At 58.8% G+C, this 115,343-nt stretch carries 89 protein-coding genes, 2 tRNA genes, 1 other RNA gene and 3 pseudogenes (1 of these 95 running past the window's edge); 61 read left to right on the forward strand and 34 right to left on the reverse strand.

All coding sequences use genetic code 11. The features are described from left to right. The first annotated feature begins 153 nt into the window (after nt 1-153). The 6 genes from recC (at nt 154) to V3W39_RS24215 (ending at nt 11,817) form a co-directional block, all read left to right on the forward strand. A complete protein-coding gene (recC, locus tag V3W39_RS24190; RefSeq protein WP_330213464.1) occupies nt 154-3,603 on the forward strand; it encodes an exodeoxyribonuclease V subunit gamma in 3,450 nt (1,149 codons plus the stop codon). Further along, nucleotides 3,600-7,277, forward strand: coding sequence for an exodeoxyribonuclease V subunit beta (gene recB, locus V3W39_RS24195; protein ID WP_330213465.1), 3,678 nt, complete (start codon nt 3,600-3,602; stop codon nt 7,275-7,277). The genes recC and recB overlap by 4 nt, the downstream gene beginning before the upstream one ends. Next, nucleotides 7,274-9,325, forward strand: a complete 2,052-nt coding sequence (gene recD / locus V3W39_RS24200; protein ID WP_330213466.1) for an exodeoxyribonuclease V subunit alpha — start codon at nt 7,274-7,276, stop codon at nt 9,323-9,325. Before recB ends, recD begins: the two co-directional genes overlap by 4 nt. 161 nt (nt 9,326-9,486) lie before the next feature. After that, nucleotides 9,487-10,056 (forward strand): YfiR family protein, encoded by a 570-nt coding sequence (locus tag V3W39_RS24205; RefSeq protein WP_177042115.1) that lies wholly within the window; start codon nt 9,487-9,489, stop codon nt 10,054-10,056. After that, nucleotides 10,053-11,321: a diguanylate cyclase domain-containing protein gene (locus V3W39_RS24210; RefSeq protein ID WP_330213467.1), complete on the forward strand. Its 1,269-nt coding sequence runs from the start codon at nt 10,053-10,055 to the stop codon at nt 11,319-11,321. Before V3W39_RS24205 ends, V3W39_RS24210 begins: the two co-directional genes overlap by 4 nt. A 4-nt stretch (nt 11,322-11,325) precedes the next feature. After that, a complete protein-coding gene (locus V3W39_RS24215) occupies nt 11,326-11,817 on the forward strand; it encodes an OmpA family protein (protein WP_177042119.1) in 492 nt (163 codons plus the stop codon). A 162-nt stretch (nt 11,818-11,979) separates the two neighbouring features. On the opposite strand, the pseudogene V3W39_RS24220 reads toward V3W39_RS24215, so the two are convergent. Next, nucleotides 11,980-12,105, reverse strand: a pseudogene (locus V3W39_RS24220) (DUF3077 domain-containing protein); the annotation flags it as partial. After that, nucleotides 12,105-13,052: a LysR family transcriptional regulator gene (locus tag V3W39_RS24225; RefSeq protein WP_177042121.1), complete on the reverse strand. Its 948-nt coding sequence runs from the start codon at nt 13,050-13,052 to the stop codon at nt 12,105-12,107. The gene V3W39_RS24225 and the pseudogene V3W39_RS24220, both read right to left, overlap by 1 nt. 132 nt (nt 13,053-13,184) lie before the next feature. Here V3W39_RS24225 and V3W39_RS24230 point away from each other — a divergent pair, with 132 nt between their 5' ends. Continuing rightward, entirely contained in the window at nt 13,185-14,702 is a 1,518-nt protein-coding gene (locus tag V3W39_RS24230; protein ID WP_330213468.1) for a CoA-acylating methylmalonate-semialdehyde dehydrogenase, read from the forward strand. Between the two features lie 14 nt (nt 14,703-14,716). Beyond that, the gene (gene mmsB, locus V3W39_RS24235) at nt 14,717-15,604 is read left to right on the forward strand and encodes a 3-hydroxyisobutyrate dehydrogenase (protein WP_177078902.1); all 888 of its coding nucleotides are present in this window, start codon (nt 14,717-14,719) and stop codon (nt 15,602-15,604) included. A 42-nt stretch (nt 15,605-15,646) separates the two neighbouring features. Here mmsB and V3W39_RS24240 read toward each other — a convergent pair whose 3' ends face one another. Further along, nucleotides 15,647-15,991, reverse strand: a complete 345-nt coding sequence (locus V3W39_RS24240) for a cupin domain-containing protein (RefSeq protein WP_003212331.1) — start codon at nt 15,989-15,991, stop codon at nt 15,647-15,649. A 389-nt stretch (nt 15,992-16,380) separates the two neighbouring features. Between V3W39_RS24240 and kynB the strand changes: the two genes are divergently transcribed. Both kynB and kynA read left to right on the forward strand, forming a co-directional pair. After that, nucleotides 16,381-17,031 (forward strand): arylformamidase, encoded by a 651-nt coding sequence (kynB, locus tag V3W39_RS24245; protein ID WP_259196377.1) that lies wholly within the window; start codon nt 16,381-16,383, stop codon nt 17,029-17,031. Then, entirely contained in the window at nt 17,028-17,885 is an 858-nt protein-coding gene (gene kynA, locus V3W39_RS24250) for a tryptophan 2,3-dioxygenase (protein WP_010174181.1), read from the forward strand. Before kynB ends, kynA begins: the two co-directional genes overlap by 4 nt. 124 nt (nt 17,886-18,009) lie before the next feature. Here kynA and V3W39_RS24255 read toward each other — a convergent pair whose 3' ends face one another. The 4 genes from V3W39_RS24255 to antA all read right to left on the reverse strand — a co-directional run bounded on the left by V3W39_RS24255 (nt 18,010) and on the right by antA (nt 22,499). After that, nucleotides 18,010-19,410 (reverse strand): amino acid permease, encoded by a 1,401-nt coding sequence (locus tag V3W39_RS24255; protein WP_177025780.1) that lies wholly within the window; start codon nt 19,408-19,410, stop codon nt 18,010-18,012. Between the two features lie 71 nt (nt 19,411-19,481). Beyond that, a complete protein-coding gene (gene antC, locus V3W39_RS24260; protein ID WP_330213469.1) occupies nt 19,482-20,489 on the reverse strand; it encodes an anthranilate 1,2-dioxygenase electron transfer component AntC in 1,008 nt (335 codons plus the stop codon). 127 nt (nt 20,490-20,616) lie between these two features. Beyond that, nucleotides 20,617-21,108, reverse strand: a complete 492-nt coding sequence (gene antB, locus V3W39_RS24265; RefSeq protein ID WP_177078907.1) for an anthranilate 1,2-dioxygenase small subunit — start codon at nt 21,106-21,108, stop codon at nt 20,617-20,619. Beyond that, complete coding sequence (gene antA, locus V3W39_RS24270) at nt 21,108-22,499, reverse strand: anthranilate 1,2-dioxygenase large subunit (RefSeq protein WP_177042134.1); 1,392 nt, start codon at nt 22,497-22,499, stop codon at nt 21,108-21,110. Before antA ends, antB begins: the two co-directional genes overlap by 1 nt. A gap of 312 nt (nt 22,500-22,811) precedes the next feature. Here antA and V3W39_RS24275 point away from each other — a divergent pair, with 312 nt between their 5' ends. Then, complete coding sequence (locus V3W39_RS24275) at nt 22,812-23,810, forward strand: AraC family transcriptional regulator (RefSeq protein WP_008436676.1); 999 nt, start codon at nt 22,812-22,814, stop codon at nt 23,808-23,810. A 144-nt stretch (nt 23,811-23,954) separates the two neighbouring features. Here V3W39_RS24275 and V3W39_RS24280 read toward each other — a convergent pair whose 3' ends face one another. Next, nucleotides 23,955-24,830: a LysR family transcriptional regulator gene (locus V3W39_RS24280; RefSeq protein WP_088423584.1), complete on the reverse strand. Its 876-nt coding sequence runs from the start codon at nt 24,828-24,830 to the stop codon at nt 23,955-23,957. A 114-nt stretch (nt 24,831-24,944) separates the two neighbouring features. On the opposite strand from V3W39_RS24280, the gene V3W39_RS24285 reads away from it, so the two are divergent. Genes V3W39_RS24285 through catA form a run of 3 tightly spaced genes read left to right on the forward strand, consistent with a single transcriptional unit; the run spans nt 24,945 to nt 27,348 of the window. After that, complete coding sequence (locus tag V3W39_RS24285; RefSeq protein ID WP_177042138.1) at nt 24,945-26,069, forward strand: muconate cycloisomerase family protein; 1,125 nt, start codon at nt 24,945-24,947, stop codon at nt 26,067-26,069. Between the two features lie 16 nt (nt 26,070-26,085). Further along, nucleotides 26,086-26,376, forward strand: coding sequence for a muconolactone Delta-isomerase (gene catC, locus V3W39_RS24290; RefSeq protein ID WP_010165520.1), 291 nt, complete (start codon nt 26,086-26,088; stop codon nt 26,374-26,376). 42 nt (nt 26,377-26,418) lie between these two features. Next, nucleotides 26,419-27,348 carry a catechol 1,2-dioxygenase gene (catA, locus tag V3W39_RS24295; RefSeq protein WP_330213470.1) on the forward strand — a complete coding sequence of 310 codons (930 nt, stop codon included), beginning with the start codon at nt 26,419-26,421 and terminating at the stop codon, nt 27,346-27,348. Between the two features lie 105 nt (nt 27,349-27,453). Here catA and V3W39_RS24300 read toward each other — a convergent pair whose 3' ends face one another. After that, nucleotides 27,454-27,927, reverse strand: a complete 474-nt coding sequence (locus V3W39_RS24300; protein ID WP_003212305.1) for an Lrp/AsnC family transcriptional regulator — start codon at nt 27,925-27,927, stop codon at nt 27,454-27,456. A gap of 142 nt (nt 27,928-28,069) precedes the next feature. Between V3W39_RS24300 and kynU the strand changes: the two genes are divergently transcribed. Beyond that, nucleotides 28,070-29,320, forward strand: coding sequence for a kynureninase (gene kynU / locus V3W39_RS24305; protein ID WP_177129983.1), 1,251 nt, complete (start codon nt 28,070-28,072; stop codon nt 29,318-29,320). Between the two features lie 132 nt (nt 29,321-29,452). Further along, nucleotides 29,453-30,883: an amino acid permease gene (locus tag V3W39_RS24310; protein ID WP_177078896.1), complete on the forward strand. Its 1,431-nt coding sequence runs from the start codon at nt 29,453-29,455 to the stop codon at nt 30,881-30,883. A 15-nt stretch (nt 30,884-30,898) separates the two neighbouring features. Here V3W39_RS24310 and V3W39_RS24315 read toward each other — a convergent pair whose 3' ends face one another. Further along, the gene (locus tag V3W39_RS24315; protein WP_330213471.1) at nt 30,899-31,813 is read right to left on the reverse strand and encodes a LysR substrate-binding domain-containing protein; all 915 of its coding nucleotides are present in this window, start codon (nt 31,811-31,813) and stop codon (nt 30,899-30,901) included. A 183-nt stretch (nt 31,814-31,996) separates the two neighbouring features. Between V3W39_RS24315 and V3W39_RS24320 the strand changes: the two genes are divergently transcribed. The 5 genes from V3W39_RS24320 to V3W39_RS24340 all read left to right on the forward strand — a co-directional run bounded on the left by V3W39_RS24320 (nt 31,997) and on the right by V3W39_RS24340 (nt 37,088). Continuing rightward, nucleotides 31,997-32,761: a sulfite exporter TauE/SafE family protein gene (locus V3W39_RS24320; RefSeq protein ID WP_330213472.1), complete on the forward strand. Its 765-nt coding sequence runs from the start codon at nt 31,997-31,999 to the stop codon at nt 32,759-32,761. Nucleotides 32,762-32,877: 116 nt separating this feature from the next. Then, a complete protein-coding gene (locus V3W39_RS24325; RefSeq protein WP_177042150.1) occupies nt 32,878-33,468 on the forward strand; it encodes an NAD(P)H-dependent oxidoreductase in 591 nt (196 codons plus the stop codon). A 41-nt stretch (nt 33,469-33,509) separates the two neighbouring features. Beyond that, the gene (locus V3W39_RS24330) at nt 33,510-34,406 is read left to right on the forward strand and encodes a LysR family transcriptional regulator (protein ID WP_177115799.1); all 897 of its coding nucleotides are present in this window, start codon (nt 33,510-33,512) and stop codon (nt 34,404-34,406) included. Between the two features lie 104 nt (nt 34,407-34,510). Continuing rightward, entirely contained in the window at nt 34,511-35,404 is an 894-nt protein-coding gene (locus V3W39_RS24335) for an NAD-dependent epimerase/dehydratase family protein (RefSeq protein WP_330213473.1), read from the forward strand. A gap of 238 nt (nt 35,405-35,642) precedes the next feature. Beyond that, entirely contained in the window at nt 35,643-37,088 is a 1,446-nt protein-coding gene (locus tag V3W39_RS24340) for a SulP family inorganic anion transporter (protein WP_177120140.1), read from the forward strand. A gap of 350 nt (nt 37,089-37,438) precedes the next feature. On the opposite strand, the gene V3W39_RS24345 is transcribed toward V3W39_RS24340, so the two are convergent. Next, the gene (locus tag V3W39_RS24345; protein ID WP_177042157.1) at nt 37,439-37,831 is read right to left on the reverse strand and encodes a lysozyme inhibitor LprI family protein; all 393 of its coding nucleotides are present in this window, start codon (nt 37,829-37,831) and stop codon (nt 37,439-37,441) included. Nucleotides 37,832-38,024: 193 nt separating this feature from the next. On the opposite strand from V3W39_RS24345, the gene V3W39_RS24350 reads away from it, so the two are divergent. From V3W39_RS24350 to V3W39_RS24365, 4 genes are read left to right on the forward strand one after another with little or no spacing between them, the layout of a single operon-like run. Then, a complete protein-coding gene (locus V3W39_RS24350; RefSeq protein WP_177042159.1) occupies nt 38,025-39,428 on the forward strand; it encodes a GntT/GntP/DsdX family permease in 1,404 nt (467 codons plus the stop codon). Between the two features lie 15 nt (nt 39,429-39,443). Further along, nucleotides 39,444-40,304, forward strand: a complete 861-nt coding sequence (locus V3W39_RS24355; protein ID WP_177042161.1) for a MurR/RpiR family transcriptional regulator — start codon at nt 39,444-39,446, stop codon at nt 40,302-40,304. Nucleotide 40,305: 1 nt separating this feature from the next. Then, complete coding sequence (locus V3W39_RS24360) at nt 40,306-41,769, forward strand: N-acyl-D-amino-acid deacylase family protein (RefSeq protein ID WP_330213474.1); 1,464 nt, start codon at nt 40,306-40,308, stop codon at nt 41,767-41,769. Between the two features lie 29 nt (nt 41,770-41,798). Then, nucleotides 41,799-42,167 (forward strand): glyoxalase superfamily protein, encoded by a 369-nt coding sequence (locus V3W39_RS24365; protein ID WP_177078887.1) that lies wholly within the window; start codon nt 41,799-41,801, stop codon nt 42,165-42,167. A gap of 172 nt (nt 42,168-42,339) precedes the next feature. Here the strand turns inward: V3W39_RS24365 and V3W39_RS33855 are convergent, their stop codons facing one another. The 5 genes and pseudogenes from V3W39_RS33855 to V3W39_RS24385 all read right to left on the reverse strand — a co-directional run bounded on the left by V3W39_RS33855 (nt 42,340) and on the right by V3W39_RS24385 (nt 48,682). Continuing rightward, a complete protein-coding gene (locus V3W39_RS33855) occupies nt 42,340-43,203 on the reverse strand; it encodes a methyl-accepting chemotaxis protein (protein WP_371132985.1) in 864 nt (287 codons plus the stop codon). Between the two features lie 39 nt (nt 43,204-43,242). Then, nucleotides 43,243-44,292, reverse strand: a pseudogene (locus tag V3W39_RS33860) (methyl-accepting chemotaxis protein); the annotation flags it as partial. A 120-nt stretch (nt 44,293-44,412) separates the two neighbouring features. Continuing rightward, complete coding sequence (locus V3W39_RS24375; protein ID WP_330213507.1) at nt 44,413-46,218, reverse strand: CocE/NonD family hydrolase; 1,806 nt, start codon at nt 46,216-46,218, stop codon at nt 44,413-44,415. Between the two features lie 19 nt (nt 46,219-46,237). After that, nucleotides 46,238-47,677: a YfcC family protein gene (locus tag V3W39_RS24380; protein ID WP_177115793.1), complete on the reverse strand. Its 1,440-nt coding sequence runs from the start codon at nt 47,675-47,677 to the stop codon at nt 46,238-46,240. Nucleotides 47,678-47,785: 108 nt separating this feature from the next. Further along, nucleotides 47,786-48,682, reverse strand: coding sequence for a LysR family transcriptional regulator (locus V3W39_RS24385; RefSeq protein ID WP_330213476.1), 897 nt, complete (start codon nt 48,680-48,682; stop codon nt 47,786-47,788). Nucleotides 48,683-48,854: 172 nt separating this feature from the next. On the opposite strand from V3W39_RS24385, the gene V3W39_RS24390 reads away from it, so the two are divergent. Continuing rightward, nucleotides 48,855-50,078 (forward strand): OprD family porin, encoded by a 1,224-nt coding sequence (locus V3W39_RS24390; RefSeq protein WP_177129966.1) that lies wholly within the window; start codon nt 48,855-48,857, stop codon nt 50,076-50,078. A 6-nt stretch (nt 50,079-50,084) separates the two neighbouring features. Here the strand turns inward: V3W39_RS24390 and V3W39_RS24395 are convergent, their stop codons facing one another. From V3W39_RS24395 to V3W39_RS24415, 5 genes are all read right to left on the reverse strand, one after another. Beyond that, nucleotides 50,085-51,542, reverse strand: a complete 1,458-nt coding sequence (locus V3W39_RS24395; RefSeq protein WP_330213477.1) for an ArnT family glycosyltransferase — start codon at nt 51,540-51,542, stop codon at nt 50,085-50,087. Nucleotides 51,543-51,653: 111 nt separating this feature from the next. After that, a complete protein-coding gene (locus tag V3W39_RS24400; RefSeq protein ID WP_330213478.1) occupies nt 51,654-52,202 on the reverse strand; it encodes a nucleotidyltransferase family protein in 549 nt (182 codons plus the stop codon). Next, nucleotides 52,199-52,633 carry a hypothetical protein gene (locus V3W39_RS24405; RefSeq protein ID WP_330213479.1) on the reverse strand — a complete coding sequence of 145 codons (435 nt, stop codon included), beginning with the start codon at nt 52,631-52,633 and terminating at the stop codon, nt 52,199-52,201. Before V3W39_RS24405 ends, V3W39_RS24400 begins: the two co-directional genes overlap by 4 nt. A gap of 184 nt (nt 52,634-52,817) precedes the next feature. Continuing rightward, nucleotides 52,818-53,105: a DUF6124 family protein gene (locus V3W39_RS24410; RefSeq protein WP_330213480.1), complete on the reverse strand. Its 288-nt coding sequence runs from the start codon at nt 53,103-53,105 to the stop codon at nt 52,818-52,820. Nucleotides 53,106-53,898: 793 nt separating this feature from the next. Then, complete coding sequence (locus V3W39_RS24415) at nt 53,899-54,333, reverse strand: hypothetical protein (protein WP_330213481.1); 435 nt, start codon at nt 54,331-54,333, stop codon at nt 53,899-53,901. 261 nt (nt 54,334-54,594) lie between these two features. Between V3W39_RS24415 and V3W39_RS24420 the strand changes: the two genes are divergently transcribed. The 6 genes from V3W39_RS24420 to V3W39_RS24445 all read left to right on the forward strand — a co-directional run bounded on the left by V3W39_RS24420 (nt 54,595) and on the right by V3W39_RS24445 (nt 68,239). Next, nucleotides 54,595-56,670, forward strand: coding sequence for a hypothetical protein (locus V3W39_RS24420; protein WP_330213482.1), 2,076 nt, complete (start codon nt 54,595-54,597; stop codon nt 56,668-56,670). Then, complete coding sequence (locus V3W39_RS24425; RefSeq protein ID WP_330213483.1) at nt 56,667-58,220, forward strand: hypothetical protein; 1,554 nt, start codon at nt 56,667-56,669, stop codon at nt 58,218-58,220. The genes V3W39_RS24420 and V3W39_RS24425 overlap by 4 nt, the downstream gene beginning before the upstream one ends. Beyond that, entirely contained in the window at nt 58,214-63,646 is a 5,433-nt protein-coding gene (locus V3W39_RS24430; protein ID WP_330213484.1) for an FtsK/SpoIIIE domain-containing protein, read from the forward strand. Before V3W39_RS24425 ends, V3W39_RS24430 begins: the two co-directional genes overlap by 7 nt. 161 nt (nt 63,647-63,807) lie before the next feature. Next, nucleotides 63,808-65,376 carry a DEAD/DEAH box helicase gene (locus V3W39_RS24435; protein ID WP_330213485.1) on the forward strand — a complete coding sequence of 523 codons (1,569 nt, stop codon included), beginning with the start codon at nt 63,808-63,810 and terminating at the stop codon, nt 65,374-65,376. A gap of 10 nt (nt 65,377-65,386) precedes the next feature. Continuing rightward, on the forward strand, nt 65,387-67,153 hold the full coding sequence (locus V3W39_RS24440; protein ID WP_330213486.1) for an ATP-binding protein: 1,767 nt from the start codon (nt 65,387-65,389) through the stop codon (nt 67,151-67,153). Between the two features lie 3 nt (nt 67,154-67,156). Continuing rightward, nucleotides 67,157-68,239, forward strand: coding sequence for a hypothetical protein (locus tag V3W39_RS24445; RefSeq protein WP_330213487.1), 1,083 nt, complete (start codon nt 67,157-67,159; stop codon nt 68,237-68,239). A gap of 2 nt (nt 68,240-68,241) precedes the next feature. On the opposite strand, the gene V3W39_RS24450 is transcribed toward V3W39_RS24445, so the two are convergent. The 4 genes and pseudogenes from V3W39_RS24450 to V3W39_RS24465 form a co-directional block, all read right to left on the reverse strand. Next, nucleotides 68,242-69,084, reverse strand: a complete 843-nt coding sequence (locus tag V3W39_RS24450) for a phosphoadenosine phosphosulfate reductase domain-containing protein (RefSeq protein ID WP_143979023.1) — start codon at nt 69,082-69,084, stop codon at nt 68,242-68,244. Continuing rightward, the gene (locus V3W39_RS24455; protein ID WP_330213488.1) at nt 69,077-72,385 is read right to left on the reverse strand and encodes an ATP-binding protein; all 3,309 of its coding nucleotides are present in this window, start codon (nt 72,383-72,385) and stop codon (nt 69,077-69,079) included. The genes V3W39_RS24450 and V3W39_RS24455 overlap by 8 nt, the downstream gene beginning before the upstream one ends. Nucleotides 72,386-72,398: 13 nt before the next feature. After that, entirely contained in the window at nt 72,399-73,322 is a 924-nt protein-coding gene (locus V3W39_RS24460; protein WP_330213489.1) for a DUF4007 family protein, read from the reverse strand. A gap of 396 nt (nt 73,323-73,718) precedes the next feature. After that, nucleotides 73,719-74,244: pseudogene (locus V3W39_RS24465) on the reverse strand (YqaJ viral recombinase family nuclease); the annotation flags it as partial. 322 nt (nt 74,245-74,566) lie between these two features. On the opposite strand from V3W39_RS24465, the gene V3W39_RS24470 reads away from it, so the two are divergent. Beyond that, nucleotides 74,567-75,175 (forward strand): hypothetical protein, encoded by a 609-nt coding sequence (locus V3W39_RS24470; protein WP_330213490.1) that lies wholly within the window; start codon nt 74,567-74,569, stop codon nt 75,173-75,175. 132 nt (nt 75,176-75,307) lie between these two features. Here the strand turns inward: V3W39_RS24470 and ssrA are convergent. The 4 genes from ssrA to V3W39_RS24490 form a co-directional block, all read right to left on the reverse strand. After that, nucleotides 75,308-75,701, reverse strand: a transfer-messenger RNA (tmRNA) gene (gene ssrA / locus V3W39_RS24475). A 103-nt stretch (nt 75,702-75,804) separates the two neighbouring features. Next, the gene (locus V3W39_RS24480) at nt 75,805-76,089 is read right to left on the reverse strand and encodes a hypothetical protein (RefSeq protein WP_003212250.1); all 285 of its coding nucleotides are present in this window, start codon (nt 76,087-76,089) and stop codon (nt 75,805-75,807) included. Between the two features lie 187 nt (nt 76,090-76,276). Then, entirely contained in the window at nt 76,277-79,087 is a 2,811-nt protein-coding gene (locus V3W39_RS24485) for an FAD-binding and (Fe-S)-binding domain-containing protein (RefSeq protein ID WP_330213491.1), read from the reverse strand. A 70-nt stretch (nt 79,088-79,157) separates the two neighbouring features. After that, entirely contained in the window at nt 79,158-80,852 is a 1,695-nt protein-coding gene (locus V3W39_RS24490; protein ID WP_177078873.1) for a lactate permease LctP family transporter, read from the reverse strand. A gap of 261 nt (nt 80,853-81,113) precedes the next feature. Here V3W39_RS24490 and V3W39_RS24495 point away from each other — a divergent pair, with 261 nt between their 5' ends. Next, nucleotides 81,114-81,881 carry an FCD domain-containing protein gene (locus tag V3W39_RS24495; protein WP_177042194.1) on the forward strand — a complete coding sequence of 256 codons (768 nt, stop codon included), beginning with the start codon at nt 81,114-81,116 and terminating at the stop codon, nt 81,879-81,881. A gap of 55 nt (nt 81,882-81,936) precedes the next feature. Here V3W39_RS24495 and smpB read toward each other — a convergent pair whose 3' ends face one another. Next, nucleotides 81,937-82,419 (reverse strand): SsrA-binding protein SmpB, encoded by a 483-nt coding sequence (gene smpB / locus V3W39_RS24500; protein ID WP_003212238.1) that lies wholly within the window; start codon nt 82,417-82,419, stop codon nt 81,937-81,939. A 168-nt stretch (nt 82,420-82,587) separates the two neighbouring features. Between smpB and V3W39_RS24505 the strand changes: the two genes are divergently transcribed. Both V3W39_RS24505 and V3W39_RS24510 read left to right on the forward strand, forming a co-directional pair. Continuing rightward, nucleotides 82,588-83,022, forward strand: a complete 435-nt coding sequence (locus V3W39_RS24505; protein WP_003212236.1) for a type II toxin-antitoxin system RatA family toxin — start codon at nt 82,588-82,590, stop codon at nt 83,020-83,022. After that, nucleotides 83,015-83,329: an RnfH family protein gene (locus tag V3W39_RS24510; protein ID WP_330213492.1), complete on the forward strand. Its 315-nt coding sequence runs from the start codon at nt 83,015-83,017 to the stop codon at nt 83,327-83,329. Before V3W39_RS24505 ends, V3W39_RS24510 begins: the two co-directional genes overlap by 8 nt. Before the next feature lie 62 nt (nt 83,330-83,391). Here V3W39_RS24510 and V3W39_RS24515 read toward each other — a convergent pair whose 3' ends face one another. Then, nucleotides 83,392-83,919, reverse strand: coding sequence for an outer membrane protein assembly factor BamE (locus V3W39_RS24515; protein ID WP_003212232.1), 528 nt, complete (start codon nt 83,917-83,919; stop codon nt 83,392-83,394). Nucleotides 83,920-84,017: 98 nt separating this feature from the next. On the opposite strand from V3W39_RS24515, the gene fur reads away from it, so the two are divergent. Then, nucleotides 84,018-84,422, forward strand: coding sequence for a ferric iron uptake transcriptional regulator (gene fur, locus V3W39_RS24520; RefSeq protein ID WP_003212228.1), 405 nt, complete (start codon nt 84,018-84,020; stop codon nt 84,420-84,422). Nucleotides 84,423-84,517: 95 nt separating this feature from the next. Here fur and recN read toward each other — a convergent pair whose 3' ends face one another. Next, nucleotides 84,518-86,191: a DNA repair protein RecN gene (gene recN / locus V3W39_RS24525; protein WP_177078870.1), complete on the reverse strand. Its 1,674-nt coding sequence runs from the start codon at nt 86,189-86,191 to the stop codon at nt 84,518-84,520. 253 nt (nt 86,192-86,444) lie between these two features. Between recN and grpE the strand changes: the two genes are divergently transcribed. The 8 genes from grpE to V3W39_RS24565 all read left to right on the forward strand — a co-directional run bounded on the left by grpE (nt 86,445) and on the right by V3W39_RS24565 (nt 96,911). Continuing rightward, complete coding sequence (gene grpE, locus V3W39_RS24530; protein WP_003212224.1) at nt 86,445-87,005, forward strand: nucleotide exchange factor GrpE; 561 nt, start codon at nt 86,445-86,447, stop codon at nt 87,003-87,005. Nucleotides 87,006-87,107: 102 nt separating this feature from the next. Then, a complete protein-coding gene (gene dnaK, locus V3W39_RS24535; RefSeq protein ID WP_003212222.1) occupies nt 87,108-89,024 on the forward strand; it encodes a molecular chaperone DnaK in 1,917 nt (638 codons plus the stop codon). 316 nt (nt 89,025-89,340) lie between these two features. Continuing rightward, a complete protein-coding gene (gene dnaJ, locus V3W39_RS24540; protein WP_010174305.1) occupies nt 89,341-90,465 on the forward strand; it encodes a molecular chaperone DnaJ in 1,125 nt (374 codons plus the stop codon). A gap of 10 nt (nt 90,466-90,475) precedes the next feature. Further along, nucleotides 90,476-91,282, forward strand: coding sequence for a 4-hydroxy-tetrahydrodipicolinate reductase (dapB, locus tag V3W39_RS24545; RefSeq protein ID WP_177042200.1), 807 nt, complete (start codon nt 90,476-90,478; stop codon nt 91,280-91,282). A gap of 259 nt (nt 91,283-91,541) precedes the next feature. Continuing rightward, nucleotides 91,542-92,678 carry a glutamine-hydrolyzing carbamoyl-phosphate synthase small subunit gene (gene carA / locus V3W39_RS24550; protein ID WP_177042202.1) on the forward strand — a complete coding sequence of 379 codons (1,137 nt, stop codon included), beginning with the start codon at nt 91,542-91,544 and terminating at the stop codon, nt 92,676-92,678. Between the two features lie 105 nt (nt 92,679-92,783). Continuing rightward, on the forward strand, nt 92,784-96,005 hold the full coding sequence (gene carB, locus V3W39_RS24555) for a carbamoyl-phosphate synthase large subunit (RefSeq protein ID WP_003212212.1): 3,222 nt from the start codon (nt 92,784-92,786) through the stop codon (nt 96,003-96,005). Next, complete coding sequence (gene greA, locus V3W39_RS24560) at nt 96,002-96,478, forward strand: transcription elongation factor GreA (RefSeq protein ID WP_010174313.1); 477 nt, start codon at nt 96,002-96,004, stop codon at nt 96,476-96,478. Before carB ends, greA begins: the two co-directional genes overlap by 4 nt. A gap of 28 nt (nt 96,479-96,506) precedes the next feature. Beyond that, nucleotides 96,507-96,911 (forward strand): MFS transporter, encoded by a 405-nt coding sequence (locus V3W39_RS24565; protein WP_177078869.1) that lies wholly within the window; start codon nt 96,507-96,509, stop codon nt 96,909-96,911. 8 nt (nt 96,912-96,919) lie between these two features. Here the strand turns inward: V3W39_RS24565 and V3W39_RS24570 are convergent, their stop codons facing one another. Further along, complete coding sequence (locus V3W39_RS24570; protein ID WP_177042205.1) at nt 96,920-97,228, reverse strand: YhbY family RNA-binding protein; 309 nt, start codon at nt 97,226-97,228, stop codon at nt 96,920-96,922. A 105-nt stretch (nt 97,229-97,333) separates the two neighbouring features. Between V3W39_RS24570 and rlmE the strand changes: the two genes are divergently transcribed. The 16 genes from rlmE (at nt 97,334) to V3W39_RS24650 (ending at nt 113,561) form a co-directional block, all read left to right on the forward strand. Beyond that, nucleotides 97,334-97,984, forward strand: coding sequence for a 23S rRNA (uridine(2552)-2'-O)-methyltransferase RlmE (rlmE, locus tag V3W39_RS24575; RefSeq protein ID WP_003212203.1), 651 nt, complete (start codon nt 97,334-97,336; stop codon nt 97,982-97,984). A gap of 200 nt (nt 97,985-98,184) precedes the next feature. After that, nucleotides 98,185-100,095 (forward strand): ATP-dependent zinc metalloprotease FtsH, encoded by a 1,911-nt coding sequence (gene ftsH, locus V3W39_RS24580; RefSeq protein WP_008436840.1) that lies wholly within the window; start codon nt 98,185-98,187, stop codon nt 100,093-100,095. 8 nt (nt 100,096-100,103) lie between these two features. Then, nucleotides 100,104-100,955: a dihydropteroate synthase gene (folP, locus tag V3W39_RS24585; RefSeq protein ID WP_177078868.1), complete on the forward strand. Its 852-nt coding sequence runs from the start codon at nt 100,104-100,106 to the stop codon at nt 100,953-100,955. Nucleotides 100,956-100,971: 16 nt separating this feature from the next. Further along, nucleotides 100,972-102,309, forward strand: a complete 1,338-nt coding sequence (glmM, locus tag V3W39_RS24590; RefSeq protein ID WP_177042209.1) for a phosphoglucosamine mutase — start codon at nt 100,972-100,974, stop codon at nt 102,307-102,309. A 66-nt stretch (nt 102,310-102,375) separates the two neighbouring features. After that, nucleotides 102,376-103,131 (forward strand): triose-phosphate isomerase, encoded by a 756-nt coding sequence (gene tpiA, locus V3W39_RS24595; RefSeq protein WP_010174326.1) that lies wholly within the window; start codon nt 102,376-102,378, stop codon nt 103,129-103,131. Between the two features lie 4 nt (nt 103,132-103,135). Then, on the forward strand, nt 103,136-103,519 hold the full coding sequence (secG, locus tag V3W39_RS24600) for a preprotein translocase subunit SecG (RefSeq protein ID WP_026078118.1): 384 nt from the start codon (nt 103,136-103,138) through the stop codon (nt 103,517-103,519). A gap of 21 nt (nt 103,520-103,540) precedes the next feature. After that, nucleotides 103,541-103,626, forward strand: a tRNA-Leu gene (locus V3W39_RS24605). A gap of 96 nt (nt 103,627-103,722) precedes the next feature. Continuing rightward, nucleotides 103,723-103,799 (forward strand) — tRNA-Met (locus V3W39_RS24610). Nucleotides 103,800-103,939: 140 nt separating this feature from the next. Beyond that, on the forward strand, nt 103,940-104,398 hold the full coding sequence (rimP, locus tag V3W39_RS24615) for a ribosome maturation factor RimP (RefSeq protein WP_003235029.1): 459 nt from the start codon (nt 103,940-103,942) through the stop codon (nt 104,396-104,398). 47 nt (nt 104,399-104,445) lie between these two features. Continuing rightward, nucleotides 104,446-105,927: a transcription termination factor NusA gene (gene nusA, locus V3W39_RS24620; RefSeq protein ID WP_003212187.1), complete on the forward strand. Its 1,482-nt coding sequence runs from the start codon at nt 104,446-104,448 to the stop codon at nt 105,925-105,927. 27 nt (nt 105,928-105,954) lie between these two features. Then, the gene (gene infB, locus V3W39_RS24625; protein ID WP_177042211.1) at nt 105,955-108,477 is read left to right on the forward strand and encodes a translation initiation factor IF-2; all 2,523 of its coding nucleotides are present in this window, start codon (nt 105,955-105,957) and stop codon (nt 108,475-108,477) included. Between the two features lie 159 nt (nt 108,478-108,636). Continuing rightward, the gene (gene rbfA, locus V3W39_RS24630) at nt 108,637-109,038 is read left to right on the forward strand and encodes a 30S ribosome-binding factor RbfA (protein WP_088423539.1); all 402 of its coding nucleotides are present in this window, start codon (nt 108,637-108,639) and stop codon (nt 109,036-109,038) included. A 3-nt stretch (nt 109,039-109,041) separates the two neighbouring features. Beyond that, on the forward strand, nt 109,042-109,959 hold the full coding sequence (truB, locus tag V3W39_RS24635; protein ID WP_003212182.1) for a tRNA pseudouridine(55) synthase TruB: 918 nt from the start codon (nt 109,042-109,044) through the stop codon (nt 109,957-109,959). A 115-nt stretch (nt 109,960-110,074) separates the two neighbouring features. Further along, nucleotides 110,075-110,344: a 30S ribosomal protein S15 gene (gene rpsO, locus V3W39_RS24640; protein WP_003176135.1), complete on the forward strand. Its 270-nt coding sequence runs from the start codon at nt 110,075-110,077 to the stop codon at nt 110,342-110,344. A gap of 194 nt (nt 110,345-110,538) precedes the next feature. Further along, on the forward strand, nt 110,539-112,644 hold the full coding sequence (pnp, locus tag V3W39_RS24645; protein WP_177042213.1) for a polyribonucleotide nucleotidyltransferase: 2,106 nt from the start codon (nt 110,539-110,541) through the stop codon (nt 112,642-112,644). Between the two features lie 296 nt (nt 112,645-112,940). Next, nucleotides 112,941-113,561 carry a BON domain-containing protein gene (locus V3W39_RS24650; protein ID WP_177042215.1) on the forward strand — a complete coding sequence of 207 codons (621 nt, stop codon included), beginning with the start codon at nt 112,941-112,943 and terminating at the stop codon, nt 113,559-113,561. Between the two features lie 275 nt (nt 113,562-113,836). Here V3W39_RS24650 and V3W39_RS24655 read toward each other — a convergent pair whose 3' ends face one another. Next, nucleotides 113,837-115,343 carry the 3' portion of a DUF748 domain-containing protein gene (locus V3W39_RS24655; protein WP_330213493.1) on the reverse strand. 1,427 nt of this gene lie beyond the right edge of the window, so only the last 1,507 of its 2,934 coding nucleotides appear in the window; its start codon lies off the right edge, out of view; it ends in the stop codon at nt 113,837-113,839.

Genomic DNA, 115,343 nt, shown 5'->3' on the forward strand with positions numbered 1-115,343 from the left:
GAAACCCCTGATTGCTAACGCAGTCAGGGGTTTTGTTTTGGGCGGTCGAAAAGTACGGGCGCGCAACGCATCAAGCGTGTCTCGCTTGCAGCCTGCAACTGCCTTCAATGCTAAAGTCCATCCCTCGATTTTGCTTTTCCCAAGGAAGCCGTTATGCCGGATGCGACGTCCCTCAGTGCTGGATTCATGGTGGTTCACGGCAACCGCCTGGATGAACTGCGCAGCCTGGTTGTCAGTTGGATGCGTCGTTACCCACTGGCTCCCCTGGAAAACGAAATCGCCTTGGTACAAAGCAACGGCATTGCCCAATGGCTCAAACTGGCGCTGGCCGAAGACCCTGAAGATGACGATATGGGCGGTTGCGGTATCGCCGCGGCCATCGACGTGCAACTCCCCGGCAGCTTCATGTGGCAGCTCTACCGAATGGTCCTGGGTAAAGATGAAATCCCGCCCAAGTCCCTGCTCGATAAAGCCCCGCTGACCTGGCGCCTCATGCGCCTGCTCCCGGAGCTGATCGATCAGCCCCACTTCGAACCCCTGCAACGCTTTCTGACCCACGATACTGATCTGCGCAAACGCTACCAACTGGCAGAGCGTCTCGCCGACCTGTTTGACCAATACCAGGTCTACCGTGCTGACTGGCTGGAAGACTGGGCCGCCGGCCGCCACCAATTGCGCAACGGCCGAGGCGAATCAAAACCCTTGAGCCCGGCCAACTGCTGGCAAGCCGAACTATGGCGTGCCCTGTTGCTGGACGTCGGGGAGGAGGGCATGGCCCAGAGTCGTGCCGGTGTTCACCAACGCTTTATCGAGCGCATCAACACCCTGGAACAAGCGCCCGCGGGCCTGCCTTCCCGAGTGATCGTGTTCGGCATTTCATCCCTGCCAGCCCAAGCCCTGGAAGCGCTGGCTGGCCTGGCTCGTTTCAGCCAGGTCCTGTTGTGCGTGCACAACCCATGTCGCCACCACTGGTCCGACATCGTCGCCGACAAAGACCTGCTCCGGAACGAATACAAACGCCAGGCCCGCAAAGCCGGAATGCCGGTCACCATCGACCCGCAAACCCTGCACCAGCATGCCCATCCGCTGCTCGCTGCCTGGGGCAAACAAGGTCGCGACTACATCAACCTGCTGGACAGCTACGACGACCCCAACAGCTACCGCTCGGCATTTCGCGACGGCCGCATCGATCTGTTCAGCGAGAGCGAGCCCACCACCTTGCTCAACCAGCTCCAGGACGACATCCTCGAACTGCGCCCGCTCAACGAAACCCGAGAACTCTGGCCAAGCGTCGATCTGGAGCACGACACCTCCATTCGCTTCCATATTGCCCACAGCGCCCAGCGCGAAGTGGAAGTTCTCCACGACCAATTGCTGCAGCGCTTCAGCGCCGACCCCACGCTGCGCCCACGGGATATCATCGTCATGGTTCCCGACGTCGACAGCTACGCGCCGCACATTCGCGCTGTATTCGGCCAGCTTGAAAGAAGCGACCTACGCTTCATCCCGTTCACGCTCACAGACCAAGGCCAGCGCGGCCGTGACCCATTGCTGATCGCCGTCGAGCACCTGCTCAAGCTCCCCGACAGCCGCTTCCCGGTCAGCGAAATCCTTGACCTGCTCGACGTCCCGGCCTTGCGCGAACGTTTCGCCATCAAGGAACGCGACCTGCCGACCCTGCACCGCTGGATCGAAGGCGCCGGCATCCGCTGGGGCCTCAACGCCGAACAACGCGCGGGCCTTGGCTTACCCCATGAGCTGGAGCAAAACAGCTGGCGTTTCGGCCTGCGCCGCATGCTCCTGGGCTACGCCGTCGGCACAGGTTCTGCCTGTGACGGCATCGAGCCTTACGATGAAATCGGCGGCCTCGACGCCGCATTGATCGGCCCGCTGGTTGCACTGCTCGATGCGCTGCACGACGCCCACCAGGCACTGTCACAACCTGCCGCGCCGCGAGAGTGGGGCGAGCGTCTGCAAAATTTGATGCAGCTGTTCTTCCTCCCGAGCAATGAGCACGACGACTACCTATTGGGCCAGCTCGAGCAACTGAGAGAAACCTGGCTGGAGACCTGCGAGTCCGTCGGACTGCACGACGAGTTACCTCTCACCGTAGTCCGAGAGGCTTGGTTGGCGGGCCTCGACCAAGGCCGCCTGTCCCAGCGCTTCCTTGCAGGTGCTGTCAATTTTTGTACCCTGATGCCCATGCGAGCGATCCCGTTCAAGCTGGTGTGCCTGCTCGGCATGAACGACGGTGATTACCCACGCGCACAACCACCGCTGGACTTTGACCTGATGGGCAGCGACTACCGCCCAGGCGATCGTTCGCGCCGCGAAGACGACCGTTACCTGTTGCTCGAAGCGCTGCTTTCGGCACGCGACCAGCTCTACATCAGTTGGGTCGGCCGCAGTATCCGCGACAACAGTGATCGTCCGGCGTCCGTCCTGATCGGCCAGCTGCGTGACCATATCGCCAGCGGCTGGCACACCACCAGCGGCGTACCACTCCTTGAAGCCATCACCCAGGAACATCCGCTCCAACCCTTCAGTGCCCGCTACTTCCATGAAGGTGACGAGCTGTTCAGCTATGCCCGTGAATGGCAGTTGCTCCACGCGACCCCGGAAAACCTGCCCGATACCGGCAACCTCGCCCCCTACATCCAGGAAGAGCCGCTGAGCCTTGGCCAACTGCAGGACTTCCTGCGCAACCCGGTCAAACACTTCTTCAGCCAGCGTCTGAAAGTGTTCTTTGAAGCCGCCGAAGTCCCGCTGGAAGATGAAGAACCCTTCGTCCTCGACGCACTCCAGCGCTACAGCCTGAGCGACAGTTTGCTCGCCGCCGCGCTGACCCAACCCGACAACCTCGACGAAGCCCTCAACGCCCAGGCCTTGCGCCTGCAAGGTAGCGGCTTGCTGCCAATGGTCGGTTTCGGCGAATGCCTGCGCAAAGAACTGATCGAGCCTTTGCCTGATCTGCTGCAACGTTACCAGCAGCTCCTGGCACTCTGGCCCACACCATACACCAGCGCCGAACCGATCAGTTTTGAGTATCAAGGCATCCAGCTGGAAGGCTGGATCAGCGGCCTGCACCAGCGCAGCGACGGTGGCTTCCTGAGCGTCACCGCCATCCCCAACAGCATCGGTTCGATCAAAACCCGAAAGTGGCACCGCCTGATTCGTCCGTGGGTGAACCACTTGGTGGCCTGTGCTTGCGGACTGCCACTCAGTACCGGCCTGGTCGCCAGCGACGACACGCTGCTATTGGCCCCGCTGGAGCAAGCCACAGCCCAGGAACTCCTCGGCAACCTGCTGCTTGCCTGGAAAACTGGTATGAGCGAACCACTGCCGATTGCCGTTAAAACAGCGTTCGCCTGGCTCGGTCAAACCGACCCGGCCAAAGCCCAAGCCGCCGCCTGCAAGGCCTACGAAGGCGACGGCCAAAACACCGACGGCGAGCGCCGTGAAAGCCCAGCGCTCACCCGCCAGTTCCCGGACTACGCTGCGCTAATGGCCAGCGAAGAGTTCGAAGGCTGGTGCGAAACCCTGTATCGACCGTTGATCAATGCCCCCTGGCGATCACTCACCAGCGCGGAGGCCAGCGCATGAGCGGCACAAAACCCCTGGCCCTGGCTTTCCCGCTTAAAGGCAGCCAACTGATCGAAGCCAGTGCCGGTACGGGCAAGACCTTCACTATCTCGGCGCTCTATCTGCGCCTGGTACTCGGCCATGGCGGTGATGAGTCGGGCTTCGGCCGCGAGTTGCTGCCGCCGCAAATCCTTGTGGTGACCTTTACCGACGCCGCCACCAAAGAGCTGCGCGAACGCATCCGTATCCGCCTGGCAGAAGCCGCGCGTTTTTTTCGCGAAGAAATCGAACAGCCCGATGCACTGATCGCTGAACTGCGCGATCAATACACCCCCGAACAATGGCCCGGCTGCGCCAATCGCCTGGACATCGCCGCCCAATGGATGGACGAAGCCGCCGTCTCGACCATCCACAGTTGGTGCCAGCGCATGCTGCGCGAACACGCATTCGACAGCGGCAGCCTGTTCACCCAGACCCTGGAAACCGACCACAGTGACCTGCTCGGCGAAGTGCTGCGCGACTACTGGCGGTTGTTCTGCTACCCGATGCACGACGATGCGCTGAACTGGGTGCGCAACAATTGGGGCGGCCCGGCTGCGTTGATGCCACGGGTACGCGCCTTGTTCGGCAGCGAACGGCCCACCGATGAAACCCGTGAACCCGCCGAACTGATCAACGCGTGTTTGCAAGAGCGCCGCCAAGCCCTCGTTTCACTCAAGGCGCCCTGGCAGCAATGGGCAGAAGAACTGCGCAATATTTGCCTGCAAGCCGTCGCGGCCAAAGCGGTCGATGGCCGCAAGATGCAAGCCCGTTACTTCGAACCCTGGTTCGAAAAAATCAGCGCCTGGGCGGCTGACGAATCACTCGAACAACTGGATATCGGTACCGGCTTCACCCGGTTGACGCCCGATGGCATGGCCGAAGCCTGGAAAGGCGAACCGCCGCAGCATCCAGGTATCGAAGCCATGGCCGGCCTCAAGGCCAGCCTCGACGCCCTGCCAACGCCCGACGCCGCCGTACTGCAACACGCCGCCGGCTGGGTTGGAAAACGCTTCGAAGAAGAGAAACGCCGTCGCGCTGAAATGGGCTTTGACGACATGCTGATCCGCCTCAACGCCGCTCTGCAGGCCGATGGCGGCGAGCGCCTGGCCAGTGTGATCCGCGAGCAATTCCCGGTCGCCTTGATCGATGAATTCCAGGACACCGACCCGGTTCAATACAGCATCTTCGACAGCATCTACCGCATCGAAGAAAACCACCTCGACAGCGGCCTGTTCCTGATCGGCGACCCGAAGCAGGCGATCTATGCGTTCCGTGGCGCCGACATCTACACCTACCTGCGTGCGCGCCAATCCACCACCGGCCGCCATCACACCCTGGGCACCAACTTCCGTTCGAGCCACGCCATGGTCGAGGCGGTAAACCACGTGTTCCAGCGCGCAGAAAAAGGTCGCGGCGCGTTCCTGTTTCGCGAACCCGACGGTACGAATCCGGTGCCGTTCCAGTCGGTATTGTCCCAAGGCCGCAAGGAACAACTGCAGGTCAACGGTCAGACGTTGCCGGCGCTCAACCTCTGGCATCTGCCCACCGACCAGCCGATCTCCAGCGTGCTCTACCGCCAACAACTGGCCGCGTCCTGTGCCAGTCAAATCGTCGCCTTGCTCAACGGTGGTCAGCAGGGTACTGCGGGATTCCTGAGCAAAGACGGTAGCTTCAAGGGCGTACTGCCGTCGGACATCGCCATCCTCGTGCGCGACGGCAAGGAAGCCCAGGCCGTGCGTGGCGAGCTGGCCGCCCGTGGTGTGCGCAGCGTGTACCTCTCCGACAAGGACTCGGTGTTCGCCGCCCAGGAAGCCCACGACCTGCTGGCCTGGCTCAAGGCCTGCGCCGAGCCGGATGTCGAGCGCCCGCTGCGCGCCGCCCTGGCCTGCATCACCTTGAACCTGTCACTGCCCGAACTGGAACGTCTGAACCAGGACGAATTGGCGTGGGAAAAGCGCGTGATGCAGTTCCGCGATTACCGCACGATCTGGCGCACCCAAGGCGTGCTGCCGATGCTGCGGCGCCTGCTGCACGACTTCAAATTGCCGCAAACCCTGATCACCCGCAGCGATGGCGAACGGGTACTGACCAACCTGCTGCACCTCTCGGAATTGCTGCAACAGGCAGCCGCAGAGCTGGACGGCGAACAGGCACTGATTCGCCACCTGGCCGAACATCTTGCACTCTCCGGGCAGGCCGGCGAAGAGCAGATCCTGCGGCTGGAAAGCGATGAGCAGTTGGTCAAAGTGGTGACGATCCACAAGTCCAAAGGGCTCGAATACGACCTGGTCTTCCTGCCATTCATCTGCTCGGCAAAACCGGTGGATGGCAGCCGCTTGCCGTTGCATTACCACGACGAAAACGGCAAGTCCCAGGTCAGCCTCAGGCCCACCGCCGAATTGATCGCCCAAGCTGACGACGAGCGCCTGGCCGAAGACTTGCGGCTGTTCTACGTAGCACTGACCCGTGCCAAACACGCCTGCTGGCTGGGCATCGCCGACCTGAAACGCGGCAATAACAACAGCTCGGTGTTGCACCTGTCGGCCCTGGGCTACTTGCTCGGCGGCGGCGCTTCACTTGGCGAATCCGCCGGCCTTGCCCGCTGGCTGCTCGACTTACAGGATGGTTGCCCGGCGCTGCATTACGCAGAAATGCCCGAAGCCGACGCGGTCGTGTTTCATCCGCCGCGCAACGAAGCCACCTTGCTCGCGCCGCTGCTGCCCAAGCGCAAGGCGGCAGAAAACTGGTGGATCGCCTCCTACAGCGCCCTGCGTATCGGCGAAAGCATGAGTGCAGCGAGCCTGGAAGCGCCGGAAAGCCCACAGGCGCAGAAGCTGTTCGATGACGAACGCCTCGACCCGGATGCACCGCGTGAAGTACCGGCTTCCGGTGGTGATATTCACCGTTTCCCACGCGGGCCGAACCCCGGCACCTTCCTCCATGGCCTGTTGGAATGGGCGGGCGGCGAAGGCTTCAACGTGACTGCCGAAGCCATCGAAGATGCAGTCGCCCGGCGCTGCAACCGACGTGGCTGGGAAGGCTGGATTGACACGCTGTCCGGTTGGCTTGGGCACTTGTTGCAGGCCCTGCTGCCCTTGGGCAACGGGCAGGTGGCCCTTAGCGAATTGCAGCAGTACCAGATCGAAATGGAGTTCTGGTTCGCCAGCCACAAAGTCGACGTCCTCGCGCTCGACAAACTGGTGTGCCAGCACACTCACAACGGCGTATCCCGTGTGGCCGCCGAGCCGGTGTTGCTCAACGGCATGTTCAAGGGCTTTATCGACCTGACCTTCGAACATGAAGGCCGCTACTACGTGGCCGATTACAAATCCAACTGGCTCGGCCCTGATGATTCGGCCTACACACAACAGGCCATGGAACTGTCGATCCTCGATCATCGTTACGACCTGCAATATGTCCTTTACCTGCTGGCCCTGCATCGCCAGCTCAAGGCTCGACTGCCGGATTACGCCTACGACCGCCACATCGGCGGCGCCTTGTACCTGTTCCTGCGCGGCACCCATTCCGCGAGCCAGGGCGCGTATTTCACCCGTCCGCCTCGTGAATTGATCGAAAGCCTGGACCTGCTGTTCCAGGGCAAACCGCTACCACCCAAGGCCGAACCCGCGTGGGAACAAGGAGTGTTGCTATGAGCCTGTCGCCGTTACCGCTTGAGGACCTGACGCCCCTCAGCCGCGCCGCCGACCTGGTGCAGTTGCTCGATCTCTGGGTGCAGCGCGGATGGTTGCGTGCGCTGGATAAAGCCTTCGTCGGCTTCCTCCACGAACTCGATCCCCAGGCCGACCCCTTGGTGCTGTTGGCCTCTGCCTTGACCAGCCACCAACTGGGCCACGGCCATGTTTGCCTGGACCTGTTCGAAACCCTCAAGGCCCCGGATTTTGCCCTGTCGCTGCCGCCTGAAGGCGATGTGCAAACCGGCGCCATGCTGCTGCCTTCGCAATTGCTTGAAGGCCTGGACGGCGCTCATTGGTGCCACGCCCTGGCCGCCAGCCGCCTGGTGGCACTGGCCGTCGACGGCAGCGAAGACGCGCAAAGCCGGCCACTGGTGCTGTCGGACAAACGCCTGTACTTGCGCCGCTACTGGACCTACGAGCGGCGCATTGACACCGCTCTGCGCCTGCGACTCGCCACCCGCGAGAGCGTTGCCGATGATCTGCCCGAACGCCTGAATCGCCTGTTCGACCAGGCCCCGCCGGATGGGGTTGTCGACTGGCAGAAACTCGCTTGTGCCCTGGCCACCCGCGGTGCATTCAGCATCGTCACCGGCGGCCCTGGCACTGGCAAGACCACCACCGTGGTGCGCTTGCTCGCGTTGTTGCAGGCACCCGCCGTGGAAGCGGGCAGCGCATTGCGCATCCGCCTGGCAGCACCCACCGGCAAGGCGGCCGCGCGCTTGACCGAGTCCATCAGCCAGCAAGTGCTGTCGCTGAAAGTGCCTGATGCAGTGAAGGAAAAAATCCCGACCCAGGTCACCACTGTCCACCGTTTGCTGGGCAGTCGCCCCGGCACCCGGCACTTCCGGCATCACCTCGGCAATCCGTTGCCCCTGGATGTGCTGGTGGTGGACGAAGCCTCGATGATCGACCTGGAAATGATGGCCAACCTGCTGGACGCCTTGCCGCCTCACGCCCGTCTGGTGCTGCTGGGTGACAAGGACCAGTTGGCCTCGGTTGAGGCGGGCGCGGTGCTGGGGGATTTGTGCCGCGACGCCGAAGCCGGTTTCTACAGCCCGCAAACCCGCCAGTGGCTGCAACAGGTCAGCGGCGAAGACCTCGGCGCCAGCGGCCTGCAGGAAGACCTCGACGGCAGCCATCCCTTGGCGCAACAAGTGGTGATGCTGCGTTACTCGCGACGGTTTGGCGAAGGCAGCGGCATTGGCCAACTGGCCCGCTGGGTCAACCAGCAAAACGCCGAACAGGCTCGCAAACTGCTGGCGGCCCGCAGCCATGCCGACCTGTTTTGCGTCAGCCTCAAGGGTGAGCACGACCATGCCCTGGAGCGCCTGGTGCTGGATGGTCACGGCGACGGTGCCCATGGCTATCGCTATTACCTGAAGTTGTTACAGACCGCGCGCCCGGCCCTCGACACTCCTCGGGATGACGAAGCCTGGACCCTCTGGGCGCAAAGGCTGCTGAAAGCCTTCGATGCCTTCCAGCTGCTTTGCGCCGTGCGCAAGGGGCCGTGGGGTGTCGAGGGCTTGAACCTGCGCATCACCGCCGCGCTGCTCAAGGCCCGGCTGATCGACAGCGACCAGCAATGGTACGAAGGCCGCCCGGTGTTGATGACCCGCAACGATTACGGCCTGGGCCTGATGAACGGCGATATCGGCATTGCCCTGAAGCTGCCCGAAAGCGACGGCGGGCCGCAGGTGCTGCGCGTCGCGTTTCTACGCAACGATGGCCAGGGCGGTGTGCGTTTTGTGCTGCCCAGCCGGCTCAACGATGTGGAAACCGTGTACGCGATGACGGTGCACAAATCCCAGGGTTCGGAATTCACCCATACCGCGCTGATCCTGCCGGACGCCTTGAACCCGGTGCTCACCAAAGAGTTGATCTACACCGGCATCACCCGCGCCAAGGACTGGTTCAGTCTGATCGAACCCCGGGGCGGTGTGTTTGAAGAAGCGGTGCGGCGCAAGGTGAAGCGCTTGAGCGGGCTTATGCTGGAACTGGGTACTTGATCATTAAAGAAGCTGACCGATGGGTTATCTAAATTTTCTGATCCATATGTGTGATTTTTCTTAATAAAATGTCGGAATCCTCCTAGGTGTCGCCTCGGGGGTTTTCCGCCGTTGTGCTATCGTTGCGGCATCATCCAAAGAAGATCAAAGAGAATCGCTGCATGAACGTGGCTGTCTCGCCCACAGAGCGAAGTTTGAGCTGGAGACGCATGCTGCTGTTGGCGCTTCTGTGGATATTCACGCCTCTCGCTTTTGCCCAGCCACCTGCCGGCATGGCCGATCAACGGGCCAAGGCCGTCACCCAGGTGGTCCTGGGCATTCTCAGTTACGCCCGCTGGCCAGTAGAGCCCGCGCAATTGCGCCTGTGCATCGTCGGGCCGACTCAATACACCGATGACCTGGTCAAAGGCACCACCCAGGCTACCGGCCGGCCGGTGGTGGTGCAGCGTTTACTGGCCAACCATCCGGACATCGCCAATGCCTGCGACGCGGTGTACATCGGCCAATTGACCAGCGATGAGCGTAGCCGTCTGTTTGCGGCCTTGATCGGCCATCCGGTGCTCAGCATCAGCGAAGGCGGTGATCAATGCACCGTGGGCAGCCTGTTCTGCCTGCGTGTGGCCGATGAGCAGGTGTCGTTCGAGGTCAACCTCGACTCCGTTGCCCGCAGCGGTGTGCGTATTCATCCAAGTGTGCTGCAACTGTCCCGCCGTCGAGCGCCAGGGTCATGAGTGTGGATAAAACCCCGGTACGGCCAACCCTGCGCTCAGTCATCGGTCGCGGGCACCTGAGCCTGGCGCTGATGGCGGTGACCATGGCGAGTGTCTCGCTGACGCTGCTCGGGGTGCTTGCGTTGCGGGTGTATGCCGACCACAACCTGCATTTGATCGCCCGCTCCATCAACTACACCGTAGAAGCGGCCGTGGTGTTCAACGACAGTGCAGCGGCCACTGAAGCATTGGCGGTGATTGCCTCGGAGGAAGAGGTGGCCGAGGCCGAGGTCTTCAATGTCGACGGCAAGCAACTGGCACATTGGGAGCGCCCGGAAACCGGGATGCTCTCAATGATTGAGCTGCAGTTGGCGCATGCACTGCTCGAACAGCCGATCACCCAGCCGATCCTGCATCAGGGTCAAGTTATCGGCAGTGTCCACCTGACGGGGCATGGCGGCAGCCTGTTGCGCTTCCTGCTCAGCGGGCTGGCCGGGATTCTGATATGCACCGCCCTCAGTGCCTGGGTCGCCTTGTTCCTGGCGCGGCGGCTGTTGCGTGGCATCACCGGGCCGCTGCACAGCCTCGCCTCGGTGGCCCACGCCGCCCGCAGCGAGCGGGCGTTTGACCGGCGCGTGCCACCGGCGCAAATCGCCGAGCTCGACAGCCTGGGCAATGACTTCAACGCCTTGCTCGACGAGATGGAAGCCTGGCAAACCCACCTGCAAAGCGAAAACGAAACCCTTGCCCACCAGGCCAGCCACGACAGCCTGACCGGGTTGCCCAACCGGGCGTTCTTTGAAGGGCGATTGATTCGTGCCCTGCGCAGCGCCGCCAAACTCAACGAGAAAGTCGCGGTGTTGTTCCTCGACAGCGACCGCTTCAAAGACATCAACGACAACTTCGGGCACGCCGCCGGCGATGCGGTATTGGTGGCTGTGGCGGCGCGCGTGCGTGCGCAACTGCGCGAAGACGATCTGGTGGCACGCCTGGGTGGCGACGAGTTTGCGGTCCTGCTGTCGCCCCTGCACAAGCTGGAGGATGCCCAGCGCATCGCCGACAAGATCATCGCCAGCATGGATACACCGATTCCTCTGCCCGGCAACACCCAGGTATTGACCTCACTCAGTATCGGCATCGCCGTCTACCCTGACCATGGCGCCACCCCGGGCACCCTGCTCAACGCCGCCGACGCGGCGATGTACCAGGCCAAACGGCTTTCCCAGGGGGGCCAGCAAACGGCGGAATCGGAGGATCCCGCTGTCAACGTTCAACACAGGAGTTGATCCCTTGTTCTCGACCGCACGTTTTTTGTTTATCACCTTGCTCGTGGCCCTGCTCGCGCTGACGGGCTGCCAGACCCCGCCACCCAAAGGCCTGACACCGGCGCAGATTGCCGTGCTCAAACAACAGGGTTTTGAACTGACTGATGAGGGTTGGGCCTTTGGCCTCTCGGGCAAGGTGCTGTTTGGCAGCGACGTCGAAGTGCTGAATGCACCGAGCACCGAGATCGTCCAGCGCATCGGCAAGGCGCTGCTGGGCGTGGGCATTGAGCGGGTGCGGGTCGATGGCCACACCGACGCCTCGGGCAAGGAGACCTACAACCAGCAACTGTCCCTGCGCCGGGCCAAAAGCGTTGCGCACGTGTTGGCGGGCGTGGGGATGAAAGAAGAAAACGTGCAACTGCGCGGGCTGGGCAGCAGCGAACCGGTGGCCTCCAACGAGACCGCGGCGGGGCGTACCGAGAACCGACGGGTGTCGATTGTGGTGATTGCTGACTAGTCTGGCTTCCGGGTAATTCGAGTTGGAATGCAATCAATGTGGGAGCCGGGCTTGCCCGCGATGGCGGTGTATCAGTTGATGTATTGGATGACTGACACACCGCCATCGCGGGCAAGCCCGGCTCCCACATTTTATTTGTGGCGGGCTTTATATGACGTCCGCTTAACCACTTGGCAACATGGCCTTGGTCAGGTCATCAACCACGGCCTTCCCCATCTCACACAGATAATGCGCAGCCCACGCATACTGCTCGCCACGCACATCCATGGCGGCTTCCATTGCGAGCTTCAGCCTGCAAACCGCATCTCCCGCGTCTCCCCCATCAACAACGGCTGATTCTGCTCCGTCACCTCACGGATGTAATCCCACAACAGGGTGATCCGTTTCAACTTCCTCAGATCCTCGCGGCAGTACATCCAGAACTGCCGCGTGATGTTGATCTCTTTGCCCAGCACTGGCAGCAATCGCGGGTCCTGCGCCGCCAAGAAGCACGGCAAGATCGCCAGCGATCGCCCCTGCTGCGCCGCCACGTACTGCGCGATCACGCTGGTGCTGCGCAAGCTCGCGCTGGCGCCGGGCACCACGTTGGCCAGGTACAGCAGCTCCGAACTGAACGCCAGGTCATCTACGTAACTGATAAACGGATGTTCGGCCAGATCCGCCGCCCGGCGGATGGGCGGATGCTGGTCGAGGTATTCCTGGGTCGCGTACAGCTGCAGTTTGTAGTCGCACAGCTTGCAGCACACGTACGGCCCGTGTTCCGGGCGCTCCAGGGCGATGACAATATCCGCCTCGCGCTTGGACAGGCTGATGAAGTGGGGCAGGGGCAGGATGTCCACGGAGATCGCTGGGTAGGTGTCGACGAAGTGGCTCAGTTGCGGGGTGATGAAGAAGCTGCCGAACCCCTCGGTGCAGCCCATGCGCACGTGGCCCGACAGCGCCACGCCGGAGCCGGATACCTGTTCGCAGGCCATGTGCAACGTGCTTTCGATGGACTCGGCGTAACCCAGCAAGCGCTGGCCTTCTGTGGTCAAAACGAAGCCGTTGGTCCGGGATTTTTCAAACAGCAGGGTGCCCAGGGAGCCTTCAAGGGAACTGATGCGTCGCGACACAGTGGTGTAGTCCACCGCCAGGCGCTTGGCGGCGACGCTGGCCTTGCGGGTGCGGGCAACTTCAAGGAAAAACTTCAGGTCATCCCAGTTCAGGGAGCCTAGTGACGTGATGTTTTTTTGCATATTGGACCGGCTTTTATGTGCGTTCTTATTAGAAGTTTGCACATCTATACTCCAAAAACAGTCCGAACGCCTCATTCCTCAAGGCGATTCAATGCCTTGGTTCTCTGCATACCTACAAGAATTGGAGACCACATGAACGCATCTGCCGATATTTCCGTAAAACAGGTCAAGCTGCTGATCAACGGCGAGTGGGTCGAATCCAAGACCACCGAATGGCAAGACATCGTCAACCCGGCCACCCAGCAAGTGCTGGCCCGCGTACCGTTTTCCACCCCCGAAGAAGTCAACGCAGCCATCGACGCCGCCCATCGCGCCTTCCAGACCTGGAAGCTGACGCCGATCGGTGCGCGCATGCGCATCATGCTCAAGCTGCAAGCCTTGATCCGCGAACACTCCAAGCGCATCGCCGTGGTGCTCAGTGCCGAGCAGGGCAAGACCATTGCCGACGCTGAAGGCGACATTTTCCGTGGCCTGGAAGTGGTGGAGCATGCGTGCTCCATCGGCACGTTGCAGATGGGCGAATTCGCGGAAAACGTCGCCGGTGGCGTCGATACCTACACCCTGCGCCAGCCGATCGGCGTGTGCGCCGGCATCACCCCGTTCAACTTCCCGGCGATGATTCCGCTGTGGATGTTCCCGATGGCCATCGCCTGCGGTAACACCTTCGTACTCAAGCCGTCGGAACAGGACCCGCTGTCGACCGTGCTGCTGGTTGAGCTGGCGCTGGAAGCCGGCGTGCCAGCCGGTGTGCTGAACGTGGTTCATGGCGGCAAGGACGTGGTGGATGCGCTCTGCACCCATAAAGACATCAAGGCCGTGTCCTTCGTCGGTTCGACCGCTGTCGGTACCCACGTCTACGACCTCGCCGGCAAACACGGCAAGCGCGTGCAATCGATGATGGGCGCCAAAAACCACGCCGTGGTGCTGCCGGATGCCAATCGCGAGCAAACCCTGAACGCCCTGGTAGGTGCCGGTTTCGGCGCCGCCGGTCAGCGTTGCATGGCAACTTCCGTGGTGGTGCTGGTGGGCGCGGCCAAGCAATGGCTGCCGGACCTCAAGGCCCTGGCGCAAAAGCTCAACGTGAACGCCGGCAGCGAAGCGGGCACCGATGTGGGCCCGGTGATCTCCAAGCGCGCCAAGGCACGCATCCTCGACCTGATCGAAAGCGGTGTAAAAGAAGGCGCCAAGCTGGAGCTGGATGGCCGTGGCATCAAGGTGCCGGGTTTTGAGGACGGCAATTTCGTCGGCCCGACCCTGTTCTCTGGCGTGACCACTGACATGCAGATCTACACCCAGGAAATCTTCGGCCCGGTGCTGGTGGTGCTGGAAGTCGACACCCTCGACCAGGCCATTGCCCTGGTGAACGCCAACCCGTTCGGCAACGGCACCGGCCTGTTTACCCAGAGCGGCGCGGCAGCGCGTAAATTCCAGAGCGAAATCGACGTTGGCCAGGTTGGCATCAACATCCCGATCCCTGTGCCGGTACCGTTCTTCAGCTTCACCGGTTCCCGTGGTTCGAAACTCGGCGACCTGGGCCCGTACGGCAAGCAAGTGGTGCAGTTCTACACCCAGACCAAAACCGTCACCAGCCGCTGGTTCGACGACGACAGCGTCAACGATGGCGTCAACACCACCATCAACCTGCGCTGATCGAGGAGACGACCATGAAGATTGCATTTATTGGCCTGGGCAACATGGGCGCGCCGATGGCGCGCAACCTGATCAAGGCTGGCCACGCGCTGAACCTGTTTGACCTGAACCAGACCGTGCTCAAGGAACTGGCCGAACTGGGCGGCACCATCAGCGCCTCGCCGCGCGCGGCAGCAGAAGGCGCCGAGTTGGTGGTAACCATGCTTCCGGCTGCGGCCCATGTGCGCAGCGTGTGGCTGGGTGAAGACGGCGTGCTGGCCGGCATTGGCAAAGGCGTGCCGGCGGTGGATTGCAGCACCATCGACCCGCAAACCGCTCGCGACGTGGCGGCTGCGGCGGCGAAACACGGCGTGGTGATGGCCGATGCCCCGGTGTCCGGCGGCACCGGCGGCGCCCAGGCCGGGACGTTGACCTTCATGGTCGGCGCCACCCCGGAACTGTTCGCCACCCTGCAACCGGTATTGGCGCAGATGGGCCGCAATATCGTGCACTGCGGCGAAGTCGGCACCGGGCAAATCGCCAAGATCTGCAACAACCTGCTGCTGGGCATCACCATGGTCGGCGTCAGCGAAGCCATGGCCCTGGGCGATGCGCTGGGCATCGACACCCAAGTGCTGGCGGGAATCATCAACAGCTCCACCGGGCGCTGCTGGAGCTCGGACACCTACAACCCGTGGCCCGGGATTATCGAAACGGCGCCGTCGTCCCGGGGTTATACCGGTGGGTTTGGTGCGGAACTGATGCTCAAGGATCTGGGGCTGGCCACTGAAGCAGCACGCCAGGCGCACCAACCAGTGATCCTCGGCGCGGTGGCGCAGCAGTTGTATCAATCCATGAGCCAGCGTGGAGAAGGGGGCAAGGACTTCTCGGCGATCATCAACAGTTATCGCAAGCCCAAATAGGGCGTTTGTGGTGAGGGGGCAAGCCCTCTCACCACAATGGCTTCAGGCAAACACAAAATACTTACGCACCGTCTCGACCACTTCCCACGTCCCCTTCATCCCCGGTTCCACCACGAAGATATCCCCAGCCCGTAAATGGATGGGCTCCAGGCCGTCCGGGGTGATCACGCAGTAGCCTTCCTGGAAATGGCAGTACTCCCACTTCACATACTCCACCCGCCATTTGCCCGGGGTGCAGATCCAGGTGCCCATGATCTTGCTGCCGTCTTCGCTGGTGTAGGCGTTGAGGTTGACGGTGTGCGGGTCGCCTTCGAGTTTTTCCCATTTGCAGGCGTCCAGCACCGGCAGTGGGTGGGTGTCGCGCAGTACGGTGATCGGCTTGGACATGATGATTCCGAGGCAGAGGAAGGGAAGCCCGAACCCTAGCGCCTTGGGCGGCGTGCCAGTGGTCTGAACTCGACATCGGGATGCCCAGAAGCGCAGGCATTTGCACATCCGTGAGTCACCGCTAACCCCTGTGGGAGCCGGGCTTGCCCGCGATGGCGGAGTGTCAGGCGATGGAAGGGCAAGCTGTGCCGGCCTCATCGCGGGCAAGCCCGGCTCCCACAGGGAATATTTGTTGTTTGAAGGATTGAGTCAGTACGAAATATCTGTGCGCCAATCAGCCATTTCCTCGCAGTAAGTGCGAAAGATTTCCCGATTTGCGCTGGAATTCGCAAGAATATTTACAGCCGGCCCTCGTATCATTCACCCCAGTAACGACCGAGAGCCTTGAAATGAATCCAATAAAAACGTGGTGGGACATCAGCCCGCCCTTGAGCACCGCGACCCCGACCTGGCCGGGTGATACGCCGTTTCAGGAAGAGCGCGTCTGGCAGTTCGGCCCTGAGTGCCCGGTGAATGTCGGGCGCATCACCCTGTCGCCCCACACCGGCGCCCATGTGGACGCGCCGCTGCACTACAGCGCCGACGGTGCGCCGATTGGCGAAGTGTCCCTGGATGTGTACATGGGCCCGTGCCGGGTGCTGCATTGCCTGGGCAGTGGCGCGCTGGTGCAGCCGCACCAATTGGAAGGCCACCTGGAGGACCTGCCGGAGCGTGTGCTGTTACGCACTTATCAACAGGCTCCGCTGGAGACCTGGGATTCGAATTTCACTGCGGTCGCCCCGGAAACGATTGAGCTGCTGGCCAGCCTCGGTGTGCGCCTGATCGGCATCGACACGCCGTCGCTGGACCCGCAGCAGTCCAAGACCATGGATTCCCACAACGCCGTGGCCCGGCATGGCATGGCGATTCTCGAAGGCATCGTCCTTGATGACGTGCCGGAGGGTGATTACGAGTTGATCGCGCTGCCGTTGCGTTTTGCCAACCTCGATGCCAGCCCGGTACGAGCCATCCTCCGCCCGCTCAAGGAGCCCACGCGATGAGCCAGTGTCCTTTCTCCCCTGACTACCAGCCGCCGGAAGAATGGCATAACGCCGAGCTGAATTTTTCCGAGTCCATGAGCTACGGCGACTACCTGGACCTGGGCAAAGTGCTCAGCGCCCAGCACCCGCTGTCGCCGGACCACAACGAGATGCTGTTCATCATCCAGCACCAGACCTCGGAGTTGTGGATGAAGCTGATGCTCCACGAGCTCAAGGCCGCCCGCGAACACGTGCGCCTGGGTGAGCTGCCGCCAGCGTTCAAGATGCTGGCGCGGGTATCGCGGATCTTTGACCAACTGGTGCACGCCTGGGCGGTGCTGGCGACCATGACGCCGTCGGAGTACAAGTCGATCCGCCCGTACCTGGGGCAATCGTCGGGCTTCCAGTCGTTCCAGTACCGGGAAATCGAATTCATCCTCGGCAACAAGAGCGCGGCGCTGTTGCGGCCTCACGCCCATCGCCCGGAGTTGTTGAACGAGCTGAAAGTGGCGATTGCCACGCCGTCGCTGTATGACGAGGCGGTCAACCTGATGGCCAAGGCCGGACTGGCGATCGACCCGCAGCGCGCTGAACGCGACCCCACGGCGCCGACGGTTCACGATGATTCCGTGGAGGCGGCGTGGCGCGAGGTCTATCGCGATCCGAGCCGCTATTGGGACCTGTACCAACTGGCCGAAAAGTTTATCGACCTGGAAGATTCCTTCCGCCAATGGCGCTTTCGCCATGTCACCACGGTGGAGCGGATCATCGGCTTCCAGCCGGGCACCGGCGGCACCGAAGGCGTGGGTTACCTGCGCAAGATGCTCGACACCGTGCTGTTCCCCGAGCTGTGGCGAGTGCGTTCCACGCTGTAATAAAAAAGCCCCGGAGAACCGGGGCTTTTCATTTGCAATACGATCCAAATGTGGGAGCTGGCTTGCCTGCGATAGCGGTGTATCAGTCACCACCGCTATCGCAGGCAAGCCAGCTCCCACAGGTTTAGCGCACAGCCACAGCCTTCGCGTTATTCAACCGCAACCGGTACGCCACATAGATAATCCCGACCCAAACCGGGATCGCATACACCGACGCCCGCACACCCGGAATCGCCAGCATCACGCAGATGATCATCAGCATGAACGCCAGGCACAGGTAGTTGCTGAACGGGAACCAGAAGGTCTTGAACGACGGCACCACGCCTTGTTCGCCCATGGCCTTGCGGAACTTGATGTGAGTCAGGCTGATCAGCGCCCAGTTGATCATCAGCGAGGCAACCACCAGCGCAAACAACAACTCCAGTGCGTCATGCGGCGCGACGTAGTTGATCACCACGCACAGCAGCGTCACCAGGGCCGAAATACCCAGGGCACGCAGCGGCACACCTTGCTTGTTCAACTTCATCAGCGCTTTCGGCGCATCGCCCTGCTCGGCCAGGCCGAACAGCATGCGGCTGTTGCAGTACACGCCGCTGTTGTACACCGACAGCGCCGCGGTCAATACCACGAAGTTGAGGATGTGGGCGGCGGTGTCGTTACCGATCAAGGAAAAGATCTGCACAAACGGGCTGCCGCTGTAGGCATCGCCCGACGCGCCGAGGGTTTGCAGCAGTTGGTCCCACGGGTACAGCGACAGCAGCACGGTGAGGGCGCCGACGTAGAAAATCAGGATCCGGTACACCACCTGGTTGATCGCCTTCGGGATCACCTTGCGCGGCTCGCTGGCTTCGGCGGCGGTAATACCCACCAGCTCCAGGCCGCCGAACGAGAACATGATGAACGCCATGGACATCAGCAGCCCCATGCCGCCATTGGGGAAGAACCCGCCGTGGCTCCACAGGTTGCTCACCGAGGCTTGCGGGCCGCCGGTGCCGCTGAACAGCAGGTAGCAACCGAGCACGATCATGCCGACAATCGCCACCACCTTGATGATCGCGAACCAGAACTCGGTCTCACCGAAGAACTTCACGTTGAGGGTGTTGATCAGGTTGACCAGCACGAAGAACACCACCGCGCTGACCCAGGTCGGAATCTCCGGCCACCAGAACTGGATGTACTTGCCCACCGCCGTCAGCTCGGCCATGCCTACCAACACGTAGAGCACCCAGTAGTTCCAGCCGGCGAGGAAGCCTGCGTAACCGCCCCAGTATTTGTGGGCGAAGTGGCTGAAGGACCCGGCCACCGGTTCCTCGACGATCATCTCGCCGAGCTGGCGCATGATCAGGAACGCGATGAAACCGGCTACCGCATAGCCCAGGATCATCGAGGGGCCCGCCGACTTGAGCACGCCCGCCGAGCCGAGGAACAGCCCGGTCCCGATCGCCCCTCCCAAGGCAATCAGCTGAATATGCCGGTTCTTCAGGCCACGCTTGAGGCCCACCGGGTTAACCATGTCATCCGCCATTAACATTCCCTTCTACTTGTTTTTTTCAGGGTTGATCGCACACCGAACCAGCCCCTCATACCGCTGAGGGGTCAGATATTACTCTCGGTAAACTTTTCGTAATACAGCTGAACGTCATCAAGTGCCTGCTCCAGCAGCCATTGTTTGATGGATTCGACCATCGGCGGCGGCCCGCACACATACATATCTGCCGATTGATCCCGCAATTCGGCCAGGTCGAAATGCTCGGTGAGGTAGCCGCGTTTGCCGGGCCAGTCGGGTGGCGGGTCGCTGAGGACTTCGGTGTAGCGAAAGCCCGGGATTTTTTCGGCGTAGGCAGCGATGCGGGCGGCCTCGCACAAATCTGCCGCACCGCGCACGCCGTAGTACAGGTGCACCGGCTGCTGGCAAGCGTTGGCGGCCAGTTCATCGAGCATGCCCAGCAGCGCCGACAAGCCGGTGCCGCCGGCCACCAGTACCAACGGTTGGGTGACATGCCGCAGGTAGAAGGCGCCCAGTGGCGCTTCCAGCAGCAGCTCATCGCCGACCTGGCAGCGTTCGCGGATGTAATTGCTCATCACGCCATCGGGCAGCAGGCGAATCAGGAACTGCAACTGATTGCCCGGGCGGTTGGCGAAGGAGTAGGAGCGCCAACTGTCGGTGCCGGGAATCGACAGTCGGGCGTATTGGCCCGGCAGGAAATCCAGTGGGGTTTCAAGCTCCAGGTGCAGGATCGCCGTGCTGGCCGAGACCTGCTGCACCGCGCTCACCGTGCTGCGAATCTGTACCGGCCCCGGTGCGTTGCACAGGCTGGAATCAAAGTCGAAATAAAACGCTGCGTCGGATTGGACCCGGGTCTGGCAACTGAGCATTTTGCGTTGTTGCAGGTCGAGGCTGGAGAGGGCTTCCTCGTCCACATAGTCCTGAGTGAAATTGCCCGACTCGCACCGGCCCTGGCAGGTGCCGCACACGCCTTCGCGGCAGTCGAGCGGGATCTTGATGCCATTGCGCAAGGCAGCATCCAGCAGGATTTCATTGGCGCCCACCGGGAAAAACAGGGTCTTGCCGTCGGCAAAACTGAAGGCCACTTTGTGATTCATATGATCGCTCTCTAAAGCACCGCGTAGCAGCTGTCGAGCCTTGGCGAGGCTGCGTAGGCGGCGCATCTGACACTCCGCAGACGCAGCCTCGCCAAGGCTCGACAGCTGCTACGGGGGGGGGAGGTGTTCACAGGTGATAGAAATCCAGCACCGAATTGATGGTGTCGTTGAGCAACAACGCATGCTTGCGGGTGATCAACCAACTGTCGCCATCGGGCTTGAGGCTGTAAGTGGCGCTGCCGTAGAACTGCTCCGACGTCGCCAGTCGATAGAACAGCGTGTGCCAGTTCAGCTTCACTTCCAGCAGCCCGTCTGCCTGCTCGGCAATCCGCACGTTATTGATCAAATGCAGCGTCCTCGGCATCGGCGTGGCCGACGCCGCCTTGCCCGTGCGCAGGCGAAACACCCGATCCTCCAGCCCCGACCGGTTGGCGTAATAGATCAACGACATCTCGCGCTTCGGGTCGCGGGTGTAGACGTGTTCCGAATCCCACTGCGGCAGGTGGAACTCACTCTGCGGGTCGAACAGCTGCACGTAGGCGTCCCAATCCTGGGCATCGCACAGCTCGGACTTGCGATAAAAGAACTGCTCGATCCGGTACTGCAATTGCGCATTCATCATTCCACCTCCCGCAGTTTCAGGGCTTGGGCATCGAGCCCGTCCAGCAGGAACTTCTGCCAGTTGCGATGCTGGTTGACGTACAACCCTTCGTGGGTGAATTCGGTGCCGGTCATCGCCGGCTGGATACCGATGGATTCGCTGTTGGGCGTCGGCCCGGTTTCCCAGCGGTGGCTGCCCCGGGAGATATCGCTCCAGCGCTCCAGGCGGCCCTGGAAACCGCGCTGGGCTTCGCGAAATTCCACCAGGTCATCCGGCGTGCCCATGCCCGAGACGTTGAAGAAATCCTCGAACTGGCGAATGCGGTTTTCACGGTCGGCGTCAGACTCGCCTTTCACCCCCAGGCACTGGCTGATGATCTCGGTCTTGTTCCACGCGATAGGACGGATGATCCGCAACTGCGAGCTGATCTGGTCGAGAAAGAACAGGCTCGGATAGATATTCAGGTTGCGCAGGCGGTGCATCATCCACTCGGCTTTTTGCTGGCCGTGTTCTTCGATCAGGCGCGGCATGATGGTGGCGTAGCCCGAGCGCACGGTGGGGTTGGGCATGTCGCTGAACAACAGGCTGTGGCCGTTGTTGAAGGCGAACCAGCCGTCGTCGGTGTTGGCATCACCGGCGCCGAGCTTGCTGTAGTCCAGGGTCGTACCGGAACCTGTGCCGTTCTCGGTGTTGACCTGCTGACGATGCTGCACCGTGGCCACGTAGTTGTAGTGCACGGTGCTGACGTGATAACCGTCCAGGCCGTTTTCGTTTTGCAGTTTCCAGTTGCCGTCATAGGTGTAGGCGGATTTGCCCGGCAGCACTTCCAGCTCGCCAGTGGCCGACTGCGCCACCATCATGTCGAAGAACACTTTGGCATCGCCCAGGAAGTCTTCCAGGCGGTTGGTGCCGTTCACGTCCAGGCTGATGAACACAAAGCCCTTGTAGCTCTCGATCCGCGCCTTCTTCAGGCCGCGAGTGGCCTTGTCGAAGCCTTCCGGGTATTCGCCCGGCGCCTTGACCTTCACCAGCCGGCCGTCGCTCTTGTAGCACCAGGCATGGAACGGGCAGGTGAAGGTGGACTGGTTGCCCTTGCCGACGCGCGTCAGGGTGGTGCCGCGATGCTGGCAGGCGTTGATCAGCGCGTTGAGCTGGCCTTCGCCATCGCGGGTGATGATCATCGGCTGGCGCCCGGCGCGCATCGTCATGAAGTCATGTTTGTTGGCCAGTTCGCTTTCGTGACAGGCGTAGATCCAGTTCTTTTCGAAGATCAGCTCCATCTCCAGATCAAACAGTTCCGGCTCGGTGAACATGTCCCGGGCGATGCGGAACACTTCATCCACCGGACGAAAATCCAGGCAGCCTTCGATAAAACTTTTCCACTGCTCGACGCTTCTTGCACCACTCATGGGAGGCACCTTTTTGATAATGGCTAAACGGGTGGGCCATTAAGGGGCTGCGGCGGGGCGGCGGGCTATCCGGTTAATGGGGGAAGGTGGGCCACTTAGTTGGGCACGAAATACCCACGGCGGTGCAGGGAGGTGGCGCAATGCGCTACTGTCTTGCAAGGTGATTGTCGGAAAAGTCTGCTTGTTATCCACTTAGTCGACGGTTGCTATCCACTCAGTGGCGATCCCGCTGGCGTGGCGCAAAACTTGCTGTTGCTCTACCAGGACGCGCCGTCAGAGCGCGCCGGCCACAATTGCCGTGGGTGCCCCGTGATGAGTAGCAATACACGCGATATACGTATCGAGCGCTTCGACCTTGAAGGCGCCTGCAGCTGGATGTCCGGCATTTGCGGGCCGCACCGGCTGCAAACCGCGACGCCGGAGCGCATCCGCTTTCACCACAGTGCCAATGTGTTCAAGTCCCGCGCCACGACGCTGGGGATTATCGAGTACGGCACCGACGTCACCATCGACATCGAAGACGCCGAGCACTTCAGCAGCTACAGCCTGACCCTGCCGCTGGTGGGCGAGCAGGAGCTGAGCAAGAACGGCGTGCGGCTGAGCTCCAACCGCGACCAGGGCGTGATCATCTCGCCCAACGAGCATCAGGTGCTGGAGATCTCCGGCGACTGCCGCAAGCTGCAAGTGGTGATCACCCGCGCGGCCATGAGCGAATCCCTGGAAGGCCTCCTGCAACGGCCGATTGAGGCGCCGCTGCGCTTCGAGTCGGCGATGGACGCGGTGGACGGTGCCTCCGCATCGTGGTGGCGCATGGCGCGGTATTTCATCGCCGAACTGGAACGCAGCAGCGAGCTGTATGACCAGGTGGCGTTTACCCGGGACCTGGAAAGCTCGCTGATCAAGGGCCTGATCCTGGCCCAGCCGAACAACTATTCCGAAGAACTGCGGGACGTGCTGGGAGTGAAGCTGCCGCACTATCTGATTCGGGCCCGGCAGTACATTCACGACAATGCGCGGGAAGCGGTGCACCTGGAGGATCTGGAGGCGGCGGCAGGCGTGTCGCGATTCAAACTGTTCGATGCCTTCCGCAAATACTTCGCCCTGTCGCCCATGGCTTACCTGAAGAAATACCGCCTGGGTGCCGTGCGCCAGCAAATCCTCGAACACGGCTCAACCCGCACCATCTCCGAGATCGCCCTGGGCTGGGGCTTTACCCACCTGGGACGGTTTTCGGCCGAGTACCGCAAGCTGTTCGACGAGTCCCCCAGCCAGACCCTGCAACGCAACGACGCCCGGCGCATGCGTGGCTGAACACACGACTCAAAACCAACGGAGATCCCCTGTAGGAGCTGGCTTGCCTGCGATAGCGGTGGATCAGCTTGCATTTCCTTTTCTGAATCACCGCTATCGCAGGCAAGCCAGCTCCCACAGGGGATTTGTGGTGGTTGTGAGACCTCAGATCAACTCTTCGACCAATTGCAGACAATGATTGAGCCCCGGCGACTGGTCATTGATCCGCCGGCTGAGAATGATCGGCGACGTGGCGGTGGCTTCCACCACCGGCGTGTAGCCGATATCTGCGCGATGCAGCACCTGCACCGAAGCCGGCACCAGGGTCACGCCCATGCCCGCGCCGACCAGGCCGATGGCGGTCTGCAACTCATTGGTCCACTGCGAAACCTTGAGACTCAATCCATGGGCGTCGAACAGCGCGATCACATGGTCGGCGTAGCTCGGCCGTGGGTTGCCGGGGTAGAGCACGAAGGGTTCCGCAGCCAACTGTGCCAAGGTAGCCGGGGCGCCGAGCAAGGGATGCCCGGCCGGCAGCACCGCCACCAGCCGGTCCTCCACCAACACCCGCTGCACAATGGCCGGGTCGTCGATGCGAATCCGCCCGAAGCCCACGTCAATTCGCCCGGCCTTGAGGGCTTCGACCTGCTGCAAAGTAGTCATTTCCGACAAACCCAACTCCAGCTCCAGGCCATCGTGGCTGCGCAGCCGCCGGATCAACTCCGGCAGCACGCCGTACAGCGTCGACGGCGCAAAACCGATGCCCAGCCAGGTCTTTTGCCCAAGGCCGATGCGCCGGGTGTTGTCGCACACCTTGCCCAGTTGCTCCAGCAGCACATTGGCGTGCTCATAGAAAAACCGCCCGGCCTCGGTCAGCCGCAACGGCCGCCCGCGTTCCAGCAGGACCACACCCAGTTCGTCCTCCAATTGCTGGATCTGCCGGCTCAACGGCGGCTGGGCAATGTGCAGGCGTTCGGCGGCGCGGGTGAAGTTGAGGGTTTCCCCCAGCACCTGGAAGTAACGCAGATGGCGCAGTTCCATAAGGACTCCATTCATACCTTAAGGGTATTGTTCGAGACCAATTCTATATTGGAAGCCAGAAAAAATGGGGAACAGAATCAGGCCAAATCTATAAAGAACCCAACGGGTATTGCCATGCCGATTTGCGCCATCGAGTCGATCGAGACCATCATCGTCGACCTTCCTACCATCCGCCCGCACAAGCTGGCGATGCACACGATGCAGAACCAGACCCTGGTGATCATCCGCGTGCGCTGCGCCGACGGCATCGAAGGCATTGGTGAATCCACCACCATCGGCGGCCTGAGCTACGGCAATGAAAGCCCCGACAGCATCAAGATCAACATCGACCGGCACTTCGCGCCGCTGCTGCTCGGCCAGGACGCCAGCAACATCAACGCTGCCATGTTGCGCCTGGAGCGCAGCATTCGGGGCAACACCTTTGCCAAGTCGGGTATCGAAAGCGCCTTGCTCGATGCCCTCGGCAAGCGCCTGAACCTGCCGGTCAGCGAACTGCTCGGCGGCCGCGTGCGGGACGCCCTGCCAGTGGCCTGGACCCTGGCCAGCGGCAACACCGAAAAAGACATCGCCGAAGCCGAGAAGATGCTCGACCTGCGCCGCCACCGCATCTTCAAACTGAAGATCGGCGCCGGAGAAGTCAGCCAGGACCTGGCCCACGTCATCGCGATCAAAAAAGCCCTGGGCGAGCGCGCCAGTGTGCGGGTCGACGTCAATCAGGCCTGGGACGAAGCCGTGGCCCTGCGCGCCTGCAAGGTGCTGGGCGACAATGGCATCGACCTGATCGAACAACCCATTTCACGCAACAACCGTGGCGGCATGGCCCGCCTCAACCTGTCGAGCCCGGCGCCGATCATGGCCGACGAATCCATCGAATGTGTGGAAGACGCCTTCAACCTGGCCCGCGAAGGCGCGGCTTCGGTGTTCGCCCTGAAGATCGCCAAGAACGGCGGCCCGCGCGCGGTGTTGCGCACTGCCGCGATTGCCGAAGCCGCGGGCATCGGCCTGTACGGCGGCACCATGCTCGAAGGCGGCATCGGCACCCTGGCCTCGGCCCATGCCTTTCTCACCTTGAACAAACTGGCGTGGGACACCGAGCTGTTCGGCCCGCTGTTGCTCACCGAAGACATCCTGGCCGAGCCGCTGGTGTACCGCGATTTCCACCTGCATGTCTCTACCGCTCCGGGCCTGGGCCTGGCCATCGATGAAGAGCGCCTGGCGTTCTTCCGTCGCGATAAATAACAAGAGGACACTTGCGATGTTGTTCCACGTAAAAATGACCGTGAACCTGCCCGTCGACATGAACCCCGAGCGTGCCGCCGCGCTCAAGGCTGAAGAAAAAGCCTTCTCGCAGCGCTTACAAGAGCAAGGCAAATGGCGCCACCTGTGGCGCATCGCCGGGCTGTATGCCAACTACAGCGTGTTCGATGTCGACAGCGTGCAGGAACTGCATGACCTGTTGATGCAGCTGCCGCTTTATCCTTACATGGCCATCGAAGTGAATGCCCTGTGCCGGCATCCATCGTCGATCCGTGAGGATGATCGCTGAGTCTGTTTTTTCACCTAATAATTACAAGATGAGGATTGCACCATGACCATCCGACTTTCCCAGACTGCTCACGCCCAACAGTTTCTCGAAGAAGCCAGCGGCAACCTGAACGACGGCGGCAACCCACGGGCCAAGGCGCTGATCTACCGGATCCTGCGGGACACGGTGAACATCATCGAAGACCTGGAAGTGACCCCGGAAGAGTTCTGGAAGGCGGTCAACTACCTCAACGAACTGGGCAAGAACCAGGAAGCCGGGTTGCTCGCGGCAGGCCTGGGCCTGGAGCATTACCTGGACATGCTGATGGACGCGGCGGACGAGGAAGCCGGCAAATCCGGCGGCACCCCGCGCACCATCGAAGGCCCGCTGTATGTGGCCGGCGCGCCGCTGTCCCAATACGAAGCGCGGCTGGATGACGGGCTGGACCCGGGTGTGCCGCTGTTCATGCAGGGCCAGGTGCGCGACACCAATGGCAAACCGTTGGCGGGAGCGATTGTCGATGTGTGGCAGGCCAATACCGGCGGCACGTATTCGTGGTTTGACGGCACGCAGTCGGAGTTCAACCTGCGCCGGCGGATCGAGACCGATGCCCAGGGCAACTATCGTTTCCGCAGCATCGTGCCGTCCGGGTATGGCTGCCCGCCGACCGGGCCGACCCAGCAGTTGCTGGACCAGTTGGGTCGCCACGGCCAACGGCCGGCGCATATCCACTTCTTCATCTCGGCCCCGGGCCATCGGCACCTGACCACGCAGATCAACCTGTCGGATGATCCGTACCTGCACGATGATTTTGCCTACGCGACGCGGGATGAATTGATCGCCGAGATTCGCTTCAGCGAAGACGCACACCTGGCGAAGGAGTTTGGTGTGGAAGGGCAGTTTGCGCAGATTGATTTTGACTTTGAGTTGCAGTCGGCGGCGGCGCCGGTGGAGCAAAAGCGCATGCAGCGGGTGCGCGCCCTCGAAGACTGAACGCGGTAAAAAAGGTGGGAGCTGGCTTGCCTGCGATAGCGGTGGTGAATGAAACACCGCTATCGCAGGCAAGCCAGCTCCCACCTTTGATGTGTGGTGTTCGTGCTATTTGCGAACAACCAGATCCAGCAAGTCATCCCGATCCTTGATCTTCTGCAACACAATCTCCGACCGAATATCCATCACCCCCGCCGTGCGGTTCAGGTGGTTCACGATAAAGTCCGAGAAGTGCTTGAGGTTACGTGCCTGCACCCGCAGCACATAATTACTCGCCCCGGTAATCACATACGCACTGGCCACTTCCGGCCACCCCTGCACCTTCTTGATAAACGTCTCGTGCCAATCCTCCACATCCTGGCGCAACGACAGGTGGACGATAGCCTCCAGCTCAATCCCCAACTGCTCGGCGTTCAACACCGCCCGATAACCACTGATGATTCCCTCGCTCTCCAGCAGGCGCAAACGCCGCAGGCAGGCCGATGGCGACAGGGCGACTTTCTCCGCCAGTTCCTGGTTACTGATACGGCCATCCTGTTGCAGGAAATGCAGAAGGCGCAGGTCGGTGGCGTCGAGAATCATGGTTAGAATAAATCCGCGTGTTTGGGGGTTAAATTCGAATTTCCTACAGCTTAATTAGCCTGTTGCCCACCACTTTGCACGAAAATTCTCTAAAGCTTCGTTCATTATTTGGCTCATTGTTACTACAAGAACAGGACTGACCATGACCACCCGCACCCATTGCCTGACCCTCGACGCCCAGGATCCGCTGGCGCCGCTGCGTAACCAATTCGCCTTGCCGGCCGGGGTGATCTACCTCGACGGCAACTCCCTCGGCGCGCGCCCGGTGGCAGCTCTGGCGCGGGCGCAAGCGGTGATCGCCGAGGAGTGGGGCAATGGGCTGATTCGCAGCTGGAACAGTGCCGGCTGGGCCGACCTGTCCCAGCGCCTGGGCAATCGCCTGGCGCCGTTGATCGGTGCCCGCGACGGTGAAGTGGTGATCACTGATACCACCTCCATCAACCTGTTCAAGGTGCTCAGTGCGGCCCTGACCGTGCAGCGCGAACGTGCGCCAAGCCGCAAGGTGATCGTCAGCGAAGCGAGCAATTTTCCCACCGACCTGTACATCGCCGAAGGCCTGACCGAACTGCTGCAACAGGGCTACTCCCTGCGCCTGGTCAACAGCCCGGACGAACTGCCCCAGGCCATCGACCAGGACACAGCGGTGGTGATGCTCACCCACGTCAATTACAAGACCGGCTACATGTACGACATGCAGGCCCAGACCGCGTTGAGCCATGAATGTGGCGCGCTGGCGATCTGGGACCTGGCGCATTCGGCGGGCGCGGTGCCGATCGACCTGCATCAGGCGGGCGCCGATTACGCGATTGGCTGCACCTACAAATACCTCAACGGCGGGCCGGGCTCCCAGGCGTTTGTGTGGGTCAACCCGGCGCTGGTGGATGTGGTCACGCAGCCGCTGTCGGGCTGGTTCGGGCATACCCGGCAGTTCGCCATGGAATCGCGTTATGCGCCGAGCCAGGGCATCGCCCGCTACCTGTGCGGCACCCAGCCGATTACCTCGCTGGCGATGGTGGAATGTGGCCTGGATATTTTTGCCCAGACCGACATGGCCAGCCTTCGTACTAAATCCCTGGCGTTGACCGACCTGTTTATCGCGCTGGTGGAATCCCGTTGCGCCGCCCACGAACTGACCCTGATCACCCCGCGTGAACATGCCCGGCGTGGCAGTCATGTCAGCTTCGAGCACCCGGAAGGTTATGCGGTTATCCAGGCCTTGATTGCCCGCGGCGTGATTGGTGATTATCGCGAGCCGCGCATCATGCGGTTTGGGTTTACCCCGCTGTACACCAGCTTCACCGAGGTCTGGGACGCAGTGGAAATCCTTGGCGAGATTCTTGACCAGAAAACCTGGGACCAGCCGCAATTCAAAGTTCGCCACAGCGTCACCTGATACAACACAAAACCCCTGTAGGAGCCCGGCTTGCCGGCGATGGCGTCCGTAAGATCGCCATCGCCGGCAAGCCGGGCTCCTACAAGGGGCATCAACATCGTGTGCAATCACAATAATAAAGGGGCACGCCACGTGACCACGCCAGACCAAGGCTTTGCCGAAATAACCAATCGCGAGTTGGGCCTGCGGCGCCAGCTCACTTCCGGCCAGATGAGCATGATCGCCATCGGTGGCGCCATTGGCACCGGGCTGTTCATGGGCAGCGCCTACGCCATCGGCTATGCCGGGCCCAGCGTGCTGGTCAGCTACGCCATCGGCGCGCTGATCACCTTGCTGTTGATGGGCTGCCTGGCGGAGATGACGGTGGCGCATTCCACCTCGGGCTCCTTCGGCGCGTATGCCGAGTTCTACGTCAGCCCGCTGGCGGGTTTCCTGGTGCGCTATGCCTACTGGGCGGCGATTGTGCTGGCGGTGGGTGCCGAGGTCACGGCAGTGGCGATGTACATGAAGTACTGGTTCGCCAACGTGCCGGAGTGGGTGTGGATCGTCTCGTTTTCCAGCGTGTTGATCGTGCTCAACGCCATCAGCGTCAAGACCTTCGGCAACTTCGAATACTGGTTCTCCACGATCAAGATCAGCGCCATTGTCGGCTTCATCATCCTCGCGGTGTATGTGGTGTTCGGCTCCGGCAACGCGGATTACGGCGTGCAGAATTACACGGCCCACGGCGGCTTTTTCCCGAACGGGTTGAGCGGCATGTGGATCGCGGTGATTGTCTCGATCTTCAGCTACCTGAGCGTGGAGATGATCGCGGTGGCCGCCGGCGAAGCAGCCGACCCGGAGCAGGCGGTGAAAAAAGCCTTCCGCGCAACCATCGTGCGGCTGGTGGTGTTCTACCTGCTGACCCTGGCGCTGATGTTGGCCATCGTGCCGTGGAACCAGGCCGGGCATGCCCAGAGCCCGTTCGTCACGGTGATGCAGACCATCGGGATTCCCGGCGCCACGGGGGTGATGAATTTTGTGATCCTGATCGCGGCCTTGTCGGCGATGAACAGCCAGCTCTACATCACCACCCGCATGATGTTCAGCCTATCCCGCGCCGGGTTTGCGCCCAAGTCCATGGGCGCCTTGAGCAAGAGCGGGATCCCGCTGAACGCCTTGCTGCTGTCCAGCTCGGGCATCGCCCTGGCGACGCTGCTGAATGTGGTGTACCCGGAAAGCTCGTTCACCCTGATGATGGCGATCTCGATGTTTGGCGCGATCTTCACCTGGTTCATGATCTTCCTCACGCACCTGTTTTTCCGCCGCTATCGCAAGCGTCACGGCGGAGCGAAGTTGTCGTTCCAGCTGGCGCTGTTTCCCTACAGCACCCTGCTGGGCCTGGTGCTGATGGGGGCGGTGATGATCACCACGTTCTTTACCGACGCGTTCAAGATGACGCTGGTGTTCGGGGTGCCGTTCCTGCTGATTTTGTCGCTGGTGTATTACGTGTTTTTCCGCAAGGGTCGCCAAAACCCTGTAGGAGCGAGCTTGCTCGCGAAAAACCCGAGGGCGCCGGGTTAAATCAGAAAGCCCGCGTTATCGTTGACGTTCTTCGCGAGCAAGCTCGCTCCTACAGGGGGAGAGGGCGTTTAGCAGTTGGGTGGCGTAACCCGGCAATTGCTCGAACTCGCGGGCGCATAACAGCAGCTTGCGACAGGCCCAATCCTCGGTCAGGGGTTGGGCCTTGAAGCGCCGCTCCAACGGCCAGCGCTCCAGCGCCGCCTGAGGCACGATCCCCAGCCCGGCGCCGTGGGCGACCATGCGAATCAACCCGTCAAAGCCGTCCGCGCGAATGCGTGTCTGCAAGCGAAAGCCGGCGTGCAATGCCTGTTCTTCCAGGTACACCGCCAACGCGCTGCCGGCGGCCAGGCCCACGTAGTCGTGCTGCAAGCTGTCGATGAAACTCACGGTGCGTTCGGCCAAGGGGTGATCCAGCGGCATGATCAATACCAGTGGGTCGTCGCGAAAGGGCAGGGTTTGCAGGCCGTGGGTGTCCACCGCATCGGAAATAATCCCCAGGTCTGCTGTGCCCTGGCGCAAGGCTTGGGTGATGCGCAGGCTCGGCAGTTCCTGCAGGTCGATGTCGAGGTTGGGGTGCTCGTGCAGAAAATCCGCCAGCAGTTCCGGCAGGTATTCGCTCAGGGCAGTGGTGTTGCACAGCAGGCGCACCTGGCCTTTGACGCCGTTGGCGTATTCGGCGAGGTCTTGCTGCAGGTGTTCGGCTTGCTGCAACAGCAGGCGGGCGTGACGGGCCAGGGCTTTGCCTGCCGGGGTTGGGGTGACGCCTCGGCGGCCACGTTCCAGGAATTCGATGCCCAGTGAAGCTTCCATCGCCCGAATCCGCGCGCTGGCCGCCGCCAGGGACAAATGGCTGCGGCTGGCGCCGGCGGTGATATTGCCGGTGTCGAGGATGTGCAGGTAGAGGCGCAGGTCGATCAGGTCAAAGTGCATGGGCTGCAGGTTCCGGGTGAATGGGCCGGCCTCATCGCAGGCAAGCCAGCTCCCACAGTTGGAATGCGATCCACTGTGGGAGCTGGCTTGCCTGCGATGGCGTCATCAGCCTCACGCAAAACAAGAGGCTGCCTCAGTATATGGCGAATTTTCAGACATCACCCAAACCCGCAAAATCAACCCATGAATACTTTACTCGCGTTCTACCAAAACCTCGGCCAGGCCCTGACATTACTGGTGATTGGCACGTTTATGCTGGCTGGCACGGTCAAGGGCGTGATCGGCCTGGGCCTGCCCACCGTCGCCATGGGCATGCTCGGCCTGGCTATGTTGCCGGCGCAGGCTGCGGCGTTGCTGATCATCCCGTCCACCGTCACCAACCTCTGGCAACTGGCGTTCGGCGGTCACCTGAGCGCCTTGATCAAACGCCTGTGGCCGATGCTCCTGCTGATTTTCCTCGGCACCGGGCTGGGCTCGTTGTGGCTCGGTATGGACGGCGGGCATTGGGTGGTGCGGGCGTTGGGCGGGGCGTTGCTGGTGTATGCCTTGAGCGGGTTGCTGCTGCCGACGTTCAAGGTCAGCCCGGCCACCGAGCGCTGGCTGGGGCCGTTGTGCGGCGTGCTGACCGGTGTCATCACCTCGGCCACTGGCGTATTCGTGATTCCGGCGGTGCCGTATCTGCAAGCCTTGGGCTTGAACCGCGACCAACTGGTGCAGGCGCTGGGCTTGTCGTTCACCGTCTCGACCCTGGCTCTGGCCGCCGGTTTGTTCTGGCGCGGCAGCCTGGGCGGCGGCGAGTTGAATGCCTCGCTACTGGCGCTGGTTCCGGCGCTGCTCGGGATGTGGCTGGGCCAGGCCCTGCGCCAACGCATCAGTGCCGTGTTGTTCAAGCGCGTGTTCTTTATCGGCATGGCTGCGCTGGGTGGGCATCTGCTGATCAGTGGTTAAGAATGCGTTATTGATTCGTGCGATTTGATCAAATGTATTTTGCCTGCCCGACGCTTATTCCAAAGCGCCGACCCCGTTACCCTGCCTTCAGACATTTTTAATCTTTAGGCACCTTCATGAAAAAAGTTCTGCTGCTCAACGGTGGTAAAAAATTCGCCCACTCCGACGGTCGCTACAACAGCACCCTGCATGAAGCCGCCCTGGCCGTGCTCGACCGTGGCGGCGTCGACGTCAAGGAAACCCACATCGACGCCGGCTACGACGTGGCCGAAGAAGTCGCCAAGTTCCTCTGGGCCGACGTGATCATCTACCAGATGCCCGGCTGGTGGATGGGCGCCCCATGGATCGTCAAGAAGTACATCGACGAAGTCTTCACCGAAGGTCACGGCAGCCTGTACGCCAGCGACGGCCGCACCCGTTCCGACTCTTCGCAGAAATACGGCAGCGGCGGCCTGGTCCAGGGCAAGCAATACATGCTGTCCCTGACCTGGAACGCCCCGCAGCAAGCCTTCGACGACCCTACCGACTTCTTCGAAGCCAAGGGCGTGGACGCGGTCTACTTCCCGTTTCACAAGGCCAACGAATTCCTCGGCATGACCGGCCTGCCGACCTTCCTGTGCGTGGACGTGATGAAACGCCCGGCCATCGAAGCCGACGTGGCGCGTTATGAGCAGCATCTGGCCCAGGTGTTTAACCTGAGTCTGTAATGCGGCTAGTATCCGTGCAGCCGCTATAAAGAGGATTCACGTTGAAAGCCCGATCCGATGAGCTACAGATCTTCGTCTGCGTGATTGAATGCGGGTCGATTTCCGCCGCAGCCGAACAGGTCGGGCAGACGCCGTCAGCGGTCAGCCGCACCCTGTCGCGCCTGGAAGCCAAGCTCGACACCACCCTGATCAACCGCACCACCCGGCGCATGGACCTGACCGAGGAGGGCAAGTATTTCTTCGAGCGGGCCAAGGTGATCCTCGAACAGATGGACGACCTGGAAGAGCGCCTGTCGTCGCGCCAGCAAACCCCGTCGGGGCGCTTGCGGATCAACGCGGCGTCGCCATTCATGCTGCACGCGATCGTGCCGTACATCGCCGAGTTTCGCGGCCTGTACCCGGACATCCAGCTGGAGCTGAACAGCAACGACCTGATCATCGACCTGCTGGAGCAGAGCACCGACATTGCGATCCGCATCGGCGCCCTGGCGGACTCGACCCTGCACGCCCGCTCCCTGGGTTGCAGCCCGCTGCATATCCTCGCCAGCCCGGCGTACCTGAAACAGCACGGCACGCCCGGCACCGTTGCCGAACTCGCCGAACACACCTTGCTCGGCTTCACCCAGACCGAAACCCTCAACCACTGGCCGCTGCGCCATGTGCACGGGGATCGCTGGCAGATCCAGCCGGGCGTTGCCGCTTCCAGCGGTGAAACCTTGCGCCAGCTGGCGCTGGAAGGGCAGGGCATCACCTGTCTGTCGGACTTCATGACCGCCCAGGACATCAAGACCGGGCGCCTGATACCGGTGCTGGCGGAGTTCAACAGCGGCTATCGCCAGCCGATCAACGCGGTGTACTACCGCAACTCGCAATTGGCCTTGCGCATCCAGTGCTTCCTGGACTTTATCCAGGGCAAGCTGGCCAGCTACGCCAGCTGATTCGTGACCCCTGCGCAAGATTGAATTGGTCAATACGGACTTATTCCGCACGGATAGGTCCGCAATACTGAGTCCATCAATTACTCACGCAGGGAGACACCTCCATGAACGTATTCATTACCGGCGCTGCCGGTTTTATCGGCGGTTCCATCGCCACTGGCCTGGTCAATGCCGGCCACAAAGTTACCGGTTTGGTGCGCAGTGCCGAGCAGGCTGAAGCAATGACCGCACTGGGCATCACCCCGGTAATCGGCACACTGGATGACGGTGCGCTGTTGACCGAGCAAGCGAAGAAGGCTGATGCCGTGATCAACGCCGCCAGCAGCGACCATCGCGGCGCCGTCGAAACCTTGCTGGCCGCGCTGCGCAGTTCCAACAAGACCTTCCTGCACACCAGCGGTTCGAGCATCGTTGGTGATGCGTCGGGCGGTAAGTCGAGCGATGTCATCTACTTTGAGGACAACCTGCCGGAGCCGACCGTCGACAAGGCTGCCCGGGTGGCCATCGACAATCTGATCCTGGCTGCCGCCAAAGACGGCGTGAACTCGGCGGTGATCTGCAACACCCTGATCTACGGCCACAGCCTGGGCGTGAAGCGCGACAGCGTGCAATTGCCGCGCTTGCTCAAGCAGGCGCGCAAGAGTGGTGTAGTGCGTCATGTGGGCACTGGCCAGAACATCTGGTCCAACGTGCACATTGAAGACGTGGTTGCGCTTTACCTGCTGGCGCTGGAAAAGAATGTGCCGGGTACTTTCTACTTTGTGGAGAGTGGCGAAGCGGCGTTTGTCGACATGACCACCGCGATTGCCGAAGCGCTGAAGCTGGGCAAGCCACAGGATTGGCCATTGGCGGATGCCGAGGCCGAGTGGGGTTATGAGATGGCCAATTATGGGTTGGGCTCCAACAGCCGGGTGCGTGGCAAGCATGCGCGGGAATTGCTGGGGTGGGCGCCGAAGCGGACCTCCGTAGTCGAGTGGATTCGCAACGAGATGGTTTGATGCCAGGCTGCGTGGTCCCTGTTTTTTGTGGCGAGGGAGCTTGCTCCCGCTGGACTGCGCAGCAGTCCCAAACCGGTTGTCAAAATTGAACTGAAACACCGCAGTGTTCTTTTTAGGGCTGCTTCGCAGCCCAGCGGGAGCAAGCTCCCTCGCCACAGAATTGGCCACAATCGCTGGCTCCGCAGCGCCCAATTCCGTACCATCCCCAGCCTTATCCCCGCAACTCCCCGGTACTTCAATGAACCTCACCCGTCTGCGCGCCGACGCCCTGGCCGGACTCACCACGTCTTTTGCCTTGCTGCCCGAATGCATCGCCTTTGCCCTGGTGGCTCACCTCAACCCGCTGATGGGCCTCTACGGCGCATTCATCATCTGCACCCTCACCGCGCTGTTCGGCGGCCGGCCCGGCATGGTCTCCGGTGCCGCCGGCTCGATGGCGGTGGTGATCGTCGCGCTGGTGGTGCAACACGGCGTGCAGTACCTGCTGGCCACGGTGCTGCTGGGCGGGTTGATCATGGTAGCTTTCGGCCTGTTACGCCTGGGCAAGCTGGTGCGCATGGTGCCGCACCCGGTGATGCTCGGGTTCGTCAACGGCCTGGCGATCATCATTGCCCTGGCGCAACTGGAACACTTCAAGAGCGGTGACAGCTGGCTCAGCGGCACGCCGCTGTATGTGATGACCGGGCTGGTCGCGGCAACCATGGCCATTGTCTACCTGCTGCCGCGCCTGACCCGCGCCGTACCGCCGGCCCTGGTGGCGATCCTTGGCGTCGGTTTGGCGGTGTACCTGCTGGGCCTGCCAACCCGCACCCTGGGCGATATGGCCCACATTGCCGGCGGCCTGCCGAGCTTCGCGTTGCCGCAGATTCCCTGGACCCTGGAAACCCTGCACATCATCGCGCCCTACGCGATCCTGATGGCCATGGTCGGCCTGCTGGAAACCCTGCTGACCCTCAACCTCACCGACGAAATCACCGAAACCCGTGGCTACCCGGATCGCGAAAGCGTGGCCCTGGGCGCGGCGAATATGGTCTCGGGCCTGTTCGGCGGCATGGGCGGCTGCGCGATGATCGGGCAAACCGTGATCAACCTCAGCTCTGGCGGGCGTGGGCGTTTCTCCGGGGTATTTGCCGGGGTGATGATCCTGCTGTTCATTCTGTTTCTGTCACCGCTGATCGAGCGCATTCCGCTGGCGGCGTTGGTGGGGGTGATGTTCGTGGTGTCCCAGCAGACGTTTGCCTGGGCTTCGTTGCGGGTGATCAACAAGGTGCCGCTCAACGACGTGCTGGTGATCATGGCGGTGACGGTGATTACCGTGTTCACCGACCTGGCGACGGCGGTGCTGTGCGGGATTGTGATTGCGGCGCTGAACTTTGCCTGGCAGCAAGCGCGTGAGTTATATGCCGATGAGCATATGGAGCCGGACGGCAGCAAACTCTATCGGGTGCACGGCACGCTGTTCTTTGCCTCGACCACGCCGTTTCTCAACCGGTTCGACCCGGCCAACGACCCGGCCCAGGTGACGCTGGATTGCCGTCACTTGAGCTTCGTCGATTACTCGGCGATTGCCGCGCTGATGACCCTGCGGGAGCGCTATACCAAGGCTGGCAAGCACCTGCGGGTGCTGCACCTGTCCGAGCGCTGCCGCAAACTGCTCAAGCGCGCCCGGGTACAGCACGACTGACCGCAGAGGTGCGATTGCGTAGCAGCTGTCGAGCCTTGGCGAGGCTGCGTCTGCGGTGTGCCTGACACACCGAAGTCTGAGGTTTTACGACTGCTGCTCCGCAGAGGTGCGATTGCGTAGCAGCTGTCGAGCCTTGGCGAGGCTGCGTCTGCGGTGTGCCTGACACACCGATGTCTCAGGTTTTACGACTGCTGCTCCGCAGAGGTGCGATTGCGTAGCAGCTGTCGAGCCTTGGCGAGGCTGCGTCTGCGGTGTGCCTGATACACCGAAGTCTCAGGTTTTACGACTGCTGCGCAGCCGAACGCGGCCTCGTTCTACTCGACCGCTGCTACGCAGGGTGTGCTTGACCATCAGGGCCCGACCAGGTTTTCCAGCTCCTGGGCGCGGGTCTGGGTCATGTCCAGCACGCAGCCGGAACCGTTGACCTGGTCAATGGTGCCGCCGGTGGCCGAGCCGATGAAGCCGCAATTGGCATCACGAAATTTGATCCACTGGCGCTGCACATCCTGCAATTGCTGTTTACGGGTGCCTTCCATGGCCGTCATGGCAGCTTTGTAGGCGGTGTTCAGGCGCGCGTCCTGAACCTTGGTTTCCTTGGTGTTGCAATCGACCATGTCGGCGGTGGTGTTGGCGCCGTCCATGCATTTTTTCAGCGCCGGGTTCTCGTCGGCCGACGCCGTGCCGCACAAAGCCAGCAGCAGTGCGCTGGCGGCGAACGGAACAAGCAGGTGTTTACGATTCATTCTGGGTTTTCCTGGTCATGAGTCGGTGTGCAGTCTAAGACTCGGCCTGCGCCGTTGAGTTTCCAGCCCCGGCGATCTTCATGTAAGAACGCCCCCCGAATTTTCATCCACTGGCCCCGGGCATGTCCCTGCGCGACAAGGCTTATCCGTGGGCGAAAATTACTTTCATGAAAATTGAAAATCCACCTCGGTAATGATTTATGACTTTCACAACCTATTCGACGTGACCCTTTCCGAGGAGTACCGCATGGCCGCATCACCGGGGTATTGGCTGTTGATCTACGCCGCCATCGCCATCATTGCATTGATCGTATTGATCGCGCGTTACCGGCTCAACCCGTTTATCGTCATCACCCTGGTGTCCATCGGCCTGGCGCTGTTGGCCGGGATGCCGGCGGACACGATCATGGGCTCCTACGAGGCGGGCGTCGGCAAGACGCTGGGGCATATTGCGCTGGTGGTCGCGCTGGGGACGATGCTCGGCAAGATGATGGCCGAATCCGGCGGCGCCGAGCAGGTGGCGCGCACGCTGATCAACCGGTTCGGCGAGCGCAACGCGCACTGGGCGATGGTGTGCATTGCGTTCCTGGTGGGGCTGCCGCTGTTTTTCGAGGTCGGTTTTGTGTTGCTGGTGCCGATCGCGTTTACCGTGGCACGGCGGGTGGGCGTGTCGATCCTGATGGTCGGTCTGCCAATGGTAGCGGGCCTGTCGGTGGTGCATGCACTGGTGCCGCCGCATCCGGCGGCGATGATGGCGGTGCTGGCCTATAACGCGTCGGTGGGGCAGACGGTGCTGTATGCGATTTTGATCGGCATACCCACCGCAATCATTGCCGGGCCGCTGTACGCTAAATTTATCGTGCCGCGCATTCACCTGCCGGCGGAAAACCCGCTGGAACGCCAGTTCATCGACCGCGAACCGCGCACCCGTTTGCCGAGTTTTGCCCTGACCATGGGCACCATCCTGTTGCCGGTGGTGCTGATGATGATCGGTGGCTGGGCCAACCTGATTTCCACGCCGGGTACCGCGTTCAACCAGTTCCTGTTGTTTATCGGCAACTCGGTGATCGCGTTGCTGGTGGCGACCCTGGTGAGTTTCTGGACGCTGGGCCTGGCCCAGGGTTTCAACCGCGAATCGATCCTCAAGTTCACCAACGAATGCCTGGCGCCGACCGCCAGCATCACCTTGCTGGTGGGCGCGGGCGGCGGCCTTAACCGGATCCTGGTAGACGCTGGCGTCACCAATGAAATCCTCGGCTTGGCGCATGCCTTCAATTTGTCGCCGCTGGTGATGGGCTGGCTGTTCGCCGCGTTGATGCGCATCGCCACCGGCTCGGCTACGGTGGCCATGACCACCGCCTCGGGCGTAGTAGCACCCGTCGCCATGGGCCTGGGTTATCCCCACCCGGAATTGCTGGTGCTGGCCACCGGTGCGGGCTCGGTAATCTTTTCCCACGTGAACGACGGCGGCTTCTGGCTGATCAAGGAATACTTCAATATGACGGTGATCCAGACCTTCAAGACCTGGACCGTGCTGGAGACCCTGATTTCAGTGGTCGCCTTCGGTCTGACTTATGGCCTGTCCTGCATTTTGTAACCCGGAGCCGAACCGATGGACATCCTCTACCAGATCCGCGCCCGCCAGGATTCCTTCAGCGCCGGCGAAGGGCGTATCGCCAAGCTGATGCTCGATGACGTCGGCTTTGCAGCGTCCGCCAGCCTGGAAGAGTTGTCTCAACGTGCCGAGGTCAGCACCGCCACCTTGTCGCGCTTTGCCCGCAGTGTCGGGTGCCGTGACCTGCGCGACCTGCGCCTGCAACTGGCCCAGGCCAGCGGGGTTGGCAGCCGTTTCCTCGACCCGGCGGGCCTGCCTGAGCAGTCGGCGTTTCACCGGCAGATTCTCAGCGATATCGAGGCGACGTTGCGCCGGCACTTGTCCGGTTTCAACCAGCGCAGTTTTGTCGACGCCGTGAGCCTGCTGGGCAATGCGCGGATGATCCACGCGTTCGGCATGGGCGGGCCGTCGAGCCTGTGCAGTGACGAGTTGCAAGTGCGCCTGGTGCGCCTGGGCTACTCGATCGCCGCCTGCCACGACCCGGTAATGATGCGCGTGACCGCCGCCACGCTGGGCCCGGAACATGCGCTGATCGTCTGCTCCCTGACCGGCATCACCCCGGAGGTATTGGGCGTTGTGGCGCTGGCACGCAACTACGGCGCAAAAATCATCGCCATCACCCTGCCGGACTCCCCGCTGGCGCAGCTGGCCGACGTGCTGCTGCCGCTGCAACCGGCGGAAACCAGTTTTATCTACAAGCCAACGGCGGCGCGCTACGGAATGCTGTTGGCCATCGACGTGCTCGCCACCGAGCTGGCCCTGGCCATGCCGGACGACAACCAGGAACGCCTGCGACGGATCAAGCTGGCCCTGGACGATTATCGCGGCGGCCCCGACAGCCTGCCGCTTGGAGACTGAGATGAAGTACCACACGCTGATCCGCCAGGCTTTGATCATTGATGGCAGCAACACCCCCGGCTATGTCGCCGATGTGGCGTTGCGCGAAGGGCGTATCGAGAAAATCGGCGACCTGTCCCAAGACAGCGCCGAGCATGAAATCGACGCCACCGGGCGCGTGCTGGCGCCGGGGTTTATCGACGTGCACACCCACGACGACACGGTGGTGATTCGTCACCCGCAGATGCTGCCCAAGCTCAGCCAGGGCGTGACCACGGTGATCGTCGGCAACTGCGGCATCAGCGCTTCGCCGGTGAGCCTGCGGGCTGATCCGCCGGACCCGATGAACCTGCTCGGCAAGCGTGAGGCTTTCGCCTATCCGCGTTTTGCCGATTACCGCGCGGCGGTGGAAAGCGCCCACCCGGCAGTCAACGTGGCGGCGCTGATCGGCCACACGGCGCTGCGCAGCAACCATATGGACGACCTGCAGCGCACCGCCACGCCCGGCGAAATCACCGCGATGCGCGCGCAGTTGCAGGAGAGTCTCGCGGACGGTGCCCTGGGGTTATCCACCGGCCTTGCGTACGCCAGTGCGTTCAACGCCGAGACCGATGAAGTGCTGCAGCTGAGTGAAGAACTCACGGCGTTCGGCGCGGTGTACACCACGCATTTGCGCAGCGAATTCGAGCCGGTGCTGGAGGCCATGGACGAGGCGTTTCAGATTGGCCGCCACGCCAGGGCGCCGGTGATCATTTCCCACCTCAAGTGCGCGGGCGCCGGTAACTGGGGTCGCAGCCCGCAACTGTTGGCCTCGCTGGAACACGCGGCGAAGACCCATCCGGTGGGCTGCGATTGCTATCCCTATGCGGCCAGTTCTTCGACCCTGGACCTCAAGCAAGTCACCGATGCGTTTCGTATCACCATCACCTGGTCCACGCCGCATCCGGAAATGGGCGGGCGGGACCTGCAGGACATTGCCGCCGAGTGGGCAGTGCCGCTGATGGACGCGGCCCGTCGCCTGCAACCTGCCGGCGCGGTGTATTACGGGATGGATGAGACGGATGTGCAGCGCATCCTGGCGCATCCGCTGTCGATGATTGGCTCGGATGGTCTGCCGGAAGATCCGTTCCCTCATCCACGCTTGTGGGGCGCGTTTCCACGGGTGCTGGGGCATTTCAGCCGGGACCTTGGGTTGTTCCCGCTGCACACCGCGGTGCACAAGATGACCGGCTTGTCGGCGGCGCGTTTTGGCCTGGCCGAACGCGGTGAAATTCGCGAAGGGCACTGGGCGGACCTGGTGTTGTTTGATCCGTTGCGGGTGCGCGATGTGGCTGACTTCAAGGAGCCGCAGCGTGCGGCGCAAGGGATTGACGGTGTGTGGGTCAACGGCGTGCTGAGCTACAGCGACGGGCAGCCCAACGGCCAGCGGCCCGGACGATTCCTGGCGCGCAGCGGGGATTTGCGTAAAGGGTTTGCGGCTTTATAGTGGCCGCCCTCAAACACGGAGCAATCGCCATGCACTTAGGAAAAGTCACCCCCATTCTGCGCAGTTTCGACGAGGCCAAGACGCTGGAGTTCTACGTCGACTTCCTGGGGTTCAAGGTCGATTGGCAGCACCGGTTTGAAGACAATTTTCCGTTGTACCTGCAGGTGTCGCTGGGGGAATGCGTGCTGCACCTGTCCGAGCACCATGGCGACTGCTCGCCGGGTGCGGCGGTGCGGATTCAAGCCCAGGGACTGGAGGCATACCAGCAGCAGTTGCTGGCCAAAAACTACCGCAACGCCAAGCCCGGAATTGAAGACACGCCGTGGGGCAGTCGTGAGATGAGCATTAGCGACCCGTCGGGGAACCGGTTGGTGTTTGTCGAAGAAGTAGCGGTTTGAACCCGTTCTGATGTGGCGAGGGAGCTTGCTCCCGTTGGGCTGCGCAGCAGCCCCAAAACCAGGCGCCGGGTTTACCTGAACGGTCTCGGTTGTTTGGACTGGGGCCGCTTCGCGGCCCAACGGGAGCAAGCTCCCTCGCCACAGTTTGAAGGTGCTTGCGTTGAAGGTGGGTTTACACCCGGAAGTGGCTGACCATCTGCTGCAACTGCCCGCCCAGGCGCGCCAGCTCCACACTTGACTTGGCTGTCTCGTCGCTGGCCGCAGCCGTCTGCTCCGACACGTCCCGCACGTTCACAATACTGCGGCTGATCTCTTCAGCCACGGCACTTTGCTGTTCGGCAGCGGCGGCAATCTGCTGGTTCATCGACTGGATATTCGACACCGTACGGGTGATGTTTTCCAGTGACACACCGGCCTTGCGCGTCAGTTCGACGCTGCTGTCGGTGAGGCTGCGGCTGTTGTTCATCACGGCGGCCACTTGCTGGGTCCCGTTCTGCAAACCGGCCACCAGGCCTTCGATTTCTTCGGTGGATTTCTGGGTACGCTGGGCCAGGCCGCGCACCTCATCGGCGACCACCGCAAAACCGCGACCGGCTTCACCGGCACGGGCGGCTTCGATGGCGGCGTTGAGTGCCAGCAGGTTGGTCTGCTCGGCCACGGCCTTGATCACGTCCATCACGCTGCCGATCTTGTTGCTCTCTTGCTGCAGGTGCGTCATGGCGTCGGTGGAGCGGGCCACTTCGGCAGCCAGGCGTTCGATCTGGGCGATGGCTTCGGCCACCACCTTGTCACCGGCACGGGCTTCACCGTCGGCGGCCGAGGCAGCCTGGGAGGCTTGTTCGGCGTTACGCGCGACTTCCTGCACGGTGGCGGTCATCTCGTGCATGGCGGTGGCCACTTGATCGGTCTCGATCTTCTGGCTGTTGACCCCGGCGCTGGTCTGTTCGGTGACCGCCGACAACTCTTCGGCAGCGCTGGCGATCTGGGTGACGCCGTCGCGGATGCCGCTGATCAGCTCACGCAGGGTTGTGCCCATGCGCTGGATGCCTTGTTGCAACACGCCGAGCTCGTCGCGACGCGTGACCTGGATGTTGTGGCTCAGGTCGCCGGAAGCGATGCGTTCCACCACGGCAAGGGTCTCGCGCAGTGGGCGGGTAATCTGGCGGGTGATGATCACGGCCGCCACGATGCCCACCAGCAACGCCAGCAACGTGCTGATCAGTTGCAGGCTGCGGGCCTGTGCGCTTTCGGCGTCGCGGCGTTGCAGCTGGATGTCATACAGCTTGTCGCTGATGGTGACGATGTCGGTGCCCTGGGTGGTCATTTCTGCCCGGGCCGAGACGATGTTGGCGTTGGCTGCCTTGTAGTTCTGCACCGCGCTGCGATAGGCACCGAGGGCCGTTTCCAGTGAGCTCAGGGCGGTTTGCTGGCTGGCGCCGAAGGCTGCGTGCAGGTCTTTCAAACCGTCGATGGCTTTCTCGATCTGCGCGGCCGCACGGGCTTCAGTCTCGGCGTTGACGTTGCCGGTGTAGCCGCGCACTTCGTAGCGGGCCAGCTGGAATTGTTCCTTGGCGCTGGTCACGGCCTGGAACTGGGTGAAGCGCTCAGCGCTGTCGGGCATCTGCCGTACGCTGGAATCCAGGGCACCGATCTGCGCATTGGCGATGTCCGCCTTGTCACCCATGACCTGGCGTGCGGCGTTGCCGTTGCGGTAAGCCTCACGCATTTTGTTCAGGGATTGCTGGTAGGCGGTGATGATCGCTTTCTGCTCGTTGAGCAGCTTGAGGTTGTCCGGGCTCTTGAAGCTGTCCAGCAGCTTTTGTTGCTGGGCCGAAAAACTGTCGAGGTTGGTCTGCACGTTTTGCGCCACGCCTTCGTCACCGTTGGCCAGCATATATTGCAGGCGCACGATCCGCAGTTTGGTCAGCGAAGCATTGAGCTGGGTGATGTCGCTCATCCAGTTGCTGCGGTCGATCAGGCCGCCCAGGCTGGTCCAGCCAGTGAGCGCGAGGATCGAAGTAAGCACCAGGACCAGGCCGAAGCCCAGGCCCAGTTTCATATTGACGCTGATGTTGCCGAACCAACTATTCATCGCATTCCTCCAGGAACAGATTTGCGGGTACATCCGGTTGCTGGAAGTAGCGACCAGCCGATGGGTAGTCAGGGGGTATCGGCAGGCCTGGCGAGAGCTGAAACGGTTTTTTCGTGGCGGCTGGGTTTATGGATCGTGAGCGACCAACGGTAGTCAGTTGGCCTCTGCGCACGGGGTCACGGTCAACACCATGCGCGAGGGATATCGCGGTGTCATGTGCACGGTGTTGCGCGCGACCCTCGGGTATTGCGCCTGGCCGGGTGCTTCACCGCTATTGGGGTTGACATCGAACCGCGGAAAGTTGCTGCCGGCAATGTCCAGGCGCAGGCGATGACCGCGCTGGAACAGGTTGCAGGTGGCGAAGGGTTCGATCACTACCTTGACCGGCTTTCCTGGGGTCAGCCATGTGGGTTGCTCCCACGAGTCACGGTAGCGGGCGCGACGAATGCCGTCGGTGATATTCATGGCGAAACCATCGGGGTAGACATCCACCAGTTTGGCGGTGATATCAGTATCGGGTGCATCGCTGTCGATCCACAGCTCAATGGAAAGAGGGCCTGCGACGATCAAGTCCTGAGTGAGGGGCTCGGTCTGGAAGCTCAAGACATCGTCACGTTCGGCCAGGGGGCGATTGTCGCCACGGGTACCAAAGAAGTCGGCCCGCTCGCGCTGGTCGAACGCGCCGCCGACAAAAATGGGGGCCCCGGATGTCAGCGCACCGCCGACGGTCGGCACGGGGTTGGCCGGGTCGGCGCAGTAGCTGAGCTGGCTCTCGGTGCTGGGTAGTTCACGTTGCAGGCGCCGCTGCGCGGTGAGGTGCAAGGTCATCTGGGTGCTGCCCGGCAGCGGCCATTGGCTGCTTTCGATCCAGCGACCGCCGTGTTGCAGGCGACCCTGTTGATCCCGCACGCCCGTGCCGCCGCCCATCAAAAACACCTTCACCGATGCCGGGCCCGGCAGCGGTGTGTCCTTGAGGGCGCGCTCAAACCAGTCCAGGCGACAGCTCAGCCAGTCCCTGGCGACCTGGCCGTCGAAGGCACCCAGGGCGCCGAATTCAACCTCACCACTGTGGGTGATATTGCGATCGCCGTGGAGCCACGGGCCCATGATCAATTGATGTGCCGAAGTGGTGCCGGCGCTGAAAGCTGCATGGTTGGCCAGGGTCGAGCTGACATAGGCGTCATACCAACTGGACATGAACAGCACCGGAATATCCGGCAAATCCTGGTAATGCCCCTCGGCGTAAATTCCCGGCGCCTGCCAATACGGGCCGAAGTCGCCCTGGGCCCATTGCTCCAGCAAATACGCCTCATATTCCGGCACATGCCGCAGAGGCGAGTGCCCGGCTTGCCAGGGCATGCGCGTGAACCACTGGTGGATATCTTCCTGTTCCAGGGCCTCGAGGATCGCCGGGTCTGCCAGCGCCGCCGGGCTTTCCTTGGCCTGGCGAAACGCCCAGGTGGCCTGTTTGAGTTCCAGTGCGCCGCCCTGGCGAATCCCGCACTGGTAGGCATTGGCGAAGCCGCCACTGTCCAGGACCATGCTGTGCAGGCCCGGCGGGTGCAGACAGGCCATCGCCAGTTGGGTGTGGGCGGCGTAGGACAGGCCCATGCTGCCGATCTTGCCGTTGCACCACGGCTGTTCGACGATCCAGGCCAGGGTGTCGAACCCATCCTCGCCCTCGGCGGTGTATTTGGTGAACACACCTTCGGAGGCGTAGCGCCCGCGGCAATCCTGGAAGATCGCGACAAAGCCTTGGGCCGTAAACCGCGCGGCCATTTGCTCGCGGGAGATGTGCTGGCCGTCGAGCTGTATTTCCGAGCGCGACGGTTTGCTTTTGTCGTAGGGCGTGCGTTCGATCACCACCGGAAACGGGCCGGGACCTTGGGGCAAGTAGATGTCGGTGGCGAGGTGGATGCCGTCGCGCATGGCGATCATCTGGTTGTGCAGCGTCTGCATGGAAAAAACACTCATCGGTTCAGTACCCGGTGCCTACGGCAATGGCCAACAGCACCATCGCCAGCACGGCATAAATCAGAAACAGCGGGAGGATGTAGCGCGCCCACTGGCCCCAGCCGACGTTGGCGGTGGCCAGCAATACCAACAGGCCGCTGGAGGTCGGGGTGATCATGTTGGTCAGGCCGTTGCCCATCAAAAACGCGAACACCGTGGTTTGCGGGCTGACGCCGGAGAGTTGCCCCAGCGGCCCGAAGATCGGCATGGTCACCGCCGCCTGGCCCGAGGTGGAAGGGATCAGCACATCCAGCCCCAATTGCGCGAAGAACATGCCATAGGCCGAGACCACCGGGCCGTGATCGCCCACCAGGTTGGCCAGGCTGTTGACGATGGTGTCGAGCACCTGGCCGGTGCTGAGGATGATTTCCACGGCGGTCGCCAGGCCGATCAACACGCCGGCAATCAGCACCTTTTTCATGCCGTCGACAAACGCGCTGGCGGCGGTGCTGGCGCCGAGCCCGGCGATCACGCTGAAGGCCACGGTCAGCAGGAGGTAGAACGCCGACAGCTCGTGGTATTTCCACTCCCAGCGGTTGGAGGCGTACACCAGGAAACCAATGCCCGCACCGAGTACGATCAGGTTCAGCAGGTGGCGCAGGGGCAGCGGTTTGCGTTCGAAGGTGATCTGCGCGCTGGCATCAAAGCCGTGCTTGCGGATGCTCCACAACACGAATGCGATGCCCACCAGCAGGAACGTGCAGTAGGCCAGGACGCGCATGCTCAAGCCGCTGAAAATCGGCAGCCCCACCATCGGTTGTGCCACGGACAGCGCCACCGGGTTGGAGATGGAGGCCAGGTAGCCGATCTTCACCGAGATGGTCACGATGGCCAGCCCGATCAGGTTCGACAGCCCCAGGCGGTTGGCCATGGCCACCATCAACGGCACGATCAGGATGAATTCCTTGGCCAGGCCCATGAAGGTGCTGCCGGCGGAAAACACCAGCATCAGGCTCGGCACCAGCACGTAGATATTGCCTCGGGTCAGCCCCAGCAAGCGCTCAAGACCGGCGTCGATCACCCCGGCCTTGTTCAATACGCCGAACATCCCACCGATGAACAGCACCATGAAAATCAGCGCCGCGCGTTTTTCGATGCCCTGGGGAATGGCCATGAAACCTTCCACCAGTGACACCGGCCGGGCGACTGTATCGCCGGCCTTGCGCGGTTCCAGGGAGAACAGTTGGCCGAGGGAATCGTGTTTCTCCAGCACCTGGTAGGAGCCGGGAACCACCAGGCCATTCTGGCGCTGGAACTTGCCCGAGTTCACCGCGTAGGTGAAGGCGACGGCCAGCAGCACGATGCTCAACAGGATGATGGCCGGGTTGATCTGCTTGCGTTGCGCGGGTTTTTCCACCGGCGTTTCAGTCGGCGAGTGGGTACGAACGATCTGCGGTTCGGTCATGCTGGTTGCCCCGGTGTGCGCTGTTATTGTTGTGTCGGGTGACACTTGTGGAGCGGACACTAGGGCAAAGTTTTAGCGGCGACAACGTTATGCGCGGGTTGGGTTGGGCTATGCGTTTTGTGCGGCCAGGCGCTGCTTGAGATGCTCGGCAAACGCCGTCACCACTTTGGACCGGGGCTCATTCGCACGAAACGCCAGGCCGAATGCATAGGGCAATGCCGGCCGAAACGGGCGGACCACAATCGGCAAATGCATGAAGTGACTGGCCAGCAAACCATTGACGATCGATACCCCCAACCCCTCGGCGACAAAGCTGCACGCGGCGCCCACCGAATGCACTTCGACCCGCACCTGCGGCGTCAGGTTGGCCGCGCGAAACACCTGGTTCAACTCGGCCCGCAGCGCCCGTTGCCGGCCCAGCATCACCAGCGGCACATCCCGCAGGTGCTGCACCTCGATACAGGCATGCCGGGCCAACGGATGGTCCGCCGGCATCACGCACACGCCTTCGGTTTCCAGCACCGGTTCAATCTCGAAGTCGGGAATCTCGGTGGGCAAGCGCACAAAACCGAGGTCGGCGGAACGGTCGAGCACGGCCCGTTCGATCATGTCGTAGGAACCGGTCAGCAACTCGACGACGATGTCTTCACGGCCCTTGAGAAACTCGGCGACGATCCGTGGCAGCAGCTCCTGGGTCATGCTGGGGGGCACCCCGACCTTGATCAGGCTCTTGCGCGAACGGCCCACGCGCATCTCATCCGCCAGGCGCTGGATACGCTGCATGCCGTCCACCAGACCGGCCACTTCGGTGAGCAGTTCTTCAGCCTCCGGGGTGGCCATCAAGCGGCCCTTTTTGCGCAGGAACAACGCGAAACCCAAGGCCTCTTCCAACTGGCTCAATAACCGGCTGACCGCCGATTGCGACAGGCCCATGCGGGTCGCCGCACCGATGGTCGAACCGGTGGACATGATCGCCTTGAAGGCTTCGAGCTGCTTGAGATTCACCGTGTTTTTCCTGTGGTTTGAGGGCTTTGCGCATAGCCTGATGCGCTTCTCGCATAACGTTGCCGGGGGTTCGATCAGCCGTTAGTGTCCGCCGCAATGCGACACGCCGTCCAGCCTGTCGCAGGCAGCAACTGCCCATAAAAAACCACAATACGGCATTCGGGAGACGGTTATGCGTGAGCTTTTCACGAGGGGAGGAGTGGTGTGCGCAGGCTTGTTGGCGAGCCTGTCACCGGCGTTGATGGCCCAGGGTTTCTGGGAGGATTCCCACGGTAAATTGACCTTGCGCAATTACTACTTCAACGACGGTTACCGCGACGGCGGCGAGGACCGCAAGGAGTGGGCCCAGGGCTTTTTGCTCAACCTGCAATCGGGCTATACCGAGGGCACGGTGGGTTTTGGCCTGGATGCGTTGGGGCTGTCGGGGATCCGGCTCGACTCCAGCCGCGCCCATGCCGGCACCGGCTTATTGCCCGTGCACGACGACGGCCGCGCGGCCAGCGAATTCTCCAGCCTGGGGGTGACCGCCAAGATGCGCATCGGCGAAGCCGTGGTGAAAACCGGTACGCTGCTGCCGAAAATTCCGGTGCTGGTATACAACGATGGCCGGCTGTTGCCGCAAACGTTCCAGGGCACTCAAGTGGAGTACAGCGGCATCCGTAACCTGTACGTGCACGCCGGGCATCTGGACAAGTTCAAGCTGCGAAACTCGACCGACAGCGTGGATATTTATCCCCAGGGCTACAGCGGGAAAAAGGGCAGCGACTTTGATTTCGCCGGCGCCACCTATGCCTTCACGCCGAAGCTGAGCGGTACCTGGTACTACGGTGAAATGCGCGAATTCTATCGCCAGCAATTCTTCGGCCTGGTGCACAAACAGCCATTGGGTGCCGGCAGCCTGACCAGCGATTTGCGTTACTTCATCAGCAACGAAGCGGGCGAAGCACGCAATGGCAAGGTCGACAGCGACATGTTCAGCGGGCTGTTCACCTATCGGCTGGGGCCGCAGGCGCTGGGGGTGGGCTATCAGAAAGTCACCGGCGATACCGCGCTGCCCTACGCCAGCGTGTCGACGGTGTACTCCTTCAGCAACGCCGGCGTCGGCAAATTCATCCAGGCCGGTGAGCAAACCTGGATGCTGCGCTATGACTACGACTTTGCCGCCATCCTGCCGGGCCTGACCTTCATGACCCGTTACTACAAGGGCCAGAACGGTGACTTCAAGGGCCGCGAAGCCCGTGAGTGGGAGTCGGACACCAACCTGCGCTACGTGATCCAGGACAGCACCTTCAAAGGCGTGGGCATCGAGTTGCGCAAGGCCACGTATCGCTCGACCTATGCGAGCGATCGTGACAACTACCGGGTTTACCTCACGTACGACCTGGCGCTGTGGTAACAGGCCTTACTGCTCGACGAAATAGTACGGCTGACGGTTGACCGCCATCTCCTTGACCACCGTCACCGGCACGTTCAGCCGGTCTGTATTGTCCACCAACGCCACATTGCCGGGCTTGGCCGCGAGGTAGCTTTTGAGCTCCTCCGGCGTTTGCAGGATCGTCAGATAACCCTGCATGTAAAACACCCCGGCGCCGGCGATCCGCTCGTTGGCCTGATACAACACCACTTCCTTGCCTTGCGCCTGCATTGCCTGGACCTGGCTGATCACCGGTACAAACGACTGGCGCTTATCGGCCTTCGGCGCGTACCAGAAAGCAGCGATCAGGTAGCAGGCAACTACCACAACGAAAAAGCCACCCACCAGGCCGCGGCGATGTTCATAAACATGTTCGGCGACGTGTGACACCTGTCCGCGACTTTTCAGCCAGCCCAGCAACACGCCGCCATACTCGGCGGCCAGCACGGCGGCGGCGGGTGTCAGCGCCATCAGGTACACCGTGCGCTTGCTGGAGGCGAGCGTCAGCAAGGTGAATTGCGCCACCAGCCACACGCTGAAAAACAGGCGGTAGCGGTTACGCACCAGGCTTTTGCGGAAGTGCCACAGCCCCAGGTACACCAGGATATTCCACGGCAAAAACGCTTCGGGCAATTTGACGATGTAGTAATAGAACGGCTCGTAGTGGCCGGCTTCGACAAACGAGCCGCTGAAGCGCCCGACGCTGTTGGTCAGCAACACTTCACGTACCGCCTGAAGGCCGTCGCGCTGATACAGGAAACCCAGCCAGATCATCAGCGGCACCAGCGCCAGCAGCGTGAACAGCCCGGGTTTGATCCAGTCCCCCAGCTTGAATCGTTTATCCATCAAGCTGGTGCTGGCCAGATAGACGAAGATCACGATGCCCGGCATGGCCAGGCCCAGCACACCTTTGCTCAAGGTAGCGATCACCATCCCCAGGGTGAACAGCAACCAGGTGCCCAGGTTGGAACTGTCGCGCTCCGACTCGGGGCGGTTGGCCTGATAGAACGCAAGCAAGGCCATGGTGATACCGAGGGTGAGCAGCGAATCTTCACCCACGCCGCGCACATTGCTCCAGTAACTGGCCATGGTCGCCAGCATCAACGCCGCGACAAACGCCAGCGTCTTGGGCCGGCCAAACTTGCGCAGCATCCCGTACAGCAGCATCACACTGAACAGCCCGGCAAACGCCGACGCCAGGCGCACTGCCCAGGTGGTGCCGCCGAACAGCCGAATCGCCCCGGCGTCGAGCCACAGGCTCAGGGGCGGTTTTTCCAGGAACGGTTCACGAAACAATCGCGGCACCACCCAGTCGTTATCCAGGTGCATGGCCATGGCGATCCCGGCCACACGGGCCTCGGTCGAGCCTTGCAGCTCGTGATTGCCAAGGGCAAAGAAGAACAACAGCGCAGCAAGCAGGAGCAGCAGAGGAGCGGAACGCGTCATGGATTCTGGCTACCGGGGCAGGGGACCGTTCGGGGGAACAGTCCGGGCGATCGGTGAGTATACGAGGGCGATTCTTAATAATTCGTGAATGAATGTGAGGTTTTTGTAGGGTCAGGGTTGTTTCAGCAGCGGCCAGAGGGTGAGCCAGCCTTTGGAGGTGATGCGCTGCTGGTAAATGGCGTGTTTTTCTTGGACGAAGCGGTGTGTGGGTTTGAGTTGGAGGTTGAACAGGTCGTCCAGGCCGAGAGGGGCTGATACTTCGCACAGGTCTTCTGCGGTTCTTCTGACGGCTACTGCGGTGGCCGTCTCGGGCCAGAAGCGCATGGCGTCGCTGGCGTTGCAGTAGGGCGCGTCGCCGTTGCGCAGGTGCATGCGCGCCTGGTTTTTGACTGACCAGTCGATGGCGGGTTCTGCTGCGCGTAACAGGGCTTCGAGACGGCGGTCTTCGTCGGGGTTGGTGCAGGTGGCGTCGAACCACAGTACGTCGACGTCACCGGTCAGTGGTGACAGGGGGCGACCGTGCAGGTGATCCCACACGGCGTTGCGTACGAAGCCGGCGCCGATCCAGCAGTCGGGGAGGGCGAGGGCGCGGACGACGGCCAGAAGGTGCCAGCGTAAAGGATCGCTGCTGATCAGTGTCTGGAGGGCTTTCTCGCTCAAAGGATTACGGCCTCTTTTACAACGATCCCCAGGTCATTGCTGACTTTCACCACCCTTACTTCATCGCGGTGACCGATCCCCGTGGGGCGGCAAATTTTAATCGTCTTATTCAGTTCAGGATCGAAGACCCTGATTCCGCTGCAGCTTTTACTTCCGCCCGACGAATATTCGTAGTGAGCTGTATAGCTGCTGCGGGTGCCGCCTGAACATAAAATGGCCAACGAAAACAGCGTTACCGATAACAGCGTGCATACGATGAACATCCCGGCAAACGCCTTAAGCAGGTTCCATTTTTTTCGAGCCGTATCTGAGGTTTTCTTACGCGCCAGACAATCACGGACGCAGCCAGGGTCAGGACGAGCGATACGGATAAACAGGCTTTCCCCGCGATCGGCTTGAAGTGGATGGCCGGCGAAATGCTGAACTGCCATATAAAGAGCAGGGCCAACAGAAGCTGTACGCCCAGCACGACAGGTATCAGGTAGGCGTAGGAATTCTTGTTCACTGCGGCACACGTCCTTATGTTTCAACAAAGGTGGGGTTTATCTTAAAAGAAAATAGACCCTCACCTTTTTCTTACTGTTGGGGGGCTCAAGCGGATCGCTATGTTCCCTGTCAGGAAACGGCCCTTTCCGCAGCTGCTGAATCTGCCGTTGGCACAAGAATGTCCAATGCGCGCGTCACCAGCAACTCACCCAGGACGCTCAATTGCTGGGTGGCCAGAAGTTTATGGCGAAAGGCGCCATCAAGCTCGAAAGCCAGGTCGGTAGTGAGCGCGTTCAGTGAGGCGAGGGTTTCGCAGGCTTGTACCAGCAGGGTTTTGGGGTCGATGTTTTGGGCGATACAGAAGATATCCGTGCCGGATTGGCCCGGGCATGGAGGGTTGGGGCTGTGCTTTTTCATGACTGCAACTCCTTGATTGGTGGAGTCGCCAGACATCGCTGCTAAACGAAAAGGGTGGCGACTGTACGCGGGTTAGCAGACCAGGAATCAAGGAACCCAGCGCACTCGAAAGTGCCCCACGCACAGCCGCCATAACGCGGACTAGCGAACGCGGATGCTCGCTTGAACGGATGGTGGCATTGCATGCCTTGATATTAACCGAGCTGCTAAACCCGGTCGCTGATTTTGCAGCGACGTTTCAAGGCTAGTCGTGTCGATTGATCAGCACCAGTTCACCAAGGGCGCGATGTCTTGCGGGAAAAGTCCGAAGGCCCGTTCGGCGGCGTTTTTTCAGGGCCTCAGCACCACCAGAACCCGCACAATGCGGGTTTTGGAGGTGCTTCGTATTTGGGCCGGGGTAATCTGAATATGTTCTGTAACTATTTGATTTAAAAGTATTTGCTTGGTTTTCATTTTGCTGTGGAATACCGTTTTTCCAGCATGCTCCAATCGTGAATAAATTGATTTGGTTATCGCACCATGCGCTGTCCCGCCCTCCAAACAACGGAAGCGCCGATCCAAATCTAGCTAGTCGCTACGCTAAATGTTTCCGGATTGAACCTGACCAGTTCATCAAGAGTGCTATTAGTGTCGAGGCCATTACGTATGAGCCCCGCGAACTGCTCCATCGCCCAAAGTGAAACATTTCTGCTGAGCGCTCCCTGCATGAAGTCGCTGGCTACACCTTGAACGTCCCCCCGACTCGCTTGTGCGCTTAACTGAGCAAATTTGGCCAGTACCTGCGTCCCGGCTGTTAACTCGTCAATTTCAAACAACGCAAGAAATGCCATTCCCAGTATCTGTCGATACCACCTTGCTTGTTAGCCCATTCGATTTGCTTACGAATTTTGTTGGGAATCGTCGCTGCTGCCTTGTGCCGATTGTAATACTCGCGGTTCGCGAGATTGGCAGCATCCCGGACGACTTTCCACATTACGAACCAGAGCTGGGAAACACTGTAGGTGTGGAGCGCAAACAGGACGGTGGCCTTGATTTTTTCAATGCCCTCATCGTCAAGGTCGTGGTTGTAGACCTTGCACTGATCCATCAAATACCGAAGCACGTCACCAACTGCATAGTCGAGCCAGAGATTGGTCATTAATTCGGAATCAGAAAATCGTCGCTCGGTGACGGTCTGCAGAGCCTCGGCACCTCGCCCCAGGAGTTCAGGGGAGCCTTGGCGAGACATTTGCTAGTGGCGGAGCACGCCCTAGATTCAGCAGTTGCGTGCCGGCTACCTGAGTAGGCCGCCAAAAACACTGAGCATGTCTTTACCCGCGCTCGGTCAGTAGATAAGGTGACAGACATAGCAAATGGAACGTCGCGGTATCGCAGGGATGGTTCTCAATATGCGCTGCTGCCGCAGCCTTACAGTACACCTACCCTATTCACAGTCGTTATTTGATTTGGATGGTGCCCGTCAAGACTGGTGCCAGAGGGAGTTTGGTGCATGAATGAGTTGGTTGAGGCCCTGTTGGCCTCCGTTCCCTCTGATGGTTCCAGTATTGGAAACCAGTCGTTGCTAGAGCAACTCAGGATTCAGTTTCCACAGCTAAGAGATGAGTTTTATTGGCAGACGCGTGACTCCCTGATAGGACAGGGGGTGTTGCAGGCCGGTAAAGGTCGTGGCGGCTCTGTACGGCGTACTGACATTGAGGTTCCACCGGCAAGTGATTGGGTTCAATTCCTACGTAGCTATGGGCCGTCATCGAGCAATCTGGCGATGTTCGACGAGTACGTTTCGAGGGCGTTGGCACAGGCAGGAGTAAAGCCGATTAGCCTGTCGACACCTCTATTAGAGGACATGGTGGGGCACATTGAATCCAAGGCGCCAGGATCTATTTTGATAGCTGGAACAGCTGGTGATGGTAAGACGTACCATTGCCGTGCCCTGTGGGAGCGCATTGGGGGGGACCCCAAGGCTTGGGCCGCCAAGGGCAACGTGAAAGAGTTACATCTGGCGGATGGTCGCTTGGCTGTCTTTATCAAGGATCTTTCCGAGCTCAATGGCGACGAGAGCGATCTGCCATTGCGGCGACTGGAAAGATCGGTGCTAGAAGGCGATGATTCTGAGGTAGTGATTCTTGCCGCAAACCATGGCCAAATTCTTGATCGTCTACGTGATCTAGGCCGTCGCCAGGAGCGTGATCACCCACTTCGCAAGCCGCTGCAAGAGCGCTTCTTACAGGCCGGGCCAGCTCCTGAGCGCCTGGCTGTGTTCGATCTTAGTCGCTCGACTAGCCGCAAAACGTTAGATGAGGTGGCTATGGCTGTGGCGGGGCATCCCGAGTGGGACAACTGCAAACGCTGTGCACTTCAGGCCTACGGTAAAGTTTGTCCCATCGACGAGAATCGCCGCAGGCTTTTGGGTGAGGCGGATGGTGGACAGCTCTCTCGTCGCTTGGGCGATTTGGTTGAAATCGCCAGGCACAATGGGCTGCATCTACCTATACGCGACTTACTTGCGCTTTGTTCAAATATGATCCTCGGTTGCTCCGATGCCAAGCAGGCCAAGGACAACCTGCTGACCTGTGCCGATGTCGCGAAGATTCAGGAAGGAGGCACTCTTGGGGCGGCTAGTGTCTATGCCAACGCCTTCGGAGCCAATCTCCTTAAGCGAAGGACCTCTGACCGCCCCATCTTCAAGGCGATGTCCAGCTTTGGCGTGGGCGATGAGTCCACCAATGCTGCTGATGGGTTGCTGGTTTATGGGAAGGACGATTTGCGGCTGCAAGCCGACTTCGAGCGTTTGGTCGCGATCGATCCTATCTATGGGGCCACGACTGCCTTCCGCGCTGCCCAAAATTCCTATTTGGAAGGGTATGAGGGGGCACGCTTGGAAGGAGAGGCGGCCGAGTTCCTTACGATGCTTCAAGACCAGCGACGCAGGCTCTTCTTCACACTTCCGGATGGGGAAAGAGGTTATCCGCATTGGTCGATGACAGCATTCTGCTTTGCTGGGGACTACTTGGAAATCATCGAAGCGCTCAAGGCGCAGAAGCCCGTTAGCGAGATAGTCCGCGGGCGCCTTGCTAAGGGCCTTAACCGCGTATTAACAGGTCTCCTTCTCGAAAACGAAGATCGCATCTTCATCGCTAGTTCGGGCGGTTTCACTCAAAGCCGAGTCAGCGTGCTTTGTGACCACGAGACGTTCTCCCGCAGGCAGGGCGGCGTAGGTATGGCGATCAAGCTTGTCGAGGATACGGGCCGCCCTCGACTCGACGTTTCGCTCGCTGCGGGCCCGGGCAATTCGGTTGCTTTCGACTTGACCCCTATCCGTCATGAGTTTCTCTCGCGTGTGGCTGAGGGGGCTTTGCCAGCGAGCTTCTCCAATGAGTGCCTCGAAGATCTGCTGGCTTTCAAGGCGAAGCTCTTACGGAAGGCAGAGATCGTCAAGAAAGCCAGCCTAGCAGGAGATGATGATGAAGTAGGTAGTGAGACCGCCATGCTGACACTCAACTTCATCGATATTGAGCCAGGTGGTCGCGGCTTTTCACGTCCTGTGACGGTGAGGATCTCGGAATGAGTGGAATAATCAAGAGGCCTGAGATTAAAAGCGTCGATTTTTGCGTCGACGAGAACATTTGGGGTCATCGCCTTTATGACGAGCAGCTTCCTCACCTGACTGTTCTAGAGTTCTTGGGCGTACTCGGCTCGAATTTGGATCAGCCGCTCAGGCCTCACCAGGATCAGGGCGGCTCAGTTATGTTCAAGCCGCAGCGGCAAGTCCGTTTGCGTGGGTTACTGTTCAACAACCCATACGTCGAATCGATTGCGGAGAGCGCCGCGTCTGATGAGGAGAAGTGGAAGCAGTGGTTTGAGCGCTTTAGACAGGGAGCCACAGGTAATGGTGATGAAGACATGACCTATCTGCGCCGCTCATTCACTAGCTTTGATGACTTCGCAAAGGCTATCGAACTGCTGCGTTCCTCGTCATTCGAGTCTCGCAGTAACAAGCGTTGGAGTTCCAAGTTCGTCTTTCCTTTCGGCCCAGACGCTCTTTATGAGGACTTGGCGATCAATGCAAAAGGAAATATGAGCAACGATCGTCGCTTCTTTGCTCGTACAGGCGAGCTGCTCTATCTCATGCTCACACGGGCTAAGCGTGGAGCGGAGCTCGGTGACAGCCTTGCCAAGCGCCTATTCGATAACGAAGCAACGATGAATCGTTTGGTTAGGGCTCTGCAAGGTACGCCGCAGGGTGTCGAAGAGCCCCGGCTTTCGGGTTATCTACCCGAAATTGCCAATAATCGTTTCGATCAAATCTGCGACGACTGGTTGTCGATCTTGGACAGGGATATGCCGATCTATGATGCATTGGAGCATTTGATCGCGATCACTGGCCTGAACATGCTGCTCTATTTCTTGGAACGAGCTAAGCGGGTTGCTGGTGATGACGATCCGGTCGAGATTATCTGCGAAATCGTCTCCAAGGAGCGAACGAAGGTGCGAGCGCTTTCTGGCGATAGCTATCAATTCAATCAAGGGCTGCCAGCAAAGGCGGTGCGGGCTCATGTTGAGTCGATCCGGTTGAATGTTGAATGGGCTGCAGCTGAATCTGCAGAGTTTCCGGATGCTGAGCGTGTAAAACTCATGCGTGAGTGCTTCCAGTGGCCGCCGACTGATGGTGGCGACGACGAGGACTCCACCGATAAGAGTCCAGATGAGTTGGTTACCAAACTGGCTGATAATGCTTTGGCACGCCATCAGCAGCATGTCGGCAAAATTCATGCGTCATGGTCGCGTGCTATCGGGCTCAGCTCACGCAGACTATCGAGACGCACCCGCTATGCGCCGAACGATAGGTTACTCAAGTCGATTGTGGTTTCCATCGTGGAAGACAGGATGCAGTTCGATGAGTTTCTCGCCGAAGCCAAGTGCCGATATGGCCTGGTAATTGGTGACGCAGAGGGTGCGCGCTTAGTCAGCGCCAAGTTAGTAGACCAAGAAGAACTCAGCGAGAACCGAAACAATCTTGAGGCCCGTCTCGTCAGCTTGGGCTTGGTTCGCAGGCTTTCTGACTCCTGCTCATTTGTAGAAAACCCGTTTGCGTTTCAGGGAGAAGCGGCATGCTGACTGATCGCATTATTGGGCGTGTCGGCGCGAATATTCTCGCCCAACGCATATCTAATCCTGGCCAGTCTGGTGATTTGGCTGCGCTCTTCAGGCTAGACAAGCTTTCATCCAGTCAGATCGGGGCAGTCGCACGAGCCATCCTTGCCAATCCGGACCTGCTTGCCCGGGTAGAACTCATGATCCCGGAGGCCTTGGTAGAAGGCCAAGGCCTACCGTCTGACATTCTGATTCCACATAACGCAGGCTATGTGCGCAATAACGCTTTGACCGCCAAAGCGGCGATCCTGACTGCCAATGGCAACGAGCACAACCTCGCGGACACATTGGGTCATGTCATGGCCATTGGCGCCAAGGAGATGCGGGCTGACCCTGATCCGTGGGTCGAGGCCACGCTTCATTCGGGCGGTATTGCACCAGTCCTCGACGACCGATCGGTGTTCCATTCAGCCCTAGCCGGATTGTTAGCATCCTCGGAACTTTCGTTAGTGCAGCTTGGCGAGTTTTGTTCTGCAATTGTCGAGGCTATCGCCACGCACGGGCTGCCCATCCGTGATGCTGTTGGTTACGCCTTACCATGCGCGGGACTCCCCAGAGACAGCGCCTTCTTCTCGAATGCCAAAACTTTCTCAGCATCGCGTAAACCATGGCACAAGGCTTTCACCAAACTCTTTGCTCAGCGTGCGCCGCTGCTTAAAAAACTCCGCCAGAATGGCCAGCCTCTTGACGCGGAGGAGATTACTGAGCGAGTCGAGGCTAATACTGCAGAAATTTCGGAGGGGGCCCGCCAAGCCCTTGATGCATTCGTCGCAGCTCCTGCTGGAGATCAAGAGGCATCCGATGCCCTCGCCCAATTCGAGTGGGAAAGCGATGGCGTTTATCTTGCCTTTGACAAACCGAAAGAAAAGCAACTTGGCTTAGCAGAGTCCACGATCCGTTTCTTCGATCATGAGTGTGATCAGGAGGACTCACTCGATGCCGAGGGTCGCAAGCTATTGGAGGACTTGAAGGGGCGTGAGCGTCGCTCTGACTTCACGGAGGAGGACGAAGAATTTTTCGTTAAGCAGCGAAGGCTCTTGGAGCAAGACAGCAAACTTTGCTCGCGCTGGGAAAAAGCTCTCTATGGCAAGCCCATTGACTGCAATGACTTCTTCGAAGGCTTCGCTCGAGTGGTTAATAGCTTGCATGCCGGCCTGCGTGATTCGGAAGGAGAGCGGATCCTACGTTTCACTGTGACCAAAGGCCGTAAGGAGTGGCGCGAGCGATTCAACTACGACGCCGGCAGCTACTTCTCGGCTATGTACCGCGGCTTAAAGGAGCTCATGGGCTCCAAGGTAGAGTGGAAGGTCGAGCGGTTGGGCAATGCAAACTTACCCGATCCCCTCTTCGACTATGAGGCCTTCTTCGCTAAGGAGAAGGAGCTTCGCAATGATAAGAAGAGCAAGGTTCGTCCGAACCCGTCGCTATCGCGCCTAGCCCTGCAGATCAAGTTTGACGTTGCCTTGATCCAGATCGCTAAGGACAAAGAGGCAGTGTTAGCTAAAACGCAGCTCCTTTGGAGCTACAGGCCCACGTCAATTGGCTTGTCGATGGTCGCAGACATGGGCCGCCTCTTGGAGAAGGGCGCGGTAGGTTGTACCGAAGTCCCCCGCAAGTTAGTAAGCAAGAAGGGTGGGGTACAAAACGTCTCGTTGCTCGACACCGGGACTCTGGAGGCGACTTACTCGACTGATGCGGGGTCGCTGGTTTCTTCGGCCAGCAAGCTCCAAAGCCTGCGCCATGTGATTAAGACCCGGATCAAAGAGCTCGCCGAGCAGGGTAGGCTGACGGCTCATCAGCAGAGCGAGGTAAAGGTATCGTGGGATAAGTTCGAGGAGGATTACATCAAGGCGATGGAGGACTTCGTCACGACTGGGCTACATGGCGATGCCGTTATGCGTCAAGCGGAGTCTTACGCCGAACTTTTGAACACCTTGATGGTAAATGCTCGTGGTGATGTGTGTCGCTCGCGGCTGGTCGCTGAAATACTATCGGTCGGGACGGTGCGTGTTGCCGGCGAAAACCCAGCAGTTATCATCCCGCCTTGGCATCCAGAACGAATGAAGGCTCTTGCGGTAAAGACGCGACGCGTTGCCGGTTTCGCTACACACTTGCTCTCCAGCGCTAGCATTCTCTATGGTGACCGCGAGATTTTTATGCGGGAACTTACCGACGAGATCGCTCATCCGTTCTATCCAGAGATTGCGGTTCTCAATCGGGGCGGCGCTTTGACGCTTGTCTCGGAGAGCAGCACGGTTAACGGTTATAGTCTTTTGGAGTCACCGACGCGTGGCGCTGAGGAAGCCATGACCGATGTCGATCCAACGGCTGCAGCCAAACAGGCGCGCGAGCTCTTGGAGCGTTATGTTGGGCTGCAGCCCCACGAGGCAAGCAACCTTAGCGTTGTGCTTTATAACGCAGATGCAGCTGAGTTGCCGCTGGCCACAGTGCGCGAGCTCTCCTCTATACAAGAGGATGGCAAGCTCCAATGCAGCGTTTCGGTACGCCACTCAGATCAAGGAAAGCTGCGGCGAGTCTATGGCGAGCTGGTCAACAAGGCTGGTGATGATCCCGATCTGCCAGTAGTCAGCGAAACCAGCGAAAACTTCATCTCGAAGCTGCGTATTTCTGTAATGCCCCTCTCGGCGACTCCAAGAGAGAGTGCGCTGGGTTTTAAGGCTTTCGATGTGGCTTTCCTGCATGACGTGGTCGCGCGCGAGGCCCAAACAGAATGGCTCCCAGTGCAGTGGACCAACGATCGGCCGAACTTGGATCATGCGCCTTCCCGCTGGTCTTACCGGAGCGTGTCAGGTGAGAACGAGCTGAAGTCGACCACATTCCTAGTTTGCCCATGGCAAACGGCATCAGGTTGGGCGTACGTGTCGGCTGTCGCCGCAGTTTGCCGGCAGACGGACGCTATGCCAGGGGAGCGATTACTGCCTGCACGCCGCATTTCCCTTCAAAGCCCAGCTCTGGCTGAAATAATCAGGGACGCTCACGAGTTGGCCGAATGGGTAGCCACCTACGACGAGCTTCTCGACAAGCGCCAGCTTCAGCACAACAACATTACGGTGGTGCGCTACCGTAGAGGCTCGACTAATGGCCGCAATATGATTGTTAGCTCGACCTCGGAGCTTCGGTTGTTGAGCGTGTTGGTTCGTAGACGCTTGGATGAGTTGAATCTCCAGCTCGGATCCGACGAGATTCAAATCGCTGTCGACAAGGCGAAGCGCGACGCACTTTCAGTCTCCGGAGATATCGTACTGCGTGCAGCCAAGCGAGGTGTATCTGCAGGAGAGATGCTAGGCCTTGTGCTAAGTCGTTACTTGCTTGCAGAGGAGTTCCAAGCCTCAGCGAATGGTAGGCAGGTATTGACCGCCTATTTCCTACTCGACGATTACGCAAGCTGGCTATCTCAACCTGAAAGCCGTATCGCGGATATTTTGGCGCTCAACGTTGAGGAGTACGAGGAGACTGTTCGCGTCGTCATTTCAATTGTTGAGGCAAAATATGTTGGAGCCGATGGGGTGGCTCAGGCGCGACGAGGCTCCAAGGATCAACTATTAGCAACATTAGGCATGTTCCGTGAGGCGCTCTTCGGTGATCCTGGTCGCCTTGATCGGGATATTTGGTTGGCCCGCTTGGCCGATATGCTTATAGATGCGGACATCCCGCCCGGTATGACGGATTTGATGGAGCGTGCTCGCGCCAAGTTGCGAGATGGCGATGTAGAGATTTCCCTGCGTGGGTACTCGCACGTTTACGTTCACACCTCGGACGCAGGTTCCGCCTCGGCGTCTGAGCAGGAGCTTCTTGATGAGACAGGGGGCGTTATGGCTTGGCAGGAGGTTTTCGATCGGCCGGACTTGCGAAAACTCGCCGAAGCTTATGCTAAAGGCTCTGGAGGTCACGAGGTTCGATCAGGTATTGGGGCCCAGCAGCCTTGGGAAGGGCACTGTTTTAAATTGCCCGCCCCGCGAGTGCCATGGTTGGCTGCAATAGGTCAGCTATCAAGTGGGCAGATTGATACGTTTGCTGAAGAAGCCGCTTCGTTAGGTAACGACGCCGAGATGGCTGCGCCGAGTTGTCCAGTGGTTGCGCCTCCAGTACTGACAGAGGAGCCGGTTCTTGCATCCGCAGCTATTGCAGATTCAACTTCAGATCAGCTTTCTGTTACGAGCTCCAGCTTCGGGGGCGGGTTCTCTGATCTGGTCGCGTCAAAGTTCTCCGGTGGTGCGCAAGCCGATGTCGAACGGGAGGAATGGGCTCAAGAGGTCACAAAGAGGCTTAAATCTGCGCTTAATAGCTACGGTCTCCAGGCGGCTGTTCTAGGCACTCGCTTGACTCCAAACGGCTGCCTAGTTCGTTTGGCAGGTTCTGATCGCTTGCGTGTCGAAGATATCGAGAATAAACGAACACAACTCCTTACTACTCACGCCATCAACCTAGTAACTGTCCAACCTAAGCCAGGCGAGATCGTGGTTACGGTCGCTGGCGCAAAGAGGCAGGCTGTGTCCCTTTGGGAGCTCTGGTCGCGTCGAGACCTCAATAGAAATGTTGCGGGTATCAACACCTCATTTCTTCTGGGGCTCCAGGAGATTAATGGCGCGTTGCTGTATCTGAATCTGGGTGCTGAATTTGGTGGTCTTTCATCGCATGAACCGCACTCATTGGTGGCTGGAGGTACGGGCAGTGGCAAATCAGTTCTCATCCAGGCTCTTATATTAGATATCGCTGCGACCAATCCTAAGGAGCTAGCCCAAATCATCTTGATCGATCCTAAGATGGGGGTTGACTACGCGCCATTGGCCGACTTGCCGCATATGCGGGATGAAATCGTAACCACCAAGGAGAAAGCCTCCGAGGTTCTCGACGCTCTGGTTGAAGAGATGGAGGACCGCTACCGCGCTTTTGCGAAAGCCAGAGCTCGCGATTTACCGACCTACAACTCGAAAGTATCGACCGAAGAGCGATTGCCAATGGTCTTCCTGATCCACGACGAATTTGCAGATTGGATGCTCGATGATGCTTATAAATCAGCAGTCGGTACGGCAGTTCAGCGGTTGGGTGTGAAGGCGCGTGCAGCAGGTATTCACTTGATCTTCGCAGCACAGCGTCCAGACAAGGACGTAATGCCGATGCAGCTTCGCGAGAATTTAGGCAACCGTTTGATATTAAAGGTCTCTAGCGAGGCAACTTCGAAAATTGCGCTAGATCGACCGGGCGCTGAGTTATTGCTAGGGAGGGGGCATCTTGCCGCTAAGCTTAATGGCGAGCAGGGGTTAGTGTTTGCTCAAGCCCCTTTTCTGTCAGATCAGGATATTGAAATGGCAGTACTAGCCATCTGCTCTGATAACTCAATGCACGGAGCCAGTAGTCGTGAAAATTGACGATGCGATTGAGATCGTCACGAAGTTCTTAAACGAACTAATTGGGGCATGGCTATACCTCAATCAGAGCTCCGGTGCAGTCATAAGTCGCAATCATAAGAGTTTTCCTAAGTGTGCGAGCATTCCAAGCGACTGTTAAGTATCGCGTGAAGGTGGTATCAGTGACAAAAAAACTTGTTGATCATTTGGCGCGATGCGACGAAAACTCGCTAGTCACTTTGTTGGGGGAGACTACCGTAGCTCTCCTAAAAGCGGTTGGTAGTGATGCATATAACGTGGATGGCTTAGCCTATCTAGTTGTAAGTATGCATGGTGAAGAAGGTGCGTTGCGTGACAGTGCCATTCGTAATTTACTTTTTTCAAATTTGGACGGTGATGAGGGAAGGGCGCTCTGTGAACTTCTTCAATTTCCGACTTCTGCGGCAATGATGACGTTGAAGGGCGTTGATTTCGACAATAACCTCCTGAATTTAGAAGTTTTAATGGGTTGGTATGATGTGGCGGTAGACGCCAATAATTCCAAAGGCAGAGAGGTCGAAGGATCACGGAAAGCTGTGGCGAACCATAAACTTAGGTCTCACCAGTTAACGGCATTTCGAAAGCTAAGAAAATTCATTGCCAACCCAGACACATCAGTTTTAGTTAATATGCCATTTGGTGCGGGTAAGTTGCGATTAGTGGTTACCGCAGTACTCGATCTTTATCGGTCTGAGCCAGATGGAAGAGCTATTGTTTGGCTTGGGATAGGTGAAGCCCTTTGCGATGAGGCATTTATTGAACTTCGTGAGGTATGGGAGCAAATAGGGTCGCGGGATGTGACAATTTATCGTGTTTATGGTGATCGGCCTGTTCCAGATCTAGGCAGTCTAGAAAATTGTATCATCGTTGCCGATATTAGAAAACTCAACGATGAGGGGGGCGGATTAGAAAAAATAGGTCGAAAGACCCGAGTGATAGTTTTCAGTGATGCCGAGCATGTTACTCATCCGATCGGAGTTAAGATCATCGAGCGGTTTTCGAAAGAGGGTGCCATTAGTTTGGTGGGGATATCAGCTATATCCTCTTGCGGCATAACTCAAATACCTCACCAAGCAGCGTTCCGTGCAAAATTTTCAGGGGCATGCATCACTATTGATGATGAAGATCCCATGAAGCTGCTACGAGATGCTGGTTATGTAGGTAAAGTCATCACTGAGATTCGGGATCTAAAGTGCGGTATAGCAAAATTTGTAAACGATAATGCGCTGGAATTTGATCTTGATTTTGTAAATGAGTTGAGCAAGGACTTTGAGCGCAACCGTTGCTTGCTAGACTTGCTTCTGGCTGAGTCAAAGGCTGCAGGTAAAGTTGTGTTTTTTGCTACAACTGCCGAGCACGCTCGTTTGTTTGCCGGTTTGCTAGCCTTGCGCGGTGTTAGAGCAATGTCGGTGACTAGTGAAAAGTCCCCAGACGAACGAGCAGTCATTATACAAAGATTTAACTCTCGCGATGAGCAGATACTTTGCGTTCATGGTTTTTTCATTTCGGGAGATTCTATTCCCTCTGTTGCTGTTGGTATCGTTGCAGTCCCTACATTATCGGCGTCCGTATTTCTTGGGATAGTGGGGCGATTAGCAAGCACCAAAAGAACTGAAAATAATTACCTGCGGATCATAGTCGCTTCTGATTCGCTGCCTGTGCAACGGCAGCTGACGGAAAGCCTTGATACCTGGAATAAATTAGATATTTAGGAAACTAGCAATGTCATTCCCAATTATTCCTCAAGATCTTTCTATTTCTGCAATGCGCAGTTCGGGGTATCGAGATACCGCGCATGTGCTAGCCGAGTTAATTGATAATTCTGTTCAGTCTGGCCAGGAGTCCGGTGAGCGGACAGAGATCGAGCTTATATGCATCGATACCGTCCACGGTAATGGCCGTCGACGGCTTTCCAATGTGGCGGTTTATGATAATGCCGGAGGTATGGAGCCTGCATTGCTACGTAAAGCGCTTCAGTTCGGAAATGGATCTCGTCTTGAGCCTAAGAATCAAAAAGGGATTGGCAAGTTTGGTATGGGGCTTCCGAATTCGTCAATCTCTCAATGTAAGCGTGTTGATGTGTGGAGCTGGCAAAAAGGAATAGTACACCATGCATATTTAGATGTAGAGGAAATCAAAAAAGGAGTAATGACCGATGTCCCCGCCCCAAGTGTTTCGACGATTCCCGCTATGTGGCTGTCATTGATCGTAGGGGAGATTGGAGAAAGTGGAACTCTGGTGGTCTGGAGTGATCTGGATCGAGTCTCATGGAAGCAAAGTACAACGCTTCTAAGGCATACTGAGTTTATTGCCGGCCGCGTATACCGTCAATTTATTAATAAAAAGTCTGTACGGATTAGACTTGCAGCTTATGAGCAGAACGGGTCCGGTTACCCTGCGCTGTATGAAAGTTTTGTTCGGCCTAATGATCCATTGTATCTAATGAGTGGCACTAATGCTCCTTTGCCGTTTGACCAGGTGCCCGCGTTTGAAAAATTTGGAGAGCTGAAGATTCTGGTTGGCCATAATGGAGAGGAGCACGAAGTGATAGTTCGTGCGTCAATCTGTAAGCCCGAAGCTAGACGGGATGGGGGAGCTAAGCCTATTGGGCAGCATACTCTAAAGAATCAGGGGATTTCTGTTGTGCGATCCGGTCGTGAACTAGAGATGAATCATAGTTTCCTTCATTCCTACGACTCTCGCGAGCGTTGGTGGGGTATTGAGGTTGAGTTCGATCCTGGTTTGGATGATGTTTTTGGCGTGACCAACAATAAGCAAGCAGCAACTGGATTTATGCGCTTAAGCTTCGAGGAGGATGCGGAGGCTGAGGGGCTGTCAGAGCGTAGTTATCGCGAAATGCTGGAATTAGATAGCGATCCCAGACTGCCTATGTATCGTATCAGTCGAGAGATCGAAAAAATGCTGGGTGTTATGCGCGCTCAGGTGGCGAAAATGCGCGAAGGAGACCGCGTTCAGACGAAGAAGGACCGTGCCGAGAACAAGGCAGAGCAGGCAGCTACGGACTCTGTTAATCGTCGTCGAGATCGTGTTGGGGATACAGGTCGAAGTGACAAGCAAGAGGCGCTGTCGGATGATGAACGTACTAATGCTTTATCTACTGAAATAATTCAGGATGGAGTTGAAGGTGATAAGGCTCATGAGATTGCCGTAGATTATGTAAGTAAGAAAATCAAATTCCGGTTTAAGCATGCCGATGCTCCGGGGCAGATGATTTTCGATGTGGGCGCAACTGGTGGCATCATTCTCGTAACTTTAAATACTAGACACCCCGTTCATGGTCGGCTTTTCGAAGCTCTCCGAGATGATGATGGCCCTGATAAGCAATATGCTAAAGAAGTCCTTTCCTTAGTTGCAGCATGGGCGCGAATGGAAGATGAAGCACCTAGTGAAAAGTCACGTCTCGCCATGGAAGACGCACGCTTGAATTGGGGGCGTATAGCCATGGATTTCTTTGACCTAGAGGATTAATTGGTGGGAGGGCGCGAAGCAATACGAGGTTTTTCTATCCAAACTTTGATTTGTTTGTTGGATTCATTACAGGCGAATGAGGGAACCTGGGTGGCTGTCACTATTGAGCCAGATTCGATTAATGAAAAAGCGGACATATTTTGGGAGTTTTCCGGCGGAGGGAGTCGCCTTCAGCAGGTTAAATCTTCTAAAAATCAGATTGGTCTGGCAGATGTCGTTTCTTGGTGCAAAGAGCTTAAAGCTTCGGGGCAGGCTGAGAGTTACCAACTTATGTTGGCAGGTCCTATAGCTGCCGCGGTCCTTGAGAAGGCTCCTTTTGATGGCGTCGATGTTCCCCCGCCTTCGCCAATAGATATATTGGCGCTAACCGATCAGGCCATCACAAAGTTAGATCGCTATTTGTTACTTAAGGCGATCGATCCGCTGCCCGTAGCAGTTCGGGAGTCATTGGTATACTTAATTTCTGCCCGCCTTTTGGAAGGTGCGGCTTATGGTAAGCGATTGGCTCGGGAAGAATTTGATGGATGGCTGTTGCATTGGATTGCTGTTGCTTATCCAGAGGCAATCAAGCAACGTTTGTCCGTAGATTGCAGTGTGCTCTGGAGTAGTGTCGAGCTTTCTAGCCCTGCAGAAATCTCAAGAAGAGCATTTGAAATAGTGCTTCCGCTCTCTGTTATTAATGGCGGGGCTTCAACTGCCGTCGTCGAGTGGTTTCTATTGAGAGTGTCATCACAGGGCAGAGAAATGAGATACCGCCCGGTCGCAATTATGCCTGAGACTTGCTCTGGCACATTGAATCGGAAAGAAGTTGCCAAGGCATTTGGCGAATTTGCTATCTGTCCAAAGTCCGCGGTTCGCTACGAACTACTATTCACCCCAATTGAGCGAGCGGGTTATGTGGTCGATGAGTGGCCTCATGGTTGGCATGATTTAGAGTTGTTCGTCAAATACTCAGGTCAGGATATGCCGAGATCAGTAAAAAAAATATCCATTTTGATCGCGATGGATGAGAGTTCGGTGCTCGGTACTAAGAGGGTAAAGAGTATCTCTATCTCTGACCTCGAGAGTTTTCTGGATATGCTCTAAATTTATTTATGACAGATCAAGCATGAGCTGTTTCCTTCGTCGTCCCCGTAAATGTCATCGATATCTTCCGGACATATTTTCACTGGGCGTAGCGGGTTCACAGGGATGTTTTTACGAAGGCGCGCACGGCGGATCTCATATTCGGCTTTGATCTCAGTAACACGCGCAGGCTTCTCTAGATCCCAAAGCGACTCCCCCTTAGTCCAAGTGAAAGGTGAACCATGCTCCAGTGCATCTTTCTCTAATGCCTTGGCCTTTTCGAAGTCCTCGGGGTGGCGCTCTTTGAGGCGAACCCATTCGATCTTTTGTTGGAAGAAACAGAATGTGCAGCCACTGCGAGAGCGCCATTCGTAGTACTTTGGATAACCCAATCCAGAGGACTCGAGAATATCGACGACACTAGCTTTATCGACGCCCGCCTCACGGAAGGGGAATTTCACATGCATGTTTTCGGCTTTTGCTGAGTACCCCTCGCGGTACTCCTCATCAGCCCGGATCGCTACATAGGAGAAAACTTTATCACCAGCTGCCAGCCATGGTTTTACCCACTGTTCGAATGGTGCCAGTTTGAGTTGACGCGTACACCAGCGAGTCTGTGCGCTGGGGAGGAAATGGTTGTATTCACGCAGCCAAAAGCGGAAGTCCCGACGGGGATTAAGTCGCTCGATGGGCTTTCCTAAATAGCCTTCGAGTCGTCCCAGGAACTCGTAGACCTCGGGAAGTTCCTCGCCGGTATCAGTAAAGAAGTAGTCGATATCCAGCTCGGGATGGTGGTCACGCATCCACACTGCCAAAGCTGCGCTATCTTTTCCTCCGGATAAACCCAGTACGTGTCGTTCAGTCATGCATCTGTTCCTTTTCGATAACCAGGTTCATTCCGACTTTGGCTAAGATGGCAAGTAAAATGTCAGTATCAAGGCCTTGATCCTCCAGCATTTTGGCTATTTCATTGGCCTTTTGTTCTACTGTTTCACGATGACGCTCTGAGATCGAAAAGGATCTAGAAATCGTTGTTGTTTCCGCTCCTACGCCAATGACAACTGCGATTGCTTCACTTTGTGCTGGACGATCTTTGACCGCGACGAAGGCCTCAGCCTCGCGGAAACGTCTGGCGAATTGGACAAGTTCGAGCACCGCAGCATCGATATGGCGGTCCACCCAGTCGCGTGGTGGTTTATCGGCGGCTAGGCTCAGAATACCTTCCAAGACGGAGCGGCTGCCATCGTAAGACCCCAGTCTTGTCGAGAATGCATCGAGCCTGAAGTTGCCTGAAACGCCTGCAACAGCCCGCGCCCTTTCACGGAGTGATTCCAAGTTGTCGAGAGGTGCATCAAGTGCTTCAAGCATCTTGGCTTCTACTTCGGAGAGCATCATTGCGTAAGCTGTTGCGATTTCTTTCAGGGGCGCGCGCAGAGCATTCACGTAGGCTTTGCCATCGGCTACCTCCAGCAGCGTTGGTAAGTCGACGAACAGCACTTTGTGCGGGTCGCTGGCCTTTAGCAGCATGTCACGAATTGCTTTGGCAGTTTCACCCAGCCGCTGTGTGCGCCGAGACCACTCTGGCAAATTAAAAATTAACGCCACAAGGCCACGCGCCGCCTCTAGAGGATCAGCAACTCCTCCTATTTCCCCCACTTCCTCGAGGAGATGAGAGATGCCATCTAGAATTCGGCTCTTATCCTCATCAATCGCGATCCAGCGGAGCGTAAAGCGGGTCGGATCTTGGAGGCACTCGTCGATGTCAGCATCGCTGAGTCGAGAGATGAACATGCCTTCCTTGTATACGGCGATGTTGGCTTTATGCACCAACAAGAATGCTGTCAGAAAAACTGGCAGTATGCCCCGCTTCATGCCGTACGGCGGCATGCTCCATTGGTCATAAATGGTGCTCACGCTTACGCGGGCGCTGGTATCGGCAAAGAGTTGCTGAGTGAACGCCCATAACTCGGAAAAGCCTTTGGGTGAGGCTTCGCATGGCTCGCAGACGCGCCAAGCCTCTCCCTCTTTACGGTATAGATGTGATGCCACGAGCAGTGTTTCGAAAAGGCCGCGCTCGGCAGGGAAGCCTTCAATACCTAACCGCTCTTGGCCTTCGGCGTTGATCATTGCGTGCAACAGATCACGGCGGGCTTTAACGCTATTGCTCGACACACTATCGCGATTAACTAGCTCGCTCCACACTCGAGGACAATGCTCATAGAGGTCGTCGGCGAGGTCTGAAGCAATAGGTGATAGCTTTGCACCAGGCTCAATAACCTGGTCGCTACCATCATGCCATTTGCAGAGTGAGGCAGCAGCTTGAAGTTGGTCCTCAAGGTCGGAGCGAGTAGCGGCCAAGCGGGCGAATACTTCGCGGCGGGCGACAGGGTCTCCTCCGAGCTCGTGGCGTTCCTTTACCTGCTCTAATGCAACCAATTCGGTCGACAGTTCCGCGATCCGGGCATGATTATCCGGGATGCCTACTAACACCGGCCAAGGTTCTTCGTAAGCACAGGACTGAGCTCGCTTTCGAGCCTCACGAAGAGGCATGTCTCGGCCGGGAAGCGCAAGGATGAACTGGCCGAACTCTCCCCGCTGGGGTTTGTAAGTACTTGCGATCTTTTCCGCTTGCTCGATGCTTCGCAGAGAAATTTCCATCCAGCGCATTGAGCCCGTTTCGTGGTAGTGCCGCTTGGCGACCACTGGGTGCATTCCCATAAGCTGGGATAATTTGGCGTAGTCAATGCCAGGAGATGACGCTACAGCTTGGGCAATAGCTGCATCGATATCGAAGTCGCTACCTTCAAAAACTGACCAAGCTCCGGTATAGCTCTTGAACAGAGCCACTTTGAGCGAGGCCAGTTTCTTCAGTGCGGCCTCGATCTCATCCTGTGGCACGCTGTGGAAAAGGGTCGACAAGACTGGTAAGTCGGCGGCAAGCCCTGAACCAGTGCGGAAGAGGTCGATGACGGCGATGTTTTTAATCAGAGACACCTGCAGCAAGTCACCAGATTTGGCCTCAGCGCGCTCCACAGCTTCGACAGCTTGGGACCAGCGGTGCCCATCTGCAGAAGCTAGGATGGCAGGCTCTAGGTTCGCACGCAGATATTCCCAATAGTCGCTAGGGCGATACCAATTCGATTGGTTCAGCGGAGTCGATTGTAGGTAGGCGCGAAACCCATAAGGCTCGACTGAAGATAGGAAGCCAAAAGTGCTCCGCTCATTTTGACCGAACTGCCGCTTCGATATTGGACCCAACAATGCAGCCATGGTTGGATGCAGCGGCCAGCAGCGTTCTAAAGCAACAGCGAAATCATTGCCGACGGCTGGGCGACGTGACCTGACGGCATCGGCAATAGAGTCAGAGGCCCCCCGTATCCACTCGGGTCGCCGCTTTGCATCAATTGCACGGCCGATAAGCTCGACAACCTCGTCGCTTGCCGCCACGAAAGGGAGGTCAAGGTAACGGCCTTGAACCTTGCCCCAGTCGTCACGAGTGTCGATACCAAGACGGTTGGCGTACTGTGCGAAAGATTGATGCAGCACTCCAATCACAACCAGTCTGCCTTCAGCGCGGGCAGATGCTTCTGCGAGCTCTTGGAAGAAGTAGACATCGTCGCCCACGCCTAAGGCCGAAGCTTCAAGGAACTTGCCCATCTCATCAATGAACACCAAGACACCATCGTTCGGGCGGTCTTTGGCTTCGGCGATCAGTTCATTGATGACGTCCTGTGCATTGGGTTTGTTGCGACCTTCAAAACCCTTGTCCTGAGCCTTGCGAAGGGCTAAGTCCAGTTCCTTGACGACGCTACCGCGCCGGCCAACCACTGGGATTACTAGCCACCCGTCTTGAACTGGAAAAGCACTGTCAAAGTTTGGCTTCGAGTCCAAATTTAGTGTAGATCGGGCTTTTGCGCGAAGGCTCTTATCAGTATGGAGGGCGCTCGCCAAAGCTACGGCCAGAGATGATTTTCCGCCGCCGAAGGGGCCTGTCCAAGTGAAACTGCGCTGATTGGTTGCGGCAAGCTGCCTACTCATGCCCTCTACCACAGTCGCTGCGGTCGAATGGAAGATATACCCGTCGAGTGCGTCGGATCGGCCAATGTCCGCATCAATACGGATTGATCGTTGGTACTGATGAGAAATCTGGACGATGTCGGCGAGCACTGCCTCTCTTACCTCAGTCATATGCGCGCCTAACCATGTCTTGTCGATCGTTATCAGAGAGGTTTTTTTTGTGGACTTGGCGAAGGCCAGCGGAGTCGGACCACGCTAACTTGCCTCCGGTCAGATCGGCCAAAGAGATCAAGCGCTGGGCTATCGACTCTTCGTCGAGCTTAAAGACTCGACCTGGAGAGCCTTCTGCATATGCGATGGTCTCGAAAGCTAGCGAACTTTGGCTGTCTGCAGTTCTGCGCCAAAAATCCATGAGGGCATAAGTGAAGACACCATCATGAAGTGCAGCCTTGGGGCCGCGTCGGAATGCATATTGCCCCTTGTGTACTTCTTGCAGCAGCCCTAACTCCCCGAGTAAAGGCTCGGCAAAATCCTCTGGAGAACCGGTTGCTGCCCGTGGCGCGTAGCTACGTAGACAGGTCTCCAAGTCACGCGAAATAGTTGCTGTAGAAAGGCGGTGCTTGGGATCTAGGCTTCGGGCATACAGGGCCAAAGGCTCTTCGAGTTCTTGGCGTGTAAAGGTTGGAGCTGTCACATGATTGAAGAGCCAATACCATGTGGTCGAGCGGTGGTGCCGCCCGGCGAGGCGCCAATGTACGAGCCATGCTGTAGACGGGTTCTCCGCATAGGGGTCAAGACCTCCATTTTGCAGTATCTCCATTGCCAAGCTGTTTACGCGGAACGCATCACCTTCTTCGGCCATGATTCCGCATGACAATGCCCAATGCCGAATCGATGAAACCATGTTTTTACCAACGCCGAAGGCTGCGATTGCAGACTCATCGGTGAAGGTAGATTTGGGAATCAATCCGTCATTGCTCGCTTGATCGAACGCTTTCTTAAGCCACATTTGGCGAAGAGGGAACGTCTCATGTCCGGAGAGGTGCACGGATGCTATCCGGTTTGGTTTGGTGTTTGTATTCTTCATGGATCAAAGCTTACCGCGAACTGGTGGATTACTCCAGTTGGAGACCCTGTGATTCTCTTGCTGTATACATATACAGTTATTGTCTTTCGTCCGCAACCGGCTTTGAACCCTCAGAAAGGTGTTGTATTCGAATTGGGTGAGCACATCGCAAGTGGGTAGTCGGACTCTGCACCAGGGTTTGCTGACACAAAGGGAAGCCGTCTCATGGTCGGATATCAGGACTAGTATCTTTGAGTTCGTTTGTTTGGGTGATCCAAAAAAAAACGCGTTCAATGAGTAAGCAGCCCCCAGGCCGCCTACTTTTGACTGATAGCTCACTGTGTTTATTTCTGTCTGAGGTGCTGCAAGCTGGCGAAAATAGAGCACGCAAGCAATGCCGTCACTACCACGACAGGCATCGGCAGACTGTTTGCCGGTCACAGCTAGCTGATGCATGACTTGCAACTGCACATACTCGGGCACGCCTTCCTTCCAGAGGCGTGCTCCGTTTATGCCGGCGGTTTTGCATTCGAGAATCTGCACATCACTGGCCCCGGTCACCTCGCGGTCGATGTTGGCCAGCATCCACTGCAACTGAGGATCAGGGTGTTGCAGCACAGCATTGATCCGCCGTACTCGTTGGCCCGTACGTTTGCTGTAGTGCGATGCAACGATGGGTTCGAGGATGTTGTCCCAGTATGCGGGCGCTTTCTTCGTCTTGTGGATCGAGCTTGGGCAGTAAGGCATCACGTTCGGTTTTCTCCATCCTCAGCTCCAGCTGAGATTTGTACGGATTAAGTCCGACAGCTGCAGCGGCATCCGAACTGCCGATGCCGCCTTTGCGCACGGCCAGCCATGCATCACGCGGCAACTGCTTGGTGCCGACCAGACGCAATGCCGGAGGTGGTTTTGCGCCTGTTGGTTGTGCTGCTTGAGTTTTCATAAGGGTTTCCTTGCGGGCATAAAAACGCCCGGCCAGCAGAAACTAACCAGGCGTTCGTGCCAGAGAAGGACAGGGCCGATGTTGTAGCAGCGAGTCGCGATGAAACAGAAGCCGCCTGGGCCTTGGCAGATCGCGCCGAACAATACTCCAAGGCATACCCCGCGCCGCCGCCGTATGCGACATAGGGAGCGGTAAATGACCCCTTGCATCGACGCTGTACGGGCTGCCGCCGGCAACCTTGAAGACAGAGAGATTGCCGAGATCTTTGAGATGTTGCGCGGCCGCGCCAAGGAGCTTATGGCTCGTGAGGGGGGCTCTGGGGATGGAGCAGGCGACATTGCGTGCCGCCGATGAGTTGGGCAAGCAGGCCCAACATGCTGCGCTTATCGAGCGCCGCAATGCGCTGATCAACCTGCGTCGGTGCGGTGAGATCGTCTCGTTCGTACGCAGCAGTTTCGCCGACCGCCCAGACCCTGGGATTGAATCGCTGCTTGTCGGCACGAACCTTAGCCGACAGGGGGCGCGCATTTCTGTCGCGGTCGAACAGAAAGCCCTGGGCGATGCTTATATAGGCAGGTTCGTTCATGACCTGGACTGCCAGGACTTGCTCCCAGTTCTGACGCGCGGCGACTCTGATGTCGATATCGCTGATGCGCTATGGCGGCTCGGAAACGATTTGGATACGTCGAAGCTCAACGATCAGGTCGTTGGTATTGCCAAAGTTATTGAGAAGTACCAAGAGGCCGCACGCCTGGACGCCAACCGGGCCGGCGCCAGTATTGGCGACCTTCCAGGGTGCATCGCCAGGCAGAGTGACGACGGCGACAAGATCGGTTCGGCAGGCTTCGATAAGTGGCTGAGGGAGCAGTGTATTTGGCAGCGGCAACGGCCGCCATTATTTGTTGGGTTGGGGTTTTCTCATTCGGCGTGATGCCGGGGAAGTGTTGCTGAAAAGCTGCTGAGGCGCGCAAAGATCGGCATTCATCCGCAGCGATTTTCAGCAACATTCGGCAGCCCAGGTACAGCGAAGCCCGCACTGGGCGGGCTTCTCTGGTGTTTCAAATGGTGGAGCCGGGGGGATTTGAACCCCCGTCCGCCAGTACTCCGCTGTCGGTACTACATGCGTAGCCGTTTCTATTAAGTTAACCCTCAGCGACCCGAAGGGCAGGGTGCTTTGGGCGAGTTGTGTAAGTTTTAGCCGCTTCGTCCACAACGTACTGCACGGCGATTCTGTTCTATATGACAATCACTTTGGGTTTACAGACATCCCCTGATGATTGCTGGACCCGAAGGTACCAGGAGGGAAGGGCTAAGGCTGCTTACGCAGCGAGAGCGTATTCCCCGTAGGTTTCGTCATTGGCAACTATAAGAAGTTGCAACAGTGGATTTACGAGTTCTGTTACCAACTCGGCATGCACCTAAAGTTTCGCAACCGGCGTCGAATCCTAAACGGCCCCGTGCTTGTAACTCGTTGTTTCTTGGTGAGTGACAAGCCTGTGCAGTGTACGTCAATCGGTCACAGAAGGCCAACCCGAAGGTTGGCCTTGGGCAATCAGCGAGTTACTGATTGCCACCTTTGTCCGTGTCTTGCAGGCTTTGCAGGGCCTTGGAGGTGATCTCGATGCATTTCTTGTCATCGCCTGCCGCATGGGCCGCTTTGGCCTGGGAAACGGCGGTGTCAATTTCGCCGGATTTGCCGCTGGTGTCGGTGGCGAGCAACGCTTTACCGTTGTTGATTTTGTCCAGGTTGATTTGGCACAGATCGTCTTTTGTTCCGGCTGCAAACGCGGGGGAGGCGAGCATCGCAGCGGTAATGAACAAACCAGCAAGAGCGGAACGCTTCATGGGTATCTCCTTGTGCAAATAGGGCTCGATGCTGCCGGTTTTCCGTGCAGCCAGCGAGGTCACTGATGAGCCTCGTTTGTCGAGGCCTATGCAGATGACTACGCCAGCGCGCAGGGGTTCTGTTTTGTCGCTGGATTAGTCGAAAAACCCCTGAATCATTGGCTTTTTGCACCCAAACAGGGCGGCGTTAGTGGGCGCGCGCCTGGGTAACCCGATCCACCAAGTACACCAGGCCGTGGTAATCAATGCCGCCATGTTGCGTCAGACCAATCTCACACGTGCGGCTGGTGGAGATGCCTTCGCTGCAATGCTGCACGGCGTCCTTCAGGCTGCGCAGTGAGTGGGCATTCAGCTCCGGCGTGGTGAAGCCCTTGTCGCCGGCAAAACCACAGCAGTGAATGCCTTCAGGGATCACCACGGTTTTGCTGCAACGCCTGGCCAGGTCGATCAACGCCTGGCTCTCTCCCAGGTGCTGGGTGCTGCAGGTGACGTGCACGGCGATCGGGGCTTCCTGTGGCGTGAAGTCGAGGCGGTCCATCAGGTGGGTGCGGATAAAACGCACCGGGTCGTAGAGGTCGAGGCGGGTTTCGGCCAGGTCCTGCACCAGGCGCAGGGTGCACGGGCTGGTGTCGCAGTAGATCGGGTCGAGGCCGCCGCGGCTGGCGTGGAGCAGGGCGCCGATCAGTTCCTGGCGTTTGTGTTCGGCTTGTTCGGCGTAACCTTTGGACGCAAAAGGTTGGCCGCAGCAGAGGTTGTCCTGGTTGTCGGGAAAGACGACCTGGTAACCGGCTTTTTCCAGCAGGCCGCGGGTTTTGTCGTACAGCGACATCTGTTCCTTGTCACCGGCTGCCGGGCCCATTGCGCGTGATACGCAGGCGGCGAGGTACACCACTCGTGGTCGCTCATCGTTCACGGCGGGGCTGAAGCGAATGGCTTTTTCCGGCTGCGGCATGGCGTTGGTCCACTGGGGGATTTGCCCCTTGGACAGCTTGGTCACCGTGGCCGAAAGCTTTGCCAGCCGTGGAGCGCCCAGCAGCATGCGCGCACCGTTGGCTACGTGCAGCGTGAAGCGCGCGCCTTGCAAGGCGGTGGCGAAATGCGTCGACAGCCATTCGGCGGTTTTCGTACGGTCGGCGTCGCGGCTGCGCAGCTTTTTCACCAGGTCGCCGGTATTGATTCCTACCGGGCAGCGTTGGGCGCAAAGCCCGGTGGCTGCGCAGGTGTCGATGCCTTGGTATTGATAGGCCGCTTCCAGTTCAGTGGTGTCGACGCCGGCGCGTTTCCTGGCCTGTATATCGCGCCAGATCACAATGCGCTGGCGCGGGCTGAGGGTGAATCCTTTCGACGGGCAAACCGGTTCGCAGAAGCCGCACTCGATACACTTATCCACAAGCTCGTCGGCGGCGGGCAGCGGTTTGAGGTGTTTGAGGTGGATTTGCGGGTCTTCGCTGAGTACCACGTCCGGGTTGAGAATACCGTTGGGGTCGAGCAGGCGCTTGAGCTGCCACATCAACTGGTAGGCATCGCTGCCCCATTCCAGTTCGACGAAGGGCGCCATGTTGCGACCGGTGCCGTGCTCAGCCTTCAGCGAACCGCCAAATTCGACGGCTACCAACTGGGCAACGTCGTCCATGAACGCCTGGTAGCGTGCGACTTCTTCTGCGCTGTTGAAGCCTTGGGTGAATACGAAGTGCAGATTGCCCTCAAGGGCGTGTCCGAAAAGGATCGCTTCGTCGTAGTGATGTTTATCGAACAGCTCGATGAGGCGGTTCACGCCGATGGCCAGTTGTTCCACCGGGAAGGTCACGTCTTCGATGATCACGGTGGTGCCGGTTTTGCGCACGGCGCCCACGGCGGGGAAGGTGTCTTTGCGGATTGCCCAAAGGCGGGCGTTTTCCACCGGGTCTTCCGTGAAGTCGACCTGTTTCTCCACCGGGAAACTGGCGAGGGACGCCATGATCAGCGCCAGTTGTTCGTGCAGCAGTGAGGACGAGGCTGCGCGGGATTCGATCAGCAGGGCGCAGGCATTTTCCGACAGCTGTTGTACGAAAGCCGGCATGCCGGGTTTGTCCTGCACCGAGCGCATGCTGCGCCGGTCCAGCAGTTCAACCGCTGAAACGGGTTGGGTTTTGAGTACGGTCACTGCGTTGCAGCAGGTTTCCACATCAGGGAACACGATCAGGGCCGAGGCTTTGTTCGGGTGATCGATCACCGTGTCGTAGGTCACTGCGCTGATAAAGCCCAGGGTGCCTTCGGAGCCCACCAGCAGGTGGCTGAGGATATCCAGCGGCTCGTCGAAATCCACCAGGGCGTTGAGTGACAACCCGGTGGTATTTTTCAGACGGTATTTGTGGCGGATTTTTGCAGCCAGTTCGGCGTTGGCCCGCGTTTCGCGGCCCAGTGTTGCCAGGCGTTCGAGCAGGTCGCCGTGACGCTGGCGAAAGGCCGAAACACTGGCCGGGTCTTCTGTGTCCAGGCGGCTGCCGTCGGCCAGTACCAGGCGAATGCCTGCCAGGGTGTGATAGGTGTTCTGCGCCGTGCCACAGCACATGCCGCTGGCATTGTTGGCGACGATGCCGCCGATCTTGCAGGCATTGATCGAGGCCGGGTCCGGCCCGATCTTGCGTCCGAAAGGTGCCAGCCAGGCATTGGCCTGGGCGCCGATCACACCGGGTTGCAGGCGGATTTGCGTGCCTTGGCCGCGAATCTCGCGGCCGTTCCAATTGTCCCCCAGCACGATCAACACCGAGTCGCTGATGGCCTGCCCGGAGAGGCTGGTGCCCGCCGCGCGAAAGGTCACCGGCACGCGGTCGCGCTGGGCCAGTTGCAGCAGGGCCACTACTTCGTCTTCCGATTCAACGCGGATCACCAGCTGTGGGATCAGTCGGTAAAAACTGGCGTCGGTGCCGAAGGCGAGGGTGGAAAGTGGATCGTCGAAGCGACGATCTTTCGGGATCAGTTGTGCGGCGTCGCTCAGAAAGGCAGCAGGCAGGCTCATCGGTCCTCCAGAAATAGCAGACGCCGGAATTGCTGCCCGGCGTCGGTTCTTACCCTATTACACGCAGGTCTCAATGCACCAGCATGCCGGTGAACCAGTAGGCCTGGGCCAAGGTGATCAGCCCGACAATCGTCGCGAAAAACAGGCTGTGCTTGAGGGTGAAGCGGAACAGGTCGGATTCCTTGCCCACCAGGCCAGTTGCGGCGCACGCCACGGCGATCGACTGCGGCGAGATCATCTTGCCGGTCACGCCGCCGCTGGTGTTCGCCGCCACCAGCAAGACGTCGTTGACGCCGATCTGGTGGGCGGTGGTGGCTTGCAGCGAGCTGAACAGGGCGTTGGATGAAGTATCGGAGCCGGTCAGAAATACCCCGAGCCAGCCAAGGAATGGCGAGAAGAACGGGAATGCCGAGCCGGTGGCGGCGAGCACCAGGGCCATGGTCGACGACATGCCGGAATAGTTGGTGACGAAGGCGAAGGCCAGCACCATGCCGATGGACAGGATCGGCCAGCGCAGTTCATAGAAGGTTTCTTTCAAGGTGGTCAGACCAGTTTTGAAATCGATCTTCAGCACCAGCATCGATACCAGGGCGGAGAAGAAAATCGCCGTACCGGTCGCGGAAATCGGATCAAGCTTGAACACTGCCGGAATTGCAGTTGGTGCAGCAACGATCGGCGCAACCTTGATTACCAGTTGGTCCAGGTGCGGGATCGCGAAATTGAACACCGAGCTGTACATCGCGCCGCCCGCGGCGAACAGTGCCTTGAACGGCTTGAGGGTCCAGATGGTGACGAGCACGGTCAGGATCAGGAACGGTGACCAGGCCTTGAAAATCTGCCCCAGGCTGTAAGGCGAGGCCAGGGTGTTGCGAGGCAGGCCAAAACCACCGGCGCTGGCGGTGACGGCAGTGCCGGACGTCGCGCCGGCAATTTGCGCATTGGCGCTGCGCTTGGGCTGCCAGACTTTCAGGAACAGGGTCAGGGAAATCAGACTGGCCAGGGCCGAGGTGATGTCTGGCAGTTCCGGGCCGATGAAGTTCGAGGTGAAGAACTGGGTAACGGCAAAGCTCAGGCCTGCGACCAGTGCGGCTGGCCAGGTTTCTCTGACGCCACGCAGACCGTCCATCATGAACACCAGCCAGAACGGTACGAACAACGACAGCAGCGGCAATTGGCGACCGGCCATGGCGCCAATCTTGAACGCATCGATGCCGGTCACTTGCCCTGCCACGATGATCGGAATCCCCAGTGCGCCAAACGCTACAGGGGCGGTGTTGGCAATCAGGCACAGGCCGGCGGCGTACAGTGGGTTGAAACCCAGCCCTACCAGCAGTGCGGCGGTAATCGCCACCGGTGCGCCGAAACCGGCGGCGCCTTCCAGGAACGCGCCGAAGCAAAAGCCGATCAACAGCACCTGCAGGCGTTGGTCGTCGGTAATCGACAGCACGGAGCTGCGGATGATTTCGAACTGGCCGCTTTTGACGGTCAGTTTGTAGAGGAATACGGCGGCGACGATGATCCAGGCGATTGGCCACAGGCCGTAGGCAAAGCCATAACTGGCGGCGGCGAGCGCCATGTCGACCGGCATCTGGAAGGCAAAGATCGCTACTAGGATCGAGAGTGCCAAGGTGATGCTGCCCGCAACGTGGCCTTTGAGGCGAAACACCGCCAGGGCCAGGAAGAAAAATACGATGGGAATGACGGCGGCCAGTGCGGACAGGCCGAGGCTGCCGAGCGGGCTGTAGAGCTGTTGCCAGGTTTGCATATGGGGTGGCCCCTAATTGTTGTTGGTCAGGCACTGCTTTAGTGATTCGGGTAATTGGTATTACCAATTTACAATCACCGTTGGCTAGGTTAAGAGTCTTCAGGGGGATGTGTCAATTTGCCGCTTGTGAATCTTTGGTCGTAGGTCGGTGTGAGCGGCTGCTGATCGGCTGAAACGAGGGCGTTCTGATAGGTGCCGGATGGGCTGCGATAGGCCAGAATAGGGGCCCCGGCGAGTGGTCGGAATGGTGGAGAGTGAGTTATGGGGTTTGATCAGGTGCGTCAGCGCCGTTTGTCTGACGATATCGTCGAGCAGCTTGAGGGCATGATCCTTGAGGGCACGCTGAAGTCGGGCGAGCGCTTGCCGGCCGAGCGCGCACTGGCCGAGCAGTTCGGGGTGTCGCGTCCGTCGTTGCGTGAGGCGATCCAGAAGCTGGCGGCCAAAGGCTTGCTGGTCAGCCGTCAGGGCGGTGGCAATTATGTAGTGGAGTCGCTGGGTTCAACCTTCAGCGATCCGCTGCTGCACCTGTTGGAAAATAATCCCGAGGCTCAGCGTGATCTCCTGGAGTTTCGCCAGACCCTGGAAGCTTCGTGCGCGTATTACGCAGCGTTGCGCGCCACTGAGGTGGATCGCGAACGGCTCACTGCCGCTTTCGAAGAATTGCAGGATTGCTACACGCGATCAGATGAAGTGAGCCGTGCGGAAGAGGGCGCGGCGGATGCGAGGTTTCACCTGGCCATCGCCGAGGCCAGTCATAACGCAGTATTGCTGCACACCATTCGCGGCCTGTTCGACCTGCTCAAGCGCAACGTGGTGACCAACATTGGTGGCATGTATCAGCAGCGTACGGAGACCCGGGACATGCTGATCAATCAGCATCGTGACCTGTACCTGGCGATTATCGAGGGGCGTGCCGAGCAGGCGCGGGAAGTCTCAACACGTCACCTGCTGTATGTGCAGGAAGTGCTGGAGGAAGTGCGTCAGGAGGTTCAGCGCATGGCCCGGGCGGAGCGGCGCAAGGGAATGTAGCGATTGTTGTGGCTGAGGGAGCGGGCTCCCTCGGCCACATCAAGTCACAAGAAAGTCAGTCTTCCTTGCCCTTGTTACGCACGGCACGCTGCAATTCCCGGTTGGAATCGCGTTCGCGCTCGGTGTCGCGCTTGTCGTATTCCTTCTTGCCCTTGCCCAGTGCGATCTCGCACTTGACCAGGTGCTTGCTCCAGTACCACGACAGGCAGACACAGGCGTAGCCCTTTTGCTGCACGGCGGCGTGGAGCTTTTCCAGTTCGCGGGCATTGAGCAGCAGCTTGCGCGTACGCACCGGGTCGGCAATCACGTGGGTGCTGGCGGTCATCAGCGGCGTGATATGACTGCCGAGCAGCCATGCCTCACCGTCTTTGAGCAGCACATAACTGTCGACCAGTTGCAGCTTGCTGGCACGCAGACTTTTTACTTCCCAGCCGGCCAGGACCAGACCAGCCTCGAACCGATGTTCGATGAAGTAATCGTGTCGCGCCTTTTTATTTTGCGCGATGGTCCCTGTTGGGTGTTTCTTTTGTTTAGCCATAGGGGCGGCATTATAGGGAGTTGCGAGCGCGTCGGCTACGGTCAACCTGCGTGCTTGAGCGTGTTGAATGAATCCCGGACAATGCAGGCTGGTTTTAGATTTTTTTCTTTCGCGAATCCTGTTGTCCTTTCGCGATGTTTGCCGCTCAGCTGTGGAAATAACGCTCACATGACGACGCATATTCAACGTTCGGCCCTGCTGCCTTACCCGGCGCAGGCGCTCTATGACCTGGTCAACGACGTGGCGCGTTACCCGGAGTTCCTGCCTTGGTGTTCGACTGCCGAGGTGTTGGAGAGCAGTGATGAGCACATGGTTGCCAGCGTGGGGGTGGCGAAGGGCGGCTTGAGCCAGCACTTTGTCACGCGCAACACGCTGGTGCCCGGGCAGTCCATCGAGATGAATCTCGAAGAAGGCCCGTTCACTCAGTTGCATGGGGTGTGGGTGTTCAAGGCGTTGAACGAGAAGGCGTGCAAGATCAGCCTGGATTTGTCGTTCGATTATGCCGGCCCTATCGTGCGTGCCACCCTGGGGCCGCTGTTCAATCAAGCGGCCAATACCCTGGTGGACGCGTTCTGCCAACGCGCCAAGCAAATGCATGGCTGAGCCATTGGTTGAGGTCGAGGTGGTGTACGCCGCGGTGGATCGCCAGGTGTTGATGAGCCTCGCAGTAGCGGCGGGTACAAGCCTCAGGGCGGCTGTGTTGAGTTCGGGAATAGATGCGCAATTTCCGGAACTGGATCTGCAGGGTTGCCCCTTGGGGATCTTCGGTAAGGTGGTGGCGGACGCGGATGTTCGTCGTGTGCAGGCCGGAGATCGAATCGAGATCTATCGCCCATTGCTGGCCGACCCGATGGAGATACGCCGCTTGCGTGCGGCCAAGGCGGCCAAGGCAAAACAGCAGAATTCTTAGCTTGCGAAACGGCAGGCAACAAAAAGCCCGGCATGCCGGGCTTTTTATCGAGCGTTGCAAACTTATTGCGGGCTGGCGTCCAGAGGTTCTGGAGTCGGCACGGGAACGGTTTGTACGCCGTCGACGCCTTTCTGGATCTCGTCCAACAAGGAGCCAGGCTTGGCCGGTACTTCGGACTTGGGCTTCTCCTCGTTCTGCGCGGGCGCAGGGGCGGTGGTGCCGTTGTCCTTGCCCAGCAAGGCTTCATCGCGGCTTACGCCCGGTTTGAAGTCCCCCGACAGGCTGACGAGCTGGTCATTGCCATTGAAGATGACACTGACCCGCTCCTGCTGGCGTTCACCGCCACCAGGTTGGATGCTATAGAGATAATCCCAGCGATCGGCATGGAATGTGTCGGTCAGCAGGGGATTGCCCATGATAAACCGTACTTGCCGTCGGGTCATTCCCGGGCGTAACTGGTCTATCATGTCCTGCGTGACGACATTGCCCTGCTGGATGTCGATTTTGTAAACCCCGGGGAATGAACAACCGGCGAGTGCGAGCAGTCCCACAAAGGTGAAACTGGTTAGCAAGAGCTTGGTGTTTTGCATCGGTGGGCGACTTCCACTATCTTGGCTGGGACAACGTAAACGCCGATCATACCCGTATTAAGAGAAGCTGCGAAGCAGCATCCGCGAGAAAGCTAACCATGGTTGAAAATAGCGAACTACGCAAAGCCGGTCTTAAAGTGACTCTGCCACGAGTCAAGATTCTACAAATGCTCGATTCTGCTGAGCAGCGCCACATGAGTGCCGAGGATGTATACAAGGCACTGATGGAGTCTAACGAGGACGTCGGCCTGGCCACGGTTTACCGTGTACTGACCCAGTTTGAAGCAGCAGGACTGGTGGTTCGTCATAATTTCGACGGCGGTCATGCAGTGTTCGAATTGGCTGACGGCGGTCATCACGACCACATGGTTGACCTGGATACCAATGAGGTTATCGAGTTCACCAGTCCGGAAATCGAGAAGCTCCAGCACATGATCGCTGAGCAGCATGGATTCGATTTGGTGGATCACAACTTGGTTCTCTACATACGTAAGAAAAAGTAAGAAAGCTACGCAGATCCGCTCTGCGAAACGATCGAAGGCGACCCTAGGGTCGCCTTCGTGCTTTCTATAGAAAGAAAATGACCAGCAAGCAGGCCTCAGACCTTTGCGGTGACCACCATTTTCTTCGCGTGAGCCAGGGACTCCTTGGTCAGGTCGATGCCGCCGAGCATCCGCGCCACTTCTTCTACCCGTTCGGTCTTGTTCAGCTTGGACACGGCGGTATGGGTGGCATCGCTGCCCCTTACCTTGTGCACGAACAGGTGTTGATGCCCTTGGGCGGCCACTTGTGGCAAGTGGGTGACGGTCAGCACCTGGCCGCGATCGCCCAGCCGGCGCAACAGTTGGCCAACAATCTCTGCCGTCGGGCCGCCGATCCCCACGTCCACTTCATCGAATACCAGTGTCGGCACGCGTGAGGTCTGGGCGGTGATCACCTGGATCGCCAGGCTGATCCGTGACAGCTCGCCGCCGGACGCCACTTTAGCCAATGCCTTGAGGGGTTGGCCCGGGTTTGCGCTGACCAGCAGTTCTACCTGCTCAAGGCCGTTGGGCAGCAGCTCGTTGCTGGTGTTGGTGTGCAGTTCGATGGTGAAGCGCCCGCCGGGCATGCCCAGGCGCTGGATTTCCTGCTCCACCGCACTGGCCAGGCCGGTCGCAGCCTGATGGCGCAGGTCGCTCAACTCTCGGGCTTTCTCTTGATAATGGCGAGCAAAGGACGCCAGTTCTTCGCTCAAACGCTCGATGGACTCATCATTGGCATTCAGGGTTTCGATTTCATCCAGCAGCTTTTGCTGCATGGTTGCGACTTCGGTTGGCTGGATTCGGTGTTTGCGTGCCAGGGTGTAGATGGTGTCCAGGCGCTCTTCTATATCTTGCAGGCGTGCCGGGTCGGCATCGAAGTGGTCGAGGAAGCGATTCAGCTCGCCCACGGCTTCTTCCACCTGGATTTGCGCGCTGGTCAGCAGCGTGGTGGCTTCATTCAGCGAGCCTGAGGCGTTATTCACGCTGGACAGTCGGTTCAGGCTCGCCGTCAGGGCATTGAGCACATTCCCGGAATCACTTTCACTGCACTGTTCTACCACTTGCCGGCAGATGCCCAACAGGGTTTCTGCGTTGGTCAGGTTCTTGTGTTCCTGTTCCAGTTGCTCCAGTTCGGTCTCGCCGAGCCCCAGGCTTTCCAGTTCTTCCAGTTGATAGCTGAGCAGTTGGTGGCGGGCACGTTGCTCGTCGCCGGAGTTGGAGAGGCGCTCCAGCTCCTGGCGGGTTTGCCGCCAGCGCTGGGCGGCCAATTGCACCTGGCGTGCAAGGTCGGTGGCGCCGGCGTATTCGTCGAGGAGCCGGCGATGGGTGTCGGTTTTCAGCAGGGATTGGTGTTCATGCTGGCTGTGGATGTCGATCAGCAGTTCGCCCAGGGCTTTCAAGTCGCCGAGGGGGCAGGGCGTGCCATTTATATAGCCACGGGAGCGCCCTTCGGCAGTGATCACCCGGCGCAGGATGCAGGGGCCTTCATTATTGAGGTCGCGCTCGGCAAGCCAGGCTTCGGCTTCCGGGATGTCAGCCAGGTCAAAGGTGGCGAGGATGTCGGCCTTGTCGGCGCCGGGGCGAACCACGCCGCTGTCGGCGCGGTCGCCGAGGGTCAGCCCCAGGGCGTCGAGCATGATCGACTTGCCGGCGCCGGTTTCGCCTGTGATTACGCTCATCCCACGATCCAGTTCAAGATCCAGATGTTCAACGATGGCGTAGTTATGTACGGACAGGTGCACCAGCATGACGGCCGCTCCCAGGCTTTAGGTCTGGTTATTTATACAGTGTTTTGTTTGAGGGTGACAATCCTGATGCTTAGTCCGATTTGCTTGAATGGATGTCTTTTTAAGTGCGACGAGGAATGACTGGCAGGAATTGATCCAGGACAAGTGAAAGACTTTTGGTAACGCCTCAACCCTTGAACCTGAAAATTGTGGCCCCATATACCGGAACAGAAGCGCGAGTCGAGTTCGCGCATGATTTTGAAAGGAGAAATCTATGGCTGACGAACAGACGCAGGATACGCAAAATCCAGACGCCAACCAGGCAGCAGGTGAAGACCTGGCCGCTCGTGTGCAAGTGCTCGAAGAGCAATTGGCAGGCGCACAGGATCAATCGTTGCGTGTTGCCGCCGATCTGCAGAACGTCCGCCGCCGCGCCGAGCAGGATGTAGAAAAAGCTCACAAATTCGCCCTGGAAAAATTTGCCGGTGATCTGTTGCCGATCATCGACAGCCTGGAGCGTGGCCTTGAGCTGTCCAACCCGGACGACGAAAACATCCGCCCAATGCGCGAAGGGATCGAACTGACCCTGAAAATGTTCCAGGACACCCTGAAGCGTTATCAGCTGGAAGCCATCGATCCGCAAGGCGGCGAGCCGTTCAATGCCGAGCATCATCAAGCGATGGCGATGCAGGAAAACGCTGATCTTGAGCCGAACAGCGTATTGAAGGTGTTCCAGAAGGGTTACCAGCTCAACGGTCGCCTTCTGCGCCCGGCAATGGTTGTGGTGAGCAAGGCTCCTGCACCTGTTGCACCTTCGATTGATGAGCAGGCTTGAAATAAGTCGTAACGGCCCCATCTATAAGTCAAGCGTTTAAGTACTGCCGCAGTTAGCCACCACTGCTGCGGCAACAAAATCTAAGTTTCGGGAGAGTAAATCATGGGCAAAATTATCGGTATCGACCTGGGGACTACCAACTCCTGCGTCTCCGTGCTGGAAAACGGCGTATCCAAAGTTATTGAAAACGCCGAAGGCGCACGTACCACCCCGTCCATCGTGGCCTATGCCAACGACGGCGAAATCCTGGTGGGCCAGTCCGCCAAGCGTCAAGCTGTGACCAATCCGCATAACACCCTGTACGCGGTGAAGCGTCTGATCGGTCGTAAGTTCGACGAAGAAGTCGTACAGAAAGACATCAAGATGGTCCCGTACAAAATCGCCAAGGCTGACAACGGTGACGCCTGGGTTGAAGTGAACGGCCAGAAAATGTCGCCGCCACAAATCTCGGCTGAAATCTTGAAAAAGATGAAGAAAACCGCCGAAGACTACCTCGGTGAAGCAGTGACTGAAGCGGTGATCACCGTTCCGGCCTACTTCAACGACAGCCAGCGCCAGGCGACCAAAGACGCCGGCCGTATTGCTGGCCTGGACGTAAAACGTATCATCAACGAACCAACCGCAGCCGCTCTGGCCTACGGTATGGACAAGGCCAAGGGCGACCACACCGTGATCGTCTACGACCTGGGTGGCGGTACCTTCGACGTTTCCGTGATCGAAATCGCTGAAGTCGATGGCGAGCACCAGTTCGAAGTGTTGGCCACCAACGGTGACACGTTCCTGGGCGGTGAAGACTTTGACATTCGTCTGATCGACTACCTCGTTGACGAATTCAAGAAAGAAAGCGGCATGAACCTCAAAGGTGACCCGCTGGCCATGCAGCGCCTGAAAGAAGCCGCTGAGAAAGCCAAGATCGAACTGTCTTCGAGCAATTCGACCGACGTGAACCTGCCGTACATCACTGCAGACGCTACCGGTCCTAAGCACTTGAACGTGAAAATCTCCCGCGCCAAGCTGGAAGCGCTGGTAGAAGACCTGGTTCAACGCACCATCGAGCCTTGCCGCATTGCGCTGAAAGACTCGGGTATCGACGTTGGCGCGATCAACGACGTTATCCTGGTAGGCGGTCAGACCCGTATGCCACTGGTTCAGAAGCTGGTTACCGAGTTCTTTGGTAAAGAAGCGCGTAAAGACGTGAACCCGGATGAAGCTGTAGCCATGGGTGCTGCCATCCAGGGCGCGGTATTGGCCGGCGACGTGAAAGACGTTCTGCTGCTGGACGTAAGCCCGCTGACCCTGGGTATCGAAACCATGGGCGGCGTGATGACCGCGCTGATCGAGAAAAACACCACGATTCCTACCAAGAAATCGCAAGTGTTCTCGACTGCCGATGACAATCAGGGCGCCGTGACCATTCACGTGCTGCAAGGTGAGCGTAAGCAAGCGGGTCAGAACAAGTCCCTGGGCAAGTTCGACCTGGCCGAGATTCCACCAGCACCACGTGGCGTGCCACAAATTGAAGTGACCTTCGACATCGACGCCAACGGCATTCTGCACGTAGGCGCCAAAGACAAGGCCACTGGCAAGACTCAGTCGATCGTGATCAAGGCTAACTCGGGTCTGTCCGAGGAAGAAATCCAGCAGATGATCCGTGATGCTGAAGCCAACGCCGACGAAGACCGCAAGTTCGAAGAGCTGGCCGCAGCCCGCAACCAAGGCGACGCGCTGGTTCACTCGACTCGTAAAATGATCGCTGACGCTGGCGACAAAGTGACTGCCGAAGAGAAAACTGCAATCGAAGCCGCAGTAGTTGCCCTGGAAGCCGCCGTTAAAGGTGACGACAAGGCCGCTATCGAAGCCAAGGTTGAAGAGCTGTCGAAAGTCTCCGCGCCAGTCGCTCAGAAAATGTACGCCGAACAAGGCCAGCCGGCTGACGGTGCTGCACACCAGGCAGAACCTGAAGCCAAGCACGACGATGTTGTCGATGCCGAGTTCGAAGAAGTTAAAGACCAGAAGTAACTTGGTCGCCCGGTTGACCGCTCACAAGCGGTGACTGGTAGGATGTCGCCGCGCGGGAGCTTGCTCCCGCGTTGGCGTGTCTGGGGTACGCGAATTTTTACAGCATGCGACAACGCTCGGATGCTGGCGGTGTGATCGGGAATGCTCCTGCTTTCCGGACGACGTTCACCGCGTTTTTGGCCGGTTGCCGGCTGAAAGCAGTAACGACCAGGATCGTTGAATTGACGTGAGTTGGGTCCGGGCCTGTATTGGGGCTCAACGAGTTTGGCAAGGCTCAGGAGGGTTTTGCCGGACGTCCTTAAGAGTGCAAAGACTTATGGCAAAGCGTGACTATTACGAAGTGTTGGGTGTGGAGCGCGGCTCCAGCGAGGCGGACCTGAAAAAGGCTTACCGTCGCCTGGCAATGAAGCACCACCCGGACCGTAATCCGGATAACAAAGAATCCGAAGACCTGTTCAAAGAGGCCAACGAGGCCTACGAATGCCTGTGTGATCCAAACAAGCGAGCCGCTTACGATCAGTACGGCCATGCCGGCGTCGACCCGAGCATGGGTGGCGGCGGTGCCGGTTTTGGTGGCCAGAACTTCTCCGATATTTTCGGCGACGTGTTCAGCGACTTCTTTGGCGGCGGCCGCGGTGGTCAGCGTGGCGGTGCCCAGCGTGGCAGCGACCTGCGCTATACCCTGGAGCTTAACCTGGAAGAAGCGGTGCGCGGCACCAGCGTCAATATCCGCGTTCCGACGTTGGTTAACTGCAAGCCGTGCGACGGTTCGGGTGCCAAGAAAGGCTCCTCGCCGATCACTTGCCCGACTTGCGGCGGTATCGGCCAGGTGCGCATGCAGCAAGGCTTCTTCTCGGTGCAGCAAACCTGCCCGCGTTGCCATGGCCAGGGCAAGATCATTTCCGACCCGTGCGATTCGTGCCACGGCGAAGGGCGTGTCGAAGAGTACAAGACCCTCTCGGTGAAAGTGCCGGCGGGAGTTGATACCGGCGACCGCATTCGTCTGTCGGGCGAAGGCGAGGCGGGTACTCAGGGCGGCCCTACGGGCGACCTGTACGTGGTGATCAATGTGCGCGAGCACTCGATCTTCCAGCGCGACGGCAAGCATCTGTTCTGTGAAGTGCCGATCAGCTTTGTGGATGCGGCCTTGGGTGGCGAGCTTGAAATTCCGACGCTGGATGGTCGGGTCAAGCTGAAGATCCCTGAGGGTACGCAAACCGGCAAGCAGTTCCGTATTCGTGGCAAAGGCGTTGCGCCGGTGCGCGGTGGCGGTGCTGGTGACTTGATGTGCCGTGTGGCGGTAGAGACGCCGGTGAACCTGGGCCGTCGTCAGCGTGAATTGCTGGAAGAGTTCCGCAGTTCCCTGGCTGGCGATGACACCCATTCGCCAAAAACCACCGGTTGGTTCGAAGGCGTGAAGCGCTTCTTCGGCGACCTGTAAGGAAGTGAGTATGCGACGTATCGCGGTGATGGGCGCTGCCGGGCGCATGGGCAAGACTCTGGTTGAAGCCGTACAGGCACGCTCGCCGGCCTCCGGGCTGACGGCGGCGATTGTGCGCCCCGGCAGCACCTTGATTGGTGCGGATGCGGGTGAGTTGGCGTCGTTGGGGCGGATTGGCGTTTCGTTGTCCGGCAACCTGGAGCAGGTCGCCGACGAGTTCGACGTGCTGATCGACTTCACCCTGCCGGAGGTGATGCTGAAAAACCTGGCGTTCTGCCGCAAGGCGGGCAAGGCCATGGTGATCGGCACTACCGGCCTGAGCGCCGAGCAAAAGCAACTGCTGGTGGAGGCGGGCAAGGACATTCCTATCGTGTTCGCCGCCAACTTCAGCGTCGGCGTCAATCTGTCGCTGAAGCTGCTCGACATGGCGGCGCGGGTGATGGGGGATGAGGCTGACATCGAGATCATCGAGACCCATCACCGGCACAAGATCGATGCGCCGTCGGGTACGGCGTTGCGCATGGGCGAGGCGATTGCCGATGCCCTTGGGCGGGATCTGTCGAAGGTGGCCGTGTACGGTCGCGAAGGCCACACCGGTGCCCGTGCTCACGACACCATCGGTTTTGCCACCGTTCGCGGCGGTGACGTAGTGGGTGATCACACGGTGCTGTTCGCAACCGAGGGTGAGCGTCTTGAGATCACCCACAAGGCGTCGAGCCGCATGACGTTCGCCAAGGGTGCCGTACGTGCGGCGCTGTGGCTGGATGGGCGTGCGCCGGCCCTGTATGACATGCGCGACGTGCTGGATCTGCATTAAGAAGTAGCTAAAACGGGGCCTCAGGATTATTCTAAGGCCCCGTTTTTACCCGCTAGGCGACGTCCTGTCGCATTCCCCTGCCTTTAAGGCTCATTAGCGGTGGACCAAAAAAGCCTTTTTCTGTAAGCTACAGCTTTAGTGTGTCCACTAAAAGCGCGCAGAATAATTCGGTGAAGAAGCGGGGTGACGTGTCCATACGTCACTCCGCTTTTTTACAACCTGCGATCGCCCTTTCAGGCTTTATTTACGGGAGGTCTTCTTGACTAAGCCAGCCATACTCGCCCTTGCTGATGGCAGCATTTTTCGCGGCGAAGCCATTGGAGCCGACGGTCAGACCGTTGGAGAGGTGGTGTTCAACACCGCCATGACCGGCTATCAGGAAATCCTTACCGATCCTTCCTACGCCCAACAGATCGTTACCCTGACCTATCCGCACATCGGTAACACCGGTACTACACCGGAAGACGCCGAGTCTGATCGTGTCTGGTCGGCGGGTCTGGTAATTCGTGACCTGCCACTGGTTGCGAGCAACTGGCGTAACACGATGTCCCTGTCCGATTACCTGAAAGCCAACAACGTTGTGGCGATCGCCGGTATCGATACGCGTCGCCTGACCCGCATCCTGCGTGAAAAAGGCTCGCAGAACGGCTGCATCATGGCCGGTGACAACATCTCCGAAGAAGCGGCGATTGCGGCAGCCCAAGGTTTCCCTGGCCTGAAAGGCATGGACCTGGCGAAAGTCGTCAGCACCAAGGACACGTACGAGTGGCGCTCCACTGTCTGGGACTTAAAGACCGACAGCCACGCGACCATCGACGCTTGCGAACTGCCTTACCACGTCGTGGCCTACGACTACGGTATCAAGCACAACATCCTGCGCATGCTGGTCGAGCGCGGTTGCCGCGTGACCGTGGTGCCGGCGCAAACCCCGGCCAGTGACGTGCTGGCCTTGCAGCCGGACGGCGTATTCCTGTCCAACGGCCCGGGTGACCCCGAGCCTTGCGACTACGCCATCAAGGCCATCAAGGAAGTACTGGAAACCGAGATCCCGGTATTCGGTATCTGCCTCGGCCACCAGTTGCTGGCCCTGGCTTCCGGCGCCAAGACCCTGAAAATGGGCCACGGCCACCACGGTGCCAACCACCCGGTGCAGGATCTGGACACGGGCGTCGTAATGATCACCAGCCAGAACCACGGTTTTGCGGTAGATGAAGCGACTCTGCCGGGCAACGTCCGGGCGATTCACAAGTCGCTGTTCGACGGTTCCCTGCAAGGCATCGAACGCACCGACAAGAGCGCGTTCAGCTTCCAGGGCCACCCTGAAGCAAGCCCGGGCCCGAACGACGTAGCGCCGCTGTTCGACCGTTTCATCAATGAGATGGCCAAGCGACGCTAAGTGAGCGGCCTGAGGGTGGCCCGGGAAACCGGCGGCCCCCTCAGGCTCTTCAAAGATTGTTCAAGACGGCTTGCCGACTGACCTGCGGATTTGAGTGACAAACCCATGCCAAAACGTACAGACATAAAAAGCATCCTGATTCTCGGCGCTGGCCCGATCGTGATCGGCCAGGCCTGCGAATTCGACTACTCCGGCGCCCAGGCCTGTAAAGCCCTGCGCGAAGAGGGCTACCGCGTCATCCTGGTGAACTCCAACCCGGCCACCATCATGACCGACCCGGACATGGCCGACGCCACCTACATCGAGCCGATCAAGTGGCAGACCGTTGCCAAGATCATCGAGAAAGAGCGTCCGGACGCGCTGCTGCCAACCATGGGTGGCCAGACCGCCCTGAACTGCGCACTGGACCTGGAGCGCGAAGGCGTCCTGGAGAAGTTCGGCGTAGAGATGATCGGCGCCAATGCCGACACCATCGACAAGGCTGAAGACCGTTCGCGTTTCGACAAGGCCATGAAGTCCATCGGCCTTGACTGCCCGCGTTCCGGTATCGCCCACAGCATGGAAGAGGCCAACGCGGTCCTGGAACGCCTGGGCTTCCCGTGCATTATCCGTCCGTCCTTCACCATGGGCGGCACCGGTGGCGGTATCGCTTACAACCGTGAAGAGTTCGAAGAAATCTGCGCCCGCGGCCTGGACTTGTCTCCGACCAAAGAGCTGCTGATCGACGAGTCCCTGATCGGCTGGAAAGAATATGAGATGGAGGTTGTCCGCGATAAGAAGGACAACTGCATCATCGTCTGCTCCATCGAAAACTTTGACCCAATGGGCGTGCACACCGGTGACTCGATCACTGTTGCGCCAGCACAGACCCTGACGGACAAGGAATACCAGATCATGCGTAACGCCTCTTTGGCGGTGCTGCGTGAGATTGGCGTGGAAACCGGTGGCTCCAACGTCCAGTTCGGCATCTGCCCGGACACCGGCCGCATGGTTGTGATCGAGATGAACCCGCGTGTATCGCGTTCTTCGGCGCTGGCATCGAAAGCTACCGGCTTCCCGATTGCGCGTATCGCCGCCAAGCTGGCGATCGGCTACACATTGGACGAGCTGCAGAACGAAATCACTGGCGGCGCAACCCCGGCATCCTTCGAGCCGTCGATCGACTACGTCGTCACCAAGCTGCCACGCTTCGCTTTCGAGAAATTCCCGAAAGCCGACGCCCGCCTGACCACTCAGATGAAGTCGGTCGGTGAAGTCATGGCCATCGGCCGGACCTTCCAGGAATCCCTGCAGAAAGCCCTGCGTGGCCTGGAAGTGGGCGTTTGCGGTCTGGACGAGAAACTCGACCTGAGCAACCCGGAAAGCATGAGCGTGCTCAAGCGCGAGCTGACCGTGCCGGGTGCCGAGCGTATCTGGTACGTGGCTGATGCTTTCCGCGCCGGCATGACCGTCGAAGATATTTTCGGCATGAACATGATCGACCCGTGGTTCCTGGTGCAGATCGAAGATCTGATCAAGGAAGAAGAGAAGGTCAAGACCCTCGGTCTGTCCTCTATCGACCGCGACCTGATGTTCCGCCTCAAGCGCAAAGGCTTTTCCGACATGCGCCTGGCCAAGCTGCTGGGTGTGACCGAGAAGAACCTGCGCACGCATCGTCACAAGCTGGATATCTTCCCGGTCTACAAGCGCGTTGATACCTGTGCTGCCGAGTTCGCCACCGACACCGCGTACATGTACTCCACCTACGAGGAAGAGTGCGAAGCCGCGCCGTCGGGCCGCGACAAGATCATGATCCTGGGTGGCGGTCCAAACCGTATCGGCCAAGGCATCGAGTTCGATTATTGCTGCGTACACGCCGCTCTCGCCCTGCGCGAAGACGGGTACGAGACCATTATGGTCAACTGCAACCCGGAAACTGTTTCCACTGACTACGACACTTCCGACCGTCTGTACTTCGAGCCGGTAACGCTGGAAGACGTGCTGGAAATCTGCCGCGTCGAGAAGCCAAAAGGCGTGATCGTCCAGTACGGCGGCCAAACCCCGTTGAAACTGGCTCGCGCACTCGAAGCCGCTGGCGTGCCGATCATCGGTACCAGCCCTGACGCTATCGACCGTGCTGAAGACCGTGAGCGCTTCCAGCAGATGGTTGAGCGTCTGAACCTGCGTCAGCCGCCAAACGCCACCGTGCGTAGCGAAGACGAAGCGATCCGCGCGGCCAGCAAGATTGGTTACCCGCTGGTGGTGCGTCCGTCCTACGTACTGGGCGGCCGGGCGATGGAAATCGTCTACGAAGAAGACGAACTCAAGCGTTACCTGCGTGATGCGGTGAAAGTGTCCAACGACAGCCCGGTGCTGCTGGACCACTTCCTCAACTGCGCCATCGAGATGGACGTGGATGCGGTCTGTGACGGCACCGACGTGGTGATCGGCGCGATCATGCAGCACATCGAACAGGCTGGCGTACACTCCGGTGACTCCGCTTGCTCGCTGCCGCCGTACTCGCTGCCGGCGCACATCCAGGACGAGATGCGCGAACAGGTCAAGAAAATGGCCCTGGAGTTGGGCGTGGTCGGCCTGATGAACGTACAGTTGGCGCTGCAAGGCGAAGACATCTACGTCATCGAAGTCAACCCGCGCGCCTCGCGTACCGTGCCATTTGTTTCCAAGTGCATCGGTGTTTCCCTGGCGATGATTGCCGCCCGTGTGATGGCCGGTAAGACCTTGAAGGAAATCGGCTTCACCAAGGAAATCATTCCGAACTTCTACAGCGTGAAAGAGGCGGTTTTCCCATTCGCCAAATTCCCTGGTGTGGACCCGATCCTGGGCCCAGAGATGAAGTCCACCGGTGAAGTGATGGGCGTGGGCGATACCTTCGGTGAGGCGTTCGCCAAGGCCCAGATGGGCGCCAGCGAAGTGCTGCCGACCGGTGGTACTGCCTTCATCAGCGTGCGTGATGATGACAAGCCACTGGTTGCAGGCGTGGCCCGTGATCTGATCAACTTGGGTTTCGAAGTTGTGGCCACTGCCGGGACCGCCAAGCTGATCGAGGCTGCCGGCCTGAAAGTGCGTCGCGTGAACAAGGTGACGGAAGGCCGTCCACACGTGGTCGACATGATCAAGAATGACGAAGTCACTCTGATCATCAACACCACCGAAGGTCGCCAGTCGATCGCGGACTCCTACTCCATTCGTCGTAACGCCTTGCAGCACAAGATCTACTGCACCACCACTATTGCTGCTGGCGAAGCTATCTGCGAAGCGCTCAAGTTCGGTCCTGAAAAAACCGTGCGTCGCTTGCAGGATCTACACGCAGGATTGAAGGCATGATCAAATACCCAATGACCGTCCAGGGCGCAAAAGCCCTGGAAGAAGAGCACGCCCACCTGACCAAGGTCGTCCGTCCGAAGCTGAGCCAGGACATCGGTACGGCCCGGGAATTGGGTGACCTGAAGGAAAACGCTGAATACCATGCTGCCCGCGAGCAGCAAGGTATGGTCGAGGCGCGGATCCGTGATATCGAAGGCCGCCTGCAGAACTCGGTGGTTATCGACGTCACGACCATTCCGAAGACCGGCAAGGTGATTTTCGGCACCACCGTGGAAATCGCCAACGTCGAGACTGACGAAAGCGTGGTTTACCACATCGTGGGTGAAGACGAGGCCGACTTTAAACTCGGCAAGATCTCCGTCGGTTCGCCGCTGGCCCGCGCCTTGATTGCCAAGGAAGAGGGTGACGTGGTGGCCGTCAAGACGCCTGGTGGCGTGATCGAGTACGAGATTGTCGAAGTTCGTCACATCTGAAAGACGGCGCCCGCTTCGTGCGGGCGCCATGCTTTGGCAGTTTGCCCAGATGCTTTGGGTTGGCGGCCTATGGCTGTTGCATATTGGTGTACTGCCGGCGCTGGGCCTGATTGGTCTGGCACCGTTGCTGATCGATGAGTTCAGCGGATTATTAAGCGCGTTGCTGGTGGGTTTTGCGGCGGCGTGCGTAACGCTTCAGGCGCTGGTGCTGATCAAGGCCGAAGGCTTGGGGAGTTTGTGGCGGGATATTCGCGGGCAACTGCTGTTGATGGCGCTGTATGCGTGCGCAATGTTTTGCGTGGTACGCATCTTTCTGCCGGAAGCGTTGCGCTGGCAGCTGTTCAGCTATCTTGTGCTAGGGTTTTCCGGGTTGGTGCTGGTTGTTCAGCCGGTGCCGGGATGGAGTGGCAGGGCGTGCGAAGCACGCCCGTGACCCTTGTTTCACTTGAAGCGGTGTACGTTCGACAGTTGCTTGTTGGCGCTGAAGTTCTTGCGATACAGCAGTGCCATCTTGCCGATGACCTGAACCAGGTCCGCTTTGCCAACCTTGCACAGTTCTGCAATGGCTGCCAGGCGCGCCTCGCGATCAAGGATGCTGACCTTGATCTTGATCAGCTCGTGATCGCCCAATGCGCGTTCAAGTTCGGCTAACACACCTTCAGTCAAACCGTTGTCAGCCACAATCAAAACTGGTTTCAGATGGTGGCCAATGGATTTGTACTGTTTCTTCTGCTCTTGAGTGAGCGGCATAATCTGACCCCTGCGTCTGATCTTGTAAAAAGCGGCGGCCAGTTTACCCGAGCGAGTCCGGGACCGCCCAGTTAATCACGACCCGTTTTATTTTCGAGGTGGCCCGTGGCCCGTTCCAAAACTAGCCTTAAGTGGCTGCAAGAGCATTTCAACGATCCTTACGTCAAAATGGCGCAAAAGGATGGCTACCGTTCCCGGGCCAGCTACAAGCTGCTGGAGATTCAGGAAAAGGACAAGTTGATCCGTCCTGGCATGAGCGTTATCGACCTTGGTGCCGCCCCGGGTGGCTGGTCCCAGGTGACCAGTCGTCTGATTGGCGGGCAAGGTCGTTTGATCGCTTCCGATATCCTGGAAATGGACAGCATCCCGGATGTGACCTTTGTTCATGGTGACTTTACCCAGGATGAAGTGCTGGCACAGATCCTCGAGGCGGTCGGAAATTCGCAGGTAGACCTTGTGATTTCCGATATGGCCCCCAATATGAGTGGATTACCAGCTGTTGATATGCCGCGAGCCATGTTCCTCTGCGAATTGGCACTGGATCTGGCGGGACGGGTACTACGTCCGGGTGGTGACTTTCTGGTCAAGGTCTTCCAGGGTGAAGGCTTCGACGAGTATCACAAGAACATCCGCAAGCTGTTCGACAAGGTACAGACACGCAAGCCTGACTCTTCCCGAGACAGGTCTCGCGAGCAGTATTTGCTGGGTCGTGGTTTCCGTGGCATTGAAGGCGCTGCCAGTGAAGAGCGTTTTTGAGGAATTTGACGGAGGCGATAGGTTTTTTTATATCGCTTTCGTCACGAAGCTTTACGAATATTGTGTAGTCAAAGTTTCACAAAGGGTTACAGACGGCGCCTGCCAGAGTTGTAGGTAATGTAGTAAGTTAGGCCGGTGAATATCATGCGAAGCGCGCGCCAGTAGCGGAGCTTGCTTCAGAGGGTAGTTAATTGAACGATATGGCAAAGAATCTGATCCTGTGGTTGATCATCGCGGCTGTCCTCGTGACGGTGATGAACAACTTCTCCAGCCCTAACGAGCCGCAGACCCTCAACTATTCCGACTTCATCCAGCAAGTTAAGGATGGCAAGGTCGAGCGCGTAGCGGTTGATGGCTACGTGATTACCGGCAAGCGCAACGATGGCGACAGCTTCAAGACCATCCGTCCGGCAATCCAGGACAATGGCCTGATCGGCGACCTGGTGGATAACCACGTGGTCGTTGAAGGCAAGCAGCCTGAGCAGCAGAGCATCTGGACCCAACTGCTGGTAGCCAGCTTCCCGATACTGGTGATTATCGCCGTGTTCATGTTCTTCATGCGCCAGATGCAAGGTGGTGCGGGTGGCAAGGGCGGGCCGATGAGCTTCGGCAAGAGCAAGGCACGCCTGCTCTCCGAAGATCAGGTGAAAACCACCCTGGCTGACGTTGCCGGTTGCGACGAAGCCAAGGAAGAAGTGGGCGAACTGGTTGAATTCCTGCGCGATCCTGGCAAGTTCCAGCGTTTGGGCGGGCGTATTCCTCGCGGTGTGCTGATGGTTGGCCCGCCAGGTACCGGTAAAACCCTGTTGGCCAAGGCCATTGCGGGCGAAGCCAAAGTGCCTTTCTTCACCATTTCCGGTTCCGACTTCGTCGAAATGTTCGTCGGTGTGGGTGCCAGCCGTGTTCGCGATATGTTCGAACAGGCCAAGAAGCACGCGCCTTGCATCATCTTCATCGATGAAATCGACGCCGTTGGTCGCCATCGTGGCGCCGGCATGGGCGGCGGTCATGATGAGCGTGAGCAGACCCTTAACCAGTTGCTGGTTGAGATGGACGGCTTTGAAATGAACGACGGCATCATCGTGATCGCCGCAACCAACCGTCCTGACGTACTCGACCCTGCGCTGCTGCGTCCGGGCCGTTTCGACCGTCAGGTTGTGGTGGGTCTGCCGGATATCCGCGGCCGTGAACAGATTCTGAAAGTGCACATGCGCAAAGTGCCGATGGGTGACGACGTGGCTCCGGCCGTGATTGCCCGTGGTACTCCAGGCTTCTCCGGTGCCGACCTTGCCAACCTGGTGAACGAAGCTTCGCTGTTCGCTGCCCGTACCGGCAAACGCATCGTCGAAATGAAAGAGTTCGAACTGGCGAAAGACAAGATCATGATGGGCGCCGAGCGCAAATCCATGGTCATGTCCGAGAAAGAGAAGCAGAACACCGCTTATCACGAAGCCGGTCACGCCATTGTCGGTCGTGTTGTGCCTGAGCATGACCCGGTCTACAAGGTATCGATCATTCCTCGTGGTCGGGCGCTGGGCGTTACGATGTTCCTGCCGGAAGAGGATCGCTACAGCCTCTCCAAGCGTGCGCTGATCAGCCAGATCTGCTCGCTGTATGGCGGCCGGATTGCTGAAGAGATGACCCTGGGCTTCGACGGTGTGACTACCGGCGCCTCCAACGACATCATGCGTGCGAGCCAGATTGCACGGAACATGGTGACCAAGTGGGGTCTGTCGGAAAAACTCGGCCCTTTGATGTATGCCGAGGAAGAAGGCGAGGTGTTCCTGGGGCGTGGCGGTGGCGGTCAAGCTGCCAGCTTCTCCGGTGAGACAGCCAAGCTGATCGACTCCGAAGTGCGCAGCATCATTGACCAGTGCTACGGCACGGCCAAGCAGATCCTCACCGATAACCGTGACAAGCTCGACGCCATGGCTGATGCCCTGATGAAGTACGAGACCATTGATGCCGAGCAGATCGACGACATCATGGCCGGCCGTACGCCTCGTGAGCCTCGCGATTGGGAAGGTGGTTCGGGTACTTCAGGCACGCCGCCTGTGGTGCAGAACGAGCGCCCTGAAGCCCCGATCGGCGGCCCTGCTGCTGACCATTAAGGTTTGAAATGACTTCTGCGTTGTCCTCGACCCGGTTGCCTTGCGGCAGCCGGGTTCTTGATTTGGCCCGTACACACGTTATGGGCATTCTTAACGTAACCCCTGATTCCTTTTCCGATGGCGGCCGCTTCAGCCAGCTTGATGCTGCGTTGCGCCATGCGGAAGCGATGGTGGCTGCCGGTGCGACCCTGATTGATGTCGGTGGCGAATCAACCCGGCCCGGCGCACGCGCAGTGTCTCCCCTGGAGGAGCTGGAGCGGGTTGCGCCGATTGTCGAGCGCATCCACCAAGAGCTGGACGTGATTATCTCTGTCGACACCTCGACTCCTGCCGTCATGCGCGAAACCGCGCGGCTGGGGGCTGGGTTGATCAACGATGTGCGTTCCCTGCAGCGGGACGGCGCGCTTGACGCGGCGGCTGCCACGGGGCTGCCGGTTTGCCTGATGCATATGCTCGGTGAGCCGGGCACGATGCAGGACGATCCGCATTACGACAATCTGGTCGGTGAAGTGAAAGGCTTTCTGGCCGAGCGCATGGCTCAGTGCGCTGCAGTGGGGATAGCTCCCGAGCGGATCATCCTTGATCCGGGGTTTGGCTTTGCCAAGACCCTGCAGCACAATTTAAGCCTGTTCAAGCATATGGAATCCCTGCATGCCCTTGGTCGCCCCCTGTTGGTCGGGGTTTCGCGCAAGAGCATGATAGGTCTGGCGTTGAATCGTCCCGTGGGTGAGCGGCTGTATGGCGGCCTGGCACTCGCGGCACTTGCCGTGGTCAAAGGCGCGCGTATCTTGCGCGTGCATGACGTGGCCGAGACGGTCGATGTCGTGCGAATGATCGCAGCGGTTGAATCAGCCGAATAAGAATGATGGAGCACTTATGACTAAAAAATATTTTGGCACCGATGGCATCCGCGGTCGGGTCGGCGAATTCCCGATTACTCCAGATTTCATGCTCAAGCTGGGCTGGGCCGCCGGCATGGCGTTCCGCAGCATGGGCGCTTGCCGCATCCTGGTGGGGAAAGACACCCGTATCTCGGGTTATATGTTTGAGTCTGCGCTGGAGGCAGGTCTTTCCGCTGCCGGTGCTGACGTGATGCTGCTGGGGCCGATGCCTACGCCGGCGATCGCTTACCTGACGCGTACCTTTCACGCTGAAGCCGGTATCGTGATCAGCGCTTCGCACAATCCTCACGATGACAACGGCATCAAGTTCTTCTCGGGCCAGGGCACCAAGCTGCCGGACGAGATCGAGCACATGATCGAAGAGCTGCTGGATGCGCCGATGACCGTCGTCGAGTCGAGCAAGCTGGGCAAGGTGTCGCGGATCAACGATGCTTCCGGTCGTTACATCGAGTTCTGCAAAAGCAGCGTGCCAAGCAGCACCAATTTTGCGGGGTTGAAAGTTGTCATCGACTGCGCCCACGGTGCGACCTACAAGGTAGCGCCGAGTGTGTTCAAGGAGCTTGGTGCAGACGTTACTGTGCTGTCGGCCCAGCCTAATGGCTTGAACATCAATGACAATTGCGGCTCGACCCATATGGGGCAGTTGCAGGCAGCGGTCCTTGCCGAGCATGCTGACCTGGGCATCGCTTTCGATGGTGATGGTGACCGGGTATTGATGGTCGACCACACCGGCGCGATTGTTGATGGCGATGACTTGTTGTTCATTATTGCCCGCGACTTGCACGAGCGTAACAAGCTGCAAGGCGGTGTCGTTGGCACGTTGATGAGCAATCTCGGCCTGGAGTTGGCCCTGGCAGATCTGGGCATTCCGTTTGTGCGTGCCAATGTCGGTGACCGCTACGTGATCGCTGAGCTGCTGGAACGCAATTGGCAGGTGGGTGGCGAAAATTCCGGGCATGTCGTCTGCTTCCAGCACACGACTACCGGCGATGCGATCATTGCGGCGCTGCAGGTGCTGCTGGCACTGCGTCGTCGCGAAGAAAGCCTGGCCCAGGCGCGTCAGGCGCTGCGCAAGTGCCCCCAGGTGTTGCTGAATGTGCGCTTCGCGGGGGGTGACAACCCTATCGAACATCCGGCCGTCAAGGAGGCCAGCGAGCGCGTCACTGCGGCGATGGCGGGCCGTGGTCGGGTCTTGCTGCGCAAGTCGGGCACCGAGCCTTTGGTGCGCGTGATGGTCGAAGGCGAGGACGAAACACAGGTTCGCGGCTATGCCGAAGAGCTGGCAAAACTGGTAACTGAAGTTTGCGCCTGAATTCGGCTTGCCAGTGATGATGTGGTTGGGTAACATCTGCGCCCACTTTGACCGACGAGGTACAGCATGCGTCGCACTATGGTAGCTGGTAACTGGAAGATGCACGGTACCCGCGCCAGTGTCGCTGAGCTGATCAACGGCCTTCGTCATTTGGCCTTGCCTGGCGGTGTTGATGTCGCGGTATTCCCGCCTTGCTTGTATATCAATCAAGTGATTGATGGCTTGAAAGGCAAGTCGATTCAGGTCGGCGCGCAGAACTCTGCGGTGGAATCCATGCAAGGTGCATTGACCGGTGAGATTGCACCGAGTCAGTTGGTTGATGCGGGTTGTTCCCTGGTGCTTGTCGGGCACTCCGAGCGTCGCCAGATCATGGGCGAGCGTGATGGGACACTCAATCGCAAATTCGCGGCGGCACAGGCTTGTGGCTTGATTCCGGTGTTGTGCATAGGGGAGACCCTTGAACAGCGTGAGTCCGGTAAAACTCTTGAGGTTGTCGGGCGTCAGCTGGGCAGCATCATCGAGGAGCTGGGAGTGGGTGCTTTTGCAAATGCAGTAATTGCTTACGAGCCGGTCTGGGCCATTGGCACCGGGCTGACTGCTTCGCCGCAACAGGCGCAGGATGTGCACGCAGCCATCCGCGCGCAGTTGGCGGCAGAGAATTCTGAGGTCGCACGAGGTGTGCGGCTTCTATACGGCGGCAGCGTGAAGGCGGCCAATGCGGTCGAACTGTTCGGCATGCCGGATATCGATGGGGGGCTCATTGGTGGAGCTTCCCTGAATGCAGATGAGTTCGGTGCGATTTGTCGCGCCGCGGGAAACTGAAAAAATGCTGGAAACAGTCATCGTTGTTTTTCATCTGCTGGGTGCACTGGGCGTAGTTGCTCTGGTTTTGCTGCAGCAGGGTAAAGGTGCGGACGCTGGTGCGTCTTTCGGGGCAGGTGCTTCAAATACTGTGTTCGGAAGCCAAGGTTCCTCTACCTTTCTTAGTAAGTTTACTGCTATACTTGCCGCCGGTTTCTTCATAACCAGCTTGGGGTTAGGTTACTTTGCTAAAGAGAAAGCTCATGTGCTGACTCAAGTAGGTCTCCCAAACCCAGCAGTGTTGGAAGTACCAAAAGCAAAACCGGCTTCTGATGATGTCCCGGTGCTTCAAGAGCAAAAGTCGGCTACTCCAGCGACTGACGTGCCTCCAGCTCAAGAGCAGAAGTAAGAAGGTTGTAAACGCTGTATTGCCGAGGTGGTGGAATTGGTAGACACGCAACCTTGAGGTGGTTGTGCCCATAGGGTGTAGGGGTTCGAGTCCCCTTCTCGGTACCAATTATCAGGAGAGCCCGCTGTTGCGGGCTTTCTTGTAGGTGGAAGGTTACATTGACCCTGTAAGGGATCGGTCGTATACTTCCGCCCCAGCTTTGTCGCGGGGTGGAGCAGTCTGGTAGCTCGTCGGGCTCATAACCCGAAGGTCGTCGGTTCAAATCCGGCCCCCGCAACCAGTTTTAGCGGAGCCCCTTTTAAGGGGCTTTTTGTTAGCTGGACACTTTCAACGCCGCTGTTCGACGGCGTTTCAAGGATGGGCGTTTCGCCCATTTTTTTATTTTGCACAGCATGCACATACATGCACGAGGGGGTTCAGGTGTCGAGCAAGCTAGAAGAGTTGCAGGCCTTGTTGGCCCCGGTGGTCGTGGCCCTAGGCTATGAATGCTGGGGTATTGAGTTTTCGGCTCAAGGTCGCCACTCAATGTTGCGCGTTTATATCGATAAAGAGGGCGGCGTGCTGGTGGACGATTGTGCCATTGTCAGCCGTCAGATCAGCGGTGTCCTGGATGTTGAAGATCCGATCTCCGTTGAATACACCCTCGAAGTTTCCTCGCCTGGCATGGAACGCCCACTGTTCACTATTGATCAGTTTGCAAAATTTGCCGGTGAACAAGTGAAGATCAAGCTGCGCTCTCCCTTTGAAGGGCGACGCAACTTTCAGGGCCTTCTGCGCGGTGTAGAAGAACAGGACGTCGTGGTGCAGGTAGAAGACCATGAGTTCCTGTTGCCGATCGATATGATCGACAAGGCCAACATTATTCCCAGTTTTGACTGAGACGCGGATCCCGCGGATCCAATGGCTTGCGAAAGGCGAGGCGTACGATGAGCAAAGAAGTACTGCTGGTTGTTGAGTCGGTATCCAATGAAAAGGGCGTACCGGCAAACGTGATTTTTGAAGCGCTGGAGCTGGCCCTGGCCACTGCTACCAAAAAGCGTTTTGAAGACGAAGTTGATCTGCGTGTGGAAATCAACCGCCACACCGGTGCCTACGAGACTTTCCGTCGCTGGACGGTCGTCGAAGAAGCCGATCTTGATGATCCGGCCATCGAAACCTGGCCGAGCAAGGTTGCTGAAACGCATCCTGGCGCCCAGGTCGGTGATGTCGTCGAAGAAAAGATTGAATCCATCGAGTTCGGCCGCATCGCTGCACAGACTGCCAAGCAAGTCATCGTGCAGAAGGTCCGCGAAGCCGAGCGCGCTCAAGTCGTTGACGCCTATCGCGAGCGCCTGGGGGAAATCATCTCCGGCACCGTGAAAAAAGTCACCCGCGACAACGTGATCGTCGACCTGGGCAACAACGCTGAAGCGTTGCTGGCTCGCGAAGACATCATTTCCCGCGAAACTTTCCGGGTTGGCGTGCGTTTGCGTGCGCTGCTCAAGGAAATCCGCACCGAGAACCGCGGCCCACAGCTGATCCTGTCGCGTACCGCGCCGGAAATGCTGATTGAGTTGTTCCGCATCGAAGTGCCGGAAATTGCCGAAGGCCTGATCGAAGTCATGGCTGCGTCCCGCGATCCGGGTTCGCGCGCCAAGATCGCGGTCCGCTCCAAGGACAAACGCATCGACCCGCAAGGCGCTTGCATTGGTATGCGCGGTTCGCGCGTCCAGGCAGTGTCGGGCGAATTGGGCGGTGAGCGTGTGGACATCGTCCTGTGGGACGATAACCCGGCGCAGTTCGTGATCAACGCAATGTCGCCTGCTGAAGTGGCGGCAATTATCGTTGACGAGGATGCCCATGCAATGGACATCGCCGTTGGCGCAGACAATCTGGCTCAGGCCATCGGTCGCGGTGGTCAGAACGTACGTTTGGCCAGCCAGTTGACCGGCTGGACCCTGAACGTGATGACCGAATCGGACATCCAGGCTAAGCAGCAAGCAGAAACCGGTGACATCCTGCGCAACTTCATCGACGAGCTGGAAGTCGACGAAGACCTGGCACAGGTGCTGGTAGATGAAGGCTTCACCAGCCTGGAAGAGATTGCCTACGTACCGTTGGAAGAAATGCTCAACATCGACGGCTTTGACGAAGACACCGTCAACGAGCTTCGCGCTCGGGCCAAGGATCGTTTGTTGACTAAAGCCATCGCTACTGAGGAAAAGCTGGCAGACGCCCATCCGGCCGAAGACCTGCTCTCGCTTGAGGGTATGGACAAGGATTTGGCGATGGAACTGGCGGTGCGCGGCGTAATTACCCGCGAAGACCTGGCCGAGCAGTCTATTGACGACCTGCTCGACATCGACGGCATTGACGATGATCGTGCCGGCAAGTTGATCATGGCCGCCCGAGCCCATTGGTTCGAGTAATTAGGCGCGGCCTGAGGAGAGAAGTGCATGACGCAAGTCACGGTGAAACAACTGGCCGATGAGGTCAAAACACCGGTAGAGCGCCTGTTGCAGCAGATGCGTGAGGCAGGTCTGCCGCACACCGCCGCCGATGAAGGTGTGAGCGATAGTGAGAAGCAGTCTTTGCTGACTCACTTGAAGAGCAGCCACAAGGCGAAAGTGGAAGAACCGCGCAAGATTACATTGCAGCGCAAAACCACCAGCACCCTGCGTGTTGCTGGTAGCAAGAGCATCAGCGTTGAAGTACGCAAGAAGAAAGTCTTCGTACAGCGCAGCCCGGAAGAAATCGAAGCCGAGCGCAAACGCGAACTGGAAGAACGTCGCGCAGTAGAAAATGCTGCTCGTCAGAAGGCTGAAGAAGAAGCCAAGCGTCGCGCCGAAGAAGAAGCGCGTCGCCAGCCTGCTGCTGCGCAACCTGCTAACACTGAGGCCGTTGCTGCGCCTAGCGCGCCTGTAGAAGCTGTTCGTGAGGCCGCTCCGGTTGCCGCCGCGCCTGCTCCTGCAGCCGACACTCGCAAACGCGAAGAACCTCGTCGCCCGGACAAACCACGTGCCGACGATAACAATCGTCGTGGCAGTGGCGATGGTGAGCGTAAAAACGCTCCGCATCGTGCTTCGGTCAAAGAGAAGGCGCCAGCGCCACGTGTTGCTCCACGTACTACCGACGAAGAAAGCGACAGCTTCCGTCGCGGTGGTCGCGGCAAGGCCAAGCTGAAGAAACGCAACGCCCACGGTTTCCAGAGCCCAACCGGCCCTGTCGTGCGTGATGTGCAGATCGGCGAGACCATCACTGTTGGCGATCTCGCCAATCAGATGTCGGTCAAGGCAGCTGAAATCATCAAGTTCATGTTCAAACTGGGTACTCCAGCCACCATCAACCAGGTACTGGATCAGGAAACTGCCCAACTGGTTGCTGAAGAGCTGGGCCACAAAGTGACCCTGGTCAGCGACACCGCCCTGGAAGATTCCCTGGCCGAGTCCCTGAAGTTTGAAGGCGAGACCTTCTCCCGTGCGCCAGTCGTGACCGTAATGGGCCACGTTGACCATGGTAAGACCTCGCTGCTCGACTACATCCGTCGTGCCAAGGTAGCTGCAGGCGAAGCCGGCGGCATCACCCAGCACATCGGTGCATACCACGTTGAAACCGAACGCGGCATGGTCACCTTCCTCGACACCCCTGGTCACGCCGCGTTTACCGCCATGCGTGCCCGTGGTGCCAAGGCGACCGACATCGTGATCCTGGTAGTTGCAGCGGACGACGGCGTAATGCCGCAGACCATTGAAGCTGTCCAGCACGCCAAGGCCGCTGGTGTTCCACTGGTAGTTGCAGTGAACAAAATCGACAAGCCGGGCGCCGATCTCGATCGCATCCGTAGCGAACTGTCGGTTCACGGCGTGACTTCCGAAGAGTGGGGCGGTGATACGCCGTTCGTTTCGGTTTCGGCGAAAGTCGGTACCGGTGTAGACGAACTGCTTGAAGCTGTTCTGCTGCAAGCCGAAGTACTCGAACTGAAAGCAACCCCATCGGCCCCGGGTCGTGGTGTTGTGGTTGAATCGCGTCTCGACAAAGGTCGTGGCCCGGTTGCAACCGTTCTGGTTCAAGACGGTACCCTGCGCCAAGGCGACATGGTCCTGGTCGGTTCGAACTACGGCCGTGTACGTGCCATGCTCGACGAGAACGGCAAGCCAATCAAGGAAGCTGGTCCTTCCATCCCTGTCGAGATCCTCGGCCTGGACGGTACCCCGGACGCTGGCGACGAGATGAGCGTGCTGTCGGACGAGAAGAAAGCCCGTGAAGTGGCTCTGTTCCGTCAAGGCAAGTTCCGCGAAGTCAAGCTGGCCCGTGCTCACGCCGGCAAGTTGGAAAACATCTTCGAGAACATGGGCCAGGCAGAGAAGAAGACGCTTAACATCGTCCTCAAATCTGACGTTCGTGGTTCCCTCGAAGCGTTGAACGGCGCCTTGAACGGCCTGGGTAACGACGAAGTGCAAGTGCGTGTTGTCGGTGGCGGTGTGGGTGGTATCACCGAATCCGACGCCAACCTGGCACTGGCTTCCAACGCTGTACTGTTCGGCTTCAACGTGCGTGCCGATGCTGGCGCACGGAAGATCGTCGAGCAGGAAGGCCTGGACATGCGTTACTACAACGTCATCTACGACATCATCGAAGACGTCAAGAAAGCCCTCACCGGCATGCTTGGCAGCGACGTCCGGGAGAACATCCTGGGTGTGGCCGAGGTGCGTGACGTGTTCCGCTCGCCGAAATTCGGCGCGATCGCCGGTTGCATGGTTATCGAAGGTGTTGTGCACCGTAACCGTCCAATCCGTGTACTGCGTGAAGACATCGTTATCTTCGAAGGCGAGCTGGAATCCCTGCGCCGCTTCAAGGATGACGCTTCCGAAGTACGTGCCGGCATGGAATGCGGTATCGGCGTCAAGAGCTACAACGACGTCAAGGCTGGCGACAAGATCGAAGTCTACGAGAAGGTCCAGGTTGCTCGCAGCCTCTAACTCGCGCACTTCAAGGGCCACGCGGCGCCCCGGCATGCAAATGCCTGGCGCAGCGTCCGGACTCTAAACGCAACGCCCGGTCTGGCTTTTGTCAGGCCGGGCGTTTGCCGCTTTCAGACCCCACGGGTTTCACCGTGTGGCAGTAACAGGTAACAAGACATGGCAAAAGAATACAGCCGTACCCAACGTATCGGCGATCAGATGCAGCGCGAGCTGGCCCAGCTGATCCGTCGTGAAGTAAAAGACCCCCGTGTTGGCCTGGTCACCATCACCGCCGTTGAAGTCAGCCGTGACGTTGGTCACGCCAAGATCTTCATCACCGTGATGGGCCAGGACAGCAGCGAAGAAATCGCGCAAAGCATCAAGGTGCTCAACTCTGCCGCAGGCTTCCTGCGGATGCAGCTGGCCCGCGAAATGAAGCTGCGCAGCGTTCCACAGTTGCACTTCCACTACGACGAAAGCGTCGTGCGTGGCGCGCACCTGTCGGCACTGATCGAGCGGGCCGTGGCTGAAGACAATCAGCACCCGGAATCCGCCACGCCTGAAGACGCCAAGGAGTAATCGGTGGCTCAGGTCAAACGTATCCGTCGTAACGTCAGCGGCATCATTCTGCTCGACAAGCCCATTGGCTTTACCTCCAACGCGGCGTTGCAGAAGGTCCGCTGGCTGCTCAATGCCGAGAAGGCAGGGCACACCGGCAGCCTCGATCCCTTGGCCACCGGCGTATTGCCTTTGTGCTTCGGCGAGGCCACCAAGTTTTCGCAATACCTGCTCGATTCCGACAAGGGTTATGAAACCCTGATGCAACTGGGCAAGACCACCACCACGGCAGACGCCGAAGGTGATGTTTTGCAGGTTCGCGAGGTGACCGTTGGTCGTGCTGATATCGAGGCTGCCTTACCTGCTTTTCGTGGGCAAATCAGTCAGATACCGCCGATGTACTCGGCTTTGAAGCGTGATGGCCAGCCTCTTTACAAGCTGGCACGTGCAGGTGAAGTGGTGGAGCGCGAACCGCGTTCTGTTACTATTGCGCGCTTGGAATTGCTCGCCGCTGAAGGCGACACTGCCCGATTGGCGGTGGACTGCAGCAAAGGCACCTATATCCGTACCCTGGTGGAAGATATCGGTGAGCAACTAGGCTGTGGCGCATACGTTGCAGAACTGCGACGTACCCAGGCCGGACCTTTCACCCTGGCCCAGACGGTCACGCTGGAAGAGCTGGAAGCGGTACATGCCGAAGGCGGCAACGAAGCGGTTGATCGCTTCCTGATGCCATCGGACAGCGGTTTGCTGGATTGGCCACTGCTGCACTTCTCGGAGCACAGCGCGTTCTACTGGCTTAACGGCCAGCCGGTACGTGCACCGGATGCCCCGAAGTTCGGCATGGTGCGGGTACAAGATCACAACGGTCGCTTTATCGGTATCGGTGAAGTGAGCGAAGACGGGCGCATCGCGCCGCGTCGACTGATTCGGTCAGAATGACCGAACGAGGGTGGCTGTTAACAGGCACGGTCACTACTCATTTTTAGATACAGGGATTTGTCCCTGGCCTGTTGAAACCGTCCTTTGGATGGTTTCCTGAAAAAAGGATTGCCTCATGGCTCTCGACGTTCAAGAAAAAGCTCAAATCGTAGCTGACTACCAGCAAGCTGTTGGTGACACTGGTTCGCCAGAAGTGCAAGTTGCACTGCTGACCCACAACATCAACAAGCTGCAAGGTCACTTCAAGGCCAACGGTAAAGATCACCACTCCCGTCGTGGTCTGATCCGCATGGTAAACCAGCGTCGTAAGCTGCTGGACTACCTGAAAGGCAAGGATCTGGGTCGTTATCAGGCTCTGATCGGTCGCCTGGGTCTGCGTCGCTAATAAGCGATTGCGCTAGAGGTTGGTTGGCTGTCGTGTGTCAGTGGGTTTCCCGCCGGCCCATGGCAGGCTTCCAGCCTCAAGTTTTATCTGGATACACGTTTTACCCTGGACAGGCGTTGGGCCGATTCCCGACATTGCCCAAGAATTTCGCAAGAAGACAAGTTCCCCAAGAGCCACAAAGAAGGTAGGACACCGTGAACCCGGTTATCAAAAAATTCCAGTTCGGTCAGTCGACCGTTACCCTCGAGACAGGCCGTATCGCCCGTCAAGCCTCCGGCGCAGTGCTGGTCACCGTTGACGACGACGTCACCGTATTGGTGACCGTTGTAGGCGCCAAGACCGCTGACCCAAGCAAAGGCTTCTTCCCTCTTTCCGTTCACTACCAGGAAAAGACTTACGCTGCCGGTAAGATCCCTGGTGGTTTCTTCAAGCGTGAAGGCCGTCCTTCCGAGAAAGAAACCCTGACTTCCCGACTGATCGACCGTCCGATCCGTCCGCTGTTCCCAGAAGGCTTCATGAACGAAGTGCAGGTTGTCTGCACCGTCGTTTCCACCAGCAAGAAGACCGATCCGGACATCGCTGCGATGATCGGTACCTCGGCTGCCCTGGCCATCTCCGGTATTCCTTTCGATGGCCCGATCGGCGCAGCTCGCGTTGCTTTCCACGAAAGCACCGGCTACCTGCTGAACCCGACTTACGAACAACAGAAAGCTTCGAGCCTGGACATGGTCGTTGCCGGTACTTCGGAAGCCGTGTTGATGGTTGAATCGGAAGCCAAAGAGCTGACCGAAGACCAGATGCTGGGCGCGGTACTGTTTGCTCACGACGAGTTCCAGGTTGTGATCAACGCTGTCAAAGAACTGGCTGCTGAAGCTGCCAAGCCAACCTGGACCTGGGCTCCTGCGCCTGAAGCTACCGCACTGCTGGGCGATATCCGCTCCGAGTTCGGTGCTGCGATCTCCGACGCCTACACCATCACCATCAAGGCCGATCGTTACGCTCGCCTGGGTGAACTGAAGGACCAGGTTGTTGCCAAGCTGTCCGGTGAAGAAGGCCAGCCTTCCTCCAGCGAAGTCAAAGCAGCCTTCGGCGAAATCGAATACCGCACCGTTCGCGAAAATATCGTTAACGGCAAGCCACGTATCGACGGCCGCGACACCCGCACCGTACGTCCGCTGAACATCGAAGTCGGCGTTCTGCCAAAAACCCACGGCTCGGCCCTGTTCACCCGTGGCGAAACCCAGGCCCTGGTTGTTGCAACACTGGGTACTGCCCGTGACGCACAGCTGCTGGACACCCTGGAAGGCGAGAAAAAAGACCCGTTCATGCTGCACTACAACTTCCCTCCGTTCTCGGTAGGTGAGTGTGGTCGCATGGGTGGTGCCGGTCGTCGCGAAATCGGTCACGGCCGTCTGGCCCGTCGTTCGATTGCAGCCATGCTGCCTGCCGCCGACGTGTTCCCGTACACCATTCGTGTTGTGTCGGAAATCACCGAGTCCAACGGTTCCAGCTCCATGGCTTCGGTCTGCGGTGCTTCCCTGGCTCTGATGGACGCCGGCGTTCCGATGAAGGCACCGGTTGCCGGTATCGCGATGGGTCTGGTTAAAGAAGGCGAGAAGTTCGCCATCCTGACCGACATCCTGGGTGACGAAGACCACCTGGGCGACATGGACTTCAAGGTAGCCGGTACCGCCAAAGGTGTTACCGCGCTGCAGATGGACATCAAGATCAAGGGCATCACCGAAGAAATCATGGAAATCGCTCTGGGCCAAGCCCTGGAAGCGCGCCTGAATATCCTCGGCCAGATGAACCAGATCATTGGTCAGTCCCGCACCGAACTGTCGGAAAATGCTCCGACCATGATCGCGATGAAAATCGACACCGATAAAATCCGTGATGTTATCGGTAAAGGCGGCGCGACCATTCGTGCGATCTGTGAAGAGACCAAGGCTTCGATCGACATCGAAGACGACGGCTCGATCAAGATCTTCGGCGAAACCAAGGAAGCGGCTGAAGCGGCACGTCAGCGCGTTCTGGGTATCACCGCTGAGGCCGAGATCGGCAAGATCTACGTCGGTAAGGTTGAGCGCATCGTCGACTTCGGCGCATTCGTCAACATCCTGCCAGGCAAGGACGGTCTGGTTCACATCTCCATGCTGAGCGACGCTCGCGTTGAGAAAGTGACCGACATCCTGAAAGAAGGCCAGGAAGTGGAAGTGCTGGTACTGGACGTGGACAACCGCGGCCGTATCAAGCTGTCCATCAAGGACGTAGCAGCAGCCAAGGCTTCGGGCGTTTAATCACCCCGTCGCTGCCAGCTGAAAAAAGGGACTCTTCGGAGTCCTTTTTTTATGCCTGCGGGAAAGTGCCGGAAAATCAGGTGCTTACTAAAATCTCAAAGCCGCAACTTGCATGCAGGCACGATCGACTTCATGCAAGTTGCACGATTTCGAAAATGGGCCTGTTTTATAAGTTGTTGTTTTATAAGGGGTTAGTTTTGATGTGAGACTTGGCACACTGCCTGCAATAACCCTGTTAACGCTGCAGCATCAAGGTTCACACACTGCAGACTTTTAATAAAACAGGAGTTACTCGTATGAAGAAGTTCGCTCTCGCTACTGCTACCGCTCTGACCCTGGCCATGGGTGCTAACGTGGCCTTTGCTCAGACTTCCCAAGCCCCAATGACACTGGCGGCTGGTGAAGCCACCAAGGCTAAAGAAAGCGTTTCGGATACTTGGATCACCACCAAAGTTAAATCCGACTTGCTGACCGAGAAAGGCATTCCTGGTTCGGACATCAAGGTTGAAACCAACAAAGGTGTGGTTTCCCTGTCCTCCACAGTTGCTATCTCCGACGCGCAGAAAGCCACTGCTGTAGCGATCACCAAGAAAATCAAAGGTGTAACCGCAGTTTCGGCTGACGGCCTGATGGCTGGCGGCGCGACCAAGGCTGACAACGTCGACAAAACCAAAAGCGCAGCTGCTGGCGCTAAAGAAACTACTTCCGATACCTGGATTACCACCAAGGTGAAAGCTGACCTGGTAACCGAGAAAGGTATTCCTGGCACCGACATCAAAGTCGAAACCAACAAAGGCGTAGTTTCCCTGTCTTCGACCGCAGCGGTCACTGAAGCTCAGAAAACTACCGCGGTGAATATCACCAAGAAAATCAAAGGCGTTAAAGCTGTATCGGCCGATGGCCTGAAAGCAGAGTAACGCTTAACGAATCGCCTGAACTAGGCGGAGGCGGCCACGAGCGAGTCTAGATATCCGCTCAATGCACCTCACAGGTTCATGCGACCGGCCACACGGATGTGGCCATTACAGGCCCCGGCACTTGTGCCGGGGCCTGTTCTATTGCGGGGGGAAATTGTAGGAGCGAGCTTGCTCGCGAAAAGCCTGAGGACGACACGATAACTCAGAAGGAACGCGTTATCGTTGACGTCCTTCGCGAGCAAGCTCGCTCCTACAGCGGATCTCCATCGTTTGAGTTACTCGGCATCCAGATGCATCGGTGTCACCACCCGACCATCTTTCTCGGCTTCACCCAGGTTTGCATCGATAAAGTAAACCCGGTCATCTTCCAGCTGGCCTTTGTCCACCAAGTAGTCCTTGATCGCGCTGGCGCGGTCCTGGCCCAGTTGGCGTAGCAGCACGTCGCTGCCACTCCAGAACTTGATCACACCGTCCCGCAGCTTGGCTGTGCGCTCATCGCTGCTCAGGTTTTTCCACTCGGGCGGTGGCTGCAGTTTCAAGCGGGTGCGGTAGATGCCTTCCAGCAACGGCGCCTTTTCCTTCTCCGGGACTTCAAGCAGCGACGCCTGTGCCGGGACTTTATCGCCACGGCGCTGAAGGATCTTGTAGTAGTTGTACTGGTATTCACGTTCCAGCCGTTGTGCGGCCAAAAGCGGGCCGTCACTGCTGGCAGCGGCAGTGCCTTCGATTTCCAGGCGCAGGGCAGGGCGCTCCTTGAGGGCTTTGGACAGGCTGTCCAGGGCCGACTGGGAGTCCTTGCTCAGCTCGCTGGAACCTGCAGCGAATGACACGTTGCCCAGGTCCTGGGCACCGCCACCGCTAATCAGGCCGCCAATAAACTTGAACGGCGCTGTGGCCGCACGTACCACCAGGTTGCGCAGGGTCTGCCAGACAATTGGCATCACGCTGAATTGCGGGTTGTTCAAGTCACCGGTTACCGGCAGCTCAATGGAGATCTTGCCGTCGGAGTCCTTGAGCAGGGCAATCGCCAGGCGAATCGGCAGGTCCACGGCGTCTGCGCTGTCGACCTTTTCACCCAACTGCAGTTGTTCGACCACCACCTTGTTCTCGGCCTTCAACTGACCCTTGGTGATGACGTAATGCAGGTCCAGGTTGAGCCGGCCCTTGCGGATGCGGAAGCCGGCGAATTTGCCCGAGTACGGCGTCAGGGTGGTCAGTTCGACCCGTTTGAAGCTGGTGGCGATATCGAGCGCGGCCATCGGATCAAACGGGTTCACGCTGCCCTTGATCGTGACCGGCGCATAGCGGTCGACCTTGCCCTTGACGTCGACGCTTGCCGGCTTGGCCTGGCGACTGTCGATGGTGCCGATCTGGCCGTTGAGCTGCTGGATGGCGGTGGCGAAGTTCGGGGTCAGGCTGAAGTCGGCGAAGTTGGCCGAACCATCGTTGATCGCAATTTGACCAATACGAATGCCCAAGGGCTTTTCTTTACCGGCCGCAGGTTTGGCGGCGGATTTGCTGGCGCTGTTGGCCGGCTGTGGAATCAGCAGGTCATCGATGTTGGTGGTGCGGTCATCGTTGATCATGAAACGTGCGTAGGGTTGGAGCAGGTTGACCTTGTCGATCGACAGGCTGTCGCCATGTTGATAATTCACGCCTTCGAGCACCAACCGCTGCCACTTCAGGAAGTCGCGGGTCTTCATGGTGTCCAGGGTGTGCAACTGATCGACCTGTGCCCGGCCAGTCACCTGGAACGCCAGGGGCTCGGTGCTTTTCAGATTC

Source organism: Pseudomonas sp. Z18(2022) (genome assembly GCF_036346535.1).
Classification (GTDB): Bacteria; Pseudomonadota; Gammaproteobacteria; order Pseudomonadales; family Pseudomonadaceae; genus Aquipseudomonas; species Aquipseudomonas yamanorum_A.

Bases quoted from the DNA above. Each gene is read 5' to 3' on its own strand.
- carB (WP_003212212.1), top strand. From the start codon at position 92,784: ATGCCAAAACGTACAGACATAAAAAGCATCCTGATTCTCGGCGCTGGC.
- dapB (WP_177042200.1), top strand. From the start codon at position 90,476: ATGCGACGTATCGCGGTGATGGGCGCTGCCGGGCGCATGGGCAAGACT.
- V3W39_RS24315 (WP_330213471.1), bottom strand. From the start codon at position 31,813: ATGCACTTTGACCTGATCGACCTGCGCCTCTACCTGCACATCCTCGAC.
- V3W39_RS24505 (WP_003212236.1), top strand. From the start codon at position 82,588: ATGACGACGCATATTCAACGTTCGGCCCTGCTGCCTTACCCGGCGCAG.
- rbfA (WP_088423539.1), top strand. From the start codon at position 108,637: ATGGCAAAAGAATACAGCCGTACCCAACGTATCGGCGATCAGATGCAG.
- greA (WP_010174313.1), top strand. From the start codon at position 96,002: ATGATCAAATACCCAATGACCGTCCAGGGCGCAAAAGCCCTGGAAGAA.
- antB (WP_177078907.1), bottom strand. From the start codon at position 21,108: ATGAATGCGCAATTGCAGTACCGGATCGAGCAGTTCTTTTATCGCAAG.
- V3W39_RS24320 (WP_330213472.1), top strand. From the start codon at position 31,997: ATGAATACTTTACTCGCGTTCTACCAAAACCTCGGCCAGGCCCTGACA.
- V3W39_RS24440 (WP_330213486.1), top strand. From the start codon at position 65,387: ATGTCATTCCCAATTATTCCTCAAGATCTTTCTATTTCTGCAATGCGC.
- V3W39_RS24430 (WP_330213484.1), top strand. From the start codon at position 58,214: ATGCTGACTGATCGCATTATTGGGCGTGTCGGCGCGAATATTCTCGCC.
- nusA (WP_003212187.1), top strand. From the start codon at position 104,446: ATGAGCAAAGAAGTACTGCTGGTTGTTGAGTCGGTATCCAATGAAAAG.
- V3W39_RS24510 (WP_330213492.1), top strand. From the start codon at position 83,015: ATGGCTGAGCCATTGGTTGAGGTCGAGGTGGTGTACGCCGCGGTGGAT.
- tpiA (WP_010174326.1), top strand. From the start codon at position 102,376: ATGCGTCGCACTATGGTAGCTGGTAACTGGAAGATGCACGGTACCCGC.
- V3W39_RS24300 (WP_003212305.1), bottom strand. From the start codon at position 27,927: ATGATTCTCGACGCCACCGACCTGCGCCTTCTGCATTTCCTGCAACAG.
- smpB (WP_003212238.1), bottom strand. From the start codon at position 82,419: ATGGCTAAACAAAAGAAACACCCAACAGGGACCATCGCGCAAAATAAA.
- kynA (WP_010174181.1), top strand. From the start codon at position 17,028: ATGAGCCAGTGTCCTTTCTCCCCTGACTACCAGCCGCCGGAAGAATGG.
- V3W39_RS24210 (WP_330213467.1), top strand. From the start codon at position 10,053: ATGAGTGTGGATAAAACCCCGGTACGGCCAACCCTGCGCTCAGTCATC.
- secG (WP_026078118.1), top strand. From the start codon at position 103,136: ATGCTGGAAACAGTCATCGTTGTTTTTCATCTGCTGGGTGCACTGGGC.
- V3W39_RS24390 (WP_177129966.1), top strand. From the start codon at position 48,855: ATGCGTGAGCTTTTCACGAGGGGAGGAGTGGTGTGCGCAGGCTTGTTG.
- V3W39_RS24255 (WP_177025780.1), bottom strand. From the start codon at position 19,410: ATGGCGGATGACATGGTTAACCCGGTGGGCCTCAAGCGTGGCCTGAAG.
- V3W39_RS24515 (WP_003212232.1), bottom strand. From the start codon at position 83,919: ATGCAAAACACCAAGCTCTTGCTAACCAGTTTCACCTTTGTGGGACTG.
- folP (WP_177078868.1), top strand. From the start codon at position 100,104: ATGACTTCTGCGTTGTCCTCGACCCGGTTGCCTTGCGGCAGCCGGGTT.
- recD (WP_330213466.1), top strand. From the start codon at position 7,274: ATGAGCCTGTCGCCGTTACCGCTTGAGGACCTGACGCCCCTCAGCCGC.
- V3W39_RS24570 (WP_177042205.1), bottom strand. From the start codon at position 97,228: ATGCCGCTCACTCAAGAGCAGAAGAAACAGTACAAATCCATTGGCCAC.
- V3W39_RS24230 (WP_330213468.1), top strand. From the start codon at position 13,185: ATGAACGCATCTGCCGATATTTCCGTAAAACAGGTCAAGCTGCTGATC.
- V3W39_RS24495 (WP_177042194.1), top strand. From the start codon at position 81,114: ATGGGGTTTGATCAGGTGCGTCAGCGCCGTTTGTCTGACGATATCGTC.
- fur (WP_003212228.1), top strand. From the start codon at position 84,018: ATGGTTGAAAATAGCGAACTACGCAAAGCCGGTCTTAAAGTGACTCTG.
- V3W39_RS24355 (WP_177042161.1), top strand. From the start codon at position 39,444: ATGGACATCCTCTACCAGATCCGCGCCCGCCAGGATTCCTTCAGCGCC.
- V3W39_RS24565 (WP_177078869.1), top strand. From the start codon at position 96,507: ATGCTTTGGCAGTTTGCCCAGATGCTTTGGGTTGGCGGCCTATGGCTG.
- V3W39_RS24360 (WP_330213474.1), top strand. From the start codon at position 40,306: ATGAAGTACCACACGCTGATCCGCCAGGCTTTGATCATTGATGGCAGC.
- V3W39_RS24405 (WP_330213479.1), bottom strand. From the start codon at position 52,633: ATGGCAGTTCAGCATTTCGCCGGCCATCCACTTCAAGCCGATCGCGGG.
- V3W39_RS24420 (WP_330213482.1), top strand. From the start codon at position 54,595: ATGAATGAGTTGGTTGAGGCCCTGTTGGCCTCCGTTCCCTCTGATGGT.
- ftsH (WP_008436840.1), top strand. From the start codon at position 98,185: ATGGCAAAGAATCTGATCCTGTGGTTGATCATCGCGGCTGTCCTCGTG.
- V3W39_RS24460 (WP_330213489.1), bottom strand. From the start codon at position 73,322: ATGAAGAATACAAACACCAAACCAAACCGGATAGCATCCGTGCACCTC.
- V3W39_RS24490 (WP_177078873.1), bottom strand. From the start codon at position 80,852: ATGCAAACCTGGCAACAGCTCTACAGCCCGCTCGGCAGCCTCGGCCTG.
- V3W39_RS24280 (WP_088423584.1), bottom strand. From the start codon at position 24,830: ATGGAACTGCGCCATCTGCGTTACTTCCAGGTGCTGGGGGAAACCCTC.
- V3W39_RS24325 (WP_177042150.1), top strand. From the start codon at position 32,878: ATGAAAAAAGTTCTGCTGCTCAACGGTGGTAAAAAATTCGCCCACTCC.
- kynU (WP_177129983.1), top strand. From the start codon at position 28,070: ATGACCACCCGCACCCATTGCCTGACCCTCGACGCCCAGGATCCGCTG.
- infB (WP_177042211.1), top strand. From the start codon at position 105,955: ATGACGCAAGTCACGGTGAAACAACTGGCCGATGAGGTCAAAACACCG.
- rpsO (WP_003176135.1), top strand. From the start codon at position 110,075: ATGGCTCTCGACGTTCAAGAAAAAGCTCAAATCGTAGCTGACTACCAG.
- antC (WP_330213469.1), bottom strand. From the start codon at position 20,489: ATGAATCACAAAGTGGCCTTCAGTTTTGCCGACGGCAAGACCCTGTTT.
- V3W39_RS24205 (WP_177042115.1), top strand. From the start codon at position 9,487: ATGAACGTGGCTGTCTCGCCCACAGAGCGAAGTTTGAGCTGGAGACGC.
- V3W39_RS33855 (WP_371132985.1), bottom strand. From the start codon at position 43,203: ATGGGCACAACCCTGCGTGAGCTGATCAGCGGCATCCGCGACGGCGTC.
- V3W39_RS24285 (WP_177042138.1), top strand. From the start codon at position 24,945: ATGCCGATTTGCGCCATCGAGTCGATCGAGACCATCATCGTCGACCTT.
- V3W39_RS24380 (WP_177115793.1), bottom strand. From the start codon at position 47,677: ATGACCGAACCGCAGATCGTTCGTACCCACTCGCCGACTGAAACGCCG.
- dnaK (WP_003212222.1), top strand. From the start codon at position 87,108: ATGGGCAAAATTATCGGTATCGACCTGGGGACTACCAACTCCTGCGTC.
- glmM (WP_177042209.1), top strand. From the start codon at position 100,972: ATGACTAAAAAATATTTTGGCACCGATGGCATCCGCGGTCGGGTCGGC.
- kynB (WP_259196377.1), top strand. From the start codon at position 16,381: ATGAATCCAATAAAAACGTGGTGGGACATCAGCCCGCCCTTGAGCACC.
- mmsB (WP_177078902.1), top strand. From the start codon at position 14,717: ATGAAGATTGCATTTATTGGCCTGGGCAACATGGGCGCGCCGATGGCG.
- V3W39_RS24470 (WP_330213490.1), top strand. From the start codon at position 74,567: ATGGAGCAGGCGACATTGCGTGCCGCCGATGAGTTGGGCAAGCAGGCC.
- V3W39_RS24375 (WP_330213507.1), bottom strand. From the start codon at position 46,218: ATGCAGACGCTGCACAACCAGATGATCGCCATGCGCGACGGCATCCAC.
- V3W39_RS24410 (WP_330213480.1), bottom strand. From the start codon at position 53,105: ATGAAAAAGCACAGCCCCAACCCTCCATGCCCGGGCCAATCCGGCACG.
- V3W39_RS24415 (WP_330213481.1), bottom strand. From the start codon at position 54,333: ATGTCTCGCCAAGGCTCCCCTGAACTCCTGGGGCGAGGTGCCGAGGCT.
- recC (WP_330213464.1), top strand. From the start codon at position 154: ATGCCGGATGCGACGTCCCTCAGTGCTGGATTCATGGTGGTTCACGGC.
- V3W39_RS24350 (WP_177042159.1), top strand. From the start codon at position 38,025: ATGATTTATGACTTTCACAACCTATTCGACGTGACCCTTTCCGAGGAG.
- V3W39_RS24480 (WP_003212250.1), bottom strand. From the start codon at position 76,089: ATGAAGCGTTCCGCTCTTGCTGGTTTGTTCATTACCGCTGCGATGCTC.
- V3W39_RS24395 (WP_330213477.1), bottom strand. From the start codon at position 51,542: ATGACGCGTTCCGCTCCTCTGCTGCTCCTGCTTGCTGCGCTGTTGTTC.
- grpE (WP_003212224.1), top strand. From the start codon at position 86,445: ATGGCTGACGAACAGACGCAGGATACGCAAAATCCAGACGCCAACCAG.
- recB (WP_330213465.1), top strand. From the start codon at position 3,600: ATGAGCGGCACAAAACCCCTGGCCCTGGCTTTCCCGCTTAAAGGCAGC.
- V3W39_RS24425 (WP_330213483.1), top strand. From the start codon at position 56,667: ATGAGTGGAATAATCAAGAGGCCTGAGATTAAAAGCGTCGATTTTTGC.
- antA (WP_177042134.1), bottom strand. From the start codon at position 22,499: ATGAGTGGTGCAAGAAGCGTCGAGCAGTGGAAAAGTTTTATCGAAGGC.
- V3W39_RS24275 (WP_008436676.1), top strand. From the start codon at position 22,812: ATGAGTAGCAATACACGCGATATACGTATCGAGCGCTTCGACCTTGAA.
- V3W39_RS24345 (WP_177042157.1), bottom strand. From the start codon at position 37,831: ATGAATCGTAAACACCTGCTTGTTCCGTTCGCCGCCAGCGCACTGCTG.
- V3W39_RS24650 (WP_177042215.1), top strand. From the start codon at position 112,941: ATGAAGAAGTTCGCTCTCGCTACTGCTACCGCTCTGACCCTGGCCATG.
- V3W39_RS24335 (WP_330213473.1), top strand. From the start codon at position 34,511: ATGAACGTATTCATTACCGGCGCTGCCGGTTTTATCGGCGGTTCCATC.
- catC (WP_010165520.1), top strand. From the start codon at position 26,086: ATGTTGTTCCACGTAAAAATGACCGTGAACCTGCCCGTCGACATGAAC.
- V3W39_RS24450 (WP_143979023.1), bottom strand. From the start codon at position 69,084: ATGACTGAACGACACGTACTGGGTTTATCCGGAGGAAAAGATAGCGCA.
- V3W39_RS24240 (WP_003212331.1), bottom strand. From the start codon at position 15,991: ATGTCCAAGCCGATCACCGTACTGCGCGACACCCACCCACTGCCGGTG.
- V3W39_RS24340 (WP_177120140.1), top strand. From the start codon at position 35,643: ATGAACCTCACCCGTCTGCGCGCCGACGCCCTGGCCGGACTCACCACG.
- dnaJ (WP_010174305.1), top strand. From the start codon at position 89,341: ATGGCAAAGCGTGACTATTACGAAGTGTTGGGTGTGGAGCGCGGCTCC.
- catA (WP_330213470.1), top strand. From the start codon at position 26,419: ATGACCATCCGACTTTCCCAGACTGCTCACGCCCAACAGTTTCTCGAA.
- V3W39_RS24225 (WP_177042121.1), bottom strand. From the start codon at position 13,052: ATGCAAAAAAACATCACGTCACTAGGCTCCCTGAACTGGGATGACCTG.
- V3W39_RS24485 (WP_330213491.1), bottom strand. From the start codon at position 79,087: ATGAGCCTGCCTGCTGCCTTTCTGAGCGACGCCGCACAACTGATCCCG.
- V3W39_RS24365 (WP_177078887.1), top strand. From the start codon at position 41,799: ATGCACTTAGGAAAAGTCACCCCCATTCTGCGCAGTTTCGACGAGGCC.
- recN (WP_177078870.1), bottom strand. From the start codon at position 86,191: ATGCTGGTGCACCTGTCCGTACATAACTACGCCATCGTTGAACATCTG.